We start from the raw sequence: 111,630 nt of genomic DNA, 5'->3' as shown, positions 1-111,630 counted from the left end.
GCGGAACATCCACACCGAAGCCGAGGTCAAGCGGGATGAAAGCGGCCGGGCCGTTCAGCTCATGGGGATAGTGCAGGATATCACCGAGGCGAAGCATGCGACCCGGCAGTTGGTGCTCTCGGACAATGTCTTTGAAAACAGCATCGAAGGGATTGTGATCACCGATGCCGAGGGCGTTATCCAGCGGATAAACCGGGCCTTCTCGGAGATCACCGGCTACGGGGAGCAGGAGGTGATCGGTCAGAACCCCAGGGTTTTGAAGTCGGAGCGCCACGAGGACGAATTTTTTACCGGGATGTGGCGCGCTTTGGTGGAACAGGGACAGTGGCAGGGGGAGATCTGGAACCGGCGCAAGGACGGGGAGATCTATCCCCAGTGGTTGACCATCACCTCCATTCGGGACACCTACGGCACCATCGTTAATTATGTCGGCGTGTTTCATGATATGACCGAAATCAAGATGCACGAAGAACAATTGCGCTATCAGGCCCACCACGATGCCCTGACCGGCCTGCCCAACCGGGTGTTGTTCCATGACCGGCTCGGCGTGGCCATGGCCCACGCCCGGCGGGATGCAAACAAGGTGGCGGTTTTGTTTCTCGATCTGGACAATTTCAAGCGGATCAACGACAGCCTGGGGCACACGGTGGGCGATCTCTTGCTCAAGGAGGTCGCGGTTCGGCTTGGTCATTGCCTGCGGGAGAGTGACAGCGTGGCTCGCTACGGTGGGGATGAGTTCATCGTCCTTTTGGAGGGAGTGGAGCAGGAGGAGGATGTGCTGCTGGCCGCGCAAAGAATTATTGATGGCTTGGCTCCGGTGGTCAGCCTCCAGGGGCAGGATTTCTATCTTACCGTTAGTCTGGGTATTGCCTTTTACCCGGAGGACGGGCAGGATCAAGATACCCTGATCAAGAATGCCGATACCGCCATGTACCGCGCCAAGGAAAGCGGCAAGAATACCTATCGGGTTTTCACCCCGGCCATGAACAAGCGGGTAACCGAATGGCTGGCGGTGGAAAACAGCCTGCGCAAGGCCGTGGATCTTCAGGAGTTTTTTCTTCATTACCAGCCCAAGGTGGATCTGGGCACGGGCAGGATTGTCGGGGTGGAGGCTCTTATCCGCTGGCGCCGCGAGGACGGAGAGATAGTCAGTCCGGTGGATTTTATTCCCATGGCCGAAGATACCGGACTCATCGTGGAGATCGGCGACTGGGTCTTTGCCCAGGCCTGTGCCGATCTGGGGGAAATCCTGGGAATGGGCTACGGGATCAAGATGTCGGTGAATCTTTCTCCCCGTCAGTTTCGGCAGAAGGACTTGGTGGGCAAGATCCGGGAGACTCTGGAGCAGGCCGGGATCGCACCGGAGGGTCTGATCTTTGAGATTACCGAGGGCTCGGTCATGGAAAATGAAGGGAAGGCTCTTGCTCTGCTCGGCGGGTTGCGGGAAATAGGGGCAGGGATATCCATCGATGATTTCGGCACCGGCTACTCCTCCCTCTATTACCTCAAGCAACTGCCCATCGGCGAATTGAAGATCGACCGGAGATTTGTCAAGGATATCATGGGCCGGGGTGATAACGTGGCCATTGTCGTGGCCATTATCGCCATGGCCAAGAGTCTGAAAATGCGGGTGGTGGCCGAGGGCGTGGAGACGGTGGAGCAACTGCAGTTTCTCCGCCGGCACGGCTGTGATGAGATGCAGGGATTTCTCTTCAGCAAGCCGGTGGCCAAGGAGGCATTGCTGGAGATGCTTGCCCTTGGCGTGCAGCTTGATGCGGCGGTGTATCGCAAGAGCCAGCAGCAGCCCCTGCCCTTTGCCGAAACGGCGGGGAAGCAGGAGGGCGCTGTTCAAGCCGTATCGCCTTAGCGGTAGAGCAGTTCAAACCGTTCCCAAAAATCCGGGAATGATTTTACCACGCATCCTTCTTCCCGGATGCGGACCCCGGGCACCATCAAGCCGGCGACCGCAAAGCTCATGGCGATGCGGTGGTCGTTGTAGGTCTCAATCTCCGCACCATGCAGGGGGGAGCCTTCCGTTTTTCCTTCGATGATCATGGTGTCCGCTCGTTCTTCTGTCCTGACCCCCAACTTGGCTAGTTCCGTAACCATGACATGGAGGCGGTCGCATTCCTTGATCCGCAAATGGGCGATATTTTTGATTACCGTCCTTCCCTTGGCGAAACTGGCAACCACCGCCAGGGTCGGGACCACGTCCGGGCAGTCGCCCATGTCCACCTCCACTCCGCGCAGATCCTGGGTGCCGCGTACGGTGATGCCGGCAGCGGTTCGCTCCACCGCGCAGCCCATCCGGGCAAGGATATCAACGAGGACCGCATCCCCCTGCAGGGACGGGGAGGGCACGTTGGCCACCGTCACCCTCCCGCCGGTTACCGCGGCGGCCGCCCAGAAATAGGAAGCGCTGGAGGCATCGCCTTCCACCGCATATTCTCCGGCCCGGTAGCACCCCTGGGGGATAATAAAATGATTGAGCTCGGGGTTGGCGGTTACCGCAATGCCGAAATCCCGCATCACGGCCAGGGTCATGGTGACATAGGGTTTGGACAAGACCTCTCCGGCCACCATGAGTTCGGCGGGTTGTTCGGCGTAGGGCGCGACCAGCAGCAGGGAGGAGAGATACTGGCTGCTTTTTCCCTCCGGCAGCAGGGTCTTGCCGCCCTTGATCCCGTTGGCCGCGATGGCAACCGGCGGGCAGCCCGTATCCTGGACGCTGCGGATAGCGACCCCCCAGCCGGACAGCGCTTCCATCAGGGGCTTGATCGGCCGCTCGTGCATCCGGGTGTCGCCGTTGATGGTGAAGTCGCCGTGGCCCAGTGCCGCCACCGAGGTGAGAAAGCGGGTGGCGGTGCCGTTGTTGCCCAGGAATATCTCCTGGCTTGGCGTGGCGATTGTCCCGCCCAAGCCCAAGACCCGCCATTGTTCCCGGCCGGGTTCGACAACGATGCCCATGGCCGCCAGGGCCTGCGAGGTGTATTCGGTGTCCTCGCTGGCCAGGGGGTAGTGCAGGATGCTTTCCCCGTTGGCCAGGGCCGCGGCAATGAGCGCCCGCTGGGTCAGGCTTTTTGAGCCGGGCACGGTGAGGGTGGTGTCGGTGGTGGCAAGGGGGCGGATTTCTTTCATGGTTTGGGATCGTTATGGGTTGTAGCCTAAGCTGGTGAGCAGGCTCTGGCGCATCACTGCCACCGGGGCCTGCCGGCCGGTCCAGAGTTCAAACTGGGCCGCGCCTTGATAGAGCAGCATGGCAAGGCCGTCGATGGTCTGGCAGCCGGCCTGCTTGGCCGCTTGCAACAAACGGGTTTCCAAGGGGGCATAGACGATGTCCATGACCACCTTGAAGTTGATCAGAGCTTCGCTGACGATGGGCAGTTGTTCTTGCTGCGGGGCCATCCCCAGGGAAGTGGCGTTTACCAGGATATTACCTGTGGCCCCGGCCGCGTCGGCCAGGGGCAGCCAGGGGCAGCCGAGGAGTGCGGCCAGTCCCTGGCCTTTTTCCGGGGTCCGGCTGGCAATGGTGATGGAGGCCCCGGCTTCCAGCAGGCCAAACCCGATGGCCCGGGCCGAGCCGCCGGCACCGAGAAGCAGGACCGAAGCGCCCTTGAGGGGGATCTTTTCGCTCAAAGCCCGGTTGGCCCCGAGCCAGTCGGTGTTTGCCCCGTGGATGGCACCTTGGTCGATGAGCAGGGTGTTCACCGCCCCGATTTTTTCGGCGACCGGATCGATGGAATCGAGATACTGCATCACCGCTTGCTTGTGGGGGATGGTGACGCTGACCCCCTTGATGCCAAGGGCGCGGAAGCCGGTCATGGCCTGGGCCACATCCTGCACAACAAAGGGGAGATATGCCTTGTTGAGGCCCAGAGCGGCAAAGGCGCTATTGTGCATGGCCGGGCTCAGGCTGTGGGAAACCGGGTTGCCCATGATCCCGTAAAGTTCGGTGGCGCCGTTAATCGCCATGGCCAAGTTCCGTGAAGATCCGGCGCAGGGATGAGGCGGGCAATTGGCCGGGCGCGGTGGCCGGACCGTTATCCGGGGCGGCGTAGGTCATATAGCCGCCGAGATCGGTACTGGCCACCCGGCTGATCATGCCGGCGGGGCCCATGCAGAAGGCGATGAGGGGAAAACCCAGTTCGGCGGCCTGTTCCTGCAGGGCGAGGACCCGAAACACGTCCTGGAAGCAACGGGCGGTGGTGACAATCTTGCCGATATCAGCGCCGCTCCGGCATTGCCGCTGGAAGATCTCGGTCAGGGCCTGGCGGGAGGCGGTACACTTGAAATCATGCCAGGAGACAATGGACTTACAGTTGTTTGCCCGGGCAGCAGCGATGAGTTCCGTGGCCAGGGTGGGCTCGGCGTTGAGTTCGATGTCAACATAGGCAGCCCCGGCTTCCGCCGCCTTTTTGAGCAGGTCGATGCGCTCCGGTTCCCCGGCCGCGCAGTTGCCGCCTTCCCAGGTGGGGCGGTTGGTGAACAACAGGGGTTTGTTGATCCCTTGCAGGAAAGCAGGGATCTCCGGGTGTGTCATGCTGTCCAACCGGATTTCGAGGACATCGGCAACCGGTTCCGCTTCTTTGGCCAGGGCCAGCGCTTCAGCCGGGGTGGCTGCGGCGATCGAGACACAGAGGCGGCGCACTGCATTGGTTGTGGTATTCAACATGGGGTTGCTCCGCGGAAAAAGGCTGAAAGAATCGATAAAATAGCGCACAATAATTTATAGAATAATGCAACGCAAAACTATTCCATCGTGGATCGCTTGTCAACATGCTTGAGCAGGGTGCGGTTGCCGGGGGGGGTATGTACCGATTGTTTGCGGCCATTGATCTGCCGCCGGATATCGCGGCCCAAGTCCAGGCTCTCTGCCTTGGCTTGAATGGGGCCAGGTGGGTGCAAGGGGAACAGATGCACCTGACCCTGCGCTTTATCGGCGAGGTGGACGGCGGAATCTTCCGGGATATCAAGGAGGGGCTCGCTACCATCAAGGCCCCTCCTTTTTCTCTGCAGGTCAAGGGACTGGGGTTTTTCCCGCCCCGGAAACCGCCCAGGGTGCTCTGGGCCGGGGTTACCCCGGTGGAGCAGGTAAGCGGGCTGCGCAACAGGATAGAAAACGTTCTTGTCGGCATGGGGCTTGAGCCGGAGGGCCGCAAGTATTCTCCGCACATCACCCTCGCCAGATTGCGCGACACCCCGCTTGCCGGCCTGAATCGTTTCCTGGCCGGAAATGGCCTCTTTGCCACCCCGGAGTTTGCGGTTTCGGAATTTCATCTCTATGCCAGCGAACTGACTGCCAAGGGCGCCTTTCATACCAGAGTGGCGTCTTATCCCCTGCGGTAACTGCCCAGCCGTACCACATCCGCTTCGCAGTCTCGCGGTGCTCGCTGAGTTGTCATCGGCCTGCTCATGTGCAACAGCACACTTCGCAGGCCTTTTCCTTGCATCTGCGGCAGCAGCGAAGCGGCGCTGCTGAACCGTTACAGTCTGTTTTATGAGCGTGGCTGGCCCGTTATCATCAGCACCACGGCGTGGGCGCTGATCCCTTCCTCCCGTCCGGCGTAGCCCATCTGTTCCGTGGTGGAGGCCTTGAGGTTGATGGCCTCGGGCGCCACCCGGCAGGCTTCGGCCAAAATCTTCTGCATGGCCGGAAAATGGGGGGCGAGTTTGGGCCGTTCGGCCACCACGGTGATGTCACCGTTGGCCAGGCGGAAATGTTTTGCCGCGGCCAGTTCGACCACATGCGCAAGCAGTTTGATGCTGGAGATCCCCTTGTACTGCGGGTCGCTGTCCGGGAAATGGCGGCCGATGTCGCCCGCGCCAATGGCGCCCAGAATGGCGTCGCACAGGGCATGGGTGAGGACATCGGCGTCGGAGTGGCCCAATAGTCCCAGTTCGTGGGGGATTTCCATGCCGCCCAGGACCAGAGGCCTGCCCGCGACCAAGCGGTGGGCGTCAAAGCCATGGCCGATCCGTATTTCCGAGGGGGATTGTTTCTGCATGAGGATACCCTCCGCCATGGGCAGATCATCCGGGCGGGTGATCTTGAGGTTGGTTTCCGAGCCTGCCACCATCATCACCGGCCAGCCGCCGTGTTCCAGGAGCGAGGCCTCGTCGGTGCCGACAAACCCGTCTTGCTCCGCCTTGGCAAAGGCTGCTTTCAGGAGGTCGGTTCGGATAATCTGGGGGGTTTGCGCCTGCCAGAGGGATTGCCGCTCCACGGTATGGCGGATGGAGGCGTCCTTGGCCACATCCTTGAGGGTGTCCTTCACCGGGACCCCCATAATGGCGGCGCCGTGCTGGGACGCCGCTTCAAGGCAACGCTGGATGTCTGCGGGGGCGATGAGGGGGCGGGCACCGTCGTGCACCGCCACCAAAGGGGAATCGGCCGCCACCTGGGCCAGGCCGATGCGCACCGAGTCTTGGCGGAGCTTGCCGCCGCTTACCACCGTGCAGTGGTCGCTCAGCTGGTACTGAGCCAGGAGAGCCTGGGTGTGGTCCCGGTGCGCCGCCGGGACCACCACGATGATGGCGGTGATGGCGGGTACCTTACGAAAGGCGCGGATGGTATGGATCAGCACGGGAACGCCAAGCAGTTCGCTGAACTGCTTGGGGGTGGTGGTTCCCATGCGTAACCCGGCCCCGCCGGCGGCAATGATCGCTGTTGCTTTCTGCATGTTGTTAAAGATAAAAAAAGGGAGTGGGCTATAAGCCGGATTCTGTACCCTTTCGCAAGGGCCATGATCATTTCTCTGTGGATGCCGGTTGCCCGGCATCTCTTGCAACCTACCCGGAAGCTTCGGGCGGGCCGCCCTCAAACGCTTCCCTATTTGGTTTTGCTCCAGGAGGGGTTTGCCGTGCCTTCCGTGTCGCCACGCAAGCGGTGGGCTCTTACCCCACCTTTTCACCCTTACCGGTTGCCCGGCGGTCTGTTTTCTGTGGCACTTTCCTCGGGGTCGCCCCCAGTTCGTGTTACGAACCTCCCTGCCCTGCGGAGTCCGGACTTTCCTCTTGCGGTAAAACACCGCCAGCGATCATGCACCCACTCCCTACACTGCTACAACTAAAGGCAGGATCAGAAAAGGTCAAGGATTTTCAGCAACTTGGCCTTTTCTGATCCTGCGGGTGTTCTCTGTGAAATGTTGCCGCTTGTCTTATTCTTCTGTGGTTTCGGTCTCGTGGAACATGATGCGGTGACAGGTGGGGCAGGAGATGAGCTTGTCTTCCTTCATCAGGTCATTGTACAACTGGGGCGGGATGTTCATGAAGCAGCCCCGGCAGACGCCGCCGGTTACCGGAACAATGGCCAGGCCGTTGCGTTTGTCCCGGATGGCGGTGTATTTTTTGAGCAGGCTGGCGGCCACGGCGCTGGCCTTGCTTTCGCGGCTTTTCAGAATCTTGCTTTTTTCCGCGGTGAATTGGCTGGTTTTTTTCTCAACCGCGGCGATGTCATCGGCCAGCATCTTTTCGTCTTCTTCGCAGATCTTTGTTTCTTCTTCGATCTGCGCGGTCAAAGCTTCGATCTGTTCCATGAGCTGGACCACCGCCTCTTCCCGCTGGGTGTTCGCTTTTTTGCTGTCTTCGGTTTCCTTGAGAATGGACTGGTATTCGCGGTTGGTTTGTACATTCATCAGTTTGGCCTGCCGGTCTTTGATCTTGACCTGCTCGTCTTCGAGCTCGGCCTCGAGTTCCCGGCGCCGTTGTTCGTTGGCGGCGATTTTCGCGGTCAATTGGTCAATGGTCTCCCGGTGACCGTCGAGGCTGGCGCGCCGGCCGTCGATTTCTGCCGCGCTGGCAGCAATTTCCTTGTCCAGAGTGCTGATTTTTTGATCAATGGCCTGGAGTTCCCTGAGATGCGAGATGTTTGCTTTCAATTGTGCTTCCTCAATGGTTCTATTGGTTGACAGAATCTTGGTTTGTTATCTTCGAAGACAACCCATTGCATGGGGTTGTGCTGTTGGGTGGTGGGTGTGATGGTCGGAGTAAAACCCCGCTTGGCGCAGGATTGGGTTAATATCTCAGCGAGAACCGGGACGATGCGGTGTTCGGTTGGGTAATGGCCGGCATCAATGACGCAGAACCCGGCCTCTTCGGCCCAGCGGGCGACGCTGTGCTTCACCTCGCCGGTTATATAGACTTGGGCGCCCAGGCTCCGGGCCGTCTCGGCCAGCTCAGAACCGCTGCCGCCGCAGAGGGCCACGGTGTGGATGGTTTCCGGCAAAGAGCCCGCCAGCTGTATGCCCGGGGTATCAAGGGCGCTCAGCAGGTGGCGGAAGAATTGCTCGGGGGAAAGGGGAGCGGGCAGGGTGCCGATTTTGCCAAAGCCGGGGCCTGCGCCGGAAGCGGCAGGATCCTGGCCGGTGAGCGGCCGGGTTTCGCGCAGGCCAAGCCTTTCCGCCAGGGCATTGCTGACCCCGGCCGCGATAAGATCGAGATTGGTATGGCAGGCAATGAGAGACAGGTCGTTGGCCAGGGCTGTTTTCAGAACGCGGCCCATGGGGGTGTTGGTGGGGATTGTTTTCAGAGGGTGGAAAATCAGGGGGTGGTGGGTGAGGATGGTGTTCAGGTTCAGCGAGAGGGCTTCGTGGAGGAGCGCCTCTGTCGGGTCGAGTCCGATCAGGATCCCGCTGACCTGCTGGTCCGGATCCCCCACCATGAGCCCGACGTTGTCCCATGGTTCAGCCATGGCAAACGGGGCAATGGAGTTGAGAATCGAGAGAAATGTTGTGGTGGAGAAAAGTTCTTCCGGCATCCTTTACTGGTGTCCGTGGTAGCCTGAAATAAAAAAAAGGCGCTAACCTTGTCTGGTCGCACCTTCTGACCGGAAACCCGCCTTGGCCTTGCCAAAACATGTCCCCGGATGACTTGATTCCTGTTGCGCGTGCAATGTATTCCTGCTCTGTCGGTTCCGGCTTGGTGTGGTGGGCCTACCTGGATTCGAACCAGGGACCGACCGGTTATGAGCCGGTGGCTCTAGCCAGTTGAGCTATAGGCCCATATCCTCTTACGAAGAATGAATCTCTTAAAATAGCCGATACTTCAGGATTGTCAATATTATTTGTGGATGGCGCTCGGGGTTGAAGAGACGGGCACGGTTCACTCCGCCATAAACGGCAAGCCCATGGCGGAGCTGAGATCAGAAAGCATCAGGCAAGGACGGCAGCTTTGAAGGTCTCGAAACCGACTCGGTCCAGAAATCGACCCATCCGCTCACCTTTTTTGGCGTTTTCCTTGAAATAGGTGATAATCCGTTCGCTGGTGGCCAGCGCTTTCTCGTTGGAAAGGTCTTCGCAGAGGATGACCCCGATTCTCGCTTTGGAGGCGGCATTGCCTCCCACCAGGATGGTCCAGCCCTTGGCCTTGCCAACCAAGCCCAGATCTTTTACCGAGGTTTCGGCGCACTGGTTGGGGCAGCCGGAGACCCCCATTTTCATTTTGCCGGGCAATTCGAGGCCATGGTAGCGCGTGTCAATCTCCGTACCCATGGCCAAAGCGTCCTGCTGGCCCAGGCGGCATAGGGTGTTGCCGGGGCAGGCCTTGATGCTGCGGACACAGAGGCCGACCGCAGCGCCGGGATGCATGCCCAGATCCTGCCAGGCATGGTCGATGTCCGACTCTTTGAGGCCGACAATGGCGATGCGCGCCGCACTGGTGATCTTGAGCGCGGCTGTTTGGTATTTTTCAGCCACATCGGCAATTTTTCGCAGCTGCGCCGGAGTAATAAGGCCGAGCGGGAGATGGGGGACAATGGCATAGGTTTCTTTGTCGCGTTGCAGCACCGCTCCTTTTTCGCCGTCATTGAGCATGGGTCGTCTCCTTGGAAATATTTTAACAATAAAAAAAAGAAAAGGGCTCAGCAGGTGAGCCCTTTTGGTGTCTGTGTTACAGTAGTGGGCAGATCGATGCGGCCCGAGCTCGGCTTGCCTGGGCTAATGGTGGTCGGGCCCCCCTTGAAGCAGGGCAAGAACGCTTGGTGCCAAACCATTGTTTTGGCTTCGGGCAAAGGTGCCGGATTGCACCAGAATATTCATTTTAGTAAAAATAATGGTTTCATCGGAAAAGTCAACCGGCATAATGTCCGCATGGGTTTCATGGCTGTCGATCCGGGCGGTACTGTCGGGGCTATGCCAAGCCATGCGTGTCTTCCTGTTGTTGTCTGAGGTGGGCGGTCCTCCGTGAGCGAAAAGAACGACAATACGTACTGTAAAGTAAAGGTGTGGCTGAAATCCAGATATTTTTCATTGTTTGCAAGAGTAGTCGGAACGTTTTTTTGAGGAATTGGTCGATGAATGGATCGTTTGTTGTGTTTCTGGCAGGGGCGGTCGGGTTGTGTTGCGGCGGGATCTCGGCATGGCTGCTCATGCGGAGCCGTATCGCGGGACACCGGGCCCTGGCCGATGAGCGGGTACAACTGCGGGAGGCGCAGTGTCTCGATTTGGGGCGGCGGTTGGCAGCCGGGGAGGAGGAGCGGGGTGGGCTGCGGCGGGAAAATGCCGTGTTGCAGGTCAGGGCTGCGGATCTTTCGGCCCGACTTGAGGTGGAACAGCGGCAACTGCAGGAAAAACAGGAGCTTTTGCAGGAGGCCAGGTTGGAGTTGGCCAACGCCTTCAAGGCCATTTCCGCCGACATCTTTCAAAGCAACAGCCAACGGTTTCTGGAGCTTGCCCAGCAGACCCTGGCGAAGTTTCAGGAGCGGGGCATGGCCGATATGGAGACCAGGAAGCGCTCCATTCAGGAACTGCTTTTGCCCATGCATGAATCCCTGAAAAAGGTTGATGACCAGATCCGGCAGGTGGAAAAAGAGCGGGTCGAGGCCTATGTTGGGTTGACCGAGCAGGTCAAATCCCTGGCCACCAGTCAGGCCCGGCTCCACGGGGAAACGGCGAATCTGGTCAACGCCTTGCGTAAACCCTCGGTCCGCGGGAGATGGGGCGAGATGCAGCTGCGGCGGGTGGTCGAGATGGCCGGGATGGTGGAGTATTGTGATTTTGTCGAACAGGGGTCGGTGGAGACCGAGAGCGGCAGGCTGCGGCCGGATCTGATCGTCCGGTTGCCCAACGGCAAGAATATCGTGGTCGATTCCAAAACCGCCTTGTCCGCGTATCTTGAGGCCATGGAAGCCGGGGATGACGATGGCCGTCAGGCCAAGCTCAAGGAGCACGCCCGACAGGTGCGTACCCATCTCGGCCAACTGGCCGCCAAGTCATACTGGGAGCAGTTTCAGCCGTCGCCGGAGTTCGTGGTGCTTTTCCTGCCCGGAGAGAATTTTTTCAGCGCCGCTCTGGAGCAGGATCCGGAATTGATCGAATTCGGGGTGGCGCAAAAGGTTATCCTTGCCACGCCCACCACCCTGATCGCCCTGCTGCGGGCGGTTTCTTACGGCTGGCGGCAGGAAAAGATCGCCGAGCACGCCCAGGTTATCGGTGAGCTGGGGCGCACTCTCTACGAGCGTCTGGGGGTACTGGGGGATCATTTCCATGATATGCGCAAAGGGCTTGACCGGGCAGTGGAATCGTACAATAGGGCGGTGGGCTCCTTTGAGGGGCGGGTGCTGGTCACCGCCCGAAAATTGCAGGATATGGACCCGTCTTTGACCAAGGATATTGCGCCCATGGAGCCGCTGCACAAGATCCCGCGCTCTTCCATGGCGCCGGAGGGTGACTAGGTTGTTTTACCTATCCGGCCACCGGTTGCCGGGCGGCAGGGGCAAAGTTTTGCTTGCCGGAAGCATGCCCCTTTCGTATAATCATCCGATTGTCTCGCGTACGCTCTTTTTTAGTGCAACAACGCAGAGACGCGAAGTTAATCAGCAGTGCAACGGCGGCAGTGCAACGGCGGCAGTGCAACGGCGGCAGCGCAACGGCGTTTGATTCTAAAACAATTGTATTTCTGCCGTTTCGCCTCGGCATTATTTTTTGTTTTTACGATTTCGTCAAAAATGTGCCTGTTCAATCAAAGCGCAGAAGGAGAGGTATCCCATGAAATTAGGCATTAACGGCCTGGGCCGAATCGGTAAGCTTTCACTGTGGCATCATGTTTCCCGCAAGCATTTTTCCGAGATTGTGGTCAACGTGGGGCGGCAGGTGGGCACCGGGCTTCAGGACATAGCCGGCTCCATCGACCGGGACAGCTCCTACGGACGGCTCGGCATGTACCTGCATGGCTGCAAGAGCGGCCAGGTCATCGAAAACCTTAATGAGGCGGACGGCACCATGACCATCAACGGCGTGCCGGTCAAGATTCTGCGGGAGGCCCGGAACCCTGCCGGGATTCAGTGGAAGGAAAACGGTGTGCGTCTGGTCGTGGATACCACCGGGGTCTTCACCGATCCCACCGCGGACGGCGACAGTCCCAAGGGTGCGTTGCGGGGCCATGTCCAGGCCGGGGCGGAAAAGGTGCTCCTCTCCGCTCCCTTTAAAATCAAGAACAAAGGCTTGGAGATGCCCGCTGATGCCGTCACCACGGTGATGGGCATCAACGACGGCGATTTTAATCCCTCCCAGCATACCCTGATTTCCGCGGCCTCCTGCACCACCACCTGTCTTTCCTTCATGATCAAGCCTCTGCTCGATCATTTTGGTGCGGACCGATTTTTGAGCGCCTCCATGGTCACGGTCCATGCCGCCACCGGCAGTCAGCAGGTTCTCGACCGGTTGCCCAATGCCGGGGCCACCGATCTCCGGAAAAATCGGAGCATCTTCAATAATATCATCCTCACCACCACCGGCGCGGCAAAGGCCTTGCCCCTGGTCATCCCGGAGATGAAAAGCATCGGCTTCATTGCCGAGTCGGTAAGGATTCCCACCAATACCGGCTCTCTGATTGTTCTGGTACTCAACCTGCAGGATGAGAGTATGGAGTCCCCCATTAAGCGCAAACTGGTGAACTCCATCTATCGGGATTACGCCAAGAACTCACGCTATCTCGAATACAGCGACGAGCAGCACGTATCCACGGATATCATCGGGATGCCTTTTGCCGCCGCGGTTATCGAGGGCTCGGAGACCCATACCCGCACGGGGAGCATCAAGGTGAATCTTGCCAAGCTCGGCTGCAACATCGGCCCGACCACCCTGGAAGTGCCGGTGACCCAAGCGGTGGTGTATGCCTGGTACGACAATGAGCTGGGCAGCTATACCAATGTGCTGGGCGACCGGACTGTTTCCATTGCCGAGCAGATGATCTAGGACGGTTAGGGGTGAAAGGTTTGCGGCCCAAGGAGGCGAATGCGCCTTCGGCTTCACCCCACGTGGTGTGTCCATTTTACGTGCGACCGATGACCGGCGGTGATCTTGAGGCGGTTGCGGGTATCGAGGCGGAAAATCCTTCGCCGTGGAGCCCTGGGCAGTTGGCCGGTGAGCATGCACAGGAGAGCGGCTGGCAGTTTGTTGCCGAATCGTCCGCTTCGGGGCAGGTATGCGGGTTTGTCTGTGGTCGGAGTTTGGTCGGAGAGGCGGAGCTGCTGAAAATCGCGGTTGGCCGGGAATGCCGGCGGCAGGGAATAGCGGCAGAGCTTGTGGCGCATGCCCTGCACTATCTCGCGGCGCAGGGGGTGGGACACTGTTTTTTGGAGCTACGCGCTACCAATCTTCCTGCTCTGGCCCTCTATGAACGGTTCGGCTTTCGGCGGGCGGGGTTGCGGAAAGGGTATTACGCTTCGCCGCCGGAAGATGCGATCCTCATGGAGAAAATAGTTTTTTCCGCGCAGTTATGAGCTGTTGCTATAGAACCATCGTTGTGGCACTGCTCTGTGTGCACGGCGGTTAAAAAAAGTTTGGGGGGATGGCTCCATGAAAAATATCCGGGATATTGATATCAAGGGCAAGAAACTGCTCATTCGCGTTGATTTTAACGTGCCTCTGGATGAACAGCAGAATATCACCGATGATATCCGGATCCGCGGGGTGCTGCCCACCCTTAACTACGCCTTGGACGAAAACGCCAAGATTATCATCTGTTCGCATCTGGGGCGGCCCAAGGGAGAGCGTAAACCGCAGTTCAGTCTGGCCCCTGCAGCCAAGCGTCTTTCCCGGTTGTTGAATAAGGAGGTCAAGCTCGCTCCGGACTGCATCGGCGCGGAAACCAAGGCCATGGTCGAGGCCATGGAGCCGGGTAGCGTGATTCTCCTGGAAAACCTGCGTTTCCATGCGGAAGAGCAGCAGAACGACGAGGGGTTTGCCAGTCAACTGGCCAGTCTGTGCGACGTCTATATTAACGATGCCTTTGCCGTGGCGCACCGGGCCCATGCCTCCGTGGTGGGGGTGACCCACTTTGTCGAGCAGTGTGCGGCCGGGTTCCTGTTGCAGAAGGAGATGGATTATTTCCACCGCTCGGTGAGCAACCCCATGCGTCCTTTGGTTGCCATTGTCGGCGGGGCCAAGGTCTCCAGCAAACTCGGCGCTCTGCACAACCTTATGGACCGGGTGGACAAGATGGTCATCGGCGGAGCCATGGCCAATACTTTTTTGAAGAGTATCGGCTATGACATGGGGCAATCCAAGGTGGAAGACGAACTGCTCGACACGGCCAGGGAGTTGATCAACAAGGCCAAGCGTCTTGGGGTGAAGCTCTATCTGCCGGTGGACTGTATTGTTGCCGACAGGTTCGAGGCCCGGGCTGAAACCAAACGGGTTCCGGTCCAGGAAGTGCCCAAGGACTGGATGGTGCTCGACATCGGCCCTGCCACCACGGTGCTCTTTTCCGAGGCCCTGGAGGACGCGAAAACCATCATCTGGAACGGTCCCATGGGGGCCTTTGAAATGGATGCCTTTTCTCGGGGCACCATGGCCATGGTGCAGCGCCTGGCCCAGTCCCATGCCCTGACCATTGTCGGCGGCGGCGATACCGACGTGGCGGTGCACAGGGCGGGTGAGTCCAACAACATCTCCTACATCTCCACCGGCGGCGGCGCGTTTCTCATGCTGATGGAGGGCAAGAAACTGCCCGGGGTCGAAGCCCTGGAAGCAAAGGAATAAGGAATAACCAATGCAGCGCATCCCCTTGATTGCCGGGAACTGGAAGATGCACACCTCGCTTGGTGAGGCCAGGGCTCTTGCCGGGGCTGTGGTCTCCGCCTGTGAGGGGTTGACGGACCGGGAGGTTATGATCGCCCCGCCTTTTACCGCCCTGGCGACGGTGGCCGAGGTGGTTCGCGGTTCGCAGGTTCGGCTGGCCGCCCAGAATGTCTGCTGGGAAGAACAGGGCGCTTTTACCGGAGAGATCGCCCCCGGGATGTTGCGGGAGCTGGAGTGTCGGATGGCCATCATCGGCCATTCGGAGCGCCGGCAGATCTTCGGCGAGAGCGATGGGCTCATCAATCGGCGGGTGGCAGGGGCCATGCGCTTTGGCATTACCCCGGTCCTCTGTTTTGGCGAAACCCTGGCCGAACGGGAGTCGGGCCAAACCATGGCCGTGCTGGAGCGGCAGGTTCGGGGTGGGCTTGCCGGTATTTCCGTGGTTGAACCTGCTGGGATGGTCTTGGCCTATGAGCCGGTTTGGGCGATCGGTACCGGGAAAACCGCCAGTGAGGAACAGGCACAGGAAGCCCATGAATTCGTGCGAAATCTGCTGTTTGAGATGTACGAGAAAAGTATTGCCCGCCAAATGAGAATATTGTATGGTGGCAGCGTCAATTCCGGGAATGTGGATGCCCTGTTGCGGCAGCCTGATATAGACGGCGCCTTGGTTGGCGGGGCATCGCTCAAGGCCGATTCCTTCGAACGCATCATCCACTTCCGGTAATAATGGTAACTACGAGAGCATGATCACCTTACTGACCGTTGTTCATATCCTTATCTGTCTCTTCCTCATCGTGATTGTTTTGTTGCAGCACGGCAAGGGTGCCGACATGGGCGCGGCATTTGGCGGTTCCAGTCAGACCGTTTTTGGAACGGAAGGCCCGTTGCCTCTGTTGAACAAGATTACGACCTGGGCGGCGGTTTTCTTCATGGTGACCTCCATCTCCCTGGCGTATATGTCAAGCAGAACCGGGGATGGTTCGGTTATGAAAGAGGTTGTTGCTCCGGTGGCGGAACCGCACAATGCACCGATTCCCTTGCCTGCCGCGGACGGGGCTGCGCCGCAAGTACCGGCCCAGGGTAAGTAATAGTTTGTTGCTGTTTGATTTGAAAATAAGAATTGTGCCGAAGTGGTGGAATTGGTAGACACGCAGGCTTGAGGTGTCTGTGGGGCAACCCATGCCGGTTCGAGTCCGGCCTTCGGTACCATATTGAGTAACCGGCTTTGTCCGGGAAGTACAGAAAGCCCGCCCCCTGAAAGGGGAAGCGGGCTTTTTTGCGTCCGTTGTTCCGGCGCTAGGGGGATGTTTACTTGTGGCAGAGGAGGGTAGAAAAATTCGAGCGAATTTTTCTGTGGTGGTTTGGGGGTAAATTCTTTGGCCGGGTACTGTTCTGCCGTGAGTCCGGGGGGAAATTGATACCCTTGCAAGAAATGGCCTTGGGGGAAAGGGGTAGTTTATGTCTTAAATTGCTATTTTTGAGTGGAACAAGGGGCCATAAAAAAAGGCGAAGCGCTTGTCGCGCTTCGCCTTTTTTGTGTTGGTGAATCGAAAAAAAAGATCAGACAGTCAGGTCGTTGCGCACGGTTTTGCGCGGGCCGCCGTGGCCGGAGGTGGACCAGTCCCGGATCGGGGCGATGGCGGCAAGCCCGGCCGCATTGTCGATGCGGACCATTTTGTCGTGAATGGACTGCCAGATGCAGGGCACATCCTTGTTGATTTCGCAGCGCCCGTCCACCGAACCGCCGCAGGGGCCGTTCATCAGGCTTTTGGCGCAGCGGGCCACCGGGCAGAGGCCGCCGGTGAGGTGGAGGATGCAGTTGCCGCAACCGGCGCATTGTTCGCTCCATACCCCCTGTTCGGCGGAGCCGCCGAAGGAAGAGGTGTTCACCCCGGGATATACCTTGGCCATGGGGTGCAGATTGGCGATAAAGTTGACCCCCACCCCGCAGGCCATGGAAACGATGGCGTCGTACTGGCCGTCCCATTGGTCGATGGAGTCGATATATTCCTTGTCGCACTGGCGGACCAGGGTGGCCTCGATGGTTGTAACCTCCTGACCGGCCTTCTGCTTGCCCAGACGGATCAGGGAGGCAAGGATCTCCACCTCGCGTTCCCCGCCGGCGGAACAGATCGTCACGCAGCCGCGGCAGCCCAGAACCAGGATGCGTTTGGCGTCCTTCACCATGTCCATGATTTCATTGAGTGGTTTTCTTTCGGCAATAATCATTTCGTGCCTCCCTGAAACGGGCTCGGGCCCAAGGTCGTAATCCGTTCATCCATCTCCTGGGCAACCTTGACGAAATCAGGGTGAAAGCCGCGCTCCAGGTGATACATTGCAATGCGTTCCGGTTCGACCCCAAGTTCGGCCAGGGCCTTTTTAATGGCCCCGACCCGCTTGGCGGCCCGCTGACTGCCCATGAGGTTGTGGCATTTGTCTGCGGGGCAACCGGCGACATAGACGCCGTCCGCCCCATCTTCAAAGGCCTTGAGCAGGGTGGAGACCTCGAGTTTGCCGGTGCAGGCCAACCGGTGGATGGTGACGCTTTTAGGAAAGCCATCGGCCAGCAGCCCTTCCGGCCCTTCGGCCAGGGTCTGCTGAGAGGTGTAATGGCAACAGAATGCTTGAATATTCGGGGTAAAGGGCATGGGATTCACCATACTACTGATTTACGCCGCAGGCGGCGATCAAACGCTCATCCTCGGACTCGTTTAAGCGGATGGCCTGGGCAGGGCATTCGGAGGGGCAGATGCCGCAGCCGCGACATTCCTGGGGATCGATGGCAGCCTTGCCCTGGTCGTCGATTTTTGGAATCCGCCAGGGGCAGACCCGGACACAGGTCAGACAGGAGACGCAAAGATCGCGTTCAACCCAGGCACTCTTGCCCTTGTCGAGCAGATCCTGCTCGCTGATGTAGCCTCCCTTCAAGGCCAGCTGGCGAAGGGCGACCATGATCTCGGCAAAGCGGACGTCCTGGGGGCAGACAAAGACACAGCTGCGGCACCGGGAACAGAACCAGAGCAAATCGGATTTGAGCAGCGTCTCTTTCAACCCCATCCGGATCATGTGGATGATCTTTCTGGGGTCGAAATCCGGGATTGCCTGACTGACCGGGCAGATACCGCTGCAGGCGCCGCAGGAAAAACAGCGGTTTAGGAATTCGCCTCCCGGAATCGCCGTTACCTCGGCACTGAAGGCCGAATTGATATCCTTGCTGGTGATTGCCATAACAAAGCCTCATCGTAAGATATGAAACCCGGCATTGAGCGCCGGGTAAATTTCTAACCGGGTGTCGCTGGATTATAATCCATTGGACCAATTCAGCGTCGCGTACTCTAGCATAAAAAACAGCCCCGCCCAATAGGTATATCTACAGAATAAGCGGTTTTTCGGGGGCTGTTTGGTGAAAACGTTATCGCGGTTTTATACCAGAAAGCGGAACTCACCCTTGCCCAGCAAATCCTGAAGATGGAGGACGCCGGCCAGCTTGCCGCTGTATTCGGTCACTGCCAGAAAGGTGATTTCGTGGCGCTGCATGATGCTGAGGGCGTCGGCGGCAAGAAGATCCGCGGTAATGGTTTTGGGCTTGGCGGTCATGGCGTTGGATAGAGTGAGGCCGTTCAGGCTTGCGCCTTTCTGGCTGAGCAAACGGCGAAGATCGCCATCGGTGAGGATGCCGGTGATCTCTTCTGCTTGCATGATCAGCACCGCGCCAAGATTTTTGGCGTTCAGTTCGGCGATGGCCTCCGGCAGGGTGGCGGTCTGGGAAACCTTGGGAACCGCTGCGCCGGTAAGCATGACCTCGGCAACATTGACCTTGAGGCGCTCCCCAAGGCTGCCGGCCGGATGGTTGCGCCGGAAATCGCTTTCCTTGAACTGCTTGAGGTTCAAGAGCACTACGGCCAGAGCATCGCCCATGGCCAGGGCGGCGGTGGTACTGGCCGTGGGGGCCAAGCCCAAGGGGCAGGCCTCTTGGGGCACCGCGACCTTGAGCACCGCATCGGCCCCCCGGGCAAGGCTGGAGGCCGGATTGCCGGTCATGGCAATGATTTTGGCCCCGCGCTTTTTGAGGTTGGGGAGCAGGAGGCTGAGTTCCGCGGTTTCGCCGCTGTAGGAGATGGCAAGGATGACGTCTTGAGGATCCACCATGCCGAGGTCGCCGTGCATGGCTTCCACCGGGTGCAAAAACAGGGCCGGGGTGCCGGTGCTGTTCATGGTGGCGGCGATCTTCTGGCCGATGATCCCTGATTTGCCGATGCCGGTGATCACCACCCGGGCAGGGCATTCCATGATCATGGCCACGGCTTTCTCGAAATCGGCGTCGATCTGTTCAAGCAGGGCGGTGATGCCTTCGGCTTCTATGCGGAGTACTTCCTTGGCCTGTTCAATGCTCATTGGTTTGGGAGGGGTTCCTATTTTTTGCCCGTGGACTGGCAGGCGTTCCTGGTTCCAAGGAGAAGCTTGCAGAACTCCTTGTCCGGCGCAACAGGGTAATCCCCGTCAAAGCAGGCCTTGCAATAGTCCTCCGGCGGGCCGCCGCATGCTTCCAGCAACCCCTCAAGGCTGAGGTAATAGAGGGAGTCAAGCCCCAGGTAGTCGCGGATTTCCTCAACGGTTTTCTTGTTGGCGATGAGCTCGCCGCCGGAGGGAAAGTCGATTCCGTAATAGCAGGGATTGCGGCTTGGCGGGCAGCTGATCAGCATGTGGATCTCTTTGACCCCGGCTTCGCGCAGGGATTTGACCCTGGAGCGGCCGGTGGTGCCCCGGATGATGGAGTCGTCCAGGATGATGACCCGTTTATCTTTTAAAAAAGAGCGGATGGGGTTCAGCTTGACCCGGACCGAGAAGTCGCGCATGGATTGGGTGGGCTGGATAAAGGTGCGGCCCACGTAATGGTTGCGGATCACCCCCATCTCAAGGGGGATGCCCGATGCCTGGGAAAAGCCGATCGCCGCGTAGTTGCCGGAGTCGGGAAAGGGCATGACGAAATCCGCCTGAATTTTGCATTCGCGGGCCAGGATCTCGCCCATGCGTTTGCGGCTCTGGTAGACGTTTTTGCCGAAGATATCGCTGTCGGGCCGGGCAAAATAGACCTGCTCGAAGATGCAGAAGCTGCGGCGCTGGCTATGCTCAAGGTGGAGGGAGTGCTGGCCCTCGCGGTCGATGATCAGGATCTCGCCGGGCTCGATGTCGCGGACATACTGGGCCTCGATCAGGTCGAGGGCGCAGGTTTCCGAGGCGACGATGAAGCCGCCGTTGTTGAGCTTACCGAGGCAGAGCGGCCGGAAGCCGCCGGGATCGCGCACGGCGATGAGTTTGTCCTCGGTCATGAGCAGGATGGAGTAGGCGCCCTTGATGCTCTCGAAGGTGTCGATCAGCGCTTTCTCAAGGCCCAGGTGGGAGCAGCGGGCAAGCAGATGGACCACAACCTCGCTGTCCATGGTGGACTGGAAGATGGAGCCCTTTTTTTCCAGCTCGTTGCGCAGGGAGCGGATATTGACCAGGTTGCCGTTGTGGGCCACGGCCACGGTGCAGCCCTGGTGGGTGGCAGTGAAGGGCTGGGCATTGATAATGTTGGAGGCGCCGGTGGTTGAGTAGCGGACATGGCCCACGGTGAGGTGGCCTTTCAGCTCCTGCAGGGTAGCCTCGCTGAAAACCTCGTGCACCAAGCCCATTCCCTTGTGCAGAGAGATCTGGCTGCCGTCGCTGGCAACGATTCCGGCGCTTTCCTGTCCCCGATGCTGGAGGGCATAGAGACCGAAGTAGGTGAGTTTGGCCGCGTCTTCATGGCCGAAAATTCCACAAACGCCGCATTCGTCCTTGGGGCGTGATGCGTCTGAGTGTATCATGGCGTTTTGTCCCTCGTAATAGGCTTCCCGTTCACCCGGAAAAAAGGAGAAAATATACATCCTTTTATATAGATGGGAAATGTTTTTTTCTCCCCGGATTTTTTCAAGGGAAGCGGAACGCCCCCTGAAGGCGGAACCAGTGGGGTGAAAGATGGGTTCACGAACCGGAAGAGGATTCTTTTTTCTCCCCAGTCCCGTGACCAGGACTCCGGTCTCCTGCGGCATGATCCAACCCGCGGAAAAAATTGAGCCAGGAGGAGGTGTTGTTGAGCGCCCAGTTGCGGGGAGGAACGAAGCCTTGTCCCATAGATTCCGGCAGGCCATGGGCGGCAAGGCGTTCGTAGATCCGGACATAGAGGCAGGGCTTTTTGCCGGGATACACCTCGCACCAGCCGTCTCGACTGCCGCCGCAGGGGCCGTTCAGCAGATATTTCGCGCAACCGGATTGCGGGCAGACAAAGGCCAGGTCGCCCAGGGTGCAGTCCCCGCAGTTCTGGCAGCCGAAGAGAAGAAACTTGGTCACGTGTTCCAGATGGGTGAGGCTGTTGTCCAGCCCCCCGCCTTCCAGGGCGAGGCAGATCTTTTTTCCCAGCGGGTACAGCGGTGCCTCCGGGGTAAAGGCGAGGTTGTGGACGAGTTGGGCCATGCGGTAGTTGAGTTGCAGCCCTGGGGATTTTTCTCCGCAGGGGGCGGGCTCGCTGCTGTTGAGGCCGGTTTTGGCCTCGTCTCTGTAAAGATAAAAGCCGTCTTGATGCCAGAAATGCATCTCCGGTACCAGTTCCTGCCAGTTTCCGGCAAAGGAATCGGCGGAGGCGAGGAGAAAGTCGATGTCCGCGTAGCTGAGTCCAGGCCCGCCGAGATGGGCGCCCGCATAGCCGAGTCCCTTGAGGATGGCCAGCAGTTTTGCCCCCCGCAACAGACGGGCTTGTTTTCCCTTGTCCGGACTGGCGGCCTCGCTCCGGATTTGGGCGTACAGCGCGTCGGTGATGATACAGCCGGGGATTTTTCCGGTGTGCATGAGGGTGGCGACGGTGAGGTTGGGAATAAAGACATTGCCCAGTACCGGCAGGTTCAGGCCGTGTTGCCGGACATACTGGATGACCTCGTGGAATTTGCGGGCGTCGTAGCCGACCTGGGTAATGATATAGTCTGCGCCCCGCTCGGCCTTGCGCTGGAGCTTGGCATACTGCATCAGCAGCTCCGACTCGAGCCTCTTGAAGGGAGAGAGGGCCACGCCCATGAGAAACGAGGTGGGTCGAATGGGGCCTCGCCCGCGCTCGGGGCCGTAGTTGCCCCTGTTCATCCGGGAGATGAGATCCAGGACATGCACCGAGCCGAGATCAAAAACCGGTTTCGGGAAGCCCTGGTAGCCTTCCTGGGGGTAATCGCCGGTGATCACCAGCAGATCGCGGATGCCGAGGCGGTCCCAAGCGAAGAGCAGGCTTTCCATCTGGTTGCGGTTTTTGTCCTTGCTGGAAAAATGGACAATGACATCAAGCCCCATTTTCTGGATCTCGAGGCCCAGCACCTCCGGCGACAAGGCGGCTTGGCCGCCGGCGTTTTCGGTGATGCTCACCGCCTGGATCCGCGGATCGCAGGCCAGCTTTTCGGCCAGTTCCAGGGTGCGCTCGTGTGCCCGGCTATGCCCGCCCCGGCTTGGCACCAGCTCAAGGGTGATGGTGAATTGCTCGGGGGCAAAGAGCGATTGGCGGAAGGGGGATTGTTTTTCAGCCAGCATGGGAAAGGATATCCGGGGTGAGGGTTGGATGATTTTTTTCTTGCTCAACAGGCGCGAATGTAAGTAACCATAACCATTATTTGTGGAAAAGGAAACAGCCGGACTGGCACTGTGGGTGTAGATCAAGGGGTGATGGTGGGTGCGATGGGGAAGGAGACGTTTTGGCGGCAGGCGGCCCGCCCCTTTGAGGAGGGGGCCGCGGAATATGACGGTTGGTTCGAGGAAAGCCTCCTCTTTGCCATTGAGCGCGTTGCCTTGCGAGAATTACGCACCCCGCTTCGTGGGCCGAAGCTTGAGGTCGGTGTCGGCCCCGGCCGTTTTGCCGAGGCCCTGGGGGTGGAATTCGGCGTTGATCCCGCCTTGGCCCCCCTGGCTTTGGCCAAAAAACGGGGGGTGCGGGTGAGCCAGGCGGTGGGAGAGGCGCTCCCCTATTTGGGGCACAGCATGCAGACCGTGCTGTTGCTCTTCACCTATTGTTTTTTAGAAGACCCTCGGCCGGTGTTGCGGGAGTGCCGCAGGGTGCTGAAACCCGGCGGGCATCTGGTGCTGGGGCTTATTGTGGCCGACAGCCCATGGGGGAGAATGCTCCAGCAGAAAAAGGAGGGTGGGCATCCGTTTTATCGGCAGGCCCGGTTTTATGATCCCGGCGAGGTGGAGGCGTGTCTGGCGGGGTGCGGTTTTATCGTGGAGGAGAGGCGCTCCAGCCTGATGCAGGCACCGGAAGCGTTGCAGAAGATGGAACACTCTCGGGCCGGGTTGGTCAGTCAGGCGGGTTTTGCGGTGTTGGTCGCCGGGGTGGTTCCGTAAGCCAGTTTTTCCGCTCCCGGAGGAATTCGGCGGCGAGAAAAGCCGCACCGCTCACGATAATTCCTGCGGCGGTGATCGCTGCCAGCCAGGTGTGGGAATTTTTCTTTTGGCGCTGCGCTACGGGGGGCAGGTCGCGGGTGCAATAGCGGCAGACCATGGCTTGGCCATGGATCTCTTCCTTGCAGAATGGGCAGGTTCGTGTACGCATGCAGATTACCATATAGTGCCTGGATGTTGCTTGTCAAGAAAGAGGTCGGTTCTTTGTCCGCTATTGGTTTTTCTCTCTCTGGGGAAGGCGGGAACGCACAAGATTTTCCTTGTCAGCTCCCGGTTCCCTTTGTAAGATGAAACAACTATACTCTGAATACAATTATCCCTATGAAATAAAAGGAGAAAATTATGGCGAGCGATAAGGTTGTCCAGGTTTCCGACAGCGATTTCAGTGCAAGGGTCCTGCAGTCCGAGGTTCCTTTTCTCTTGGATTTTTGGGCCCCCTGGTGTGGACCCTGTAAGGCGATTGGCCCGGTTATCGACGAGTTGGCCGCCGAGTTTGAAGGCAAGGTCAAGGTCGGCAAGATGAATGTCGATGACAACCCCGTCACTCCCGGTAAGTATGGGATTCGCGCCATTCCCACCCTGATCCTTTTTAAGGGCGGTGAGGTTGCCGATCAGGTCACCGGGGCGGTGGGCAAACAGCAGCTCAAGGCCATGATCGAAAAGGCACTGTAGTCACGGGTTTTCCTGGTGATGCTTTCGGGCCCGGTTCTTGTTTGCCGGGCCTTTTCTCTTTTGGCTGAAATGGATGAGCGGGACATGATTTTTTCAAAACAGAATTGGCGGCTTTTTCGGACCTGCATCCTGGCCCTTGCCCTGATGACCACGGCCACAGGACTCGGCGGCTGTACAACCCTTGACACCATGCTGGGCTGGGTAGGTTTCGGCGAAGGCTCCGGCGCGACGGAAAGTCCGGAAGCCTTGGCCATGGAAGGGATGAACGATTTCAACCGCGGCGATTACAGCTCGGCTTTAAAGCGATTCGTTGAGATAAAAGACCGGTTCCCCTTCAGCGAGGTGGCGCTTTTGGCCGAGTTGAAGGCTGCCGATTCCAATTACTACATGGACAAGTTCACGGAGGCCAAGACCCTTTATGAGGAGTTCGAGGCCAATCACCCGACCAACGAGGCTGTCCCTTACGTCCTGTTCCAGATCGGCATGTGTTATTACAACCAGATCGGCACCCATGACCGTGATCCCGGCAGCGCCCAGAACGCGGTGCAGGCCTTTGGCCGCTTGAATCGCTCCTATCCCCAATCGCCCTATTTTGTCGAGGCTTCGGCCCGGACTCAGGCCGCGCGTGATTTCCTCGCTCAGCACGAGTTCTATGTCGCCACCTTCTATGTGCGGACCGATGAAGATAAGCAGGCGCAGGGGCGGCTTGAGTATCTGCTGGCCACCTATCCCGAGGCCAGCGTCGCGCCCCAGGCCACGCAGCTTCTGGCCCAGCTGAAGTCCGGCGCCGGCATCGAGAAAAGCTGGCGGAGGTACGTGCCCACGATTTCCTTGCCGGATTGGCAATCCTTTACCTCTGCCTTCGGCATCTTGCCGCCCAGCAACAACGGGGAGCCGGCCAAACCGTAGCGGCTTCTTTCGGCGTGTAATTTTTGCTGCCCTGATGGGCCTTCCCTGCTTGCGGGTAAGGCCCATTTCGTTTTGTCCCCTCGCCGTTAGTCCTGCTTTTTTTCCTTGCCCTTGCGAAATTTCTTGTCGTAGCGTTCCTGCTCGCTGTAGATGCAGCCGCAGTAGGGCTGTCGGTAGAGCCCCATCTCGAGGCTGGCGTCAATCCCCTTCTGCCAGCCGGTGCGAAAATCCTCATACAGGAAGGCAACCCCGTATTGTTCCGCCAGTTCCTCGCCCAGGGCCCGGATGGCCTCGTGGCGCTGGTAGCGGCTGTAGAGCAAGGTGGTGCTGAAGCCCTCCGCCCCAAGCTCCCGGGCTTTTTTCGCCGTTGCCTCAAGGCGCATTCGGTAGCAGAGCAGGCAGCGTTCCTCCTCGTGGAACACCACCTTCCGCAGGTATTCCCTGAGTCCGTATTCCCGTTCATACTCCACGGGGAGGGAGGTCCGGAGCGCCAGATCCTCAAGGGAGGCGAGCCGCTGCTTGAATTCCCGGAAGGGATGGATGTTTGGATTGTAGAAGTAGCCTTGCACGCTACGCCCCTGCGCACGCAGGGCGGTGAGCGGAAAGATGGTGCAGGGGCCGCAGCAGAGGTGCAGGAGAACGGTCATGGCGCACCCTATGGCTTGGCGAGCTTGAATTGCCGGGGATTGATGTTAAGCTTGGCGATCTTGTAGTTGATGATCCTGAGGCTGGTGTCCAGCAGTTGCGCGGCCTTGGTCTGGTTGCCCTGGCATTTTTTCAGGCTGTCGATGATCAACTCCCGTTCGAAATTTTCCACGGCGGAGGCAAAGGAAACCGGATTGCTCCTTTCGTTCACCGAGTCGGAGGTCTGCAACGAGGGGGGGAGGTGGTAGCTCTTGATGGAATCCTCATCGCAGATCAGCACCGCCCGTTCGATGCAGTTTTGCAGTTCACGGACATTGCCGGGCCAATGGTACTGGATCAGGAGGTCGATGGCCGGGGTGGAGATGCGGCGGATCTGCTTGGAGTTTTCCTCGTTGTATTTCTGGAGGAAGAATTCGGCCAGAAGCATGATATCGGTTCGACGCTCCCGCAGGGGCGGCAGGTAGACGGGGAAGACGTTGAGCCGGTAATAGAGGTCTTCCCGGAAGGAGCCGTCTTCCACGGCTTTTTCCAGATCCTTGTTGGTGGCGGTGATCAGCCGGACGTTGCATTTGATGGGGGCAATCCCTCCCAGCCTCTGGAATTCCCGGTCCTGGACCACGTTGAGCAGCTTGACCTGCACGGACTGGCTCAACTCGCCGATTTCGTCGAGAAACAGAGTGCCGCCCTCGGCCAGCTCGAAGCGGCCTTTCTTGGCGTTCTGCGCTCCGGTAAACGCCCCCTTCTCGTGCCCGAACAATTCGCTTTCCAGCAGGGTCTCCGGCAGGGCCGAGCAGTTCACCGCGATAAAAGGCGCCTTGGCCCGTTTGCTGTTGTGGTGAATGGCCTTGGCCACCATGGTTTTTCCGGTGCCGGATTCGCCGCGCAGCAGGATGGTGGCGTTGGAGTCAGCCACCCGATGGATCATCTCGAACACCTCCTGCATCCGGCTTGAGTTGCTGACGATGCTGGCCACCCGGTATTTTTCCGAAAGCTCTCTGCGCAGCTGGGTGTTTTCCTGCTCCAACCGCTCCCGCTCCTGGTTCACCGCCTGGATGCGGACCACGGTCTGGGCGATGAGGCCGGAGAGCACGGTGAGAAACTGGAGATCGGTTTCAAAGTCGATGCCTTCCTGGTAGTTGCGGTCCACGCTCAGGGCGCCTATGGTGGTGGCGCCGTGTTTGATGGGCACGCAGAGAAAGGAGAGGGCCTCCTGGTTTTTCTCGGCCCGGGCCCGGGTCTTGTTTAAAAAAAGCGGTTCCTGGCTGATCTGGGGCACCACGATGGGGGAGCCGCTGGCCACCACCCTGCCGGTGATGCCTTCGCCGAATTTATAGATGCCGCGCTTTCTCGCTTCGGCGGTCATGCCGGGGGCCACCTCGGTTTCGATCTGGCCGGTGATCGGATTGGCGATGGTTACCGCGCCGTTGCTCAGGTTGGTGCGGGCGGAGAGCACGGTGAGGCTTTCTTCCAAACATTGGCGCAGGTCGTCCGATGAGGCCAGGGCCCTGGTTATCTCATAGAGGGTGGCCAGATCGATGGGTTGGCGGTTCTTCTCAGGCATGGCTGCTCCCGGTTTTTTTCTTACGGTTTGGTGTGCATATTTTTGTAATGGGCAGGCCATTGTAACAAATTTGTCTGATATTGCACCTGGAAATGTGTCCGGGGCAAGGGGGGGCGGGTTTATGCTAGAGGGTGCGGGCCAGGCAGGCAGACCAGATTTCGTAGCCCAGGGGGCTGAAATGGACCCCATCTTCGCTGAAACAGGCGGCAACGGTCTGGGGGGCGGTGTTGAAAGCCGTAAACAGGTCGAGAAATCCGGCCTTTTTCTCGCGGCTGAGCTGGAGCAGGGATTCGTTCAGGCGGGAAATGGCTAAGGGGGCAAGGTGGCGGGCCTGAATGGGCGGCAGACTGGTGATGGTGATCTTTTCCGGCGGAAGGATTTGGCCGAGAGTGGCGAGAATCTTTTCGTAGTCGGGGAGAAACCCATACTCTTCCCGGAGCAGATTGTTGGTGCCGATCATGAGAAACACCCGTTCGGGCTCCGGGCAACGGTGGAGATGCATGGGGAGCTCGGCCAGCAGCCCGGCCACGGTTTCTCCCGCTCTGCCACCGTTCACCGCGGTATGCAGGGGAAAGCGGCCCTGCCAGTTGCAGAATTCAACAAGGGAATCGCCAAGGAAAAGGAGTCGCATGGGGATCGATTCAAGCGGGTTTGGAGACAAAGACCACGGCGGCCAGATTTGCCACGGGAAGTGAAGTGGTCCGCACCGGCTCGCCCTTGCTTTCATTGACGATATCATGCGGGGAGGCGGCAGAGGTGTCGAGCAGCCGGTGCCAGAGCCGCCCGGCAGGGGGGGACGGAATGATGAACTCTGCGCTGGTGTGTCCGCCGTTGAGCATCACGAAAAAATCATCATCGCGCCGGGTCCCGGCCATGGTCCCATGCAGGACAAAGGCCAGGGTCTTGCAGGATGCGGACCAGTCGGGGCGGCCCGGCGTGGTGGACTGCCACTCGATCTCTTGGTTCTCTTCCCCGGGGGGGAAAAAATCGGTGCGGTGGAAGACCGGGTGTCTTTTTCTGAGGGCAATGAGCTGGGTGAAGAAGCGCAGCAGGGAATGGTTCTGCTGTGCCAACTCCCAATTGAGCCAGCTTATTTCGTTGTCCTGGCAGTAGGCGTTGTTGTTGCCCTGTTGGCTTCGCCCGAATTCATCGCCCGCCACCAGCATCGGCACCCCCTGGGAAAGCATGAGGATGGTGGCAAAGGTTTTGATGCGCCGCTTCCGCAGCCGCTCTAAGGCCAAGTTGTCCGTCGGTCCTTCGCTGCCGCTGTTCCAGCTGAGATTGTCGTTGCCGCCGTCGCGGTTCTCCTCGCCGTTGGCCAGGTTGTGCTTTTCGTTGTAGCTGACCTGGTCGTAGAGGGTGAAGCCGTCGTGGCTGGTGATGAAATTGATGGAGTTGCGCGGAGTGCGGCCGTCGTCTTGGTAGAGGTCGGCGCTGCCTGCGAGGCGGGTGGCGAGCGGAGCCACCATGTCGTCGTGCCCGCAGAGAAAGCGGCGGACATCATCGCGGAACTTACCGTTCCATTCGGCCCAGCGTCGGTTGGTGGAAAAGCTCCCCACCTGATAGAGGCCCGCGGCATCCCAAGCCTCGGCAATGATCTTGGTGTCGGCCAAAATCGGGTCTTCGGCGATCTTTTCCACCATGGGCGGGTTGCTCAGCACGTTGCCCTGCTGGTCGCGGCCGAGAACGCTGGCCAGATCGAAGCGGAAGCCGTCCACATGCATCTCCATCACCCAGTAGCGCAGGCAGTCCATGATCAGATGCCGTACCAGGGGATGGTTGCAGTTTACCGTGTTGCCGCAACCCGAGAAGTTGAGATACTCCCTGCTCTTCGGGTCCAGCAGGTAGTAGATGACATTGTCCAGTCCCCGGAAGCTGATCACCGGCCCATCGCTGCCTCCTTCCGCCGTATGGTTGAAGACCACGTCCAGGATCACTTCGATCCCGGCCCGGTGCAACGCCTTGACCATCTCCTTGAACTCCCGCACCTGGTTGCCGTTGCGGCCATTGACCGCATAGGCGGCCTTGGGGGCGAAAAAGGAGATGGGGCTGTAGCCCCAGAAATTCTTCAGCCTCTCGCCGGTGAAGGGGTTGTGGTTGGTGATCTCGTGTTCGTTGAATTCGGTGATGGGCAGGAGTTCCACCGCGGTAATGCCAAGTTTTTTAAGATAGGGGATCTTTTCCACCACCCCGTGGTAGGTGCCGGGATGGGCAACGCCGGAACTCGCATCACGGGTAAATCCCCGGACATGGAGTTCGTAGATGATACTCTTTTCCAGGGGGATATTGAGGGGCCGGTCCCCTTCCCAGTCAAAGTCGTTGCCGATGATGCAGCAGCGGCGCTGGAAGGAGCTGAGCGGGGTGCAGAGGCCGCTGCGGCAATAAGGGATTCCCCATTCGGATCCCCCGGTAAGAGCCTTGGCGTAAGGGTCGAGCAGGAGTTTTTCCTGGGAAAAAAAATGGCCCGCCCCCTTGGGATCGTACGGGCCCGACATGCGGTAGCCATAGCGGAGATTGGTGTCCAGATCGTGGAGCAGGATATGCCAGATATTTCCGGTCCGGTTGATCATGGGGTCAAGGGGGATCTCGGCGTGGGGATCTTCCTGGCCGGACTTGAAGAGGATGAGGGTGACTTCCTTGGCGTGCCGGGAAAACACGGCGAAATTGACGCCGTCTGGTTTGAGAAACGAGCCCATGGGGAGCGGGTAACCGGCGCTGGTAGTGAATTTTTCTTTGCGCATACCATTTTCCTCTTGCCGGGAATGAAAACAGGAACTATTATTGATAATAATTACTAATTTTATAAGGTGGCTTTTTCATTATATCGTTTCCGGGTAAAAGATGACAACAAAACTGAGGAGGTGTGCCATGGGATTAGCGGAAAAGTTGGGTATGGGCGATCAACCTGTGTCGATTGACTGGGATCTTACCCCCTCGGATACCTTTGCCATGTTTGAAAGCTGGGGCGGCAAGGACCAGCAGCGGATCCGCAGTAATTCGGAGCTCCACTATTATTTTTATATCGATAACTGGAGTTCGCCGGCCAAACTCTGTCTGATGGAGCGGGGCGTGAAGCATGCCAAAGTTCTTGCCCACATCGACTGTCCGCAGGAGATGCTGAAAAAATGCGTGGCCAAACAGGGCAAGGATATGCGCGACCAGAGTTACGCCATCGATGCGGGGATCAAGCAATGGCTGCTGGAAAGAATCATCGAGAGCGAGGATTTCTCCCGGATTGCGCTGGTGGACAACTCTGTGCCCCAAGAGGAGATGGAGACCGGGCTGCCGAAGAAGGTCAAGCCACTTTCCGCTGCGGAGAAGGTCAGCCTGCGGGCGACCGGGACGGTGCTCAACGCATCGGAGGTGACCGCTCTTGCCGCCAAGATTGGCGGTTATGATAGCCGCCATAATCCCCAGGGTAATTTCCGCAACGTGCTGGTGGACAACGGCAACGGGTTGACCGTGACCGATCTGGCCACCGGGCTCATGTGGCAACGGGGCGGCTGTGATCTTACCACCATCCGCACCGTACAGAAATATGTGGAGGAGCTGAATGCGCAGCGCTTTGCCGGCTTTTCCGACTGGCGGCTTCCCACCATGGAGGAGGGCTTCTCTTTGCTGGTGCCACAGGTGAATGCAAAGGGGGTCCATCTGCACCCTTGTTTTTCCAAGGAGCAGCCCTTTATCTTTTTGGCCGATCAGCGCAAACCCGGCGGCTACTGGTTTATAGATTTCAAGCAGGGCACGGCTTTCTGGGCTTCCGGCTCCATTCCGGGCGGGTTTGGCAGGGTGTGCCGCACCATGTGATCCGGAAAAAATAAGTGCACAACAAAAGGGCTGCCCGAGGGTGGCCCTTTCTTTTTGTGGGCAGGGGAAAAAGGCGGGCAACAAAATCTTGCAATTTGTCCGAGCCGGTTATAAAGAATCTAGGAGGTCGGTACGGACAGCACGTTTTTCCGTTTGCAGCCGGGCGGGAATTTTTTATTGATAATATAGAGAGAGGACAACCCCCATGCCTGAATTCAAGAATGTCACCATCGTAAAAAAAGCCAATGTCTACTTTGACGGCAAGGTCACCAGCCGGACAGTGGAGTTTGCAGATGGCTCCCAGAAAACCCTGGGCATCATGCTGCCCGGAGAGTACGAGTTCAACACGGCGGACAAGGAGATCATGGAGATCATGGCCGGAGAATTGGAAGTTCTCCTCCCCGGGGCTGCCGGCTGGAAAACAATCCATGGCGGCGAGTCCTTCGAGGTGCCGGCCCACTCCAAGTTCTCTCTGAAGATCAGGAGCCTCACCGATTATTGCTGTTCATTTCTGAAGTAGGGAGTATCAATCAAAAAAGCCATCGGGCAAGTGTGCTGCCGATGGCTTTTTTGGTTTTCGCAGGGGCGTATCCCGCCTGTCTTTTTATCCGCGCTTAAAAATTTTCAAATTCCTCGTCGTCAAAGGGGATCACCTCTTTGCCCGTATTCTGCCTTTGCTGGGAGATGGCACGGGGCGGTTGCTTTTTTTGCGGCAGCAGTGGCCGAGTTCCCCCTGTTTTTCTGCCGGAAGAAGGAGGTCGTTTCAGGGATGGGGCGCTTACACTGTCGCCGCTGATCATGGCCTCAAGCTCACGAACATAGCCGAGCAGGGTGTTGCTTTCGGCAAAGAGTTCTTCCGAGGCGGCGGCCGATTCCTCGGCGGTGGCGGCATTGCTTTGCACCACCTTATCCATTTCCTGCAGGGCGGTGTTGACCTGGCCCACGCCATCGGTCTGCTCTTTTGCGGCGGTGGAAATCTCGGTGATCAGCAGCGAGACCTTGCCGGTGCCGGCGGAAACCTGGTTAAACTCCTCGTTGGTCTTGCCGACCAGCACTGTGCCTTCTTGAACCTTGCTCACCGTTTGTTCGATCAGGTTGGCGGTTTCCCGGGCCGCATCCGCTGCCCGCATCGCCAAGCTGCGGACCTCGTTGGCCACCACGGCAAAGCCTGCACCGGCCTCGCCGGCCCGGGCTGCTTCCACTGCGGCGTTCAGGGCCAGCAGATTGGTCTGGAAAGCGATTTCATCGATGGTTTTAATGATTTTCGAGGTCTTTTCGCTGGCCGTGTTGATTTCGCCCATGGCTACGGTGAGTTGCTGCATGGAGACCGCAGCCTGATTGGCCACTTTGTTGACGTTCGCCATGACCCCATTGGCTTGTTGCGCGTTGTCCGCACTGTGTCGGGTCATGGAGGCAATCTCTTCCATGGAGGCAGAGGTTTCTTCAAGGGCCGCGGCCTGCTCTGTGGCGCCTTCGGCCAGTTGCTGGCCGGCACCGGCAACCTCGCCGGCCGCAGCGGATATTTGGTCTGCGCCGGAGGTCAAGCCGCTGATTGCCTTTTTGAGGGGGACGGTGATGCCACGGGTAATGACAAAGGCCAGGGCGCAGCCGCCGATAAAAATGCCAACTGCGATGAGGATGATCAGGCGTTGCAGGTCCGTGCCTTCCGTGAGAGCATTGTTGGCGACATGTTCCCCTTCCGCGGTATTGATTTTGCCAAATTCGTTGATGGCCGCACGGATCTCGTCGGCCACCGTCTCCTGAGTAACAGCCGCTGTCGTTACCAGGGCAAGGTTGTCCGCTTGCGCAGCAGTTATGAGCTCTCGTCCGGCAGGGGCAAGCTTGTCGTGCAGTTGGATGATCGCCTCGATTTTTTCAAGCCAGCCCGCCTGCACCAGCTCCTCATCGGCCTGGATGGTTGCCCGGGCCCGGGCAAAGGTTTCATCCGCCTGCTTGTCCAGGCTGTCGAACCGTTCCCGGTATACGGAATCCTTGTGGATTACAAAGGTTGCGGCCGCGAGTTGCTGGTGGCTCACCAGGAGGGCCAGTTCTCCGCCGATATAGGCAAGGGGCAGGTGGGTATTTTCCAGATCCTTGACCGAGGTCACCATCTGTGAGGATTTGAAAACGGCAAAGCTGGTGCCGATGGTGGAAAGAACTACGAGGAAGCCGAAGCCTGCCACCAGTTTTTTTGCCAGAGAGGCTTTTGCAAAATTCATAGGATTGCTCCAGGATGTTTTGCCAACACACAGATGGCTTGATTGTCGGGGAAGCGAATTGCAGGGTGGGTGTGAATGCGTTTAATCCGCCCTTTATATAGTAATTGTAACTATTTTCCAAATGAAATTTTAATAAAAAACTGAAGATTTTGCCGGGCATAGTGCAGAAAATTGACACAATGTAGAGATGATGCTCATGTTTTGTGGCGGTGAAGATTATGCCCAGCTTCTGCAACGGGCCAGATATTTTGGTAAACGAGGGGGATAAAGGAATTTTCCTTGTTTTGCCCCAGGGCAATGACCTCTGCTCCAGGACCAACAAGTTGCCTCAATCAATATAAAATTTTAGGGAAACACTTGGGGGATTGCAAGTGCTTTGCTGGCGAAATAAAAAAAAGGCCATGGGGGGGATGTATTTCTCTCAATGGTGCGGGAAGAAAAGGTGGAAAAATGGAGGTCCATCGCATTGTTTCGGCAAATCTCCTGTGCTAGTATGATACTGGTTTGGCCGTTGTTCAACGCAGGAATAATTTTTCAGGAAAATTATCATGGGAATGCGGAAACAGATACTGTTGTTCCTGGTTTTTGCCCTCGCGGCCGTGCCCGCTCTGGCTACCCAGGGGTGGAGAAGCGTCGCCGTGCAAAAGGGGGCTGTGAGGATTTCCCCGATGCCGTTCGGGAAGATCATCGCCACCTTGGGGTATGGGGAACGGGTTGATGTCCTCGAGGAACAGGGGCTTTGGCTCAAGGTGCGGGAGCAGCACCGGGGGCGGGAAGGGTGGATGCACAGCGGCAGCCTCATTGCCAAGGCCATTGTCTTGAAACCCGGGGAACGGGTGGGGGCCGGAGCCTCTGAGGATGAGCTGGCTTTGGGCGGCAAGGGCTTCAATGCCCAGGTGGAAGCCGAGTACAAGGCTCGGCAGAAGGATCTCAACTATGCGGCGGTGGACTGGATGGAGCGGATTCAGGTGACTCCGGCGGCCATGCGGGAATTCCTTGCCAAGGGCGGCTTGCAGGCCCTTGGGGGAGGTGGTGCTCATGGAAAATAAACGCCCCTCTGTGTTTGTCGTTTTTTTTGCGCTCTGCTGCCTTGTCCTGACCAGCGGCTGTGAAACCAGCGGGGTTTTTGATAACCTCGGCGCCATCCAGGTGGGCAATTTCCGGCTCAGCGAGTCCCAGGTGGGGGCGATCAAGAAAAGTGCCCAGGCCATGGGCAAGGCCTTCACCGATATCACCCCGGAGCAGGAATACTATGTGGGCAGAGCGGTGGGCGCCACCCTGCTGGGCAGATACCAGCCCCGCACCGAAGCCAACTCCGTGCAGTACCTCAACCTGGTCGGTGATTCCCTGGCCGCTGTCTCCGACATGCCGGAAACCTACGGCGGCTATCATTTTGTCCTTCTGGAGGATGAGGGGATCAACGCCTTTGCCGCGCCGGGCGGCTTGATTTTTATCAGTCGGGGCATGCTCCGCTGTTGTCAGGACGAGGATACCCTGGCCGCGGTGCTGGCCCATGAGATCGCGCACGTGCAGTTGAAGCATGGCTTGCAGGCCATCAAGACCAGCCGACTGACCACGGCCTTTTCCATCATGGCCACGGAAGGGGCCAAGCAGGCCGGGGGGCCGGAACTGTCCCAGCTCACCGCGCTTTTTGAGGATTCCATCCACGATGTCACCGCCACCCTGGTCAACAGCGGCTATTCCCGCGCCTTTGAGCGGGAGGCGGATGCCGTGGCCCTGGTGATTCTTGGCCGGGCCGGTTATGACCAGCACTCTCTGGTGACCCTGTTGCGTGAGATGAAGCTGCGTTTGAATCCGCAGGGGTTGGATTTCGCCAAAACCCATCCCGACCCGGCAGAACGGATCGCCGAACTTGAGCCCCAGCTTGGCGAGGCCACGGTGCCGCCTGGAAAACCGCAGCGGCAGCAGCGGTTCAAGAGCATTTTCGGTAGCATCTGATCGTGGCCAGAAAGGGATTCGTCGGGCTTGGTCTCGGCTTGATTGCCTGCGTTCTTGCTCTGCTCCTCTGGCAAGAGGGGGTGCTGGTCGGTTTTGAGCGTGCGACCTGGCAGTGGCGGGTCGCCTATTTTGCCCGGCCGACTCCGGCCACCAGCCAGCTGCGGATCATTGCCCTCGATCAGAAAAGTCTTGATTGGGGGCGCAAGGAAAATGGCCTCTCTTGGCCGTGGCCCAGGCAGGCCTACGCAACCCTCCTCGCCTTTTGCAAACGCGCCGGAGTCAGGGCGGTGGCCTTCGATCTGCTCTTCAGCGAACCTTCCCTCTATGGCGTTGGGGATGACCAGATGCTGGGGCAGGCCATGCAGGAGAACGGGCCGGTGGTGCTGAGCTACACCTTCGCCCCTGCCGGGGAGGGGCAGACGGCACATGCTGCTCGCCCGTCGCTTCTGACCATCTCCGGATTCTCCCAGTGGCTCGCCGGGCGCCAGGGGGCAGGGGGGGCGCGGGCGGTGACCATGCCGGTGCCTGAACTGGGTGACAACGCGGCCCTGCTAGCGAATATCAGCAATCGTCCCGACCCCGATGGGGTCTTCCGCCGAGTCCCCCTCTTTATCCCCCTTGCCGGCCATCCCGTGCCTTCCCTGGCCTTGGCCACCTATCTTGCCGGGACTCTGGGGCCGGTGGAGCTGGCGCTTGGAAAGAATCGGCTGCAGGTTGGGGAACTTGCGGTACCCATTGATGCGACCGGACACTCCATTCTCAATTTTCGGGGGCCATCCGGCACCATCAAAACCATCTCCCTGGCCGCCGTGGTGCAGTCGGAGCTGCAGCTCGAGGCCGGGGAAGCCCCGGTTGTCGATCCGGCCGACTTCAAGGACGCCTACGTCTTTTTTGGCATGACCGCCCCGGGACTCTACGACCTCCGGGCCACTCCCACCGATGGGGTCTATCCGGGGGTGGAGATCCACGCCACCATGCTGGACAATCTCCTCTCCCAGGATTTTCTCCGCGACAGTCCGGTGTGGCTGGCTGCATCCCTGACCCTGTTTTTCGGGGTGCTGGCCTCGCTCTCCATCCTCTTCTGCCGCAATGCCTGGCAATCATCCCTGGCTTTTGTCATTTTTCTGCCTCTGCCTTTGCTCTCTGGGTTTATTGCCTATGGCTTAGGGGTTTGGTTGCCCGTTGCTGTTCAGACCACGGCGGTCTTGCTTGCCCTGATCAGCGGGGTGGTTTTTAATCTCGCCACCGAGGGGCGGAAGAAACGCTATATCAAGCGGGCTTTCAGCCAGTATCTTCATCCCACCGTGATCGAGCAACTGGTGAGCAACCCAGCGCTGCTGCGGCTGGGCGGCGAGAAGCGGGAGCTCTCCATCTTCTTTTCGGATCTCGCCGGCTTCACCACCATGTCGGAGCGACTGGATCCGGAGCGGCTCACCCTCTTGCTCAACGAGTATCTCTCCGCCATGACCGATATCATTTTGGCATCGGGCGGGACCATCGACAAGTATGAGGGGGATGCCATCATCGCCTTCTGGAACGCGCCGCTTACGCAAAATGATCATGCCGCGCGTGCGGTGCGGAGTGCTCTGCACTGCCAGGAGCGGCTGGCCGGGTTGCGCCCCGATTTCAAGGCGCGCTTCGGCTGCGACCTCTTCATGCGGATCGGGATCAACACCGGCTCGGTGGTGGTGGGAAACCTCGGTTCGAGCCAGCGCTTCGATTACTCCATCCTGGGGGACAGCGCCAATGTCGCGGCCCGCCTGGAGGGGGTGAACAAGGAGTTCGGTACCGAGATTCTCATCTCCGAGGCGTGCCGGAACCAGTTGCCCGGCGAGCTGCAGGTCCGGGAGATCGGACGGGTCGGGGTGGTGGGCAGGAAGGAGCCCATTACGGTGTTTGAACCCCTTGCTTTGCAGGATGCAGGGAAGGCTGAACGGATCAGCCGGTTTGCTGCAGCCCTGGCCCGGTACTATCGGGGCGAAATCTCCGAAGCCCGGGCAGCGTTTCAGGAGCTTGCGGCAGACGATGGTGTGTCCGCCCGCTATGCCGCCCGCTGCCGAGAACTGCTGGATAATCCGCCCCTTGCCTGGGACGGGGTGTGGAGGATGGGGAGCAAATGAGGCGCACCGTGGTGGAGGGGAATGCGCCGGGGGGTAGAGCTGCGTCGTCCTTGGGGCTTGTCAAACCCTTTGTCCGGCGATATTCCTCCCGCCTCATCGGCGGGCTTCTTGCCCTGCTGACCGTTGATCTTCTCCAACTGGGCATCCCCCGGTTGGTAAAACGGGCGGTGGATCTCCTCGCCCACGGCACGGCCAGTCAACTCGCCTTGGCCCAAAGCGCCGTGGCTATCTTCCTGTTGGCCCTGGGCATTGCCGGTTGCCGTTTTGTTTGGCGCTATCTGATTCTGGGCTTTTCTCGGCTGGTGGAGCGTGATCTGCGCGATGATTTTTTCAAGCATCTGCTCACCCTGGACCGGCCTTTTTTTCAGAAAAAACCGGTGGGTGCGATCATGGCCCTGGCCACCAACGATCTTGCCGCGGTACAGCTTGCCGGGGGCATGGGTCTGGTCGCCAGCGTCGATGCCGCGATCATGGGCACCGCCGCCCTGGGTTGCATGGCCTATATCAGCCCGCGCCTCACCCTGATCGCCGTCCTCCCCATGCCGCTGCTGGCCTTGCTGACCAAAATACTCTCCGCCAGGCTCCATCGCCGTTTTCTCAAGGTGCAGGAGCAGTTTTCCCACCTCACCGAATGTGCCCGCAGCACCATTGCCAGCATTCGCTTGCTCAAGGCCTACACCCAGGAGAAATCGCAGGCCGAGGTCTTCGACCGCCTCGGCCGCCAGTACCAGCAGGACAACATCCGCTTGGCCAGGGTGCATGGCACCCTCTTTCCCATCTCCGGGCTGGTGGGCAATACCAGTCTGCTCCTGGTGATCTTTTTCGGCGGGCGTCTGGTGATTACCGGGGTGATCACGGTGGGTGATTTTGTTGCCTTTATTTCCTATCTCTATCTGCTGACCTGGCCGATGATGGCGGTGGGCTGGGTGACCAATCTTTTCCAGCGCGGCGTGACTTCCTTGACCCGCCTTGACGAGGTGATGCGGGCGACTCCCACTTTGGAGGACGCACCGCAGCCGGTTGCCTTTCCGCCTGGGCCGACGGAGATCAGCCTGCGCAATCTCCATTTTCACTACGAGGGGCAGGAACAACCGGCCCTGGCCGGAGTGAGCTGCGTCATTGGCGCCGGGGAGATTGTCGGGCTGGTCGGGCGCAGCGGCTCGGGGAAATCCACCCTCTGTCATCTTCTCGCCCGGCAGTATCCCGTGGCGGATGGGGAAATTTTTCTCAACGGTATTGATGTGAACCGGTTGTCTCTCGACGCAGTACGGGAGCGGGTTGGGTATGTGCCCCAGGATGTCCTCCTCTTTTCCGATACCGTGGCCGCAAACATCGGTTTCGGCAATCCGGCGGCCAGCCAGGAACAGATCGAGACGGCGGCCCGGATCTGCCGGATTCATCAGGAGATCCTCGGTTTCAGCGAGGGGTATCAGACCCGGATCGGTGAAAAGGGCGTCAAGCTCTCCGGCGGCCAGCGCCAGCGCATCGCCCTGGCCCGGGCCATTCTCCTTGACCGTCCCTTGCTGATCATTGATGACAGCTTATCCGCCGTCGATTTGGAAACCGAGCAGGAGATTATCGCCGGCTTGGCCGACTATCTGCCGGGGCGGACCTGTCTCATCGTTTCCCACCGCATCGCCCCCTTACGGGATGCGGCCCGGATTATGGTGTTGGAGGAAGGGCGGCTCCTGGCCCAGGGCAAGCATGCCGAGTTACTGGGCACAAGCCCTTTTTACCGCACCATGTATCACCAGCAACAGATGCTTTACCGGGAAAAGGACTTGTAACTTTGCGGGATAATTACGGATATTTCGAAGAAGATCAGCTGGGCAAGTTCACCGATCTCAGTCTCTGGCGGCGGATCGTCTTTCTCGGCAGGCCTTACTGGCTTGGGGCCTTGTTGGCCGTGCTGCTTTCCCTGGTCGTGGTGGGCTGCGGCCTTTCCCTGCCCTATCTGATCCGCTTGGCCGTGGATGATTTCATCCTCAATACAGGACCAGCCCCGGCCACGCGTCTTGCGGGGCTCAAGCACCTGGCCCTGGCCTTTTGCGCTCTCATGGTCTTTGAGTTTCTCGGCAATTTTGTCCAGGTCCTGATCCTGGAATGGACCGGGCAGAGGATTATGCACCGGACCCGGCAGATGATGTTTGTCCATCTCCTCCGCCTGGACCTGAAATTTTTTCACCGCAACCCGGCCGGCCGCCTGGTAACCCGGCTGACCAACGATATCCAGAACATGCACGAGATGTTCACCTCGGTCATCGTCACCCTGTTCAACGACGGGATCAAGCTCTTGGGCATCCTGGGGGTTTTGTTTTGGATGAACTGGCACCTGGCCCTGGCCATCTGCCTGCTCCTCCCGCTGATGGTGGGCAATACCCTCTGGTTCAGCCGTTTGGCCCGCGACGCCTTCCGGCAGATCCGCACCCATCTGGCCAAGATTAACTCCTTCTTGCAGGAATCCCTCTCCGGCGTGGCGCTTATTCAATTGTTCCGGCGGGAGGAATCCAGCCAGGGGCAATTTTCCCAGTTGAACCAGGTCTTTTTTGCGAAGGCCCTCTATCAGATCCGGGTGTTTGCCGTGTTCATGCCCCTTACCGAATTGATGAGTGCCCTGAGCATCGGCACCATCCTCTGGTACGGCGGCAGCCAGGTCATGGGAGGAAAGATGACCATCGGCATGCTGGTGGCCTTTCTTTCCTATATGCGCCTCTTTTTTCAGCCCATGCGCGAGCTTTCCCAGAAGTATTCCATCGTCCAGTCGGCCCTGGCCTCGGCGGAACGGATCTTTCAGCTCCTCGACTCCCGTGAGACCCTGCCCTTGGCAGCTAAGCCCTTGCGGCCTGCCTCGGGTAAGGGCGAGATCGAGTTTAAGGAGGTGCGTTTCGGTTACGAGCCCGAGCATCCGGTGCTGGACCGTTTCTCCTTAAAAATTCCACCCGGCCAGACCCTGGCCATCGTCGGCGCCACCGGCAGCGGCAAGACCACGATCATCAGCCTGTTGGAACGGTTCTACGATCCGGATGCGGGCGAGATTCTCCTGGACGGCGTCGATCTGCGCGATCTCGATCCGAACTGGTTGCGAAGCCAGGTGGGGCTGGTGATGCAGGATGTGCTGATCATGCCGGGGACCATCCGGGAGAATATCCTGCTCGATGGAGAAAAAAGCGACGCGGCGTTGTGGCAGATCCTCGAAAAAGCGCAACTGGCCCGCTTTGTCCGCCAGTTGCCCGAGGGGCTTGCCACCAGAGTGGGCGAGGGTGGGGCCGACTTCTCCGCCGGGCAGCGCCAATTGCTGGCCTTTGCCAGGATTCTCGCCAGGGAACCGCGCATTCTGGTGCTGGACGAGGCCACCGCCAGCGTGGACCCGGAAAGCGAGATGCTCACCGAACGCGCCATTGAGGCAACCTTTGCCGGGCGGACCAACATCGTCATCGCCCATAGGCTTTCCACCATCCGCAGGGCCGATCATATTCTGGTTATGGCTGGGGGCAAGATTATCGAGCAGGGGAGTCATGCGGAGCTGGCCGTGGCCAATGGACCGTATCGGAGGCTGCTGACTATTTTCAGTGCCGGCTCAGGGGCGAGAACGGAAAACGGGGTATGAGAAAAAAATCTCCCTGTTCTTTCGTCGCTAATCCTCTGTGGCAGAAAAGCCCGTTGGATATGTGCTCAATTGCTGTTATCATGCGGCTTGAGGGGAATAACCTATACGAGCACGGAGCAGCAATGAAACGGTTTAAATATCAGATGAAAGACGACAAGGAACTTTGGGTTTGCGAGGAGTGCAAAAAATCGCATGGCGAGCTCATCCTGCTGAAAACCTGGAAGCTTGTTGATAGGAAAGATGACGACTCTGCCTGCGAATACTGTCCGCCTCCCATCTTTGTCCCCGAGCCGCCCGCTGATCTTTGCGTGCATCCGTAAGGGTGTTGAAGACTCTCCGGTTACAATAGGCTATTCTTCAGGGTGGCGATATCCCGTTGTTCCGAAATATAGCGGCTGATGCTATTGAAATTCTTGGTATCCCCCACCATGATGCAGCCGATGGCCCGGTTGTTCTCAATGACCAGCTTCTTGTAAACGGTATCGGAGGATATCACCTGCGACTCAAATCTCCCTTCCGCATCGATGTTGCCGGCGGCGGCGACGTCGATGCCGGCCACCTTGAGGATGTTGCTCATGGTGGTGCCGTTGTATTGCGCCTCGCCGCCCGCTATGTTGGCCCCCGCCACCTTACCCTGCTGCATGGCCGCAGGCCAGATGCCGGAGACCACTCCCCGGTGCTCGGCCACATCGCCCGCCGCATAGATTCCGTTCCCGCTGGTTTCCAGGCGGTCATTTACGATGACCCCCTTGTCGCAGATAAGCTCTCCAGCTTTGGCTAATTCCAGATTTGGCCTTACTCCGGCAGAGACGATGACCATCTGGCCGCGCACGGTCTCGCCGCCTTCAAGGACAATGCCGTCTGCCTGGCCATTGCTGCCGGTGATGGTCTTGGTCATAGCCGAGAGGCGGAAGGAAAAGCCCATCTTCTCCATGAGTTTTTGCAGCCGGGCACCCCCCTTGCTGTCCAGTTGCCGGGGCAGGAGGCGCGGGAAAAATTCCACCACCGTTACCTTCTTGCCCAATTTGCGCAGGGCATTGCCCGCCTCAAGGCCGAGCAGCCCGCCGCCGATGAGGATCACCTCTGCGCTTTTTCCCGCCTGGGCCAGGATGGCCCGGGCATCCTTGATGTGGCGGAGGGAAAACACCCCCTGTTGGTCGATGCCGCTGATGGGGGGCAGGAAGGAGTGGCTGCCCGTGGCCAGAAGCAACCGGTCAAAGGGGAGCTTTTCCCCGCTTTCGCTGGTCAGCCGTTTGTTCAGAGCATCGAGGCCAGTGATCCGGGTGTTGATCCGCAGGGTGATCCGTTGCTCCTCGTACCATTTTTTTTTCTTGGCGATGAGCTTTTCTTCGGTCACATCCCCAGCGATGAATTCGTTGAGCCGGATCCGATAATAAAAGGGGAGATCCTCTTCGCTGAGGATGGTGATGCTCCCTTTGGGGTCCTGCTGGCGGATGGATTCGGCGGCGGTGGTTCCGGCGACGCCGTTGCCGACGATGAGGTAGGATTTCGTTTTCATGGCGGGTACCTCAGAAGGAGGTTGAAGGGAGGGGCGAATAGATATATTGTGGCACAGTCCGGAGGGGATGTGCAAGGATTCCCGGATCGGGATTATTAAATATACTTTTAGGAAGGTGTCGGGATGAGCGAAAAGAAGAAGAAAGACCTGTGCCCCTGCGGCTCGGGCTTGAAGTTTGCTGAATGCTGCGAGCCGTATCTGAAAGGCGGGCTCGCCCCCACCGCCGAGGCGCTGATGCGTTCACGCTATACCGGCTTTGCCGTGCAGGATGTTCCCTATCTCCTGCGCTCCTGGCACCGGAAAACCCGGCCGACCGAGCTTGATCTGGACGATCAGGAAGGGTTTGTCTGGCACGGGATCGAGGTGTTGGCAACTGAGGGCGGCACCGCAGGCGAGCAGACCGGAGTGGTGGAGTTTGTCGCCAACTTTTCCGGGAATGGCCAGGACCACCGCTTGCATGAACGGGCCGAGTTTGTCTGCGAAGATGGGCAGTGGTTGTACGTGGACGGCAAGGTGAATCCGGGTCGGGTTCCTGTTACCAGCGAAAAGATCGGGCGCAACGAACCCTGTCCCTGCGGCAGCGGCAAGAAGTACAAGAAGTGTTGTCAGGCCAAGTAACCGGATCTCCGGTTACTTGGCCTGGAGAATTTTATTCCAGATAGTCCTTCAGTTTTTCCAGAAGGGATTCCGGCAGATCCTCATCGTACATGAAGGCCTGGGCCTCTTCCCCGGTGATCCGGCTCTTGATCTCCAGGGGCAGGGAGCGGAGGATGGCGACCCGCTCCGGGTTGGGCTTTTTTTTCTCGGCAGAGCTGTCCATGTCTTTCCTCTTGGGGTGCGGGTGGATTAGGAGCGCCAGATGACCCGGGCCTCTTTTCTGGGCGGGATTTTAAAGTACGGAAATCTCGGGTAGCCGAAGATCATCGCCCCATACGGGCGGTGGCCCTCGGGCAGTCCCAGGGCGTCGAGCAGGGGCTGGTAGCCGGCTGCCGCGGCGCTCATCAGGATGCCGGCCCAGCAGGTGCCGATGCCCCCGCTGGTTGCGGCTATCTCAAAATAGCTCAGGGCGATGGTGCAGTCGATTTCCGGTTTGAGACTGTCCTCATGGGCGTGGGCCATCAGCAGGTGGGGGGCGCTGCGCAGGACCATGTCCTTGCCCTGGTCCCAGGCGGCGACGATGCCGGGATAGGTGGTACCGGTCCTCAGCCAGTCCACGACCAGCCCGGCCAGACGGCGCATCTCCTCGGGATTTTCCACCACCAGCCAGTGTACCGGCTGTTTATTTTTGGCGGACGGAGCCCAGCGACAGATATCGAGCAGCTGTTCGATATGGGGCCGGAGAACCGGCTGCTGCTGGTAAGTCCGGATGGAGCGCCGGCTGGAGAGAAGCTGGCCGATTTTCTTGAGGGTGGGGGGAGAGCCGAAGCCCATGGGCAGGAAGTCATCCTGGTGCATGGAGGTCAGGCTTAAGGCATCATGGGGGCACACCGCCACACAGTGTCCGCACTGGATGCAGAGGCGTGCCGCCGCCGGGCGGATCTCCGGGAAACCCTCTTCTCCTGTCAGGGCAATCAGACTGAAAGGGCATTCCGCCACGCAGATCCCGTCTTTTTTGCATTTTGTTCGGTCGATGCTGATGAGGGCCATTTGCTTCACTCCTGTTAAGAATTTCCTGTACCATAAACATCCTGCCGGTTCTGCGCAAACTCTTTTCCTGTCCGGGAAGGCAAGGAGGGTTTTGAAAAGAAAAAGTAAGGGAAATTAGGTAGATATTGATATTCTGAATGGGTATAGTTGAAAAGATGGTCGTGCGGGTCATCCTGCGGAAGATCGGAAACGGGTTTGGCCCAAGCAAAGGGGAGAAGATGGAGCAGAGACGAACATACGAAAAACTTGACCGTCCCGAGGTATTGGCGGCCTTATTGTATCCCCGCCAGGGGACGACCCCGTTGCCGGCCGGGGCCCAGGATCACGAGATAGAGGTGGAACCGGGCGTAACGCTCGGGGCCAGATTTTTTCTGAGCCCCGACCCGGCCGCGGTCAATCTTCTTTTTTTTCACGGCAATGGCGAGGTGGTTTCCGATTATGACGAGGTCGGCCCCCGCTATACGGAGCAGGGGATCAACTTCCTGGCCGTTGACTATCGGGGCTACGGGCGGAGCACCGGCACCCCTACCGTGAGCGCGATGATCCGGGATGCGCATAGTGTGTTAACCTGGGTGACGGCCTGGTTGGCCGAACAGGGGTGCACCGGTCATCTCGTGGCGATGGGCCGATCCCTGGGCAGCGTCTCGGCCATTGAGCTGGCCTCTTCGGAAGAGGTGATTGCCGGGCTCATTGTCGAGAGTGGCATTGCCCAGACCCTGCCCCTTTTGCGCACCATCGGCCTTGATGTGCAAGCGCTCTCCATTGATGAGGCGGACGGCTTCGGCAATCTGGAAAAAATTTGTCAGGTGCAAAAACCCACCTACATCCTCCATGCCCAGCATGATCAGATCATCCCCCTCATCCAGGCCGAAGAGCTGCAGAGCCTGTGCGGGGCGCGGAGTAAGGAATTTCAGATGATTCCCGGCGCCGATCACAACAATATCCTGGAGCGGACCGGGAAGCTCTATTTTCAGGCAATCAAACAATTTCTTCGCAGAGTCGGCAAGTCCCACGGCCCAAGACGAGCCGGGCTCCGCGGCTGAGAAACCCAGGGGGGAGTATGGCAAGAGGTCGCCGCCAAGTGAACCGCGGAACCGGCATCACCGTCCGGCGGGCTGGGTTCGCGCTCGGGCTGTTGGGGGTCTGGACGGTGGCCTTGGGGCTCTATGAGCCGACCGCAGACTTCGCCGTCTTTGCCTGGAGTCTGGCCGGGTTGGTTCTGCTCTTTTCCCTCCTGGAGATGCGGCAAGGCGGAGGGGATTCTCCCACGGAATTTTCTTTTTTCGGCACTGCCGGGCCTTTGCTCTGGGTTGTCGGCGTCTGGATTGTTTTCCGCAGTTTCGTCTCGGTTGCTCCCCAGCTGATCCTGCTCCCGGTCGGGCTCATCGGCTGGCTGGTGATCAGTTTTCCCCTGCAGGCCCTGCTTGTCCCTTTTGTGGCGGTGCTCGGGATGGAGGTGGGGTTGTGGGCTTTTGATTTTCAGGAACTCGCCGGATTGGCGGGGAATCTGCTTGCCTATGGTGCCGCCGGACTGGGCATCAGCGCCTTTATGAGCAGCAAGGCCTACCGGCAGCGGATGCGAAAGGCCCTGATCCGGGCAAAAAGGGATACCGCCAGCCGGCAGTATGCCCGGGATCTTGGTCTCTTCGACGAGCTGCCCGATATTCTCAATGTGTTGCCGGATTACGATCTCATCGAAGACCCCGAGGCCGGCAGTCAGCCCGCCGTTGAAACCATCACCGCCGCCTTTGATCTGCAACTCGAACTCATCCGCCAGACCCTGGCCTTGTCAACGGTGGCCCTGCTTTGGCCGGACCCCGAGGGCCAGGAATACCGGCTGCGCAGTATCGCCACCACCCGAAAAGATATAGCCCCCGGGCCGTTCCGGATCGGGGCGGGCATTACCGGGGCGTTGATGGGGGCGGAGGAACTGGTGAGTCTCGCCCCGGCCACCCCTTCCTTGGGGGTGCCCTATTACCTGAAGCAGCTTGAGGTGGGTGGGGTTCTCGCCGTCCGTCTCCCCGATGACGCCGAGGAATGGCTCGGATTTGACGATAAGAAGATCGCTCCGGTTCTCTGTGGGGATCGACCCGGTCAGGAACCCTGGACCGAGCAGGAAAAAACGATCATGATCCTGTGTGGCCGGAAGCTTGCCCTTGATGTGAACATGGGCAGGCAGTTTCAGGCCATGGCCCGCGAGCGCAGCGCCATCCAGCGCGTTTGTCTTGCCATGCGCGAGTTGAATGGGGCCCTGGCCCTTGAACAGGTTCTGGCCGCAACCATCAAGGCGGTGCGGACCTTGGTGGGGGCGGATTTCATCTCCATCAGCCTGGTTCAAGGCAACAGCCATTGCGTGGCCCTGGCCGAAGGCGAAGGGAGCGAGCTCCTCCTGGGCCGTGAATTTGCCAGGGAAGAGGGGTTGGTGGGCCAGGTGCTCAAGATCAACCGGCCTTTGCCGGCCAAGGCCCAGTGTCACGGGCCGACCCAGGTTTTCGGGCACGACCATCTCCTCACCGGCTACCATTCGCTGCTGGTCCTGCCCCTGCAAAAAGAGAAGGGGGAGGCGACCGGCGCGCTCACCGTGGCGGTGAAAAAAGCCGACGTTTTCACCAAGCCCCGGCAGGAGATTCTGGAGCTGATTGCCGCCCAGGTCGCGGTCAAGGTCGATCTGGGGCAGGCCCATGAGGAAATCAACCGTCTGGCCACCATCGACGGCCTCACCGGCCTGATCAATCACCGTACCTTTCAGCACGGCTTTGACGTGATGCTGGTTCGGGAAGAGCGGCGGGCCGGGGCCTTGAGCCTGTTGCTCTGCGATATCGACCACTTCAAGAAGATCAATGACAGCTATGGCCATCCCTTTGGCGACAAGGTGCTCAAGGAGGTGGCCGGGATCCTCCGGCGGGCGGCGCGCAGCGTGGATCTGGCCGGCCGTTACGGCGGCGAGGAGTTTGTTCTTGTTTTGGAGGGATCCGGCGAGCAGGGGGGGCACCAGATGGCCGAGCGTATCCGGCAGGAGATCGAAAAAATGGTGCTGCCCCATGAGAGTGGTCCGGTGCGGATCACCTTGTCCCTGGGGCTTGCCGTCTATCCCGACCACGGCACCGATAAGGAGCGTTTGATCCGGCGGGCCGATAAGGCCTTGTACCGGGCAAAGAAAGAGGGGCGTAACCGGGTGGTGGTCTGGCAGGAGGAGTGAACGGCCGAATTTTGTCGCTGCAGATCCGGGGTGTGCAAGGGGCTTAAGGGAGATTCACTCTGCCTTGGGCCCGATCTTTTAGCTGGTTAAGAGAAAAATCGCGGTCACGGCGCAGACCATGCCCATAACCTGTTTGGCGGTGACGGGTTCGCGCAGGAAGATGGCGGCAATGATGATGGTGATGATGGGGTAGAGGGCGGTCATGCTCACCACCACCGAGATCTTGCCCCTGCTGGCGGCGATGAAGAAAAACAGGGTGCCGAGCATTCCGGCCACCCCGGTGAGGACGGCAAAGAGAATGCCCTTGGGGTGGGTTTCCGGTTGAAATCCTACCCAAAGGAGAGCGGAAAGTCCGACCAGCATGGCCCCCGCCACTTCGAAAACCAAGGCGCTGGCGGGGTTGATATAGCTTACGGCCAGCTTGGGGAAAAAGCCCCAGAGGCCGTAAATGATCAGGGCGGTAAAGGCGGGAATCAGCCAGCTTTCCATGGGGCTCCCTGCGGTGGAATTTTGGCGCTCCGTGCATCCCGGCGTTGTCATTGCCGGGGGAAAGAGAGCCGCAATCGCCGGCAAGCCGACGATACAATTAAAGTCTACCGGTGATTGCCGGGCCCGGCAAGTTTTTTTGCCCTTAGGCCCGGCGTGCCGTTTTGGGGGGGGAAGGAGAGATGCCGGAACTGCGGGAATCCTTGGGATATAGATATCTGCAAGCGACAAAGTTCGACCGGGAGGAGAGGGGCGGGCAGCTCCCCCCGGCGATCCAGAGAACGGAGCGATGCAAGACCTACCCAAAGGCGGAGGTGGTGGAGCTGCCCAGGGTCTGGCCGAAAGAAGGGGCGGATCTGCTCTCGATCCTCCAGCACCGCCGCTCGGTGCGCAGCTTTGCCGAGGCGGATATCTCTTTGCAGGAGTTGGCCCTGCTGCTCTGGGGGAGTCAGGGCATTAGCGGCCAGGCCGGTTCCTTCCTTTTTCGCACCGCACCCTCCGCCGGCGCCCTCTATCCCATTGAAACCTATCTGGCGATTCAGCGGGTGGCCGGGCTTGCCCCGGGCATCTACCATTTCGACGTGCAGGGCTTCCGGCTGGAGCGTCTCGCGGAGATGGTGCCGGGGCCCCCTTTGGCCGAGGCCTGTTTGGGGCAGGGATTTATCGCCCAGGCCCCGGTCAATGTCATCTGGACCGCCATCTTCCGGCGCAATATGGCGAAATACGGCCATCGCGGGCTGCGGTATATCATGCTCGATGCCGGGCATATCTGCGGGAACCTGCTTTCGACTGCAGGCTTTCTCGGGTTGTCCGGGTGTCCGGTGGCCGCCTTTTTCGATGACGAGGTGAACGGGCTGCTCGGCGTGGACGGCCAGGAGGAGTCGGTCGTCTATCTCGCCTCCATCGGCCGCAAGGGTTAGGGGGAGAGATGCTCTATAATACCTTTGTCCATATCCCCGGGATCGGCGAGACCACGGAACGGCGGCTCTGGCAGGCCGGGGTCACCACCTGGGACAAATTCGTCGCACCGTATCCGGAGTTTCTCACCGCGCAGAAGGTTCGGCTCATTACCGATCATCTGGTGCTGAGCCGTGCCCAAGCCGGGCAACAGACGCCCCTGGAATGTCTCCGGCAGCTGCCGGCAGCCCAGCGCTGGCGGATTTTTCCGCATTATCGGGATTCCGTGGCCTATCTCGACATCGAGACCACCGGCTTGAGTTTCACGGACCATTGCATCACCACCGTCAGCCTCTACGACGGCAAAGAGGTGTTCACCTATGTGCAGGGGGAGAATCTCGCCGATTTTGCCGAGGACATCCAGCGATACCAGATGCTGGTTACTTACAACGGCAAGGCCTTTGACATCCCCATGCTGGAGCGCCATTTCGGCTTTAAGTTGGCCCAGGCCCACATCGATCTGCGCCCGCTGTTGCAGGGGCTCGGTTTTGTCGGCGGCTTGAAGGGGTGCGAAAAGCAGATGGGGCTTGATCGTGGGGAGCTGGCTGGGGTGGATGGCTACTTTGCGGTGCTGCTCTGGCGGGAATATCGCCGGACCAAATCGCGGCGGGTGCTGGACACCTTGCTTGCCTACAATGTGGAGGATACGGTGAATCTGGAGTCGTTACTGGTGCAGGCCTATAATCTGAAGCTGCAGGGCACCCCTTTTGCCGAAAGTCATCATCTGCCCCAGCCGACTCTGCCGGAGAAAACGTTTCTGCCGGATCTCGAGCTCATCGGTCGTTTGCGGGGGTATTGAAAAAAAAGCGGAGAGGGCCCGGCGGGTGCCGGACCCTCTCCAGAGGGTGCCACGCGTTTTGTAACAAGGCAGAGAATCAGGATACGGTCAATGGGCAGTGCACGCGTGGTTACAAGGTGCTCCGCCCGCCACGGAGCGAAAGCACCCAGGGTCAAGGTCCCCCCCCCAAACTTGGATGTTTTTCTTCGGTTCTTTATTTTAATTCGAGAGGGCATAAAAAAACCCATCTCTGTTGCCGGAGATGGGTTTGCAATAAACAAATTTCCCGTATCGGCAACCCGGCCATCCGCACTGGCGGACCCGTTGGCTTTGCGTCCCCGGATTACTCCGGGTTTGCCTTTTTCAAAACAGTATTCAGTTGTGGGTCCATAGTGGCATAGTGACTCTCCTTCTGTCAATCTGTTTTTCCGCGGGGGGACAAGAGGGGGTGTTGGCTTTTCTCCACCCTGTGGTACACTGAGGGCGAAAATCAGGCGTTTTAATGATCACGGGAAGGTGTCATGGCCAACTCCATAGCTTCGTATAGTCCAGGAATTTTTCCTGCCTGCAGAAAAGTGCTGAGCGATGCCTCATGGCAGGATTTTCTTGCGCTCCTTAAACTTGCCGCCGATCTCTCGGGCCTGGCCGGAATGCTTGCTGATCCTGCCGTATCCGTATCGTCTGCCCCCCCGTATCTCTTCGATTTGGCCCGGCTGGAGCTGGCACTCCATAGGGTGCGGCAGGCAAGAACATCCCTGCCGGCCGTGGTGGAGGAGCTTGCGGTAAACCCCAGCCTGCAAGTGTGCCAAGTCTCCTGGGCCGGCTTGCTTGATCTGCTGGGGGAGGGCGGGCTGCAAGCTTTGCCTGCGCCGGTGGCGCGGCAGGAGGTGATTTTGCTCTGGCTTGATCCGGAGACTGGGAAGAGCCGAGCCCAGGTGGCAGGAGACGAGGAGCTGCTGGCCCTGAAGATGGTCTGTGAAGGGATTGAGCCCCGCCAGGCTACGGAATTCGGGGCGGTGTCGGTTGGGACCATTATGGCTGCCCTTGACCGGGCTGCGGATAAGGGGATTCTTTTGGCTCCCCCCTCGCGCATCCGCAGGGATGCAGAGAGTTTTCCCATAACCGATGCGGTTGCCCCCCGCTTTCTGGCCGCCGAGGTCTTCACCCTGCAATGGCATATCACCCAGGTCTGCGATCTGCATTGCAAGCATTGCTACGACCGAAGCGACCGCGCCCCCTTGTCCCTGGACCGTGGGATTGCGGTGCTGGATCAGCTGCGGGATTTTTGTCAAAGTCGGCATGTGCGGGGGCAGGTGAGTTTTTCCGGCGGCAATCCTCTGCTCTATCCCCATTTTCGCGAGCTGTATCAGGCTGCGGTGGATCGGGGGTTCACCGTGGCCATCCTGGGCAATGCAACCGGAAAAGAGCGCCTTTTGCCGTTGCTGGCCATTGAGAAGCCCGCCTTTTATCAGGTAAGCCTCGAGGGGCTGGAAAAGCATAACGACTATATCCGGGGCACGGGCTATTTTGCCAGGGTCATGGAGTTTCTCGCTCTCTTGCGCGAACAGGAGATCTACTCCATGGTGATGCTCACCCTGACCAGGGGGAATATGGACCAGGTTCTTCCTTTGGCGGAGCTGCTCCGCGACCGGGTGGATCTTTTTGTTTTTAACCGCTTGGCCATGGTCGGAGAGGGTTCTCTGTTGGAATCGGTGCCCACCGCTGAATACCCAAAATTTCTCGAAAGCTACCTGGCTGCTGCCCGGGCGAATCCGGCCATGGGCCTCAAGGATAATTTTTTCAATCTGCTGCGGGAGAAAAAAGGCGAACCCCTGCTGGGGGGGTGCGCCGGATTCGGCTGCGGCGCGGCCTTTAATTTTGTCTCGCTGCTGCCCGATGGCGAGGTGCATGCCTGCCGGAAATTGCCCTCCCAGATCGGGAATATCTTCAGTCAATCCCTGGCGGAGATCTATGACTCTCCGGCCGCCGGACAGTACCGGGCAGGAAGCCAAGCCTGTCGGGAGTGCCGCCTGCGTCCCGCCTGCGGGGGGTGTCTGGCCGTGAGCCATGGCTTCGGCCTCGATATTTTCCGCGAGCGCGACCCTTACTGTTTTTTGGAGCATTAGAGCATGGAGTTTCGGATTCTTTCCTATAATATCCACCGGGCCATCGGGGTGGATCGACGCTTCCGGCCGGAGCGCATTGCCGCGGTTCTGGCCCATTACGATGCGGATATCGTTTTGTTGCAGGAGGTGGACGTGGGGGTGCCCCGTTCGCGGGAGTTGAATCTGGCCCGGGAATTGGCCGAGAGCTGCAATTATCCCTATAGTGCCGTGGGCTTGAATGTCCAGCTGCGCAAGGGGATGTACGGCAATGCCACCTTGAGCCGGTATCCCATCGTCCGGGAACGCAATATCGATCTGACCCTTGACGGCCGTAAGGCAAGGGGCTGCCTGTTCACCGAGCTGGAATTGCCTGTCGATGCATCTTCTCCCGTGCTCTTGCCGGTCTTCAACCTGCATCTGGGACTTTCTTTTAAGGAGCGGCCCCAGCAGGTGGGCCGACTGGTGCGTACCCCGGAGTTCACCGCTCTTGCCCAGGGGGATCGCTGTGTGGTTGCCGGAGATTTTAATGACTGGTGGACGCGGATCGCCCCGTTGTTTACCGAGGCCTTGGGTTTTGCCTGCGCAACCAACCATGGGGTTGGCTATCAGAATGCCATGCTGACCTATCCTTCATTTTCGCCCTCCACCGGCTTGGACAAGGTGTTTTGCCGGGGGCCGATCACCGTGCTGGGCGGGCGGCGCTGCCGTCTCCGGGTTTCCAAGGTCGCCAGCGATCATCTTCCCGTTATTGTCGATCTGCAGCTCTAAGCCGTGGCAGGCAGCGGCTGCTTTTTTATTGACAACGGTATCGGGTTCTTTGATGATATTGTTATAATTGGATCGGATTGATCTATGTTGGTTTTGTCGGGGGGGCCGGCAGTCGCCGGGACCATTCGTTTTCCCAATACGCAAGCAATTGCAAGGAGGGAGTTATGGACTCAAAGGATCTGAAAAAGTTTATGGCAGGTTTTGGCATTGCCAGCCTGCTGACCGGCGTTGGCCTGGCTGTGCCGCCGGCGAATGCTGCCAGCGGCAGTGGCTGAGGCGGCAGTAAAGGCAGTGCCGTGAGCACTGAGGAAAAAGCGAAGGTTGGGGAAGAAAAGGGGATGGTGGATACCAAGGCCACCCCGGAAGATGAAGCGGCAAAAGCCAAAAAGAAGCTGGAAGAAAAAAAGAAAAAGCCCGGCAAAAGTGGTTGAAGCGGCTGAGCGAACGCAGGTTGCGTTCAATTTTTTTTGCAAAGGCAGGGGAACCTGCCTTTTTTTATTCCCGCGCCACAGCACTCTTCCTGAGCGGTACGAAATAACCTGTTGATGGAAACAGGAAAAAATGATTGTATCGTGGTTCGCGTTGATCCGGCCCCAGAATGGAAGCAAAACGGGGCCGAGGTGGAGGATTCAGAACGGTATTTGGAGGAAGAGCATGGATTGGCAGGCCCTGGACTGGCATACCCGCATCGCGGTATTCTTTATCGTCTGTGGCGCGGTGATCATCGGGATCAGCATCGTCCATCTGCGTGGGCTGTTCAAGGCCATCCCGTTCATTGCCGAGCGCAGTCAGGGCTATGTGCTCCGGTCTCTCAAAATAAACCGGTTCTTGATGTTCTTTTTTCTGGCCGGCTATGTCGTGGTCGCCATGAGCGTACTCCTGGGCAAGGCGAGTATCAGCATATTTTGGGTCAGTCTTATCTTTCTTTTCGGCGCGGTCTTCGTGCTCCTCGGAATCGCCCTCCACGCCAGGATGATCAGCGAGATTCAGCAGACCATCCAGGGGCTGGTGCCCATCTGCATGGAATGCAAAAAAATCAGAACCAAGGGTGCGGATTCTTCGGCCCAGGAATCCTGGAAAGAGATCGAATTCTACATCTCCCAGCGGACAGACGCCAAATTCTCCCATGGTATCTGTCCCAGGTGTTTGGACAAGGTCCGTCAGCGGAGAAAGTAGTTGCTCCCTTCTCCGTCCCATCTTTGCAGACTTGATGCAGCCCAATCCCGGAAGATTCAGAAAAAGCGATAGAGAACCGAGGTTGCCACAGCCCAGAGCAGGATCAGGATGGTCCCGGCCGCGCAGGCGGTGCCAAGCAACCGGTGCCCGAGTAATTCCCGGCGGTTTTCCTGATAGCCGAGGAGCAGCCCGCAGAGGATGCCCGCCGCCATGCCGCCGCCGTGGGCCCAGTTGTTGATGCCCGGCACCAGCAGGCCAAAAACGAAGATGCTGATGGCCCAGCCGCCGATCTGCTGGTATACCTGCTGGCCGTAGCTGCCGCCCCGGCTTTTCCCGTAATAGAGGGCCGCGCCGATCAGGGCGCAGACCGCAGCCGAGGCGCCGATGGTAAAAGGAACCCCGGCCAGGAAAGAAAGCAGGAAGCCGGCGATGCCGCCCAGGGTATAGATGGTGAACATCCTGGCCAAGCCGTATTCCTGGATCACCAAGGGGCCGATCTGGCGCAGGGCAATGAGGTTGAAGATGAGGTGGAGCAGGCTGCCGTGCAGATAGCTGGCGGAAACCAGCGACCACCAGCGGTGCAACGCCTCGATGGGCATGGTGCCGGTTGCTCCCAAGAGCAGGAGACTCCGGTTGTCCGGGGAAAGAAAGCCAAAGGGATTCATGCCCATGGCGGTACCGCCCGGATGCAGGATCAGCGAGAGGACAAAGAGACCGATGTTGAGACCGACGAGACCGCTGAGAAAGCGCTCCGGCGAATGAAATAACCCGAGGACCCCATTGTTTTTCCACCAGGAGCCTGGGGAACCGAGGCCGCAATACGGGCAGCTGGCTTCGTCCCGGCTGATGAGGCGGCGGCAGTTTGGGCAGAGCTGAGAGTTTTTGTGAGAGGCGGTCATGGGGTAGGCGTCGTTGGTTGATAAGGTCATTTTCTCTCGGCCCAGCTAACCACACCCGGTCCGAAAAGGCCAGAAAAAGCGTGACTGCATGGTCTGGGTCGTCAGCCGATGAGAGGACCATGATGGCAACGCAACCTTGTTTTTCCTTACACGAATTTTACGGCGGCACCATTCGAGAGCGGCTCGGTATCGCCCAGGGACTTTACCCCGATCTTGCCAGGGAATTGGTGGCCAAGGAAGCGTTTGGGTGCCAGCTGGCCCAGGCGCTGATCTCCCAGAAGGAGCTGACCCGGGTCATGGCTGACCTTGACCTGGGCGGACTCTGCGGTGTCTGCGGCGCCAAACCAGGCGGGGGCTGCTGCAGCAGTTTCATGGCCGGGGAGAATGACGTGGTCCAGTTGCTTTTGAACCTTCTGGCCGGGGTGGCGGTGCGAGTCTTCCGGGAGGATGCGGAATGCTGTTTCCTCGGGGAACTGGGTTGTCCGCTTTTGTTTAAACCCATGTTCTGTCTCAATTATAACTGCCAACAGATCATCCGGGGCGCCGGGCCAGTCCGGATGCGGCACCTTGAGCAGAGTGTCGGCCGTCTGCTCCAGCAGCAGTATGGGTTGGAACAACTGCTGCTGGAGTTTTTACGGCAACGGGGCACGCTGCGCGGCTGATTTCCGGTTCAGCACCCTTCTATGGCTTTTTTCTTGGTCGGGGCCGGAGCGGCTGTCGCGGCTGGAGCTGCCTTCTGGCCCAGAGCGGCCGCAGCCTTGGTATGGCAGGCGGTGCAGGCGGTCGGACCCTTCTTGCCGTTCACTCCCGCAGTATGGCAGGTTTTGCACCGTCCATGGAACACGTCCATGGCTTTCTGCAGCTTCGCATTGCCGAACTTTTCGTTGTGGCAGGTGGCGCATTGCAAGCCGTCCCCGTTCGCCAGCCCGGCGATGGCTTTTTCGTCGAGGGGCTGATGCTTGGCGTCGTGGTGGCAGGTTCCGCAGTTAAGGCCAAGGGCGGTGTGTTTGGCATGGCTGAACTGGGCGGGCTTTTTGCCCTTGATCGTCAGCTCCTGGGCTGGGGCAGTGGCCGCCTGCAGGTCGGTCATGCTCAGGCTCAGGCCACCGGCCAACAGCATGGCAAGGGCAATCATGGTTTTTTTCATCGTGATTCCTCCTAAGTTTGTTTTTTGGTTCTAGAGTCGGCTCTTGCTGACTCCTTTCTCCTCTTGTCTGTATCCTAGCCACCCCCCGCTGCTTTTCCTAGAGGACATGGGGTGATGTCGGGCGACATTCCTTGCTGGCTGGGATGTCCAGGGGCATGTCGAGTCCGGTTTTTGTCCGGCTTTATTTCCATTGCCCCTGCTTTGGCGCGCGTGGTAGTCTGGCACCCGGTGGAAAAAACAGCAGAGCAGGCGGAAACGATTGTGTCCAAAGGGAAGGGAAGATGATGGAGCAGAAAACACGCAGAAAAACGGAACTCCTGGCCCCGGTGGGCAGCCTGGAGTCATTTTTCGCCGCCCTGGAAAATGGGGCCGATGCCGTCTACTGCGGCTTGAAGGAGTTTTCCGCCCGGGCCAAGGCCAAGAATTTCACCATGGCCGAGGTGGAAAAGCTCACCATGCATGCCCACCAGCAACACCGCCAGCTCTATGTCGCCCTCAATACCCTGCTTAAGGAAAAGGAACTCCCCCAGCTGGTGGGGATTTTGGCAGACCTGGCCGGGATCGGCATCGATGGCCTGATCATCCAGGATCTCGGGGTCTGGCGCTTGGCCAGAAACCATTTCCCGCAGCTGCCTCTGCACGCCTCAACCCAGTTGGCGGTGCATAATGCGGCGGGCGTTCTCATGCTGGAACAGATGGGGTTCACCCGGGCGGTCCTGGCCCGGGAACTGTCCCTGGCCGAGATCGGGGCCATCCGGCAACAGAGCACCATCGAGCTGGAGCATTTTGTCCACGGGGCCTTGTGTTTTTCCATTTCCGGACAATGCCTCTTTTCTTCGGCCGCCAGCTCGATGAGCGGCAACCGCGGCCGCTGCGCCCAGCCCTGCCGCCGTAAGTATCTCAACAGGGAACAGCCCGGTTATCATTTCTCCACCAGCGATTTCTGCGCCCTTTCCCAGCTGCCGCAGTTGCTCAAGGCCGGGGTCGTCAGCCTCAAGATCGAAGGGCGGATGAAGAGCGCCGACTACGTGGCCCGGGTGGTGGCGGCCTACCGGCTGGTGCTGGATGCCCCGGAAAGCGGGCGCAAGCAGGCGATGCAGGAGGCGGAGGAGCAGCTGGCCCTTTCCTTTGGCCGACAGGCGACCAAGGGTTTTCTCTCCGGTTCCGTGCCGGCGGCGATTGCGGATTCCTCCAAACAAGGAACCCTTGGCAAGCATCTCGGCCAAGTGACTTCGTTGCGCGGCGGCATGATCGGGTTTGAGACCAGCGACCGGCTGCACGTGGGCGATCGAATCCGCGTCCAGCCCCAGAACGATCAGGCCGGCACCGGCTTTACGGTGCGGGATCTCTGGCTCGAAGAGAAAAAAACCAAGGCGGTCAAGGCAGGAGATTTTGTCCGGGTGCGGATTCCCGATAAGGGCGGTTTTTTTCAGGCGGGCGACAAGGTTTTCAAGGTAGGCGGCAAGGCCGCTTTTACCATGAGTCCGGAGGCTTGCCGCGCCACCCTTGAGCAGGTGGTTGTGCCGGAAAAGAGTCCGGCCCGGAAAGAGCGCCTCGATCAGGCTCGGACTCAGGCCCTGGCCAGCCTGCTGCCGGCGGGAGTTTCCAAGCCACCCTCTGCTCAGATTCTCACGGTGCGGGGCAGAGGCCCCCAGGATCTCCGGCTGCTCGATGAATCAGGGGTTGCCAACCTGGAACTGACCCTGACCCCGGAGAGTATGGGGGGTCTGAAAAAGGTGGAGCGGCCGAGTCCCGACTGGCATGGGCGGGTCATCTGGGAAATTCCGCCCATGCTCTTCGGCGCGGAGTGGGACGAATATCGTCGGGCCGTTGGGATGCTGGCAGGCCAGGGTTTTCGCCGGTTCCGCCTCAATAATCTTGGGCATATCCCCCTGTTTGCCGGCTTGTCGGGGTTGACCCTGCTGGGCGGCTTCCGCTGCTACGTTTTGAACAGTCAGGCCGCGCTTGCTTGGCAGGAGCTGGGTCTTGAGGAACTCACCACCAATTTGGAGGACGACCGCAAGAACATGCAGGAGCTCTTCCGCCGGGGTGGCCATTTGCCTCCCTTGGCGGTTACCGTTTACGGACCCTTGCCGGTGATGCTCTCCCGCATTCCCGTCCGGGGAGTGCGGCCCGGTTCGGTGCTGCGGGCGGAAGGGGGAGAAGGGTATCGCGTGTTCCAAAACTACGGCCTCACCGAGGTGCTGGCAGAGCAGGATTTTTCCCTCCTTGGTTTTCTGGGCGGGCTCAAAGATATGGGCTGCTCCCGGATAATCGTCGATCTGAGCCATTGCGGGGGCATGTCTGCAAAGGGGAAGCAGGTCTTCGCAGCGCTTGCTGCCGACCAGACCCTGCCGGAAACCACCACCTTCAATTACAAGCGCGGCTTGGCCTGATCAATTTTTTGAAAAAAAACATGGATTGGGCTGAATTTTCCCTTGCAAAGTGAAGCCGCTTTTTCTATGTATAAATCCCTATGGCAGGTCGGAAACCCTGTCATCTTCTGCCTGACGTGCATGGCAATTGTTGTCCGTCGGGTACCTATCACCTGGCCCCGCCTTTACCCTGCGCTTGTTCCCCTCGCGTAAAGCTCCCCGACCATCTGATATCTACCCGGCGATATTGGTAACCGTCCAGCAGCACCCCATCTGCTTTGGCATCGGTCTGCTCATGTGCAATAGCACACTTCGCAGACCTCTTGCGTGCATTTGTGGCCCCGCTGAACGGTTACATTCCGTGGTTTTTTTTCGATATCGGCAAAGCGCAGAATGGTTGCCGATATTGAAAAGTATCTTGGAGAGAATTATCCGATGAGCACCCGTTTGGTTCCTGAGTTTTTTTCCTGTATCAAGGATGGCTGCGACCGCAAGAATCTGGGCAGGGAGGTCATGGCCGGGGTCCTGGTCGGCATTGTTGCCCTGCCATTGGCCATTGCCTTTGCTATTGCCTCGGGGGTCAAGCCCGAGCAGGGGATCTTTACCGCCATCATTGCCGGTTTTCTCATCTCGTTTTTGAGCGGCAGCCGGGTACAGATCGGCGGACCCACCGGCGCCTTCATCGTGGTGGTGTTCGGGATTGTCGCTAAGTTCGGCTACGACGGTCTGGCCATGGCCACCCTCATGGCCGGGGTATTCTTGGTTGGCATGGGGCTGGCCCGGATGGGGGCGGTGATTAAGTTCATCCCCTATCCCATGACCGTAGGGTTCACCAGCGGCATTGCCCTGATCATCGCCACCACCCAGATCAAGGATTTTTTTGGCTTGACCATCCCCGCCATCTCCGGCGAGTTCATCCACAGAGTTATGGATTACGGACATTATGCCGACACCCTGAATCCCTCGGCCCTGCTGATCGGTGCCATCTCGCTGCTGATTATTGTTTTCTGGGGCAAGGTGACCCGGAAGATCCCCGGCTCCATCATCGCCATCCTGGTGGGCACCGGCTTGGTTTATTTTCTTGGCCTGCCGGTGGAGACCATCGGTTCCCAGTTCGGCAGCGTGCCCAGTATGCTGCCCATGCCGAGGTTGCCTCACTTGGATTGGGGGATGCTGCCGCAGCTGATTCCCGCCGCCCTGACCATCGCCCTGCTGGGGGCCATCGAGTCGCTGCTCTCCGCGGTGGTGGCCGACGGCATGACCGGGATGCGTCACCGCTCCAACATGGAGCTGGTGGCCCAGGGAGTTGCCAACATTGCCGTGCCTTTTTTTGGTGGAATCCCTGCCACCGGCGCCATCGCCCGGACCGCGACCAACATCAAGAACGGCGGCCGCACCCCGGTGGCCGGCATGGTCCATGCAGTTACCCTGCTTCTGATCCTGCTGCTCTTTGGCCGCTGGGCCGTGCTCATCCCCATGCCCACCCTGGCGGCGGTGTTGCTGGTGGTCGCCTTCCACATGAGCGAATGGCAGCATTTCGTTAAGCTGTTTCGCGCCTCCAAATCGGATATTCTGGTGATGCTCTCCACCTTCTTTCTCACGGTTTTTGTCGATCTTACCGTGGCCATCCAGACCGGCGTTGTCCTCTCCGCCCTGCTCTTTATGAATCGCATGGCCCAAGTGACCGAGGTGCGCAATATTACGGCTGAGCTCAACGAGGAGTACGGTAAGGAGGATGCCCTGGCCATTGCCACCCGCGAGGTGCCCAAGGGGGTCGAGGTGTTCGAGATCTATGGGCCGTTTTTCTTCGGGGCCGTCACCCAGTTCAAGGATACCCTGAATATTCTCAAGAATCCGGCCAAGGTCTTGGTCTTGCGCATGCGCCATATTCTGACCATCGACGCCACGGCCTTGCATGCCCTGGAGGATCTGTTGAGCAAGACCCGTAAGGACGGCACCGCCCTGATCCTTTCCGGCGTCCGTCCCCAGCTTCGGGTTTCCCTTGACCGCAACCGGTTCAGCGGAAAAATCGGCCCGGAGAACATCTATGGCCATATCGATGATGCCCTGGCCGGGGCACGAAGGTATCTCGGTGAGTCGGCGCAGGAAGGAATGGGCGAATAAAAAAGGCCAGGCGGCTCTCCCCGAAGGGAGAAGCCGCCTGTGTGCTGGCTAAGGCTGATTGGTGAAAGATGATCGGGGCGTGTGGCTTAATCCCGGTCCCGGTTGAAACGGCTTGCCTGCCGGCCATGATCCCGGTAGTACCCGCCGCGATGTCTGCCGCGGTGCGGCTCATCCCAACCGCGGTCGATGATCACCGTCTCTCTGACCACCCGTTGCGGGGGGCAATACACCACCGGCCTTTCGTAGACCACCGGCCGGTAATAGACCACCCGGGAGTCATAATCGTCCTCGTACTGGTGCACCACCCTGGGCGGTGGCGAGTACACCCTGACCGTTTGCCCCTGTTCCTTTTCCATCTCATTGCCGACCATGTAGCCGAGGACCCCGCCGATGGCGGTGCCCAGCAAGGTGCCCTTGGTATTGCGGCCGATGGCCTGGCCGAGAATGGCGCCTCCGGCCGCTCCGCCCAAGGCCCCGGTCTGGGCAGTTTCTCCGGCCTGGACGTTCTGGCTGACAAGCAATAATCCGACACACGAGATCATCAGGGTTCTTTTCAGCATATTCCCTCCTTGCGAGAATAAACGCATTTGGCTGTGTTGCAATAAAGTGCACACCATGTTTTCGCTTTCACCGTACGCCGAAAATCATCGGGTTTCCAGCCGATATGGGGCGTAGCCGGGGCAATGTCGACCCGATGTCGGGTTCCTCTCCAGGCATGTCGGGTGGTTTTTATGGGGCAAAGTCCGTAATTGTTGTAATCGCAAAAGACGCGATTACAACGGTTATTACTTGGTGGCTTGTTGATTTTGCGCAGTGGACCTGTGGCCTTCTGGTGTTTTTACGAAACCATCGCAATTGCCTCTTTGCCTCAAGCATGCTAGAAGGGGGAACAGACTCCCTTTACCAGGACCCCCTCCATGCGCCGCCAGATCCTGTTGTCTATCACCATCCGTTTTCTCATCTATTTCACGCACTGGATGGTGCTCGCCTATCTGCCTCTGCTGCTCAAGGGGTATGGCTTAAGCGATGTGCAGATCGGTATGGCTATCGGCCTTTTTTCCTTGTCGTCCATGGCCCTGATGCTGCCGCTCGGCATGTTTTCCGATATTTTTTCGCCCAAGCGGACCATGCTCTGTGGGGCGCTGCTCTATGCGGGGTATTTTGGCGCCCTCCTCACCGCCCGTTCCTTTGGCTGGATCATGGCGGCGGTTTGTGTCGGCGGCTTGGGAAGCGCGGCCCTGGTGGTGGTGAGCGAGTCCCTGTATCTGAAGCATTTTGGCCAGATTCAGCGGAGCCGGAGGGTGGCGACCTACCAGTTGAGCACCTATCTCGGCTTCGGTCTTGGTCCTCTGGTCGGCGGTCTGGTGGTGCAAGCATCCCCGTCCCTCTTGTTCTCCCTGGCCATGGCTGGGGCCGGGGCGATCTTTCTCTGCTCGTTGTTTCTCGTTGATTTTGAGCCCATTGTCTTTTCCTTTCGGGAATACAGCGGGGATGTTCTCCAGTTCAAGCCCCTGCTGCTGATCGCCTGTCTCTTTGTTCTTGGCACCCATTTCGGGGTGGAGCAGACCTCTTTTTCCCTCTTGCTCAGGGAAAAATTCCACTTGCTCCCCAGGCAGATCGGGATGGTTTTTGCCTGCATGGGGTTGTGGATGGCGCTGATGGTGCCCCTGGTCGGCCGCTATCATGACAAGCGCAACTCGGTGTTTCTCTTCTTTTTAGGGGGGATGGCCTTTTCCGCGCTGTTTCAGGTGCTGACCCCGCTGGCTTTCGACATCTGGAGCCTGGTGATCATCCGTTTGCTCCATAATCTGGGCGACACCGTTGCCTTGCTGGAGCTCGGCGTCCTGGTCGCCCTGCTTTTTCCCTCGGGAAGGCTGGGCGGCAACTCCGGGTTGCTCTATGGGGTGCGCACCCTGGCCACTTTTCTTGCCGCAGTGGTCTCTGGGAGTCTGAATCGGGAGTGGGGGTATGGCGCTTCTTTTATGGGAAGCGGTCTTTTTGTCCTCTGTTTTGTCGCCTTGAGCTTCGCCTTTATTGGCTTCAGTGCAAGGCGGAGGCAGGCGGTGGGTTGGCAGGAGGCTGGGCAATGAGCAGCCGACGACTCTCTTTTTTTTAAAAAAATGATTTGTTAAGGGGACCATCACCATGCATGCACATCCAAAACGATTCAAGCTGGCCCTGGAGTTTGACGGCGGCCGGTACAGCGGCTGGCAAATGCAGGCTGATGCCAAAAGCATTCAGGGGAGTCTGCTGAAGGCGGCGGCCGAACTTTTCGGTTCCGAGGTGGACGTGCAGGGCAGCGGCCGCACCGATACCGGGGTGCATGGCATGCGGTTTGTCGCCCATCTGGAGGTGCATACCGAGCAAACCCCCAAGGAGATCGGGGCGGAGTTGAATGCCTTGCTGCCCAAGGATATTGCTATTCTGGAGTGCAAAAGGGCCGGTCCGCGCTTTCATGCCCGGCATAACTGCATCGGCCGCAGCTATCTCTATCAGATTGCCAAGCGCAAGAGCGCGCTCTGCCGGGATTATGTCTGGCAGATCCCGGAGCCGCTGCACGCAGGATTCATGCAGGAGGCGGCGACAACCCTGGTGGGGATGCACGACTTCAGCTCGTTTACCGACCGCCAGGCAATCAAGAAGAAATCGCCATTGGTGCTGGTCCACAAGGCTCAGGTCGCAGAGACGGACGATCTCATCCTCTTCCGCATCGTGGGCTCGCATTTTCTCTGGAAGATGGTGCGCCGCATTGTCGGGGTGCTGGCCGAGGTTGGCAAGGGAGCGCTCACCGTGGCTGAAGTGGCCCATTTTCTCGAGGAACCGGTGGAGCTGAAAGCGTACACCGCGCCGAGCCAGGGACTTTTTTTCGAGCGGGCCTTCTACGATCAGGAGGAGCTGGATACCTTTCTGGCCTCGGAGGAATTGCGCTCACCCTTTTTCTGATAGTTTTTCCCCCGGCGCGTGCTTATTGTCTGATTAATGACTCAAAATTAATCAGCGAGGTGCGTCTATGAAGATACTCGGACAGCTTGTGGAGAATGCGGGGATCCTTCTGCTGGGCTTTGCCCTGGTCGGTCTGTTGAGCGCGCCCAGGGCAGGCGCGGCGGAGAAAAGCCAAAAGGCGATCTTTGCCGGGGGGTGTTTCTGGTGCATGGAAAAACCCTTTGAGCAGATCGAGGGCGTATTCTCGGTTACCTCCGGCTATATCGGGGGGAAAACGGAAAACCCCACCTATGAAAACTATGGCGCGGGCGGGCATATCGAGGCGATTGAGATCGCCTATGACCCGGCCAAGGTCAGCTATGCGAAATTGCTGGATGTCTTCTGGCGCCAGATCGATCCCACCGACAGCACCGGCCAGTTTGTCGACCGGGGCCATGCCTACACCTCGGGGATTTTTTATCTGAACGAGGAACAGAGGCAGTTGGCCGAGAAATCCAGAAACGAGCTGGGTGCCCGCAAGGTTTTTGCCAAGCCCCTGGTGACGCCAATTGTGCCGGCCACCCGCTTTTATCCGGCGGAAGCGTACCATCAAGATTATTACAAGAAGAACCCCATCCGTTATCGCTATTACCGCAACGGTTCCGGCCGGGATCAATTTCTGGGCAAGATCTGGGGCGACGAGGACCGGGCGGCCAAGAAATGGAGCGAGACGGAACTGCGCAAGCGGCTTACCCCGCTGCAGTATAAGGTCACCCAGGAGGAGGATACCGAGCCGGCTTTCCGCAACGAATACTGGGATAACAAGCGTCCCGGGATCTACGTGGATATCGTTTCCGGCGAGCCGCTGTTCAGCTCTTTGGACAAGTATGATTCGGGCACGGGCTGGCCGAGCTTCAGCAAGCCGCTGGCTCCGGAAAGAATCGTGGAGCGGGAAGACCGCAAGCTCTTCACCACCCGGACCGAGGTGCGCAGCCGGGAAGGCAACTCGCATCTGGGGCACGTCTTTAACGATGGCCCGCCGCCCACGGGACTGCGCTACTGCCTGAATTCCGCGGCCCTGCGCTTTATCCCCGTGGCGGAGCTGGAAAAAGAAGGGTACGGGGAGTTCCTTCCGCTTTTTCAGAAGAAATAGCGGAAGCGAGCACAGGGCGCGCATCCGCGTCGCAGTCTCGCTCCGCTTGCTGAGCTGCATCGGTCTGCTCATGTGCAATAGCACACTTCGCAGACCTCTTCCGCGCATCTCCGGCACCCTGTGCTCGCTTAGTTTGGGGGGCGGCTCGCACTCGTGATCAGTTATGAAATAGCGAGGGGGGCTTCTGTATGGTGCAGGATCAGTCGTGGCCGTGATTGCAGCCGCAACCGCAGCTATGGTCATGGTCCGGCTGCTTCTTGTGGAATTTCGCCAGGGCGTCGGCGATCTGGTCCTTGAGCTCGGGCGGGGCGTTCTCCAGGCAGTAGATCAGGGCACCTTCGTGCTCGTCGCTGCCGGGGGTGGCGGTCATACAGATATGCAGGGCCTGTTCAAATGAGTCGAAGTTCATGATATTTTCTCCAGGGAACGCGGGGTAAATAACTGGCGAATCGCAGCCAGAGGTACCCGATTTTACGCAGAATTGCAAGAAAAGAGGGCGGGTGCTGGGGGATGGCCCCTCTAGCGCACCCACTCCATGACCCGTTTGACCAGGGCTCTGTGCGACTCGTTGTCCCAGAGGGCGAGGAAGCGCGGCTCCCGGTCGGCGAGGACGGTAAATAAGAGCAGGTCCTCCCTCTCGGAAAATCGTTTTAGGCCGCGAACCGCGACCTGGAGCAACTGGAGAAACCCCTTGCCCTCTTCGGGTCCGGGGAGGGCAACGTAGATTCCGGCCTCGGGGTTGCCGTATTCCTTGACCACCCCGTGGAGAATCTTGTGGGAGGCAGGCCCGCCGATCAGGGCGAGAAAGATGATCAGCTCCCGCTCCAGGGTTATGAGATAATGCAGCGGGATGCCCGCCTCGCCGGATTCCCGGCGCACGGTTTTTTGCAGTTCTTCATGGATGGTCCTCAGCTTGCGGAAGAGGTGTTCCTGCTCTTCTGCAAAAAAGGCCAGAGCCTGGGCGACCATCTCCTGATTAAGCCCCATCTTGACCTGCAGCACCTCTTCGGGGGTGAGTTCGATATGGTTGCCCAACTCCTGGTTGTAGGTCCGGATGAGGATGTTGGCCAGCAGCAGCCCATTGCGGTCGGAAAAGCCTATCCGGTGCGCCTGATTGAAGATGTCGCTGAGCAGAATCTTCAGTGCCTCCGCAGGGTTGGCGAGTTTGGCAATCAGGTGTTGCATGGCGTTGAGGAAGGAAACCCTGTCGTCCCGGGAGACAAGCTCCTTCAGGTAATGCCAGAGGAATTCAAAGACCTTGGTCTCGTACTGGACAAACTGGGGGATATTTTTTTCAAAGGCACTTCTGCGGAAGCGGCCATGGTCGTCAAAACAGCTGTTGAGCAGCTGGACCAGATGCGCGGCCTGACTGTCGCTGATCCGGAAATTTCTGGCAATGACCGCATAATCCTGGGGCTCGAAGCGGACCTGGCCTCGGACCATGTCCCGCATCTTTTGTTTGATCACGGATCGCCGCTTGAAAAAGCTGAGCAGGGAGAAGATCTCCTGGTGCAGCGCCCAGTCATGCCGGGGGAGAGGGGCGGTTTCGCTGGCGCTCTCATCCCGGGAGCCGAAAATATCCAGGGATTCATACAGTGCATCGGGCACCATCTCCAAGCCCGCCTCGATATTGTGCAGCGCCTCCTCCTGGATCTTTCCGGGCTGGGGGGAGTTTTTGCTCTTGTTGAGAAAATCGCTGGCCAGGGTGAGCCGTTTTTGCAGGGTGCCCATGTAAATGTTTTGGTACCCCCCGCTGCTCACGCTGGCCAGGACCTCCGCCACCTGCTGTGGGCTTTCGCCATAGCTGGCGATGGCCATGCGGGAGAGCATGGCCTGGCCCCGGTTGTCGCGGGCGCCGCTCTGGCCCGGCATCAAGCGTTGGATATTATTGACCTCAAGGGCGGGCTTCTTCAGCTGGGCCTTGAGTTTTGGAAACGCGAAGATGGCGTTGAACACCGTGGGGAAGGAGGCAAGCGCTTCTTTGGCTTCAGGGCCGAAGAGCATGGGGGCGATCTCCGCCACCAGTTTCTGGACCGCCGCTGGTTTGACCCCGTTTATTGTGGCCAGTAATGTGAGGTTGGGATTGGCGAGATTGTACTCGTCCCGGACGATGGCGGCCGAGTTTTCCGGCTGGTCAACCTCGCGGTAATACCGGCTCAAGGCGCGCAGGGAATCCAGGAGGCTGGCTTTGTCTTCCTCGCTGCCAACCTTGCTGTCCAGGTGGAGATGGTTGATGCCCAAGGCGCTGAAGCCCTTGAAGGCCGCAAGCAACTGGCCGGGCAGGGCAGAGCCTGGCCGGCCCGCCATCCGCTTGGCCATGGATCCGGCAACCTGCAGGTCCAGCAGGAGGTTGCCGCTGGAGACCTCGTAATCGCATTGTTCCTGGACCGCATCCTGACCGGGAAAGCCGCTGCCCCGATAGCGAATCGAGATGGTTCCGTCAAACTGCGGACAGCCGGAGAGTTGCTTGATCGCCGTCCACAGCGCCTTTTCCTGGTCGCCGCTTTGCCCGGGATCGGTCTGGCGGCTCTTGTGCAGGATGTCCGCAAGCAGCCAGCAGATCTCGATGAGGAAGAGGCGGTTGCGGTCGAGCCATTGTTCTTCCGCGCCAAGCAGCTCGAGAAGAGAGGATTCCTGGGGAGCCGGGTCGAGGATTCTTCTCGTTGTGTCAATGCCCGAGAGCTGGGCATAGAGTTCGTTGGCCGAGGCGTCCAGGGAAAAATCAGTCTTTTTTGTCTGCACGGGATTGCCTGTTGGAAGGTTGCGGGGGAACACCCCCCGGGTCAGATTCTGGGGCCACAAAACCTGCCTGCGCACGGGCAGGGGATCGTGATTGCTAAGAGTGTTGTGAGTATCGCACACCAAGGCCGTCTTGTAAATATCAGGCTGCACCCTCGCGGGCTATTGGGGCAAACAAAGTGTGCCTAATGCAGGCAGGATGTTCGCCTTGCCTGTGGCGTTTTCGCCCTTTCCGGTGTACCATCGGCAGATTGGCGGTTGAGGTGTTTTGCCTCCTGTCTTGAAATCAAACTTGAGTTGCGTGAGGTCATGGTGTTGGAATCCTTTGTCTATCAGAAGAACAGCAGCTACTTCGCCCAGGTGGCGGAGAATGTCGAGCCCCTTGCCGAGCGCGAGCTCACCGGGCTGGGGGCAACCCAGGTCAATCCGGTCTACCGGGGCGTCTATTTCACCGCCACGCCCGAGACCCTGTACCGGATCGTCTACCAGACCCGGCTCTGCACCCGGGTTTTGGCCCCGCTTCTGCATTTCGACTGCCACAGCACCAAGTACCTCTACAAAACCGCGCTGACCATCCCCTGGGTGGAGCTCTTCGACCGGGAGCAGACCTTTGTCATCACCGCCACGGTGAGCGACAGCAAGATCACCCATTCCCAATACGCCTCCCTCTGCCTCAAGGACGCCATCGTCGATCAGTTCCAGGAGAAATTCGGCGCTCGGCCCAATGTGGACAAGCGCAATCCCGATCTGGTCTTCAACCTCCATATCCATAAAAACACGGCGGTGATCAGCCTCGACGCCTCGGGCGCCTCCCTGCACCGGCGCGGCTACCGGCAGGAAACGGTGGAAGCGCCCATCCAGGAATCCCTGGCCGCGGCGATTCTCGATCTGACGGAATGGAACGGCGAGCGCACTCTGATCGACCCGATGTGCGGCTCCGGCACCTTGCTCTGCGAGGGCTTGATGCGCTATTGCCGGATTCCCGCTTCGTATCTGCGGGAGAGCTTCGGTTTCATGCGCTTTCCCGACTTTGAGCCCGAGGCGTGGCAGCGGGTGAAGGAAGATGCGGATTCGTTGATCCGCCCCCTCCCGGAGGGTTTGATTACCGGCAGCGATGCGGCGAAACTGGCGGTCAAAGCAGCGCGGATCAACCTCGGTCAGCTCCCCTACGGCAAGGAGGTCCCGGTACACTCCAGCCGCTTTCAGGAGCTTGCGCCGATCAGCGATGCGGTCATTGTCTCCAACCCGCCCTACGGGGTTCGCTTGGGCGCCCAGGCCGAGGCCGCCGCCCTGGTTGGGGAGCTGGGCAGCTTTCTCAAGCATAAATGCACCGGCTCCACGGCCTACCTCTATTTCGGCGACCGGGAGCTGGTGAAGAAGATCGGCCTCAAGCCCGCCTGGAAGAAGCCGCTCAGTAACGGCGGGCTGGACGGGGTGTTGGCCAAGTATGAGATGTATTGAGCCGTCCTAAATCGTGTCAGGCGTGATTGAGCTGCTAATAATTAAGTAAGGTGTCCCCGGAATTCCCCACCGTATAATATTAATGTTGAGCCCTTATGCGCGTATATCACTTCGTCAATGAAGAACATGAAATTGGGAATCTTCGGCGGAAGAGACTGAAGATTGCGAATCTCACAGAATTGAACGACCCGTTTGAGCTATTTGGCGTCGAAATGTCAAATAATCAGGTCCGCCGCGCATTCGAAAAAATGAAGAGGGAGCTTTCCGAGAACCGAGGCATTCTTTGTTTTAGTGAAGACTGGAGTAATCCCGTAGTGTGGAGCCACTATGCTAATCACCACAAGGGTCTGTGTCTCGGCTTTGAGGTGCCAGATGAGTGCCTAGGGCAAGTTCACTATTCCCGGAAGAGGCTGGTGGCTGACCTTGAAAAGCTTAGCAACCCCTCTAGTCTAGCCCTAGATGAGGCGAGGAAGTTCTTGTTTACAAAGTATTCGCACTGGCGTTACGAGAAGGAGCACCGGAGCTTTGTAACCCTGGAAGATAAGGATCCCGAAACGGGGCTCTACTTCGTCGACTTCTCTGATCGTTTAAGGTTGGAATCCGTTATTGTCGGTGCGAGATCCACAGCATCACGAGCGGATATACGTTCTGCCCTGGGGGAGTTGGCTACTGGGGTGGAAGTATTTAAAGCTAGGCTTGCCTTCAAAAAATTCAAAGTTGTTAGGCAACGTAAACAGCAGTTATGGGTCTAACAATTCGCCACAGGCTCTACTTCTGGCATCAGCTAGGTCAATTCCGGGGCCATAATACCAATTACGGTTTGTTTTTAAGAGAAAGCGGTATTATGTCCCCGGATATCCTGAAAAACGGAACAGATTTATTTTTTAGGAATCTGCCCCTGCCTCGAACCCGGAGGATTCCACGCCATTCTTCTCCCCCCAGGCAAGATGGGTGGCCAGCAATTTCAGGTACTTGGCCTCGCTGGCCCGCAGCCGCTCGGAGAGGGTGGTGGCCAGGTTGCGGTAGAGCTTGAGGCAGAGCTTGGGGTTGTTGTGGCGGAGCACCGTTTCATTCACGACCAGGGCCACGGTTTTCTTGAACGCCACCACCGAGGCGGAGCGGGGCAGGTGGTCGATCATCGACATCTCCCCTACGCAGCTGCCATCCCGCAGGGTTTCCAGTTCCACCCGCTTGCCCTCGGTTTCGGTGAGCACAATGACCGCCCCGGAAATGATGATGTACATCTTGGTGCCCGAGGTGCCTTCCTGGATCAGGTAGTCCCCCATGCCGAACTCCTCTTTTCTTGAAGCGCGGAACAGCTCGTACAGCTCCTCCTCGCTGAAGTCGGCAAAAAAGAGGTAGCGCTGCCGCAACCGCTCGACGATCTCCTTTTTATCAAAGGAAAATCCTGTTTTTCCCCCGTCTTTTTTCTTTTCCAGGGAGTTGAGATAGAGTTCCAGTGCGTCCCCGAAGGCGTCGGCGCTCTGGTAGCGCTCGTCCCGCGGTTTGGCAAGAGCCTGCATGATGATCCGGTCGATCTCGGGGTCGATGCCGGGGAAATCGCTGAGCGGTTTCGGGTTGTTTGTGAGCACGGATTGTAGGCGGGCATCCAGATCCTTGCCCTCAAAGGGCTTTTTCCCGCTCAACCATTCATAGGCAAGAATCCCGAGGGAGAAGATATCGCTCCGCCTGTCCAGCTCTTCGCCGCGGATCTGCTCCGGCGACATGTACAAAGGGGTGCCGGGGATGAACCCTTCCTCGTCGATGCTGCTTTCGATACTGCCGAAGGAGGCGACATCCAGAACCCGGGCAATGCCGAAGTCGGTGATCTTGGGCAGCCGGCTCTGTTGTAAGATCATGATGTTGGCCGGCTTGATATCCCGGTGGAGGATGCCCCGTTTATGGGCAAAATGCAGGGCGCGGGCCATCATGGCGATGAGGCTGAGTTTTTCCTCGATGGAGAAAGGGGCTTTGTTTTCAATCAGCTCCTTGATGTTGTCTCCCTCGACATACTCCATGACGATGTACGGGGCGTTGCCCCGGACCCCGATATCGTACACTGCGGCGATGTGGCTGTGGTCCAGGTTGCCGACGATGCGGGCTTCGTGGAGAAAGGACTCGATGGCTTTCTGCCGTTTTTGCTCGTTTATGCAGCGGTCGACCCGCATGCACTTGATGGCGACCTTGCGGTGGATGAGTTCATCGTGGGCAAGATAGACCTCGCCCATGGCGCCCAAGCCGATTTGCCGCACAATGCGGTAACGGCCAATGGTTCTCGGAATCTCTGTGTTCACCGTGGCACCCTGCTCCTGGCTGAAGTTATCTTGCTGTCTGTTTAGGATATCGAGCGGCTGTACGCATGGCAAGTTTTTTGCGGGGGTGTCCGCTGCTTGGCCGGCGAGATGGTTGTGGGGCAAGGAATGGGGGTTACAGCCGGAGGAGGAAGGTCTGGGGTGCGTGGAAATCGGGCTTTTCTGCCGGGTGGGTCAGGGCCCAGTAGCTCAGCCGGTTATCCCGGTGCTGGAGTACTGCGCTGACTCCAATCCGAATGGGGGGAGAGCCAAGGAGCGAGGCAATATCCAGTTGGGCGGTCAGGGTGAAGGTGTCCGGCGTGCGGGCGGTGGTGACAGCCGGCTCGCTCACCCGTTCTTCCCGGTGCATGCCGGCGCGGTATTCAGTAAAACCGTAGACATTCCAGGCCCCGTTTGGAGCAAGGTTCATTTCCCCGTAGTTTTTTCTCCCCTCTTCACTCCAGAACATCTCAAGGCAGGTGGCTTGCCAGAGGTTGTCGCGCCGTTCCCGCGTTGGCGCAGTCGGCAGGACGAGATCGTCAAGGTTCCCCTGCAGACAAAAGGAAAGGCTGATGCTCTGCTCCGTCCGCTTGATGGTGCCGTGGATGGTTATCCCGCCGGAATCCTGGCCCGGAAAGGGGTGCAGGCTGAAGCGGGTCATGGTTTCTGCAGCTCTCGGACGAGTCTTTTGATCTCCGTCTCCTGGGCCTCGATGCTTTGGCAGAGGGTGAATTGCACCATGGCGCGCTGCAGGTTCTGCCCGGGGTGGCGGATCTTGAAATAGACATCCCCGGCCAGATGGTCGGTAAAGAAGCGCAAACCCAGCTCAAAGGCGATGAGCCGGACGGCGTCATAGATGTACTGGTAGTCGAAGGGGGTAAAAAACGGGGCGACCTGGGGCAGGTAGCCCTTGAGGATCGCCGCGCAGTAACCGAGGTTGAACGAGACTGCGCGCAGCTCCGCATCTTCTTCGGCCGGATTGCAGCAGGAGCGGAGGCAGTCGCCGATGTCGTAATGGAGCAAGCCGGGCTTGACGGTGTCCAGATCGATGAGGCTGATACCCTCGCCGGTATCGCGGGCAAAGAGGATATTGGCCAGCTTGGGGTCGCCGTGGATCGGGCAGGGGAGGAGTTCACCCCGAGTGCGTGCGGCTTCGAGGACCTCCGCCGTTGCTTTCCGCTCACCAATGAAGCGGTGGCAGAACAGCGCCTCCGGCGATGCATCGGCGCGGGGAGGTAAGGCGGCAAGGGCGTTATAATGCGCGAGATAGCCGGGGGTGACATGGAAGCCGGGCAGGGTGTCGTGCAGCAGATGCGCGGGCAGGTCATGGATCAGTCCATGGAAAAAGCCTAAGGCCCGGCCTGCCTCTTCGGCCTGGGAAACGCTGGTGATAGTGGGGAAACTTTCGCTGTCGGTGATAAAGGTTTGGGCCCGCCAGCAGGCGCCGGTCTCATCCCGATAATAATCAGAGCCGCTTCGGGTCGGGATGATGCTCGGCAGCTCCCAGCGGCGGCTTACGTTCGCCGTCAGTTTGGGGCGGACATGGTCGTCGAGCACCCGCAGGTTGTGCATGATGCGTTCGGGTTCTGGAAACACAGCGGGATTGAGGCGTTGGAGGATAAAGGCCAGCACTCCCTGGTCGCCTGTGATCCGGACCAGATAGGTGTTGTTCACATTGCCGGACCCATACTCGTCTACGGAGAGGAGTTCTCCGGGAAAGGCAAACTGTCGGGCGATGGCGGAAGATTCGATCACGGGTGCATCCTGGAAAGGCCGGCTCAGCGGAACAGGTAATGCTTGCGAACCGCGCTGTGCACCTGCCACTGGCAATCCAGCCCCTTGGGAAAGGTCACATAATCGCCGGGGGAGATCTGCATGGTCTGCTCTCCTGCGGTTACGGTGATCTCGCCTTCCAGGATATAACAGGATTCTTCCTGGTCGTAATGCCAGGGAAAGGTCGAGGGCTCGCACTGCCAGATCGGCCATTCGTCGAGGCGCAGGGTCTCGCGTTTTTTGGGGGAGAGCTTTTCAACGGTGATGGGCATGGGAATTCCTTGGTCGAGGTTCAGGATGCGTGTCGTTAACTGATAGCCGTGGGGTGCCACTTTGTCAATTCCAAAGACCACGGGGGATGAGGTAGGGCTTGCCAAAAAAAGCATCCCCAGATATAAAATTGGAAGCGAAAGGGATGATTCGGCAATTTCGGCCCGAGCTTGGCATTGTTGTCCGCCAGGGGGTATAAGGGGAAAGATGATGACTGGCAGTTTTGATGAGAAAAGAAAAGAAGCGAGGGTCTATTTCTCGCCGGGAGAAAATATTTGCGGCGTCTTCGTTTTTCCTGATTTCGAGCGGTTTTCTTTTTCTGCCCTGGTGCTTGATCTGAGTCTGGGGGGGCTCCATTTTACCGTGAAACGGGAGGAGTGGAGTGCCTTGAAACTTGGCCATCAACTTGTTCTTGCTCGGCTCGTCAAAGGGAATGAGGTTTTGTGCGACAGGATCATCCCCCTTCGGGTGCGCTGGGTCTTGGACATCCCGCTGGTGAGCAATGTCAGTGTCGGCTGCGAGTTTGACGGCTTGCCGGAAGATGACCGGAAGAAGCTGCAATCTTTTCTGGCCCGGGAACTCGCCGTGGGTGCGGGGAGAGCGGGTGATAGCGCCTGCTAGCCTGGCTGTCGTGTCGTTTTACGGCCCAGGCGAAAAGGCTGCGGAAATCATCTTCGTTGGGGAAGATATCATCCGGGACCAGCTCTTGGCCCAGATGTAGCGCCGCTCGATACCGGGCACAATCGTCAAAGTTTTCTGTGCAATAGCGCGCTGTGAAATACTCGTACATCTCCCCCCTCTCTTCGCGGACCGCGAAAAAAACGCATTTTTCCCATAGCTTACAATAGATCATCTGGGTTCCTCTTTTATGCTGCCAGGGCGGCGCGTGTTTCGTTTCTACACTGTACCTGAGCGGGAAGGGGAAATATATGGGGGAAGCTCGGTAAACCGGGCTGGGTAATGTTCGGTATCTCTGGGGAAATCAGGTGATGCCGAGCACTTTGAGGGGATCGATTCGCCAACGTTTGGCGGATTCATAGCCGATGATGCGGTCTGCGCCTCCCTTGCCGTTGGATTTTGAGAGGTCGATGTCTTTCTGATTCACCGCCCAGTCATGCCTGATGTCATAAATGGGGCGAACCACCGGGCATAACAGGTTGTCGGTCGACTCCACCACCACCCCAAGCAGACCGCTTTCCAGTTGGACCAAGGTGCCGGCCGGGTAGATGCCGATGCAGCGGATAAAACGGTGTACCAGTCCTTCGTTGAAATGGCTGCGGCTCCAGCCATAGAGTTTGCGCAACACCTCGACCTGGTCGATGCCGTTGCGGTAACAGCGGTCCGAGGTCAGGGCATCGAAAACATCGGCAATGGCGGCCATCTGGCCGCCCAGGCTGATGGCCTCGCCGCTCAGGCCATGGGGATAGCCGGTGCCGTCGAAGCGTTCATGGTGTTCCATGGCGATCTGGGCCACTGGAAGGGAAATGTTGTGGGTGGTGGCCAGGATTTTCCGGCAATAGATCACATGCTGCTGGATTTTTTTAAATTCATCATCGTTGAGGGCGCTGGGTTTATTGAGGATGGCCAGGGGCACGGCCATCTTGCCCACGTCATGCAGCAACCCGCCCAGGCCAATGGCCCGGGTGGTTTCCCGGTCAAAGCCCATGGCTCGGCAAAAAGCGAGGAGCAGGACGCCCACGCTCACCGAATGGTCGAAAGTGTATTCATCTTTCTTGCGTAACCGCATGAGCAGAAAAAGCGCATCCTTGTTGTGACAGATGGAATTGTCCAGCTCGTTCACCGCCGCTTCGGCCTCTCCGGTCTGGATCTTTTTTCCGGATTGCACGGCGGCAAGGATGTTTTTCGCGGCCAGATTGGCCCGCTGCCGTACTTTCTGGGCCCGAACAATCTCATGGCGGACCGGGATATGCTTCAGGTCACGGTCAATTCGTGCTGTTTGCGGGGTGATAATGTGTTCAAACGCCACGGGCGGCGGGGGGCTTTCCAGTGCATCCATGATTGGCGCTGGTTCCGGGTTCCGATCGATCTCGATATAGACATGGGTGACGCCCCAGGATTTGAGGCGCTCAATCTCGCCATGGGTTTTGATCTTTTTGTGGTTGAAGAGGTAGGGGTGGTCCAGCCAGCCGCAATCAAAACGCTCGATATGAATACCGGGCTGAAGTTCTTGGATGGGAACCTTTTTGATCATGGCAGCCTCGGGCTGACGGTCTTGGGGAATAAGGTTTCAGGGCAGATTGCTCCACCCATTGAAATCACTATACGCCAAGGCCAGGTGGGGAGCAAGAATGTTGCTCTCCGTCCCCGAGCAAAAAAGAAGCGGGTGGCTGGCTTTCGGTTTTCCTACAACCCCAGGGTTTTTCCTTGCCGGATAAAGGTGGGGATGGCGAGATATTGTTCCTGGCCAAGGATTTTTGGGGTTCTGGGGATCAGCTCGGAGGAGGGATGGCTTTGGGTGTTCTTCCCTGTTACAGGTGCGGCATTGAAAAAAGAAGTTGTCACGCACCGATTGAGTGCAGAGAAAAATCCCTCCTTGCATCCATGTTCTTTGTAAAACATTGTGTGCCTCCCGATGAAAAGTTTTATTGTGTTTTCTTCTGGTCTGAGGCTAACATGGCAGGTAGGACAAATGATGTCCTACCTGCAAACTTTTTTTCAGAAAAGAGATGGCAAGAGACAAGACCCAGCTTTTACGACTGCTGTTTATTGATCGCAAGATCCGCGAGGGGATGCGGAGCGGGATCATGGCGAACTGCAGCTCCATGGCCGCCGAATACGAGGTGAGTGCCAAGAGTATTTTGCGGGATATCGATTATCTGCGGAGTCAGCGTGATGCGCCCATCGCCTACGATGCCAAGAAGCGGGGCTATTATTACACCGAGGAAAATTACGCCCTCCCTGCCCTGAGCCTGAATGAGAGCGATCTCTTCGCCATCTGCATTGCGGAAAAAGCCCTGCGGATGCATGAAGATACGCCCATCTACCGCAAGCTGCAAAAGGTGTTCCGCAAAATCGAGGAGTCCCTGCCCGAAAAGGTCTCTATCCATCCAGCCTGGGTGGAAGACAAGCTCTCGGTGGTCCCGGAGCAGCAAACCAGGCTGCAGCCGGAGGTCTGGGAGACTGTCTCGGCAGGCCTCAATACAAATCAAACGCTGAATATCGCCTACCGCAAACCCGGAGGGCAAGCGAGTAGCCAGCGCCGGGTTGATCCCTATCATCTCGTGCGTTATCAGGGGGAGTGGTACCTCATTGGGTATTGCCACCGGCGGCATGCGATTGTAACCTTTGCCATGTCCAGGATCGAAACGGCCCTGTTGCTTGCCAAAAAGTTTTCCGTGCCCGAGGACTTTGACCATGCGCGCTACGGTGGGTCGCAGTTTGGCATTTTCAGCGGGGAGCGCGAGGTTTTGGTCAAGGTCTGGTTTGCCAAGGAGCATGCCCCCTATGTTCTGGAGCGGGAATGGCACCCGCAGCAGAGCCTGGTCCGGAAAAAAGACGGTGGCGTGGAGATCTCTTTTCCGGCGCACCATCTTTATGAGGTCAAGCGCTGGGTGCTCTCCTGGGGGAGCGGGGCAAAGGTGCTAGCGCCACAGGAGCTGGTCGATTCGGTACAACAGGAACTGGCCAGCGCTCTGGCCGATTATGACAGGGCGCAGAGGAGGGTGACTGCGTGAACATGGCAGGAGAAGTTTTTGGGACCCGGGCTTTCCCTCTGGCCCGATGGATTATGATTGTTGTTGTCCTGGCGGGGCTTTCCGGCTGCGGCGGGGTCCGGCAGGGAGATGTCGCCTTGCCGCTTCCGCCGACAGCCTCGAAAAAAGAATTGGCCATGCTGGGGCATACCATTCAGGTCGGCGCCTTTGCCAGACTGGATAATGCGGTCCGCCTCATGCAGAAACTTGATGCCTTGGGGCTGGACGCCTATTATTATCGCCATGCCAGCGGGTTGTACAAGGTTCGCTTCGGGGATTATCCCACCCGGAAAGAAGCGCACGCCCGCGCCGCGCAGTTGCGAAAATCCGGGGTGATTGAGGCCTTTTACCTGGTTGCGCCGACTTCCTCTGCTGCGGCCCGGTTCCGCCACTATCAGGAAGGGGCCTTGCGGAAAATGCTGGTGAACACTGCGCAGGGCTTTATTGGTATCCCCTACGAATGGGGCGGGGAGTCGGTGGAGACGGGATTTGATTGCAGTGGTTTGGTCATGACCGTGTATAAGCTCAACGGTCTCAATCTGCCCCGGAATTCAAGAACCCAGTTCCAGGCGGGAAATCCGGTGCGCCGTGAAGATCTCGCCCCGGGAGATCTGGTTTTTTTCGCCACCAACGGGGACGCGACGGTCTCCCATGTGGGGATCTATATCGGCAACGACAGATTCATTCATGCGCCCAAAAAAGGCGACACCATTCGGCAGAGTTCGTTGTGTAGCGATTATTTTGACGGGTGCTATCTGGGGGCGCGGACCTATCTGGGCGAGGACGGCTGAGACCCGGCCCTTTCTTCATGCGCAGGGCGGCTTGGTGTCCTGCCCCCTTGGCAATCCATCTCGGTTTGTCGGGCAAAGATGATACTGGGCTTTTGCTGCGGGTTTCCCTGAAGGGGGAAAGGTTGTCCGGGGTGTGGAAATATTAAAGAAAAAAAGGAAGATACCGATACCTGTTGTGTTGGTGGGGTTGTGGCGGGAGTGGCTAGTGATTATTATTATAAAAGGAAGTACCCATGCAGAAGTGGCAGATAAACGGAACCGTCCAATGGCTGTGCGAAGAATGCGCGAAAGTGAATTCTCATGTGTTTCTACTGTACCAGCATCAATGGCTCGGGGAGGAAAAGGATCTTGCCGCCTCCTGTGATTGTTGCCGCTGTAAGGACGTGACTGTTGCCCGCCTCGGTAAGATGCGTTGGGTGCTCTATCCATTCTTGTGTCTGGTGCCGCGTCAGTGGCCGGCCATGACCAGGGCTGTGCGCCGCGCCAAGTGAGGCAAGGGCGACGTTGCCCACCATTGCAATATGAAGATCCCGAAGCAGTGCGCTTATGGCGCATGGCGTAAACAGAATCGTCGGGGAGAGGCCCAATCTCTCCGTGGCGATGTTTGTCGTGAAGGTTGACAGAGTTCTGCCTTTCCCTTCGAATCGTCTGTAGACTCTCGGCCAAAAAAGTCAGCCGCTCCTTCGTGTCCTGAACATGGCTCGGGGAAAATTATGGCTGCTCCGGGGGAAAGATGATATCCTTGCGTCAATCCTTGTCCGGCCGTTCCTCCCTGTCCGAACCTTAATGCCCTCCCCTGGAGTTTTGTCGATGCGATTGACCACCAACAAGTTGATTTTGGCCACGGCCATCTTCTTGGTTCTGTTTGATAATGTCACCTTTTTCCAAAACGTCATCGGCGTCTATCCCTTTGCCGAAGGAAAAAATCTGTTCTTCGTCGTCTCTCTCGCCTTTGGTTTGACCGGCGTCCTCGCTTTATTCATGAGCCTGCTCGCCTCCCGGTTCACCACCAAGCCGCTGCTGATTGCCCTGCTTTTTATGGCCGCGGGGAGCAGCTACTTCGCCAACAATTACAGCGTCATCATTGATTACATCATGGTGCAAAATATCCTGCAGACCAATGTGCGGGAGGCCACTGACCTCTTCTCCCTCAAGTTGTTTCTCTACATCTTTTTTCTTGGCATCGTGCCGGCGTTGCTGGTGTGGCTCGCTCCGCTTGAGCCGCAGTCATGGCGCCAGGCGGCAGTCTCTCGGCTCAAACTGATCACCATCGCTCTCCTTCTTATCCTGATTCCGCTCTTTCTTTTCAGCCGCTTCTATGCCTCGTTTTTCAGGGAGCATGAGGAGCTGCGTTTTTACAGTAACCCCACCTATGCGCTTTTTTCGGTCTACAAATACGCAAAGAGGAACTTTGCCACCTCCGCGGTGACGGTTGAACCCATCGGCACCGATGCCAATAATCTGGCCACGGACAGGGAGCGGGAGCTGATTATCCTGGTGGTGGGCGAGGCGGCCAGGGCTGACCGCTTTTCCCTGAACGGGTATGAGCGGCCGACCAATCCTCTGCTCAGTCAGGAGGAAGTGATCTTTTACCCCCAGGTGAGCTCTTGCGATACCTCAACCGCGACTGCGGTCCCGTGCATGTTTTCCGACCTGACTCGGGCCGGATTCAGCAACAAGAAGGCCGCGGCCAGGGAAAATATCCTCGATGTCGTTCAGCGGGCCGGGGTCAATGTCCTCTGGCGGGACAACAACTCGGATTCCAAGGGCGTGGCCCTGCGTGTTCCGTATGAGGATTATCAGGATCCGGCCAGGAACACGATCTGTGATGTGGAGTGTCGGGACGAGGGGATGCTGGTTGGCTTGCAGGAGTATATCGATGCGCAGAAGAGCGGGGATATCCTCATCGTTCTGCACCAGATGGGCAACCATGGCCCGGCCTATTACAAGCGGTACCCCAAGGAGTTTGCGCGCTTTACCCCGACCTGCCAGACGAATCAGCTCGACGAGTGCAGTCCGGAAGAGATAGGCAATGCTTACGATAACGCCATCCTTTACACCGACTACTTTTTAAGCAAGACCATCGCCCTGCTCAAGCAGAACGACAAGCAGTTCGAGACCGCGATGATCTACATGAGCGATCATGGCGAATCCCTTGGCGAATTCGGGGTCTACCTGCATGGCCTGCCCTATCTGCTTGCCCCGGAGACCCAGAAGCATATCGCGGCCATCATGTGGTTTGGCGCGGGATTTGCCGTCGATCGGCAGATTCTCAGGCAACAGGCTGGGCGGGAGCTTTCGCAAGACAACCTGTTCCATACCCTGCTGGGCAGTATGGAGATCCACACCGAACTCTATAATCCTAAGCTGGACATCCTCTGCGATGCCCATCAATGTCCACCTCTCCAAGCCGGCCCCTATGCCAAGGACAAAGGGGAGAAGCAGGGCGTTGTGAGGTCCGGCCGGAAATAAGCAAAGGGAAAAGGGTGGGGGGCAGGAAAAAAAGAGCCAGGACCTTCATGTTTCGTGAAGATCCTGGCGAAGAAAACGGGGCAATGGGCAGAACGGAACGCGCGGCAAGCCAGCAAATGCTCAGGCGTCGGCGTTCCGCGCTCGGGTAAGAAGTCTGCGTTTAGCGGATGGCCTTTTTCAGGTCAAGGCCGATGGCGCCGGTGATGGTTGCGCCCCGGAGATTGGCCTGTTCGAGATTGGCCCCGGTCAGATCGGCCCGCTCAAGGTTGGCCCCGGCCAGGTCAGCCCCGGCCAGATTGGCCCCGGAGAGATCCGCGCTCGTCAGATTGGCGCCCTTCAGGTTGGCCCATTTGAGGTTGGCCTTGACCAGGGTGGCGTTGCTCAGGTTGGCTCCGGCCAGGTTGGCCCGTAGCAGGCTGGCTTCGGCCAGGTTGGCTCCCTGCAGGTTACAGCCCGGGCAGTTCTGGCTCATGCCCCGGTAGATCATGCCCAAATCCCGGCTGGCGGCCTGCGGGCTGGCGGTCTGGTTGCTCTCCTGGATTGTCGGGGTGGATACCGGCTTGGCGGGCTGCTCTTCCACCACCACATCGGGAGAGGTGGTGGCCCGGGTGCTGGAGCGTTTCCGAGTTGCGGAAGATTTTTTGTCTGCCGGTCCGCGTTTGACCCCGGGGTTTACGGTGAAATAACTCGCCCGGATGCCGCTCTCCGTATAGAGGTGATACTCTTCGCCCTTGCGAAACACATCGTAACAGATCTCATCGCCAAAGCCCCAGCGCATGAATTTGAGACAGAGGCGGTCGTTTTCCGTTGACCATCTCCCGTCATTTTTTTCCGTTTTGCTTTTCACCGCGTACATCTTGCCGTTGCTGTACATCTCGATGGTCGCGGTTTCCCCATATTCATGCAGGGAAATGGTGTTGTCGTTGAGGAGGTCGAGCAGTTCGGCACCGGTGACCTTGGTTCCTTCCCGGATGGAAGATTTTTCCGGGGTGCTTGTTGTGTCTTTTATGAGGCCGCAACCGGCGACAAGAAAAAGAAGCAGGGCCAAGGGCAGGAAAAAATAGCGGATTTGGGTGTTCAATGTTCTCTCCTCGTGTTTCACTGTATCATCACCTGAAATAAAGCAGCTGGCTGTCTGGCCGATGAAGATTTCCCCCTGCGAAAAAAACGGATCAATTCCACCCGCACAGGGGGGGCATGGCTCTGAAGACTCCTGCCATCCGTTGTCTTTTCGCTCCTCGTGTAAACTTTTTCAACTTACCTGAAAAAAAAATAAAACGCCATGCCCATTGTGTGAAATAACCTTGTTCGGCGCGAGGGCTGATTGTTTTTCAGCTGGAAATTTAGCTGTTAAAGAAGTATGTTAAGCACTTGTGTCATTGCCTGGATTCGTGAGCAGGAGAGATTATCCCGAAAGCAGCTGGGGTATTGCAGGTGTAACTGGTTTTTGTGAGAGGCTTCTGATGGTTAAAACTCTGGCAGCGACAGATAACAGCCCGGCTCAACTCCTGATTCGTCTGGCTCTGGGGGTGGTGATCTTCCCCCACGGCGCGCAGAAACTTTTGGGCTGGTTCGGGGGGGGAGGTTATGGCGCAACGGTTGCTGCGTTTACCGCCCTGGGGTTTCCCCTTTGGGCCATTATTCTTTTGATGGTTACCGAGGTAGGGGGTTCGTTGTTGCTGATCCTCGGCCTTTTTACCAGGGTTTGGGCCCTGGCCATTGGTACGGCCATCATTATCTGCGTGAAGATGAATCATCTGCAGCATGGTTTTTTCATGAACTGGTTCGGGCAGCAGCAGGGCGAGGGGTATGAGTACCATCTCCTGGTGCTCGGCATTGCCCTGGCCCTTGTTGTCCGGGGTGGCGGCATGCTATCTTTTGATCGGCTTTTGGCAAAAGAGAGGCGGCGGGGCGGGATCGTTTTCTGAGTCGGGCTAGTGGATTTTATGCGGTGCCGGCCCGTCATACAGGCTCTGAACATGATGTTCCGCTTCCAGCTCCGCCATTTTGGCCAAGGCTTCCTCTTCGCTCATCCCTAAGCTTTCCGCTAATTTTTTGATGTCGTACAGGGGCTCGCCCTCTTCGGTGTAGCCGATGGGGGAAAGATCCGGGAAAAATTCGCTGGTTGCCATGCTTGAGGCCTGGCTGATCATCTCCCTGATTTGCGGAGGACCAAAGAGAAAGAGCCATTTCACCGCATCGCTCCATAGCTTGCTGTCCACGGTTTCACTCTGCAGAACCTGCAGGGCCATGCTCAGGTCCCATTCATTTTTGAATGCCGTCATTCTTGTCCTTCCATTTTTTGTCGTCCAGCCAGAATATGTTTCAGCGCTTCGATCACCTTGCTCGCCTCTGTTTTGGAAAGCGTCCCTATGTTGCTGGTTTTGTAGTATTTTTTTAGAAAATTGGCGCAATGGAGACTATCCCAGGCAAGATCTTCCAGCAGATGCTTGATGTACATCCTCTGCCGGAAGGTAATGCCCTCCCGGCTCGCCCGATAATGGGTGCTTCTGGCAAAATAGCGCATGAGCCGTTGGAACCCTGGCTCGTCCAGATCCTTTGCCGAGCGGACTCCCGCCACCTTTTCCATGGTATCGCGGTATTCTTGGTCGCTTACCTGAAGTTCCTTTTTGACGATATGGATGACGGCCAGTTTTTTATGATCCAGCATAGCGGTCGCCCCCCCTTGTCATATCCTCCGGCGGAATGTGGGTAAACCCCAGCCGGGCAAGCTCTGCGAAAAACAGCGGTTCATTGTGAAAGAGATGGGTGTGCAGGCCGAGGGCCGCTGCCCGCTCGATGTGGCCCGGGTTGTCGTCGACAAAAAGGGCGTGTCCCGGCTCGATATTGAGGGCAGCGAGGACGTCAAGAAACAGGCTGGGTTCGCGTTTGGTTTTTCCCAGATGATAACTGTTGAAGACTCGGGAAAATTCCTGAAAAAACGGCTGCCGCGTATTGAGGCGGTCGAGCCAGTCGGTCTGGTCGCTGAGGATGACCGGCTTCAGCCCTTGCCCCTGAAGGGCGCGCACCGCAGCCAGCATCTTGGGGCGCAGGATGAAGCGGCTGAGGATTGCCTCGGTGAGCTCCCGATCTTCGCCCCTGATGCCGGTAAGTGCACGGAGCAGCTGCCAGTATGCCTGCTCCGTGCACTTACCCGTTACGTAGCTGCAATCGTAGATGGTCTCGGTGGCGGTATGGAAAAAGGGGGGTGGGTCAAGCCCGTTCTCCTTGGCTATGGCCGCAAGCCCTTGGATGAACCCCTCTTCGGCCAGGACTCCGCCATAGTCGAAGAGGACGGTGGTTATGACGTTAGCATTGGCCATGGCTCAAGCGGTGGCCAGCAGGCGGCGGATCCGTTCCTGCATGGGCGGGTGGGTGCTGAACAGGTTGGCCACTCCCCCGGCGGAAAGCGGGTTGACGATGTACATCTGGGCGGTGGCCGGGTTGACCTCCATGGGCAGACGGTGGTTGGAGTCTTCCAGCCGCTGGAGGGCGTTGGCCAGGGAGGCGGGTCGGCCGCAGATCTGGGCGCCGGTGGCGTCCGCCAGGTATTCGCGGCTGCGGGAAATGGCCATCTGGATCAGGGCCGCAGCGATGGGGGCGAGAATCATCATCACAATGGCGCCGAACATTCCGCCGCTGCCCTCCTCGTCATCGGAGCTGCGGCCCATGCCGAAGAGCATGGCCCATTGGCTCATGGTGGCAAGGGCGCTGATGGCTCCGGCCATGACTGCGGCCATGGAGCTGATCAGGATGTCCCGGTTCTTGATATGGGCCAGCTCATGGGCGAGAACGCCTTCCAACTCGTCGCGGCTGAGGATGGAAATCAGCCCTCGGGTGACCGCCACCGCCGCATGCTCGGGGTTTCTCCCCGTGGCAAAGGCATTGGGGGTGTCGCTGTCAATGATATAGACCCGGGGCTTGGGCAGTCCGGCCCGCGCGGAAAGCCCGGCCACCAGTGCATGCAGCACCGGCGCCTCGCTCTGCTCCACCTCCCGGGCGCCGCCCATCTTCAGGGCCAGCTTGTCGCTGAACCAATAGGCGAAAAAATTCATCCCTGCCGCCATGAGCAGGGCCAGGGTCATGCCGTTCTGGCCGCCCAAGGCCTGGCCTGCCACCATGAAGAGGGCGGTGAGGGCTGCCATCAGCATGGCTGTTTTTATCGTGTTTCCCATAAATAAACCTCGTTGCGTATCGGGTGCCTGTTTCGCCGGGCGGGAGGCCCGGACGCTGTGAGGGAATATAATTCGGGCTGCATCCAAGTCAAGGGTGGGGAAAATGAAAATTTCAGCGGGGCAGGGGCCATTCCTGCTCGCGGGTCTCGCTGAGATAGCAGAACCGGTCCCACTCCACCTCCCGGCCGGAAACCGGGCAACGGAGCTGGACTTTGCGTTCGCTCAGGCCGATCACCAGCCAGTCGCCGGTGCGCGGACCGGTGGCAATGTGGATTTTCTGGCCGACGACAAAGGGAAAGGGGGTGAAAACAGCGACCTGATGGTTCATGGCACGAATCCTTTTGTTTGTGCTTCAGGGCAGGTAGACGAGCAACGCCCCGCTTTTTTCCCGGTCCTTCTTTTCCCAGAGATAGGTGAGGATCGAACCGTCGTCTTTCATGATCTTGAGCCTGGTCTCGATAACGTCTTTGAGTACGGGGCCTTCCTTCGAATGGATCCCCTTGCCGGTTATGACCATGACGGTTTTGAGATGATTGCGCAGCGCCCGGGTCAGGAAGTTTTCCGTTCTTATTTCCGCCTCGGCAGCGGTGCAGCCATGGAGATCGATGTGCTCCTGGGGGGGAGGAGAGCTTTTTATCGCACCCCGCAGTGTTTGAGCCGGGGTTGGCAGCTCCTCTTTATCCGAAAGGATTTCGGCAAGGGTTGCCGCGGGAATTCCGGTGGCCAAGGCGCTGGCAAAGCTTTGCATTCCCCCCTTTTCCTGATCAGCGGAGAAGAGAGCGCCCAGATCGTCGCTGGCCGTCAGTTTCCGGCGGTGCGGGGAGGCGGCCCCTTTCTTTGATTTTTTGCTGACTGGGGCGGCCTGTCGAGGCGAAGGGTGCTTTTTGCGCATGGATGTTTGTATACAAGAGAGGAAGAAAGAAAACGATGCGTATATGAAATATGCATAGCGTTTTTCTTGCCGAGAGACAAGGGACAAAAAAATAACCCGGCAAAGGCCTCAAGCAGAAAGGGTTGCGGGCACCCACTCGGCAAGAGGTAAAAAAAATCTGGTTTGGCAACCATATTCCTGGTACCCTTTCTCAAAGCTTTCGTCGATTTCCTTCCTTTTTCGAGGAGATAGTTTCATAAGCCTGGGCCGCTTTTAGCGGGCGCGGGTACTGTTTGACAGCCGGATTGTACACGAGAGGGGATCTCTGCCGCATGGAAAAACAGATACATTTTATTGTAACCGGTGAGCGAGGGGCAATCCGTTCCTTTGCCGTATCCAGCAAGACCATCAAAGTCATGCTCGGGGTTTGTTGTTTTTTCGTTCTTGGCAGCGGGTTCGGCTGGTTTTCTTCCGGAGAAAACATCGTCCTGCGCAAGCAGCTTGCCGCCGTGCAAAAGGATCTGGTCGGAACGGCCGCCTTGAACGCAAGCATGCAGGCCCATGCAGTTAAGCAGGAGCGGGAGCAGCAGGCCCAGCTGAACGCCGCCCTGACCGATCTCAAACAAAAAAGCCAGGCTATCGAATCCATCCTCGCCTCGGTCGGGGTGAATCTTGAGGTGCATGAGAGCGCGAAAGGCGCGGGTGGACCTTTTACCCGGCGGCCCCAAGAGTCTTATGAAGGTCTGACCTTGAAGGTGGACCATTATCTGGATACCATCCAATCCGTCCCTCTGGGGGCGCCGGTGCGGGGGACTATTACCTCCCAGTTCGGCTCCCGGCTTGATCCCATCAACGGGGAACCGGCCTTCCATGGCGGGGTTGATATCAGAAAGCAACTCGGTGCCAAAATCATTGCGCCGGCGGACGGTGTTGTCGTTACCAACGGCTTTGATCGGGGGCATGGCAATTTTATCGTCTTGGATCATGGCAATAAATTCCAGACCAGTTATCTCCATCTCCAGAAGGATTTTGTAAAACCCGGCGATACCGTGAGCCGGGGGCAGGTCATCGGCTTGATGGGGAATTCCGGAAGAAGTACCGGCGCTCATTTGCATTATGAAATCAAGTACCGGGATAAATTGCTCGATCCGGTCAGATTTATTCAAGTACGTCCGCGTGTTGTTGCCGTGCCGCAGAAACAGGCAACGGTAAAAGCCCTATGAGGAAGCACCTTGTTTTGTTGGCGTAACAATTTTTAAGCCGTTGGCGCGCAATGATGTCATCACCCGGATGGCAAAACGGTTCCGGGTAAATCCACAGCAGGTGATTGACATGGGGTTTTTTAATAAGCAGGGTATCGGCGAAACAAAGTCAGAGACGATCACCAGTGTTATCGGCGCAGACATGCAGCTGGTTGGCGATATCTCCTTTAAAGGCAAGCTGCGTCTCGATGGCAAGGCCGAAGGAAATATTCGCGGGGAATATCTTATTCTCGGGGAAACCGGGATGATATCCGGGGATATCGTTGTCTCCACCTTTGTCTGTTCGGGCCGGGTTGAAGGTACGGTGAATGTCCAGAAGCTGTATGTGGTGAAAAGCGGCTTTATCGAAGGCAAGGTCGAGACCATGGATCTGGCGGTGGAGTCCGGTGCTGTGCTCAATGGGGAAATTAAATCCCGGAGTCAGGAATTGCGCTTGGTTCCCGGCGCTGCTTCTCAGGAAGAGGATTGGGAGGCGCGGATGAAAGAGGCCGCTTCCGCGAGCCAGGGGAAGAAGAAGGCGGCTGCTCTCAAGTAAGCCGCTGCGCAAAATTATGTCTGTGCCCGCCGCCATGCGAATTTCGGATGGCGGCTTTTTTTATGCTGTATCGTGGGGGTTGATCCAGGTCAAGGAAATTCGGGCCCGGGTCTCGTATAATGGGATGCAAGAGTAAAGATGCCAACTTGCCCCTAGGAGGTGCTGCGATGATGGAGAAAAAGAACCTGGCCGAGACGAGAATTTTTGACAGCAAGAGCATGAAGAGGATGTTGATCCACGATTCACCCTGGTTTAGGATCCTGAATTTCAATCTCAGCGCCGGGCAGGTTTTTCCGGTGCATTCCCATGAAACGGAAGGCCAGCTCTCCATCCAGATACTGGAGGGAACAGGGGAGTTTCTCGGTAAGGATGCGCAGGGTATTCCGGCCCAGGCCGGCGACCTGCTGCTGTGCGACATCAGCGAACCCCACGGCGTTCGGGCCCACACCGATCTGCGGATTCTGGTGACCATCGCCCCGCCGTTTTAACAAAAGGAACATGCAACATGGGAAGACAACAGGTGGCAGTGCGGCCCGGGGTTATCCGGCTTGGTCAGTTTCTCAAACTGGCTGGGGTGGTGGACACCGGCGGAGAGAGCAAGCTCCGGATTCAGGAGGGTGAGGCAACGGTCAACGGCGAGGTGGAAACCCGCCGTGGCCGTCAGCTTGTGCCTGGAGATCTGGTGGAGTTTGCGGGAGAGCTTCTGGAGGTTGTTGCCAAGGCGGGAGATTAGGGCTCTGCCAAACCCTTCTCGTACGCCAGGCGTGTTGCGCTGTTAAAGCAGACAAAGAGAATGCTGGCGAGAGTTTTGTTCTCCGCGAGAGCCCTGCGTGCCTCCCGGATGGCAATCCGTGCCGCCGCTTCTTTGGGATAACCATAGACTCCCGTGCTGATCGCGGGAAAGGCGATGGTTGTGAGGCCATATTCCCGGGCCAGGGAAAAACAGCTGCGGTAGCAGCGGGCTAGCAGTTCCGGCTCTCCTTGGGTGCCGCCGTGCCAAACCGGCCCCACCGTGTGGATGACCCAGGCGGCCGGCAGGTTGTAGCCCTTGGTGATCCGCGCCTCGCCCGTCGGGCAGCCCCCAAGTTCCCAGCATGCCGCGAGCAATTCCGGGCCGGCACCCCGGTGGATGGCGCCGTCCACCCCACCGCCGCCAAGCAGCGAATTGTTCGCGGCATTCACAATACCATCCGCCTTGATCCTGGTAATATCCTCTCCCGTCAGTTGTATCTTGTCGTTGGTCATGGGTGTCTCGCAGCCCTCACTTGTTCAAGGGAAACCGGTGGTGTCGCCGCTGATTTTCTCATAGAGGGTATTGGGCGGGGTGTCGATGGCGACCTCCCCATCTGTTCCCATGCGCACCGTAGACCATTCCTGGGGCGAGTACCAGATGCCGATTTCCTCCCCTTCCGCTGTCCGGATCACCTTGCCGTGGTATCTGGTCTTCAGGCTGCGGTGGGGGTTGTCGATGACCTCCATCCACCCCTCAAGTTTCGTTTCCGTCAGCTCCACCGGGATCCAGAACTCTTTTTTTAACCGGTATTCCGGCCGGATCCCCAGGATGGCCAGGGGGAAATCCTCCGGGCCGCTGTAGTAGTAGGTGTAGCCCGGCAAGGGATGGTTTGATTCCAGGGCCGCGTTGATGCTGAGATCCACGCGGAAAAAATAGGCAGGTCTGCCACAGGCAGCAGCAATAAGGAGCAGGGGCAGCAGAACGAGGCCCTGCCGGAGAAGATGGCATTGTTTCCCGAGACGCATGATGTCCTCCTTGTGGTTCTTTACTCATTATATCTCGAAAGAACAGGAAGAGGGGCAATAAAAAAGGCAGCCCGTTGCGAGGCTGCCTTGTCTGATACGCGTTTTTCGAAAAACTCAGATAGCGGCGGCGCTGGTCATCTGGTCGTAAAATTCGGTGATCAGGTTTTTCTTGTCGGATTCCATGCAGGCCATGGCCGCTTTGGGATGCTGGTTCATAACTCCGCCGACCATATAGGGGATGAAATAGCCCCAGTCGATTTTTTCCCGCCAGGGGAGAATCTCCTCCTCGATGACCTTGATGAGCGGGCGCACATTGAACTTGGGGTTTTTGAGAAAGGAGAGCAGCAGTTCCGTGGGGCAGTTGCCCGCGCCGCGTCCCATGCCGTACAGGGTGGCGTCCAGATAATTGATCCCGCAGATCACCGAGGAGATGGTGTTGGCAAAGGCCAGCTGCTGGTTGTTGTGGGCATGGATGCCGATGGTCTTGCCGGGCAGCCGCTCCATGTACAGTTTGGCCAGCAGCTCGATGTCTTCCTGGTAGAAGGCGCCGAAGCTGTCCACCAGATAGATGATCGGCACCCGACTTTTCGCCAGGTCGTCCAGCCCTTCTTCCAGCTCCCGCGGACCCACGGTGGAGACGGCCATCAGATTGATCGTCGTTTCGTAGCCCTTGTCCTGGCAGTGGTGGGCCAGGGCGATGGCCTTGTCGATCTGGTGGACATAGCAGGCCACCCGCACCATATCGAGCACGCTCTCCTTTTGGGGGCGGATATCGTTGTAGTCGATGCGGCCGATGTCGGCCATGGCCGAGAATTTGATCTTTTTTTCGCTCTCCCCGATGATCCGGAGCAGATCGTCCTCGGCGCAGAATTTCCAGGGTCCGACTTCGGTGCGGCAAAAAGCGGATTCGGAGCTGAGGTAGCCGATCTCCATGTAGTCGACCCCGGCCTCGCTCAGCCCCTGATAGACAGCGCGGACGAACTTGTCGTCGAACTGCCATTTATTCATCAAGCCGCCGTCGCGGACGGTGCAGTCAATCACTTTAATTTCCGGTCTGAACATGGGGGAAAGTCTCCTTGAAAAAGACGTAGGCCGTTGTTTCAGAATATCTCTCACCTTGGGGATATCGTGCGGCATAAGGAGCCGTAACGAAGCAGGCAGAACTGGAGAGGGTATTGCGTAACGGCTCCTAAATTTAGCAAGTAAAGGTAGGAATCATACCCGATCTTTTGCCTCGCGACAATGCTCAATGAAAATTTTTACATTTTGCCCGATCTGGTCAAGGTTCTTCTCCCGCAACGCCTTAGCGCCGAAGAGGCTGGTTGATACGCCCACCGCTGCGGCGCCGGCCTTAAAATATTCCGGCAGATTGGCCAGGCTCACCCCGCCAACGGCGGCGAGGCGGAGATGATCGAAAGGTCCGAGAAGATCCTTGATGTACTGGGGTCCGCCCATGGCGCCGCAGGGAAAAACCTTGACCAGATCGGCCCCGGCGGACCAGGCGGTATACACCTCGGTGGGCGTCAATGCTCCGGCGACAATGGGGACCCCTTCTGCCTTGGCATATTCGATCACTTTGGTGTCGAGGTTGGGAGTCACGAGAAACATGGCCCCGGCAGCCACGGCCCGGATGGCTTCTTCGAGGTTACGGATGGTGCCCATGCCCAGCAGCTTGCCTGCGGGCACGGCGGACCTGTATTCTCTAACGATTTTTTCGGCGTCTGGGGTGTTCATGGTGACTTCCATGGCCGTAAGTCCACCGGCAAAAGAGATCTGCATGGCCTCGCCGAAAAAATCACCCGCCACTCCCCGCAGTATACCGATTACTGAAACATCAAGCTCCATGGCTCGCTCCTGTTCATATTTTCATCAATATTTATTGTACCACGAAGGACATGACGCGCACGCAGGATTTGCCGCACTCAACCCGCCTATTTTCTGGGCTTGATCCGGCGGGTGGGCTGGGCCTGCCAGGGGTCGTCCGGCCAGTGGTGTTTGGGGTAGCGGCCGCGGAGCTCTTTTTTTACCTCATGGTAGGCTCCTTCCCAGAAGCCGCGCAGATCCTGGGTGATCTGCATGGGCCGCTGGGCCGGGGAGAGGAGATGGAGCAGCACCGTCACTGCGTTGTTGCAGATCCTCGGGGTGTCGGCCAACCCGAACATCTCTTGGAGGCGTACCGCCAGGACCGGCGGCTCGCCCGGGGTGTAGTGCAGCCGGACCTTTGAGCCGCTGGGCACCGTGAGGTGGGTGGGCGCCTCGCGGTCCAGCTGGCTTTGGTACTTCCAGTCGAGCAGGGCAGTGAGGATGGCGGCCAGGTCGAGTTTCTTGAGCTGTTCCGCGTTGCGTATCCCGGAGAGATAGGGGGCGAGCCACTGCTCAAGATTTTCGAGCAACCAGGCCTCCGAGAGATCCGGCCAGCCCCCGTCCGGCTGCCAGAGGTGCAGACATTGCAGTCGGGCCCGTAACTCCGTGGCCTTCTCGCTCCAGGGCAGGACACTCAGGCCAAGAGTGCGGATGCCGGAAAGCAGGGCGGTGAGTACCGCCTCGGCTGAGGGTTTTGCCAGGGGGGCGGTCGCAAGGACCAGCTCCTCCAGCCGCACAACCCGCTGACCTTTTACCGAACCGCTCTGCTCTTCCCAGAAAACCTTTTCCTCCCGTTGCAGCCGGGGGGCGAAGAGGATCATCAGTGCTTCCTTGCTCAAAGGGGCGGCGAGAAAGATCCTTCCTTCGATCCGGCCCGCGTCCAGTTCGGCCACCGTAAGATATTCGTGGGCCGCGAGGCGGTCATGGGCAGGGAGCACCGCCCCGCGCCCGGAGGTCAGCTTGTATTGGCCCTGGCCCAGAGCTCTCCGCTGGCCGATCCGGTCCGGGAAGGCCAAGGCCAGGAGTTCGCCCGCTGTCGCTGCCGCCGCTGTCGCTGCTGCCGCTGTTTTTGCGGGGGCATCTCCTTTGGTTCTGGCTGGTTTGGGGAGATGCTCCCAAAGCTGTCTGCTGGTTTGGATCACCCTGCGGCAGCCATCGGTGTCCGCCCCAAGAGCTTTGGCCGCGGCCGGGCCATCGCTGCGGAAGGCGGCCAGGGCATGGAGCCGATCTTCGATATCCGCCGAACGGTCACGCCCCTTGATGATATCCCGCTCCCCGAGCAGGGCCGCGAGATCGCAGGCCAGAGAGCTTGCCCCCTGTTTTGCAGCGCCGAGCAGCATGAGACCAAGGCGCGGATGGGTCGGGAGTTCTGCCATTTTTCTGCCAAGGGGGGTGATGCGGTTCTGTTGGTCCAAGGCTCCGAGGGCATGCAAAACCTCCTGGGCCTGGGCGAAATGTCCGGGTGGCGGAGGATCGAGCCAGCGCAAGCCACTCGGGGCATGTATTCCCCAGCGGGCCAGATCCAGAACCAGCTGGCTCAGGTCGGCGCTCAGGATTTCCGGCGGGTCGAAGGGTTTGAGGCCGTGCTCCTCCCCGAGGCTCCACAATCGGTAGCAGTACCCTGGGCCAAGGCGCCCGGCCCGGCCGGTGCGCTGGGTGGCGGAGGCGCGCGAGATGCGTTGGGTGGTGAGACGGCTCAAGCCGCTGTTGGGGTCGAATTGCGGGGATCGTTTCCAGCCGCTGTCCACCACGGTATGGATGCCCTCAATGGTGATACTGGTTTCGGCGATGGGGGTGGCCAGGATGATGCGCCGCTTTCCCTGGCGGTCAGGCTGCACTGCGGCGGTCTGGGCCGCGAGGCTCAGGTCGCCGAAGAGGGGATGGATGGCAATTTCGGCGGAAGGAAGGGCAGCATTGAGCAAGGCTTGGGTATGGCGGATCTCCGCCCCGCCGGGGAGAAAGGCCAGGATGTCGCCCGGTTGTTCGGCCAGCGCCCTGTGGATGGTGGCGCTCACCTGCTTGGCGATTTCCCGGGGCTGGGGCTGGGGCTGGGGCAGTTGTCCTGCCCGGCAGTATTCCACCCCCACGGGGTAGCTCTGTCCCGCGCCCATCACCACCGGGGCGTTGTTTAGCAATGTGCTGACCGCGCCGGTATCCAGGGTGGCGGACATGATCAGCAGCTTGAGATCCTCCCGGAGTCCGCTCATTACATCCAGGCAGAGGGCCAGGGCCAGATCCGCTTGCAGGCTGCGCTCGTGGAATTCGTCAAAGATCACCAATCCCACTCCGGTCAGCTCGGGATCGTCCTGCATCCTCCGGGTGAGTACCCCCTCGGTCACCACCTCCACCCTGGTTGCTTTCGAGACCTTCGCTTCAAAACGGACCCGGTAGCCCACGGTCTGGCCGACCTCTTCGCCCAGTTGTTTGGCCATGAAAGTGGCGGCCATCCGGGCCGCAAGGCGGCGCGGCTCCAGCATCAGGATGGTGGAGCCCGCCAGCCAGGGTTCTGCAAGGAGGGCTGGCGGCACCACCGTGGTCTTGCCCGAGCCGGGCGGGGCGCTGAGCACCACCGCCGCGTGGTTGGCGAACTGCGCTCGAAGTTCCGGCAGGATCTTGTGGATGGGGAGTTTAATAATGGATGTTCCTTTTGGAAAAATAATGGTGTTGCATCTGGAGATTGATTCTCAGAAAACGAACTGTAACGGGAAGCGCGCATGCTGCAAAGGTTTTTTAGACGGGCCGGACGCGTTCCGGGCATTTTCCATGAACGCGGAGGAGCAGCAGGCCGCCGGCGGTAAAAAAAAGCAGCACCGTGGCCATGCCGACCCGCTGGCTCTGCCAATGGGAGGTGGCCCAGCCCAGGAGCAGGGGGCCGAGGAAGGAGGTGATCTTGCCTGAGAGGGTGAAGAAGCCGAAAAATTCCGCCCGGTGCTGTTCCGGGGTCAGGCGGGCCATCAAAGAGCGGCTGGCCGCCTGATTGGGGCCGGTAAAAAAGCCGATGATGCAACCGGCCAGCCAGAAGGTGGGGCGGCTGTAACTGAGCACGGCAAGGAGGCTGCCCGCGCTGAGCGCAGCCAGACTGAGGAGGACGGTGACCTTGCCGCCCAGCCGGTCATCCACCCTACCCATCACCAGGGAGCCGATTCCGGCGGCAATGTTCAACGCGATGCCAAAAACAAGGACCTCATCGAAGCGCATCCCGAAGGTGCCGGCCGCATAGATGCCGCCAAAGGCGATAATGGTGACGAGCCCGTCGTTGTAAAGGAGATGCGCGAGGAGAAATTTCCCCACCTCGGGATAGTCCCCTAGATCCTTGAGGGTTTGCAGAAATCGGGACTTTAGGGAGAGTGGGGCAGGCTCTGGGGGGCGAGGAGATTGTGTCGGGGCAGAGCGGAAGAGCGGCAGGCTGAAGAGGAGAAACCAGGCCGCCACCAGCAGGTTGCTGGCCCGGTATTGAAAGCCGGCCTCGGTGGAAATGGGCAGGAACGGAGTCTCGCTGACCAGGGTAAGGCCGGCGAGAGCCAGACAGCAGAGGCCGCCGAGATAGCCGAAGCCCCAGCCGTAGCCGGAGATGCACCCCAGTTTTTCCGGCGGAGCAATGGCGGGCAGCATGGCATTGTAGAAGACGATCCCCAGTTCAAAGGCGACGTTGGCGAGAATGAAGAGGGTCAGGGCGAGGGTGGTTGCGTGCTCCATGCCGGGGGCGACAAAGGTGAGCAGGGCGGTGGCCGCGATGCACCAAAGGGAGGAACGGACCAGATAGGCGCGGAGCTTGCCCTGCCGGTCGGCCGCCGCACCGAGAAAGGGAGAGAGCAGGGCAATGACCAGGGCGCTGATCGCGATCCCCCGCGACCAGAGGGCGGTGCCGGTGGTGGGGTCTGCGGCTATTTTCTGAGTGAAGTAGGTGGCATAGACAAAGGTGACCACCAGGGTGGTGAAGGAGGAGTTTGCCCAGTCATAGAGGCACCAGGTAAAGATCCGTCGGTTTTCCGGGGTCGGTTTTTGGGGAAGCGACATGACAATTCTCTCCGGTTTTTACTCCGGCGGCAACCGGCAGCAATGCCAGAAGCTCGGGATGTTTGTCCGCCAACGTTTCAGACGCAGGGTGATGGCCACCTCTTCCACTTCGGCCAGCAGGAAGACGATGATGGCGGCGCGGAACGGGTAGGGTGGACCGCCGAGGAGGAGCAACGGGGCGCTAACCCCCAGAAGGATTGCGGCGGTTTTTGCCGCCCAAGTATGATAACTGGTCAGGCGGCCGAACTTGCAAAAGCCGAGCAGGATCGGAAGAAGAAAGGAACCGAGGCCCAAGAGGATAAAGATCAGCTCCTGGTGGACAATGGTCGGCCAGAGCAGCCAGACTCCGACCGGGGCGGCAAGATAGGTGGCAAGATCGCCCCAGCTGTCGAGCTGGGCGCCCCATTGGGAGACCTGATGGAACCGCCTGGCCAGAAAGCCGTCCAGGCCATCGCTGACCAGGGAAAGGAGAAAGAGGAAAAGAAAGAGCTCGGTTTGGCCCGTTAGCCCGGCCACCAGAAGCAGGGGCGCAATGAGGATGCGCAGGATGCTCAGCAGATCGGGGATGGTCAGGGCTCTTTTCGTCACGGTACCAGCCTATGCTCCGATGATTTTTACCAACACCCTTTTTTTGCGGCCGCCGTCAAACTCGCCGTAAAAAATCTGCTCCCAGGGGCCGAAGTCGAATTTCCCCTCGGTGATGGCCACTACAACTTCACGGCCCATGACCTGCCGCTTCAGATGGGCATCCGCATTGTCTTCATAACCATTATGTCGGTACTGGGAAACCGGCTCGTGCGGAGCAAGATGCTCCAGCCAGACCTCGTAATCGTGGTGCAACCCCGATTCATCGTCGTTGATGAAGACCGAGGCGGTGATGTGCATGGCGTTGATCAGGGCCAAGCCTTCCTGGATTCCGGATTCTTGCAGGCATTCCGCCACCTGTGGGGTGATATTGATAAAAGCGCGACGGCTTGGGACGTTGAAGACAAGTTCTTTGCGAAAGCTTTTCATGGGAGGAGAGTCCTGAGGTATTGAAGCGATGGTCTTTGGAGTTTATAGAGTCATTCTGGCAAAGAATGGGGGGGCAGTAAAGGATAAGTTGTGTTGCGGTGGTCGCCCTGATGTTTTGCGGACCCAAAAAAGCCCCCTGCCCGGAATGAATGGGCAGGGGGCTTTGGCGAGAGAGATTATTTCTCGTTACTTCGTGGTGACGGGTGTCACGGTGTTCAGTTTTTCCTCAACGCCGAAGGGGTCCTTGAATTCCACGTCCTTCTGCTGCATGAGCTTTTTCTTGCCCCGTTCATTGAGGTACTTGTCAAGCTCGAGATTAACGTTCATCGGCACATCCTCGCCAGCCTTGGTAAGTGCTTGGCGCAGGAGCCCTTCTGCCTTGGTGGCAAAGGCGGTGGAATCTCCGAGGATCCGCATCGCTTCGGTGGGGTTGTGGAAGCCAATCGAGTTCTCGGCCCCGATGAACAGACTGCGGAAGAAGGCTTCCATATAAAAATCCTTGGCCTTCTCGTAAAGTTTCTGGTCGATCTCCTTGCCTTCCGCCTGCAGGGTGTGCACCCGCTCAATCAGCTTGGCCACGGTGGCGGTGGCGTAACCGGAACGGACCATCATGGAGGCGGTACGGTCCTGGATCGTGATCACCTGTTGGCGCAGCCACTCCGGGGTTTCGGTATGGCATTGTTGGCAGGCCTTCATGTCGGCCTTAAGCGGGCTGGTCACCCGGTGGTCGGAGAGCTTGTTGCTGCCCACCTTGGTATAGGGCATATGGCAGTCGGCACAGGCAGCGCCCGCCATCCAGTGGACACTGTTCCGGGAATAGAGTTCAAACTCAGGGTGCCGCATGAAGGGCATCTTGTAGCCGGTAACCTTCTGGGTCCATTCCCCTACGGTATTGTCGGAGCGGATCTGCTTGATGATGTTCTCAACCGAGATGTCGCCATAGGTGCTGCCCTGCCATGGGAAGTAGACGCCCACCGACTTCTTGTTTTCATCCTTCTTGATATTGTAAGTTACGTGGCATTGGGCACAGACCAGGGTGCGCATATCCTGATGGGTGAGCTTGCTGCGGTCAACCTTCATTTCCTCGAGCGCCTTGCCCAGGGTGAACTCGCGGGAGAGCTTGAGCCCCATCCCGTTGTTGTCGTGGCAGTCGACGCAGGCAACACCGAGATCGCGGAATTTTTCCGGGATCATATCGCGGACCTCGGCCCAGGGCTTGCTGTAGTAATCGAACCCCTTTTCTTTCTCAAGTTGAGGTGCGTAGGGAGTTTTGCAGGTCAGGCAGACGCCCCCGGCTCCGACGCGGGCTGGGTCGATGGTAACCTGATCTTTAAGCATAAAGGCGTGGCCGCGGGGTTCGTTGTACTCGACGCCGAAGCCCCAGCCGTTAAAAAGCAGGGCCATGTATGGAAACTCCGAGAGCTTGTCGTAGGTGATGCCGTCGGCATTGAAGCCTCTCTTGTATTTGCTCTTGCCGGCGGGAGTCGGTTCGGCGGTTTTTTTCCACAGGTCGTAGTGGACCGGGTAGGCCTTCCCCCATTCCGCCGGATCCATTTCACCATCGGCAATCTTCACTGCCCGGACAGCCTCTACCTTCTCGGGACCTTTGCAGCCGGTCAGCAGCACGCCACCGGTTACCAGCAGGACCAGGGGCAACAGTAATTTCTTTTGCATATTCTCCTCCTTATGTTGTCTTTGTTGCGTGCGTTACAGTGTTTGCATTGAACCAACGCCCCTGTGCGGAACCCGGCGATGGCATTCCCAGCAAAGCCGTTTTTGGTCAATGTGGTCAACGGTGGTCTCGTGACAGCGGATGCAATTGGCTTGGACCACCGCCTTGCCGTGTCCACTGATTTCAATCCGTTCTGGCACCTGATTGGAATAAAAGAACAGGACATCCTTCATGCCGTCGATACTCTTCCAGACATAGTGCAGAGCCAGGTTGTCATTCGGCAGATGGCAGTCCACGCACGCTTTCCGCCGATGGGCGCCGGCATGGGCCCAAGCATCATATTCCTCCTCCATCACATGGCAACTGGCACAAAAGTTGGGGGTTTCCGATTTTGCCAGGAGCTGGGGAGGTCCCAATGCCAAGAAAATCGCAACCAGAATGCCGACGCCAAGGACGGTGAGAGCGATCAGCCAGCCCCTCCTTCCCTTTTTGTTACCCATAGGCGTACCTCCTTGTTTTTTTGCTGCGCGAATCCTGCAGGCGTTTCTTCTTTGTTCTTCTCTCAGGCTATCAAAAAAAAGGAGTATCCAAAAACTTTTTTTTATTAACCTGATGCGACCCAGGGATGATCGGTATCTTCACCAGATGGGCACCTCCTGAATTACGAGGACCCTTCCTTCTCGAGCATTCCTCATTGTTTTCAGTTCAGGCTCCGGAAAAGCTCCAGGCCGTCATTCATTAAGTTTTTTTGCAAAAGGGGTGCCATCGTTTTTTTGTTGTAAAATCAAGAGAAACAATCAGAAATGTTACCAGGCTGAAACAGCAAAAGACAATTGACTGCTACCAAACGGTAACATACAATGGGTTTGTGGGGTAAGCACCTTGTGGGGCACCCTCTGCGTTCCTCTCTCGGGGCAGAGCTGATCGGTGCTGCGAACGTTTGAAAAGCAAGGAACGGATTATGCATTGTTGCAGGCTGTCACGGTCGGAACCCCACGAAAAGGAGAACCAATGAGTCTGCGCAATAAATTCATCCTGCTCATCAGCAGTGTCGTTATGGTTTCCTACGGCATCACCTTCTATCGTACCTCGCAGTTCCAGCACGAACTGGTGCTTTCCCAGGCGGCGGATCAGGCGCGCATGCTTTCCAAGCAGGTTCTGCTCACCCGGAAATGGGTGGCTGACCACAACGGTCTCTTTCTTTTGAAAAGCCCCGGGGTCGAGGCCAACCCTTTCCTTGCGGAACCGGAGATTACCGATACCAGCGGCCGCCACTATGTGAAGCGTAATCCGGCCATGGTCACCCGGGAAATTTCCCAGTATGCAGCCTCGGAGGGCGTTGCCCATTATCGGGTTACGGCGCTGAAGGTGATCAACCCGGTCAACGAACCGGACCCCTGGGAACGAGAAAGCCTGTTGGCCTTTGCCACCAAGGAGGTGTTCGAGCGGCTCTCGCTCGGCAGCCGGAATGGTCGCCGGGTGCTTCGTTACATCAGCCCGCTCTACATGGAGGCCTCCTGCCTCGAATGCCATGTTGAGCAAGAAAACAAGGTGGGAGACATCCGCGGCGGTCTGAGCCTGATCATCCCCCTGGACCGGGCCCTGGCCGATATCCACAAGAACAACCATATGCTCTTTCTGATTTTTGTGGCCACCATTCTGGCGGTGGGGCTCACCCTCTACCTGATGGTCGATCTCCTGGTGGTGCGGCGGCTGAGCCGGCTTTCCCTGGCCATGGACCAATATCCCCAGCAGTCGCCCCTTCCGGCCCTGTTGCCTTCGGGCAACGACGAGGTCGGTCATCTGAGCGGAAAATTTCGGGATCTGTGCGGCAGGCTGGAAAGATCCCAGCAGGAATTGGATCGGACCAGAAAGCAGATATTCCAGAGCGAAAAACTGGCGGCCTTGGGCCAGCTGGCCGCCGGGGTGGCCCATGAGGTAAACAATCCCTTGGGCGGCATGCTCAACTGCATCAAAAGCATGCAGGACGCGCCGGAGGATGCGGTGTTGCGGCAGCGGTATCTTGGGTTGATTGAGAAAGGGTTGAAGCGCATCGGCAACACCGTGCAGCAGCTGCTCAATTTCGGCCGGCGGGAGCCTCTCCATTACAGTCGTATTGGTGTGGACCCCCTGCTCAAAGAGTGTTTTCTCCTGCTGGAGTATGCCCTCAAAAAAATCACCTTGCGCCCCGAGCTTGCCTTGGGAGAAAAAAAATACCCCATTGACTCCGGGGCGCTGCAGCAGGTTGTGGTGAATATTGTGCTCAATGCCGTGCAGGCCATGCCCCAGGGCGGCACTTTGACCGTAAGCAGTAGGGAGGAAGACGGCTGGCTCCGTCTCAGCTTTGCCGATACCGGCACCGGGATAGCCGAAGTGGAACTCGCCAAGATCTTCGATCCCTTCTTCACCACCAAGGATGTGGGGGAGGGAAGCGGGCTTGGCCTTGCGGTCACCTACTCCCTGGTGCAGCGGATGCAGGGAAGGATTTCCGTAACCAGCACACAGGGCGAGGGGGCCTGCTTCATTGTAGAATTGCCCGTTGAGCCCGCGAGCCAGACCCAAGAGGGGGAAAAGAATGCATAACAGTAAGATTCTTCTTGCCGAAGACGACGAGATCATGCGCATCACCCTTTCGGATCGGCTGCGCAAGGAGGGCTGGCTGGTGGATGAGGCCTGTGACGGACGCGAGGCCCAGGCGCTTCTTCGGAAAAAGGCCTACAACCTGCTGATTTCCGATATCCGCATGCCGCATTTGGGCGGAGAGGCATTGTTGCGCGAGGTGCTCCTGCATACGCCTGCCACGGATGTGATATTCATGACCGCCTACGGCAGCGTGGAAGACGCGGTGCAATGCCTGAAGCAAGGCGCGGCCGATTATCTCCTGAAGCCATTTGATATGGACGATCTGGTGATTCGGGTTAAAAGGCTCATCGAAAATCAAGCGATCAAGGTGCGCTGTGCCTCTCTGGAGCAATGTTGTCAGCAGGCGCAAAAGCCTATTATCGGCAGCAGCCCCCCGATGCGCGCCTTGCTGCACCTGATTGCCCAGGTGGCTCCCTCGGATGCCACCGTCCTGATTACCGGCGAATCCGGGACCGGCAAGGAACTGGTTGCCTCGGCCATCCATTACAGCAGCCCCCGGGCGAAAGGCCCCTTTATCAAGGTGAACTGTGCCGCGATCCCCGAAGGGCTCATGGAATCCGAACTCTTCGGCCATGAAAAGGGGGCCTTTACCGGCGCGGACGCCAGAAAGATCGGCCGCTTCGAAATGGCCAACAACGGCACCATCCTTTTGGATGAAATTGGGGAGCTGCCCCTCAATCTTCAGGCGAAACTGCTCCGGGTTCTGCAGGAGCGGGAGATTGAGCGGGTGGGTGGCGGTGCCCCGATCAAGATCGATGTCCGGGTGCTCTGCGCCACGGCGAGAAATCTTCTGAGCGAAGTGCAGGCCAGCCGTTTTCGGGAAGACCTGTATTACCGGCTGCAGGTTATCCCCATCGCGGTGCCGCCGCTGCGGGAGCGCAAGGAGGATATCCCCGAACTCTGCGGTTTCTTTTTTCGGGAATTCGACAAATCCCGCGCCGGAAGCCAGACCCTTTCCCCCGCAGCCCTTGAGATCCTCATGGCATACAATTACCCCGGCAATATCCGGGAACTGCGCAATATCATCGAGCGGGTCACGGTGCTCAACCCCACCAGCGTGGTGGAGCCCTGGCTCCTGCCGGCGGATCTGGTAAGGGAGTCGCCGCCCTGCGAGATTGCCGCATCCTCTTCGATGAAACTGGCCGAGGCCATTGCCATGGCCGAACGGAGCTGCATCCTGCGGGCACTCCGGCAGACCGGGGGGAAAAAGAGCGAGGCGGCGCAGCTGCTTGGCATCAGCCGCAAAAATCTCTGGGAGAAAATGAAGACCCATCGGATAGAGGAGTAGGACCCCGCCGTATTGGCCCCTCACGATAAGGAGATATCGGCTGGGGTGCGGATTGGGAAAGAAAGAGTGTCGGCAGGGGGGCCTTGTGCAGACCTAGATCCTCCCCCCGGAGCAGCCGCGGAATTGGGCGGGCTGTACCTTGTAAAACAAGGACGGCGGGATTTTTGCTCCCGCCGTCTCGTCTCATGGTTGCGCTGCTATTCTTTTATGAAATTCCACGCTTTTTCATGGATTTTTTGCTGGATATCCCACAGTTCTTTTCTTTTTTTGAGGAGATCAGCCCTGCTCGTCTTGGGATTGCGGGCTGCTTCGGCATATTCGAACTGTTTGTCGTTCATTTTCTTGCGCAGATCCCTGGTCGCATCGAGATACTTTTGCTGATCCTCGGGATCGATGGCGCCCATCATGCCGGGTCCCATGCCCATGCCCCCGCCCATCATGCAGGGCCCCATGCCCATGCCCCCGCCCATCATGCCGGGCCCCATGCCCATGCCCCCGCCCATCATGCCGGGTCCCATGCCCATGCCGCCGCCCATCATGCAGGGCCTCATACCCATGCCGCCGCCCATCATGTTGGGGCCCATTTCCATGTCCGTCCCCATCGGCGGCATGGCTCCAGGGCCTGCGCCATGCATCATCTCAGGCCCAGTCTGGGCGGAAACCGTACCTGCCGCCAACATACATGCCAATGCCGTAGCCACAAAGAGTTTCTTTTTCATGTTGCCCTCCCTTGTTGAGAAGTTGTTGGTTGGTCGTTCTCCGTGCAAGCGGACATCGCCTGCCACGGTTATTCTCTGGTAATTGTAATGTTCCGCGGGGTTTTCCCCGGCTTGGGGTCAGGAATCGAGAAACTCCCGGATAGAAGTCGCCAGTTCCCGAAAGAGAAGCGGCTTCATGATGATTTTGCCGATCCCGAAACCCTGCGCCCTTTCCGGGGTCAGTTTTTCGCTGAAGCCGGTGCACATGAGAATCGGGATATCCGCCCGCACCTGCCGAATTTTTTGGGCCAAAATATCACCCTGCATACCCGGCATGGCCATGTCGGTGAGCACCAGATCAAAATCCTGCGGCCGGGCGCTAAACTCCGCCAGTGCTTCCTTGCTGCTTGGCATGGCCGTCACCTTGTACCCCAACCGTTCAAGCATGTTTGTATGCATGGCCAGGACCATATGCTCGTCATCCACCACCAGCACCCGCTCGTTGCCCCCTGGGAGCTGCTGGCTAATGATCCGCTCGGCTTCAGGGGCCTTATTTTCCGCCTGGGGCAGGTAGACCCGGATCGTCGTTCCTTGCCCAAGCGCGCTCTCCACCCGGATATCGCCTTCGTATTGCGTGACAATGCCATGGACCATCGCCAGCCCCATGCCGGTGCCCTCGCCGCGCGGCTTGGTGGTAAAATAGGGGTCGAAAATTCTTTCCATGATTTCCGGACTCATGCCGCAGCCGGTGTCGCTGACTGTGAATTCGAGATAATTCCCGGGGTGGAGCAGGCCATGGGCGTCCTGCTTGTTGATTTCCGCCGCCCGCAGGGAAACCCCCAGGGTTCCGGCATCGTCGCCACGCATGGCGTGATAGGCATTGGTGCAGAGGTTCATGATGAGCTGATGGATCTGGGTGGGGTCGGCGAGCACTGCGCCGCTTTTTTCATCGATGGTGCTCTTGAATTCGATGTTTGTCGGGATGGAGGCGCGCAGTAATTTCAGGGCCTCCTTGACCACGAGATAGACCTCGATGGGGCGCCGTTCCTGCTCCACCTGCCGGGGCTGAAGGTGAGAATCTGTTTGACCAGTTCCTTGGCACGGGTCCCCGCCTGGAGCACACTGTCCAAGTCGTGGTGCAGCTCGCTTCCCTCGGGCAACTTGTACTTCGCCAGATCGGTAAATCCCAGGATGGCGGCAAGAATATTGTTGAAGTCATGGGCAATGCCGCCGGCCAGGGTTCCGATGGCTTCCATCTTTTGTCCCTGTCGCACCTGTTGTTCAAGCCGAGCTTTTTCTTCTGCCCCCTTCTTTGCCAGGGTTCGCTCCCGCAAAACCCGGAGACCGTAGGCCACATCAATCGCCAAATCTTGCAGCAAGGCCACCTCGGAAATGCCGAAGCCTTGTTTTTCCGCGGCGTAGATGTTCAGGGCGCCCATGGTTTCCCCACCATGAATGAGCGGAATGGCCACGGAACTGCCAAGTCGATGTTCGCGTGCTGCTTCCAACCACGGGAGGAAGCTCTTGGAATTTTCCACATCCTCACAGTAGTTGACCATCCCGGTGCGGATTGCTTTGCCGGTCGGGCCTTGACCCCATTCGTTGTCAGCCCAGGAAACCTTGATTCCGGCGAGATATCCCGGCGCATCGCCCGCGCTCGCCGCCACCCGCACCCCACAAGCCGGATCGGTTTCCTTGAGTCCGATCCACGCCATTGCATACTCGCCGTGCTGGACGATGGTTGCGCAGATTTCTGCCAGAAATTTCGCCTCTTCCTCGGCCCGCACCAAAACTTCATTGCAACCGCTCATGGTTTTCAGGGCCCGGTTTTTCTGCACCAGTTCGGCTTCGGTCCATATCCGGTCGATGCCAAGCGCCACCTCGTCGGCCACCGCCCCGAGGGTCTGTAGCACAACCTCCGAGAGCGGGTGTTTGGCAAAAAGCCCCATGACCCCGATGGTTCGGTTGCCGATCAGGAGCGGCTGGCCGGCAAAGGCGATCATGCCTTCCCGGCGCGCCCATTCCTGATCGCGAATCTGCGGATCGCCGATAACAGTGTTGGTGAGATGGGGTTTTTTGTGCAGAGCGATGGCGCCGATTTTATACTCTTCGATCATGGGAATTCGGGCATGGGGGCCGTCCAGGTGGGTATACATGCCGGCGCTGGCCACAAGCTTCAGCATCTCTTCGCCGGATTCCAGGGTCCAGATGCGGGCAAAGGCCGCATCAAGATGCTTGGCCAGCAGTTCCGTACAATCTTGCAGCATCTCCGCGACATTCTTGCTTCTGGTCAACACCACCCCCAAGTCCGCGCTGAGTGCCAGGAGGGTGAGTTGTTCCTGTAACCGGTGCTCGCTGGAGGCTTTATGGCGTGCCATTTCCTGCTGGGAGGAGACATCCCGGATAATCGCCAGCCTATGCTCCTCGCCCTGATAGGAAATGATGGAGCCTCGGATCTCCACCGGGAAAGTGCTGCCGTCGGCCCGGACATCAATCGATTCAATGGTCTTTGCCAGGTCAAGGTGGCTTGCCTGGGCAAATCTTGTAAACAGCTGGAAATAGTCGGGACGGACAAGATCCTGACCGGTAAGGCCCTTCAAGCGATCAAGGGGGTAGCCATAAATTTCGCACGCTTTGCGATTGGCGTCGACGATGGTGCCGTTCTTGTCGAAGACGAGAAAGGCGTCGTTGGCGGAATCGAATATCGCCTTGTAGTTGATGGAGAATTCGCGGGCACTTGTTGTGTGCCGCAGCAATAACAAAGCAACGAGCCCCATGGAACAAAGGAGAAAGGCAATATCTTTGGTCGTATCCCACAACATCACCGTCTGGTCGCTTTCCATGCCGTGAAGAAACCAATCACCCATGAGCAGCCACAGAGTGGCGATCGTGCCGTAGACCGTCAGAATGGTCCAGAGGGGATATTTGATTGTCCGCATTGTGTTCACCTTTTGGCGGGGAGAGGATTTCCCATCATACGCAGGAGACAAGGAAAAAGACAAGTCTTGCTGCGTATTGGGCGGCCATTGCCGCTGGCCATTGCGGTGTAAAAAAGGGGGAGCGGGCGAAGATGGGACGGCCTGGATTTTATGGCGCCTGTTCGGCGGCCAGGATTTTTTTACGGTTATGCTCGTAGCGCATCTGCAGGATTTCGACCAGAAGGGCGAAGCCCATGGGCAGGTAGATATAGCCCTTGGGCACATGCTTGTGCAGCCCCTCCATGAAGATGGTCACCCCGATGGTGATCAAAAAGGAGAGGGCGAGGATCTTGATCGCCGGGTGCTGGAGGATGAATTCGCCGATGGGCCGGGCGAAAAAGAGGATGGCCACGAAGGAGACAATAACCGAGCTGATGATGATCCAGACCTGGCTGGTCAGGCCGATGGCGGTGATCACCGAGTCGATGGAAAAGACGATGTCCAGCAGGACGATCTGGCCGATGATTGCAGCAAAGCCGCCCATGACCATGCCGGGACCGCCTCCCTCCTCCTTGGCCTCCACCGTGTGGTGGATCTCCCGCACCGCCTTGAAGAGCAGAAAGAGGCCGCCGGAGATCAGGATCAGGTCCCGGACGGAAAAATCCAGGAACACGGGGTTGGTAAGGTTGGCCAGGCCGAGGAGGGCGACCAGCATGCCGATCCGCGCGACCAGGGCGAAGGCGAGCCCGGCCAGGCGGGCGCTGTCGCGCTTTTCCGCGGGCAGACGGCCGACAAAGATCGCGATGACCAGGATATTGTCGACTCCCAGAACCAGTTCCAGGCCAATTAGCAGGGCGAGTAGTGCCAGTGCGTCTCCCATCCAGACAACCTCGAAGTAATGTGTTGTGGCTTATGCCAGAGCCTTGGCAGCGGCCAGGGCCTTTTTGAACCCCTCGGCGGAACGGTTGATCACTGCGTCTTCCACGCAGAAGGCGAGACGGAAATAGCCCTCCATCCCAAAGCCCCGCCCCGGTACGCCCAGGATCTTCTCTTCGGCCAGCAGCCCGACAAAGCGGGCGTCATCGGCAATGGGCGATTTCGGGAACAGGTAGAAGGCGCCCTTGGGCGGGATAAACTCGTAGCCCGCCTCGCTGAGCACCTTACAGAACAGCTCGCGCCGCCGGGCGTAGACGGAGCAATCAACCGTGACCCCTTGCAGTTGCGCCACCACCCGCTGCATCAGGGCCGGGGCGTTGACAAAGCCCAGGATCCGGTTGGCCAGGGTCATGGCCCCGAGGAGCTGGGATTTGCCCTCGATCTCCGGGTGCACCGCGATGTAGCCGATGCGTTCGCCCGGCAGGGAAAGATCCTTGGAGTAGGAGGAAACGATGAGGCTGTTGGGGTAGGCGGCGAAGATGCTCGGCACGGTGTGGCCGTCGTAGACGATCTTGCGGTAGGGCTCGTCACTGATCAGGTAGATGGTGTGCCCCGCCTTGGCGAGCACCTCGGCCAACCCGGCCAGCTCCTCAGCCGCATAGATCTGGCCGGTAGGGTTGTTGGGGCTGTTGATGATGATTGCCTTGCTCTTCGGGGTGATGGCGGCGGCAATGGCCGCGAGATCCAGGCTGAAATCGGGCGCGGTGTTGACGATTTTGGTGACCCCGTTGTGGTTGTCCACATAGAAATTGTACTCGACAAAGAAGGGGGCGAGGATGATCACCTCGTCGCCCGGATCGAGCAGGGACTTCATCACCACGTTGAGGCCGCCGGCGGCACCTACGGTCATGAGGATCTCGTCCTGACTCAGCTCCATGCCCTGTTCGGCTGCGATCTGCTGTGCCACCGCCGCCCGGACAAAGGGATAGCCGTTGTTGGCCATGTAGCCGTGGCTGCCCGGGGTTTCCGCGGCGGTAATCGCGCGCACCGCTTCCTGATATTGGGCGGGCGGCGGCAGGTCCGGGTTGCCGAGACTGAAATCGCAGACCTGCTCGGCTCCGTATTGGGCCTTGAGCCGACCGCCTTCCTCGAACATCTTGCGGATCCAGGAGGAGCGTTCTGCAAAGGCGAGCATTTTTTGTGAGACAGCCATGGGGGGTTCCTTTTCTGCGCCGTGATTTTTGGCTTACAGGGAGTGGATCTCGTCGTCGCTCAATAACCGGCAGCCCGCCTTCTGGAACAGCGCCACCGCCGCATCCTGGTCGTCGAAGCGGAAGAGGAGCATGCCGGATTCGCCGCTCTTTTTGGAAAAGGCGTACATGTACTCCACGTTCAGCCCACCCTTGCGCGCCACCTGGAGGATGCAGTCCAGGGTGCCGGGCTTGTCCGGCACTTCCACAGCCAGGACATCGGTGAGCGCAACTGTGAAGCCGTTTTCCTGCAAGACCTGCTGCGCCTTGGTGGTATCGTTTACCACCAGGCGGAGGATGCCGGAATCGGCGGTGTCCGCGACCGAGAGCGCCCGGATGTTGATGGCGTTTTCCGCCAAGGTATGGCTGATATCGGCCAGGCGGCCTGGATTGTTCTTCAGGAAGATCTCCAGCTGTTTTACCTTCATGGGGTGCCCCTCTTGTCGGATGTTACGAATGGCGATGGGACGTTTGCTCGTGCCTGTCCTCGGCTTAAAATGGATATCCGGGGAGGCATCTTCTTTTGAAAAGAGGTTTTCTACCATGGGGAAAAAGAAGTTGTAAAGGCTAAAAAAAGAGAGCCTACCCCTGTTGGAAGGTGAGCCAGCGGCTCTGGGCCGAGGAGGCAAGCACCCCCACCGGGTCGACGTAATCGTAGACCCGTGCCTGTTTGGCGTGGGCCGGGCGCAGGACCCTGCCCACCACCTGGAGGAGGCGGCCGGTGAATTTGATCGGCGTGGTGAGAAAGAGGGTGGCAAGGTCCGGACAGTCGAACCCCTCACCGATGAGCTGGACGGTGGAGATCAGCACCTTGACCTCGCCCTGGCGGATGGAGTCGACCAGGGCGGTGCGTTGGTCCGCCGGGAGCTTGCCGGTGAGCACCGCGCTCGGGCACCCCTGTTTTTTCAGGAGCGCGGCCAGTTCCTCGCAATGCTTGACCCGGTCGCTGACCACCAGGATGGTGCCAGGGGAACAGGTCCGTTCTTTAAGGATATCGGCGACAATGAGCTGGTTTCTCGCGGCGTTGCCGCAGAGCGCTTTCATCAGGGCCTGATAATTGCCCCGGTAGACATAGCGGAATTCCGTGGGCCGTTGGAGGTATTCCGGCTTGAGGATGGCGCCGCTTTCGTGCAGATCGAGGGTTTCCACCTTGAAGGCCCGATCGCCGAGATGCATGTAGATCAGTTTGGTCAGGCCGTCCCGGCGGAAGGCGGTGGCGGAAAGGCCCAACAGGTAGCGGCAGTCGAAAGCGGAGACCACCTCGGTGAAGAGCGAGGCCGGAACCCGGTGGCATTCGTCCACGCAAAGCTGGCCGAAATGGGCGGGCAGTTCCTCCAGCCGGTTGCGGGCCGAGTTGACAATGGCGATGGTGATGGGGGCCAGGGAGAAATGGCCGTCGCCGATCATCCCGGCTTCCACAGCCAAAAAGGTGCGGGTCCGTTCCACCCATTGGTAGAGGAGCTCCTTGGTGTGGACCAGCACCAGGGTGGGTTGGCGTCGTCTGGCGATCACCGCCAGGGCGATCACCGTCTTGCCCGAGCCGGTGCCGGCCTCGAGCACCCCGAAGTCATGGCGCATGATGGCGGTGATCGCCGCTTCCTGGTAGGGCCGCAGCTCGCCCTGGAAGTGGAAATCCACCGGGGCGGCGCTCCGGCGCTGGTCGATGATCCGCGGGTCCTGGCGCATGAATTTGCGGGCCAGGAGGATGGCGTGGTTGGCGTAGCCCCGCGGAAAGATGAGTTCGTCGTTGTGCTCGGTGTAGAAATAGAGGTGGGGCTTGAGTTTTTTCCCCATCCAGCGGCTGTATTTCTTGGCTTCGAGATACTCGGGATTGTCGATGGTCAGCTGCTGTTTGAGCGCCTCGGCCAGGGTGGCTGAGGCACCGCGCAGACAGGCGTGCGTGCCGACGGTGAGGGTGAAGGGCGGGCTCATTCAGACGGTGTCCCGGGGAGAAATAATTTCGGCCAGGAGATTGGCCAGTCGGGCGCATTCTTTTTCCACTCGGTCAAGCTGGGCCTGCTGATCGATCAAGGCACCATTGAGTTCTTCGAGGGCGATTTCCTGGAAGGCCAGGCGGGTTTCCAGTTCGATGATCCGGTCTTCCATGGGGTATCCTTGACAGATTATGCGGAAAAATATCGCGGCGTTAGCGGTTTTCTGCCGGTGAGCCGCTGGTAGGGTTCGGCCGGATAGCCCAGAGCGATGACCGCATGGATTTCCTCCGCGGCGGGAATACCGAGGGCCTGTTGGATTTTCGTGTTTCTGGCCATGGCCGCCACGGCAAAACCGATCAGGCAGGAGCCGAGTCCCATGGTATGGGCGGCCAGAAGGATATTCTGGGTGGCCAGCAGGGCGTCTTCCTTCGGACAGCTTGCGCCGGGGTGTGAGCCGACGATGATGACCCCGGGCGCTCCGTGGAACAGTCGGTCGTGCCCTTGTTCCTCCCATTCCCGCAGCCCCTGGGCAATGGTTTGCTGGTAGCGGTGATAATAATTGGCCAGGGCCGGTTTGCCAAGCAAGCGGAGAAGGTTCCGCAGCAAGGGGTTGGCCGCCAACCGATTGAGCCGGGCAAAGTAGGCCCCAACCAGGGTTCCCAGGGCTTCCACCGCTGGACGGGACGGCAGGATGGTAAAGGTCCAGCCTTGGCTGTTGGTGCCGGAGGGGGCGGTGGTGCCGATGCGGGCCAGGTCTTCCAGCAGTTGCGGGTCCAGGGCGCGGTTTTTGTAGTTGCGGCAGGAGCGCCGGGAGAGCATGAGCCGGACCAGCTGGGCGGTGTCGCCCTGGCCGGGTGGCAGATATTGGTTGTCCGCGCCGAAGGTCTGAAAAAGGAGGTTGTGCTCAAGGCTTGGGACGCTGATCGCTTGGGTGGGGCAGACGGCGAGGCAATGTCCGCAGGCCAGGCAGCGCTCCCCGCTGACTATCACCTTGCCGTGCAGCAGCGAGAGGGTTTGGTCCGGGCAGACCGGAAGGCAGAGACCGCAGCCGCTGCATTTTTCTGGGTCGATAATGGGGCCGGGCCGCCTGGAATGTGGGTGCTGGGTTGTCATGTTTGTCTATCATGCCCTGCTTTGGGAAAAAATGGAAGGGGTTGCATATGTAGTTGACGAAAAGTCCGGGGGAGCATAGTTTCAGCATAAGGCGGCGCTGTTTGCCGCGGGACAATGGGCTTCTGCAGAGCAGCGACAACAAGCGGAGGAAGCATGTATTTCTGGCAAGGGTTTTTCCTGTATCTGGCGCCGGGCGGCCTTCTTTTGGCGGCGGCGCTGACTTCCTTCCAGCACGAGGGTCTGGCCCGGTGGTTGTTTGGGATCAACTGGCTTTTGCCTCCGGCTTTGGGGCTTGTCGCCGTTTTTTTTGGTTGGCGCTTTAATCGCAGCCGTTTGCTCTTCGGGGTGCTGGTGATCATGGTAGCCGATTTGCTGCTCCGCCGTTATGGCGGCTCTGCCCAGATCGATCAGCTTCTGGCCAGGTATGTCTTCCATATGGCCCTGTTGCTGCTGCCCCTCAACCTGCTTCTTTTCTCCTTCTGGCGGGAGCGGGGCATTGTCACCGGCCAGGGTCTGCGCCGTTTTGTCGGTATTCTTGTGCAGCCGCTCCTGTTGCTTGGGCTCTATGGGGTGCGCGGCCCCCTCATTGTGCGACAACTGGAGGGGATGACCGTTTCTCTGCCCCTGGTCGGGGGGGTGTTCTTCCCGGCTCTGGTCGTGAGCGTTTTGGTTGTTGTCGGACTTTCTTTTCGTTTTTGGCGGTATGGTGACCTGCTGGATCATGGCTTTCTCTGGGCCATGGTCTGTTCGTTTTTTGCCTTGTTGATCGGTAATTCCTCGAAACAGACTTTTCTTTTCAGCGTGGCCGTGTTGATCCTTATTGTCGCTGCCATTGAGGCTGCCCACCGGATGGCTTTTCGGGATGAGTTGACCGGCCTGCCCGCCCGGAGGGCCCTGAACGAGGCGATGCTCAAACTGGGCCGCACCTATACCGTGGCCATGGTGGATATCGATTTTTTCAAGAAATTCAATGACCGCTACGGCCACGATGTGGGGGATCAGGTCTTGGCCATGGTGGCCACCATGCTCACCAAGGTTGGGGGGGGAGGGAAACCCTTCCGGTATGGCGGCGAGGAGTTCACCATCCTTTTTCCGGGAAAAAACACGAAAGAAGCCCAGCCCCATCTGGAAGCATTGCGCCAGGCGGTTGCGGAGGCAGGGTTTAAGGTCCGGAGCGCGGGGCGAGCCGGCAAGAGCCAGAGCAATAGGAAGCAGGGTGGGGACTCCGGGAAAAAGGTCTCGCTCACCATCAGTATCGGTCTGGCCCAGGGCGATACAGCCAGAAAAACCATCTCCCAATCCGTGATCAAGGCGGCGGATAAGGCGTTGTATCGGGCCAAGGAAGGCGGGCGCAACCGGGTTTCCTGTTGAAGAATTCTGTGGGGGAACGCATTTCTCTCGCCTTGCTTCTTTGTTTGACTTCATAGACAACCCGTCCCTATAATGGACGTACCTGTTCAGGGAGGAAGTCATGGGGTCAGAATCACACCGTTTTGTTCCACAACCAAGGCACCACTATTGGAAAATAACCGTGTTGGCGCTGGGGGTTGCCTGCGTTGTTGCCGTCGGGCTGTACCAACTTGCCCATCTCTATGTGCTCAACGAGGCGGAAAGAAACATCCAAGCCGTACTCCTCTCCCACAAAGGGGTGCATCGTTATATCCAGGAAATCATGCATCCCGCTTTCTACAAATTGAAAGCGGAAGGCATGGTTGCGGAAAAGTTTTACGCCCCGGAGATCCTCTCCTCTTCGTTCATGGTCAGAAACCAGCACCGGGCATACAATGAGGAGCGTAAGGCCGCTGGTCTCGAGGAAGTTTACTACAAGATGGCCGCCATCAATCCGCGCAATCCGGTGAACAAGGCGGACGCCTTGGAAGAAAAGCTGATCCGGATGTTCAATGCGAACAAGGAGGTTAAGAAGTACCGGGAGGTTGTCCGGATCGATGGCAAGGACTACCTCTATGTCGCCCTGCCTTTTCTGGTGAACCAGCAGAGGTGCATGGTC

At 58.6% G+C, this 111,630-nt stretch carries 111 protein-coding genes, 2 tRNA genes, 1 other RNA gene and 1 riboswitch (2 of these 115 running past the window's edge); of the genes, 51 read left to right on the top strand and 63 right to left on the bottom strand.

The window, feature by feature from the left end; genetic code table 11:
- Nucleotides 1-1,867, top strand: partial view of an EAL domain-containing protein gene (locus OLX77_RS02905; protein WP_307632084.1) — the 3' portion only. 1,427 nt of this gene lie to the left of the window's left edge; 1,867 of the gene's 3,294 nt are visible here — the last part of the coding sequence; its start codon lies beyond the left edge, outside the window; the stop codon is at nt 1,865-1,867.
- Here OLX77_RS02905 and aroA read toward each other — a convergent pair.
- Genes aroA through aroD form a run of 3 tightly spaced genes read right to left on the bottom strand, consistent with a single transcriptional unit; the run spans nt 1,864 to nt 4,672 of the window.
- Nucleotides 1,864-3,138 (bottom strand): 3-phosphoshikimate 1-carboxyvinyltransferase, encoded by a 1,275-nt coding sequence (aroA, locus tag OLX77_RS02900; RefSeq protein ID WP_307632083.1) that lies wholly within the window; start codon nt 3,136-3,138, stop codon nt 1,864-1,866. The genes OLX77_RS02905 and aroA overlap by 4 nt on opposite strands.
- Before the next feature lie 12 nt (nt 3,139-3,150).
- The gene (locus OLX77_RS02895; RefSeq protein WP_307632082.1) at nt 3,151-3,972 is read right to left on the bottom strand and encodes a shikimate dehydrogenase; all 822 of its coding nucleotides are present in this window, start codon (nt 3,970-3,972) and stop codon (nt 3,151-3,153) included.
- Entirely contained in the window at nt 3,962-4,672 is a 711-nt protein-coding gene (aroD, locus tag OLX77_RS02890; protein ID WP_307632081.1) for a type I 3-dehydroquinate dehydratase, read from the bottom strand. The genes OLX77_RS02895 and aroD overlap by 11 nt, the downstream gene beginning before the upstream one ends.
- A 137-nt stretch (nt 4,673-4,809) precedes the next feature.
- Here aroD and thpR point away from each other — a divergent pair, with 137 nt between their 5' ends.
- Nucleotides 4,810-5,346, top strand: coding sequence for an RNA 2',3'-cyclic phosphodiesterase (gene thpR, locus OLX77_RS02885; RefSeq protein ID WP_307632080.1), 537 nt, complete (start codon nt 4,810-4,812; stop codon nt 5,344-5,346).
- Between the two features lie 149 nt (nt 5,347-5,495).
- On the opposite strand, the gene ispD is transcribed toward thpR, so the two are convergent.
- The 7 genes from ispD to OLX77_RS02850 all read right to left on the bottom strand — a co-directional run bounded on the left by ispD (nt 5,496) and on the right by OLX77_RS02850 (nt 10,139).
- On the bottom strand, nt 5,496-6,680 hold the full coding sequence (ispD, locus tag OLX77_RS02880) for a 2-C-methyl-D-erythritol 4-phosphate cytidylyltransferase (RefSeq protein ID WP_307632079.1): 1,185 nt from the start codon (nt 6,678-6,680) through the stop codon (nt 5,496-5,498).
- A gap of 15 nt (nt 6,681-6,695) precedes the next feature.
- An RNA gene (rnpB, locus tag OLX77_RS02875) (RNase P RNA component class A) lies at nt 6,696-7,053 on the bottom strand.
- A 104-nt stretch (nt 7,054-7,157) separates the two neighbouring features.
- Complete coding sequence (locus OLX77_RS02870; RefSeq protein ID WP_307632078.1) at nt 7,158-7,877, bottom strand: zinc ribbon domain-containing protein; 720 nt, start codon at nt 7,875-7,877, stop codon at nt 7,158-7,160.
- Entirely contained in the window at nt 7,874-8,755 is an 882-nt protein-coding gene (locus tag OLX77_RS02865) for a Nif3-like dinuclear metal center hexameric protein (protein WP_307632077.1), read from the bottom strand. Before OLX77_RS02865 ends, OLX77_RS02870 begins: the two co-directional genes overlap by 4 nt.
- A gap of 167 nt (nt 8,756-8,922) precedes the next feature.
- A tRNA-Ile gene (locus OLX77_RS02860) sits at nt 8,923-8,999 on the bottom strand.
- A 150-nt stretch (nt 9,000-9,149) separates the two neighbouring features.
- Nucleotides 9,150-9,809, bottom strand: a complete 660-nt coding sequence (locus tag OLX77_RS02855; protein ID WP_307632076.1) for a ferredoxin-like domain-containing protein — start codon at nt 9,807-9,809, stop codon at nt 9,150-9,152.
- 123 nt (nt 9,810-9,932) lie between these two features.
- Entirely contained in the window at nt 9,933-10,139 is a 207-nt protein-coding gene (locus tag OLX77_RS02850) for a flagellin (protein WP_307632075.1), read from the bottom strand.
- Nucleotides 10,140-10,288: 149 nt separating this feature from the next.
- Between OLX77_RS02850 and OLX77_RS02845 the strand changes: the two genes are divergently transcribed.
- The 7 genes from OLX77_RS02845 (at nt 10,289) to OLX77_RS02815 (ending at nt 16,229) form a co-directional block, all read left to right on the top strand.
- Nucleotides 10,289-11,668: a DNA recombination protein RmuC gene (locus OLX77_RS02845; RefSeq protein WP_307632074.1), complete on the top strand. Its 1,380-nt coding sequence runs from the start codon at nt 10,289-10,291 to the stop codon at nt 11,666-11,668.
- A gap of 313 nt (nt 11,669-11,981) precedes the next feature.
- Complete coding sequence (locus tag OLX77_RS02840; RefSeq protein WP_307632073.1) at nt 11,982-13,190, top strand: type I glyceraldehyde-3-phosphate dehydrogenase; 1,209 nt, start codon at nt 11,982-11,984, stop codon at nt 13,188-13,190.
- A gap of 11 nt (nt 13,191-13,201) precedes the next feature.
- The gene (gene rimI, locus OLX77_RS02835; RefSeq protein ID WP_307632072.1) at nt 13,202-13,717 is read left to right on the top strand and encodes a ribosomal protein S18-alanine N-acetyltransferase; all 516 of its coding nucleotides are present in this window, start codon (nt 13,202-13,204) and stop codon (nt 13,715-13,717) included.
- Between the two features lie 76 nt (nt 13,718-13,793).
- Complete coding sequence (locus tag OLX77_RS02830) at nt 13,794-14,978, top strand: phosphoglycerate kinase (RefSeq protein ID WP_307632071.1); 1,185 nt, start codon at nt 13,794-13,796, stop codon at nt 14,976-14,978.
- 10 nt (nt 14,979-14,988) lie between these two features.
- A complete protein-coding gene (gene tpiA, locus OLX77_RS02825) occupies nt 14,989-15,744 on the top strand; it encodes a triose-phosphate isomerase (protein WP_307632070.1) in 756 nt (251 codons plus the stop codon).
- A 19-nt stretch (nt 15,745-15,763) separates the two neighbouring features.
- The gene (secG, locus tag OLX77_RS02820; protein WP_307632069.1) at nt 15,764-16,108 is read left to right on the top strand and encodes a preprotein translocase subunit SecG; all 345 of its coding nucleotides are present in this window, start codon (nt 15,764-15,766) and stop codon (nt 16,106-16,108) included.
- Nucleotides 16,109-16,144: 36 nt separating this feature from the next.
- Nucleotides 16,145-16,229 (top strand) — tRNA-Leu (locus OLX77_RS02815).
- Nucleotides 16,230-16,580: 351 nt separating this feature from the next.
- Here the strand turns inward: OLX77_RS02815 and OLX77_RS02810 are convergent.
- The 6 genes from OLX77_RS02810 to OLX77_RS02785 form a co-directional block, all read right to left on the bottom strand.
- On the bottom strand, nt 16,581-17,249 hold the full coding sequence (locus OLX77_RS02810) for a methylenetetrahydrofolate reductase C-terminal domain-containing protein (RefSeq protein WP_307632068.1): 669 nt from the start codon (nt 17,247-17,249) through the stop codon (nt 16,581-16,583).
- A complete protein-coding gene (locus OLX77_RS02805; protein ID WP_307632067.1) occupies nt 17,246-17,668 on the bottom strand; it encodes a hydrogenase iron-sulfur subunit in 423 nt (140 codons plus the stop codon). The genes OLX77_RS02810 and OLX77_RS02805 overlap by 4 nt, the downstream gene beginning before the upstream one ends.
- A 13-nt stretch (nt 17,669-17,681) precedes the next feature.
- Nucleotides 17,682-18,248, bottom strand: a complete 567-nt coding sequence (locus OLX77_RS02800) for a 4Fe-4S dicluster domain-containing protein (protein WP_307632066.1) — start codon at nt 18,246-18,248, stop codon at nt 17,682-17,684.
- Between the two features lie 195 nt (nt 18,249-18,443).
- The gene (locus OLX77_RS02795; RefSeq protein ID WP_307632065.1) at nt 18,444-19,415 is read right to left on the bottom strand and encodes a KpsF/GutQ family sugar-phosphate isomerase; all 972 of its coding nucleotides are present in this window, start codon (nt 19,413-19,415) and stop codon (nt 18,444-18,446) included.
- Nucleotides 19,416-19,432: 17 nt separating this feature from the next.
- Nucleotides 19,433-20,869 carry an amidophosphoribosyltransferase gene (gene purF, locus OLX77_RS02790; RefSeq protein WP_307632064.1) on the bottom strand — a complete coding sequence of 479 codons (1,437 nt, stop codon included), beginning with the start codon at nt 20,867-20,869 and terminating at the stop codon, nt 19,433-19,435.
- A gap of 157 nt (nt 20,870-21,026) precedes the next feature.
- Nucleotides 21,027-22,607, bottom strand: a complete 1,581-nt coding sequence (locus tag OLX77_RS02785; RefSeq protein WP_307632063.1) for a methylenetetrahydrofolate reductase C-terminal domain-containing protein — start codon at nt 22,605-22,607, stop codon at nt 21,027-21,029.
- 111 nt (nt 22,608-22,718) lie between these two features.
- On the opposite strand from OLX77_RS02785, the gene OLX77_RS02780 reads away from it, so the two are divergent.
- Nucleotides 22,719-23,414: a class I SAM-dependent methyltransferase gene (locus OLX77_RS02780; protein ID WP_307632062.1), complete on the top strand. Its 696-nt coding sequence runs from the start codon at nt 22,719-22,721 to the stop codon at nt 23,412-23,414.
- On the opposite strand, the gene OLX77_RS02775 is transcribed toward OLX77_RS02780, so the two are convergent.
- Nucleotides 23,368-23,622 carry a hypothetical protein gene (locus OLX77_RS02775; protein WP_307632061.1) on the bottom strand — a complete coding sequence of 85 codons (255 nt, stop codon included), beginning with the start codon at nt 23,620-23,622 and terminating at the stop codon, nt 23,368-23,370. The two genes, OLX77_RS02780 and OLX77_RS02775, sit on opposite strands and share 47 nt — an antisense overlap.
- A gap of 191 nt (nt 23,623-23,813) precedes the next feature.
- Between OLX77_RS02775 and trxA the strand changes: the two genes are divergently transcribed.
- On the top strand, nt 23,814-24,143 hold the full coding sequence (trxA, locus tag OLX77_RS02770) for a thioredoxin (protein ID WP_307632060.1): 330 nt from the start codon (nt 23,814-23,816) through the stop codon (nt 24,141-24,143).
- 84 nt (nt 24,144-24,227) lie between these two features.
- Nucleotides 24,228-25,052 carry an outer membrane protein assembly factor BamD gene (locus OLX77_RS02765; protein ID WP_307632059.1) on the top strand — a complete coding sequence of 275 codons (825 nt, stop codon included), beginning with the start codon at nt 24,228-24,230 and terminating at the stop codon, nt 25,050-25,052.
- A gap of 86 nt (nt 25,053-25,138) precedes the next feature.
- Here the strand turns inward: OLX77_RS02765 and OLX77_RS02760 are convergent, their stop codons facing one another.
- The 4 genes from OLX77_RS02760 to glgX form a co-directional block, all read right to left on the bottom strand.
- Nucleotides 25,139-25,699 carry an epoxyqueuosine reductase QueH gene (locus OLX77_RS02760; protein ID WP_307632058.1) on the bottom strand — a complete coding sequence of 187 codons (561 nt, stop codon included), beginning with the start codon at nt 25,697-25,699 and terminating at the stop codon, nt 25,139-25,141.
- An 8-nt stretch (nt 25,700-25,707) separates the two neighbouring features.
- On the bottom strand, nt 25,708-27,258 hold the full coding sequence (locus OLX77_RS02755; RefSeq protein WP_307632057.1) for a sigma 54-interacting transcriptional regulator: 1,551 nt from the start codon (nt 27,256-27,258) through the stop codon (nt 25,708-25,710).
- Nucleotides 27,259-27,382: 124 nt separating this feature from the next.
- The gene (locus OLX77_RS02750; protein WP_307632056.1) at nt 27,383-27,889 is read right to left on the bottom strand and encodes a GDSL-type esterase/lipase family protein; all 507 of its coding nucleotides are present in this window, start codon (nt 27,887-27,889) and stop codon (nt 27,383-27,385) included.
- Between the two features lie 10 nt (nt 27,890-27,899).
- Complete coding sequence (glgX, locus tag OLX77_RS02745) at nt 27,900-29,999, bottom strand: glycogen debranching protein GlgX (RefSeq protein ID WP_307632055.1); 2,100 nt, start codon at nt 29,997-29,999, stop codon at nt 27,900-27,902.
- A 127-nt stretch (nt 30,000-30,126) separates the two neighbouring features.
- Here glgX and OLX77_RS02740 point away from each other — a divergent pair, with 127 nt between their 5' ends.
- Together OLX77_RS02740 and ppnP are read left to right on the top strand one after the other, a co-directional pair.
- Nucleotides 30,127-31,065: an Lcl C-terminal domain-containing protein gene (locus tag OLX77_RS02740; protein WP_307632054.1), complete on the top strand. Its 939-nt coding sequence runs from the start codon at nt 30,127-30,129 to the stop codon at nt 31,063-31,065.
- Nucleotides 31,066-31,270: 205 nt separating this feature from the next.
- Entirely contained in the window at nt 31,271-31,585 is a 315-nt protein-coding gene (gene ppnP / locus OLX77_RS02735) for a pyrimidine/purine nucleoside phosphorylase (protein WP_307632053.1), read from the top strand.
- 94 nt (nt 31,586-31,679) lie between these two features.
- Here the strand turns inward: ppnP and OLX77_RS02730 are convergent, their stop codons facing one another.
- Entirely contained in the window at nt 31,680-33,284 is a 1,605-nt protein-coding gene (locus OLX77_RS02730; protein WP_307632052.1) for a methyl-accepting chemotaxis protein, read from the bottom strand.
- A 548-nt stretch (nt 33,285-33,832) separates the two neighbouring features.
- Here OLX77_RS02730 and OLX77_RS02725 point away from each other — a divergent pair.
- From OLX77_RS02725 to OLX77_RS02700, 6 genes are all read left to right on the top strand, one after another.
- Nucleotides 33,833-34,333: an SH3 domain-containing protein gene (locus tag OLX77_RS02725; RefSeq protein ID WP_307632051.1), complete on the top strand. Its 501-nt coding sequence runs from the start codon at nt 33,833-33,835 to the stop codon at nt 34,331-34,333.
- Nucleotides 34,323-35,243, top strand: coding sequence for a M48 family metallopeptidase (locus tag OLX77_RS02720; protein ID WP_307632050.1), 921 nt, complete (start codon nt 34,323-34,325; stop codon nt 35,241-35,243). Before OLX77_RS02725 ends, OLX77_RS02720 begins: the two co-directional genes overlap by 11 nt.
- Nucleotides 35,244-35,245: 2 nt before the next feature.
- Nucleotides 35,246-37,363 carry a CHASE2 domain-containing protein gene (locus OLX77_RS02715; RefSeq protein ID WP_307632049.1) on the top strand — a complete coding sequence of 706 codons (2,118 nt, stop codon included), beginning with the start codon at nt 35,246-35,248 and terminating at the stop codon, nt 37,361-37,363.
- Complete coding sequence (locus tag OLX77_RS02710) at nt 37,360-39,150, top strand: ABC transporter ATP-binding protein (protein ID WP_307632048.1); 1,791 nt, start codon at nt 37,360-37,362, stop codon at nt 39,148-39,150. The genes OLX77_RS02715 and OLX77_RS02710 overlap by 4 nt, the downstream gene beginning before the upstream one ends.
- 2 nt (nt 39,151-39,152) lie before the next feature.
- Nucleotides 39,153-40,970, top strand: coding sequence for an ABC transporter ATP-binding protein (locus OLX77_RS02705; RefSeq protein WP_307632047.1), 1,818 nt, complete (start codon nt 39,153-39,155; stop codon nt 40,968-40,970).
- 122 nt (nt 40,971-41,092) lie between these two features.
- Nucleotides 41,093-41,290, top strand: coding sequence for a hypothetical protein (locus tag OLX77_RS02700; protein WP_307632046.1), 198 nt, complete (start codon nt 41,093-41,095; stop codon nt 41,288-41,290).
- A 20-nt stretch (nt 41,291-41,310) separates the two neighbouring features.
- Here the strand turns inward: OLX77_RS02700 and OLX77_RS02695 are convergent, their stop codons facing one another.
- Nucleotides 41,311-42,489 carry an NAD(P)/FAD-dependent oxidoreductase gene (locus OLX77_RS02695; RefSeq protein ID WP_307632045.1) on the bottom strand — a complete coding sequence of 393 codons (1,179 nt, stop codon included), beginning with the start codon at nt 42,487-42,489 and terminating at the stop codon, nt 41,311-41,313.
- Between the two features lie 123 nt (nt 42,490-42,612).
- Between OLX77_RS02695 and OLX77_RS02690 the strand changes: the two genes are divergently transcribed.
- Nucleotides 42,613-43,107 carry a YchJ family protein gene (locus OLX77_RS02690; protein WP_307632044.1) on the top strand — a complete coding sequence of 165 codons (495 nt, stop codon included), beginning with the start codon at nt 42,613-42,615 and terminating at the stop codon, nt 43,105-43,107.
- Between the two features lie 31 nt (nt 43,108-43,138).
- Here OLX77_RS02690 and OLX77_RS02685 read toward each other — a convergent pair whose 3' ends face one another.
- A complete protein-coding gene (locus OLX77_RS02685) occupies nt 43,139-43,309 on the bottom strand; it encodes a hypothetical protein (protein WP_307632043.1) in 171 nt (56 codons plus the stop codon).
- A 26-nt stretch (nt 43,310-43,335) separates the two neighbouring features.
- Entirely contained in the window at nt 43,336-44,136 is an 801-nt protein-coding gene (locus OLX77_RS02680) for a nitroreductase family protein (protein WP_307632042.1), read from the bottom strand.
- A gap of 137 nt (nt 44,137-44,273) precedes the next feature.
- Here OLX77_RS02680 and OLX77_RS02675 point away from each other — a divergent pair, with 137 nt between their 5' ends.
- Entirely contained in the window at nt 44,274-45,179 is a 906-nt protein-coding gene (locus tag OLX77_RS02675) for an alpha/beta hydrolase (RefSeq protein WP_307632041.1), read from the top strand.
- A 17-nt stretch (nt 45,180-45,196) separates the two neighbouring features.
- Complete coding sequence (locus tag OLX77_RS02670) at nt 45,197-47,335, top strand: sensor domain-containing diguanylate cyclase (RefSeq protein ID WP_307632040.1); 2,139 nt, start codon at nt 45,197-45,199, stop codon at nt 47,333-47,335.
- Between the two features lie 78 nt (nt 47,336-47,413).
- Here OLX77_RS02670 and OLX77_RS02665 read toward each other — a convergent pair whose 3' ends face one another.
- Nucleotides 47,414-47,824, bottom strand: a complete 411-nt coding sequence (locus tag OLX77_RS02665) for an EamA family transporter (protein ID WP_307632039.1) — start codon at nt 47,822-47,824, stop codon at nt 47,414-47,416.
- Nucleotides 47,825-48,003: 179 nt separating this feature from the next.
- Between OLX77_RS02665 and OLX77_RS02660 the strand changes: the two genes are divergently transcribed.
- The 6 genes from OLX77_RS02660 to OLX77_RS02635 all read left to right on the top strand — a co-directional run bounded on the left by OLX77_RS02660 (nt 48,004) and on the right by OLX77_RS02635 (nt 53,605).
- Nucleotides 48,004-48,741 carry a SagB/ThcOx family dehydrogenase gene (locus tag OLX77_RS02660; RefSeq protein ID WP_307632038.1) on the top strand — a complete coding sequence of 246 codons (738 nt, stop codon included), beginning with the start codon at nt 48,004-48,006 and terminating at the stop codon, nt 48,739-48,741.
- Nucleotides 48,742-48,749: 8 nt separating this feature from the next.
- Nucleotides 48,750-49,577: a ribonuclease H-like domain-containing protein gene (locus OLX77_RS02655; RefSeq protein WP_307632037.1), complete on the top strand. Its 828-nt coding sequence runs from the start codon at nt 48,750-48,752 to the stop codon at nt 49,575-49,577.
- A gap of 269 nt (nt 49,578-49,846) precedes the next feature.
- Nucleotides 49,847-49,925: riboswitch (cyclic di-GMP riboswitch) on the bottom strand.
- Nucleotides 49,926-50,077: 152 nt separating this feature from the next.
- Nucleotides 50,078-51,682: a thio(seleno)oxazole modification radical SAM maturase SbtM gene (gene sbtM, locus OLX77_RS02650; protein ID WP_307632036.1), complete on the top strand. Its 1,605-nt coding sequence runs from the start codon at nt 50,078-50,080 to the stop codon at nt 51,680-51,682.
- A gap of 3 nt (nt 51,683-51,685) precedes the next feature.
- On the top strand, nt 51,686-52,429 hold the full coding sequence (locus OLX77_RS02645) for an endonuclease/exonuclease/phosphatase family protein (RefSeq protein WP_307632035.1): 744 nt from the start codon (nt 51,686-51,688) through the stop codon (nt 52,427-52,429).
- Nucleotides 52,430-52,593: 164 nt separating this feature from the next.
- Nucleotides 52,594-52,860, top strand: coding sequence for an SbtA family thio(seleno)oxazole RiPP natural product precursor (gene sbtA, locus OLX77_RS02640; RefSeq protein WP_307632034.1), 267 nt, complete (start codon nt 52,594-52,596; stop codon nt 52,858-52,860).
- 223 nt (nt 52,861-53,083) lie between these two features.
- A complete protein-coding gene (locus OLX77_RS02635) occupies nt 53,084-53,605 on the top strand; it encodes a hypothetical protein (RefSeq protein WP_307632033.1) in 522 nt (173 codons plus the stop codon).
- A gap of 56 nt (nt 53,606-53,661) precedes the next feature.
- On the opposite strand, the gene OLX77_RS02630 is transcribed toward OLX77_RS02635, so the two are convergent.
- Complete coding sequence (locus OLX77_RS02630) at nt 53,662-54,534, bottom strand: rhomboid family intramembrane serine protease (RefSeq protein WP_307632032.1); 873 nt, start codon at nt 54,532-54,534, stop codon at nt 53,662-53,664.
- 89 nt (nt 54,535-54,623) lie between these two features.
- Between OLX77_RS02630 and OLX77_RS02625 the strand changes: the two genes are divergently transcribed.
- A complete protein-coding gene (locus OLX77_RS02625) occupies nt 54,624-55,166 on the top strand; it encodes a hypothetical protein (protein ID WP_307632031.1) in 543 nt (180 codons plus the stop codon).
- 8 nt (nt 55,167-55,174) lie between these two features.
- On the opposite strand, the gene OLX77_RS02620 is transcribed toward OLX77_RS02625, so the two are convergent.
- The gene (locus tag OLX77_RS02620) at nt 55,175-55,651 is read right to left on the bottom strand and encodes a cytochrome c3 family protein (RefSeq protein WP_307632030.1); all 477 of its coding nucleotides are present in this window, start codon (nt 55,649-55,651) and stop codon (nt 55,175-55,177) included.
- Between the two features lie 281 nt (nt 55,652-55,932).
- Between OLX77_RS02620 and OLX77_RS02615 the strand changes: the two genes are divergently transcribed.
- Together OLX77_RS02615 and OLX77_RS02610 are read left to right on the top strand one after the other, a co-directional pair.
- Nucleotides 55,933-58,047, top strand: coding sequence for a peptidase U32 family protein (locus tag OLX77_RS02615; RefSeq protein WP_307632029.1), 2,115 nt, complete (start codon nt 55,933-55,935; stop codon nt 58,045-58,047).
- A 414-nt stretch (nt 58,048-58,461) separates the two neighbouring features.
- Entirely contained in the window at nt 58,462-60,150 is a 1,689-nt protein-coding gene (locus OLX77_RS02610) for a SulP family inorganic anion transporter (RefSeq protein WP_307632028.1), read from the top strand.
- A gap of 86 nt (nt 60,151-60,236) precedes the next feature.
- Here OLX77_RS02610 and OLX77_RS02605 read toward each other — a convergent pair whose 3' ends face one another.
- Nucleotides 60,237-60,710, bottom strand: a complete 474-nt coding sequence (locus OLX77_RS02605; RefSeq protein WP_307632027.1) for a YMGG-like glycine zipper-containing protein — start codon at nt 60,708-60,710, stop codon at nt 60,237-60,239.
- A gap of 357 nt (nt 60,711-61,067) precedes the next feature.
- On the opposite strand from OLX77_RS02605, the gene OLX77_RS02600 reads away from it, so the two are divergent.
- From OLX77_RS02600 to msrB, 3 genes are all read left to right on the top strand, one after another.
- Nucleotides 61,068-62,240: an MFS transporter gene (locus OLX77_RS02600; RefSeq protein WP_307632026.1), complete on the top strand. Its 1,173-nt coding sequence runs from the start codon at nt 61,068-61,070 to the stop codon at nt 62,238-62,240.
- A gap of 55 nt (nt 62,241-62,295) precedes the next feature.
- Nucleotides 62,296-63,093: a tRNA pseudouridine(38-40) synthase TruA gene (truA, locus tag OLX77_RS02595; protein ID WP_307632025.1), complete on the top strand. Its 798-nt coding sequence runs from the start codon at nt 62,296-62,298 to the stop codon at nt 63,091-63,093.
- A gap of 67 nt (nt 63,094-63,160) precedes the next feature.
- The gene (msrB, locus tag OLX77_RS02590; RefSeq protein ID WP_307632024.1) at nt 63,161-64,225 is read left to right on the top strand and encodes a peptide-methionine (R)-S-oxide reductase MsrB; all 1,065 of its coding nucleotides are present in this window, start codon (nt 63,161-63,163) and stop codon (nt 64,223-64,225) included.
- A gap of 199 nt (nt 64,226-64,424) precedes the next feature.
- On the opposite strand, the gene OLX77_RS02585 is transcribed toward msrB, so the two are convergent.
- Together OLX77_RS02585 and OLX77_RS02580 are read right to left on the bottom strand one after the other, a co-directional pair.
- Nucleotides 64,425-64,634, bottom strand: a complete 210-nt coding sequence (locus OLX77_RS02585; RefSeq protein WP_307632023.1) for a hypothetical protein — start codon at nt 64,632-64,634, stop codon at nt 64,425-64,427.
- A 110-nt stretch (nt 64,635-64,744) separates the two neighbouring features.
- Nucleotides 64,745-66,967 carry a hypothetical protein gene (locus tag OLX77_RS02580; RefSeq protein WP_307632022.1) on the bottom strand — a complete coding sequence of 741 codons (2,223 nt, stop codon included), beginning with the start codon at nt 66,965-66,967 and terminating at the stop codon, nt 64,745-64,747.
- A gap of 255 nt (nt 66,968-67,222) precedes the next feature.
- Here OLX77_RS02580 and OLX77_RS02575 point away from each other — a divergent pair, with 255 nt between their 5' ends.
- Nucleotides 67,223-68,425 (top strand): THUMP domain-containing class I SAM-dependent RNA methyltransferase, encoded by a 1,203-nt coding sequence (locus tag OLX77_RS02575; RefSeq protein ID WP_307632021.1) that lies wholly within the window; start codon nt 67,223-67,225, stop codon nt 68,423-68,425.
- 95 nt (nt 68,426-68,520) lie between these two features.
- Nucleotides 68,521-69,177 (top strand): DUF2971 domain-containing protein, encoded by a 657-nt coding sequence (locus tag OLX77_RS02570; RefSeq protein WP_307632020.1) that lies wholly within the window; start codon nt 68,521-68,523, stop codon nt 69,175-69,177.
- Nucleotides 69,178-69,309: 132 nt separating this feature from the next.
- Here the strand turns inward: OLX77_RS02570 and OLX77_RS02565 are convergent, their stop codons facing one another.
- The 4 genes from OLX77_RS02565 to OLX77_RS02550 all read right to left on the bottom strand — a co-directional run bounded on the left by OLX77_RS02565 (nt 69,310) and on the right by OLX77_RS02550 (nt 72,761).
- Nucleotides 69,310-70,719, bottom strand: coding sequence for a serine/threonine-protein kinase (locus OLX77_RS02565; RefSeq protein WP_307632019.1), 1,410 nt, complete (start codon nt 70,717-70,719; stop codon nt 69,310-69,312).
- Nucleotides 70,720-70,852: 133 nt separating this feature from the next.
- Complete coding sequence (locus tag OLX77_RS02560) at nt 70,853-71,377, bottom strand: DOMON-like domain-containing protein (RefSeq protein WP_307632018.1); 525 nt, start codon at nt 71,375-71,377, stop codon at nt 70,853-70,855.
- Nucleotides 71,374-72,471 (bottom strand): phosphotransferase enzyme family protein, encoded by a 1,098-nt coding sequence (locus OLX77_RS02555; protein ID WP_307632017.1) that lies wholly within the window; start codon nt 72,469-72,471, stop codon nt 71,374-71,376. The genes OLX77_RS02560 and OLX77_RS02555 overlap by 4 nt, the downstream gene beginning before the upstream one ends.
- 23 nt (nt 72,472-72,494) lie before the next feature.
- Nucleotides 72,495-72,761 (bottom strand): cupin domain-containing protein, encoded by a 267-nt coding sequence (locus OLX77_RS02550; protein ID WP_371877485.1) that lies wholly within the window; start codon nt 72,759-72,761, stop codon nt 72,495-72,497.
- Nucleotides 72,762-72,966: 205 nt separating this feature from the next.
- Here OLX77_RS02550 and OLX77_RS02545 point away from each other — a divergent pair, with 205 nt between their 5' ends.
- The gene (locus OLX77_RS02545) at nt 72,967-73,380 is read left to right on the top strand and encodes a PilZ domain-containing protein (RefSeq protein WP_307632015.1); all 414 of its coding nucleotides are present in this window, start codon (nt 72,967-72,969) and stop codon (nt 73,378-73,380) included.
- 361 nt (nt 73,381-73,741) lie between these two features.
- Here OLX77_RS02545 and OLX77_RS02540 read toward each other — a convergent pair whose 3' ends face one another.
- Together OLX77_RS02540 and OLX77_RS02535 are read right to left on the bottom strand one after the other, a co-directional pair.
- Nucleotides 73,742-74,971 (bottom strand): cyclic di-GMP phosphodiesterase, encoded by a 1,230-nt coding sequence (locus OLX77_RS02540; RefSeq protein ID WP_307632014.1) that lies wholly within the window; start codon nt 74,969-74,971, stop codon nt 73,742-73,744.
- A gap of 152 nt (nt 74,972-75,123) precedes the next feature.
- Entirely contained in the window at nt 75,124-75,339 is a 216-nt protein-coding gene (locus OLX77_RS02535; RefSeq protein WP_307632013.1) for a hypothetical protein, read from the bottom strand.
- A gap of 107 nt (nt 75,340-75,446) precedes the next feature.
- On the opposite strand from OLX77_RS02535, the gene OLX77_RS02530 reads away from it, so the two are divergent.
- The 4 genes from OLX77_RS02530 (at nt 75,447) to OLX77_RS02515 (ending at nt 79,735) form a co-directional block, all read left to right on the top strand.
- Nucleotides 75,447-76,454 (top strand): helix-turn-helix transcriptional regulator, encoded by a 1,008-nt coding sequence (locus OLX77_RS02530; RefSeq protein ID WP_307632012.1) that lies wholly within the window; start codon nt 75,447-75,449, stop codon nt 76,452-76,454.
- A 53-nt stretch (nt 76,455-76,507) separates the two neighbouring features.
- A complete protein-coding gene (locus tag OLX77_RS02525) occupies nt 76,508-77,263 on the top strand; it encodes an NlpC/P60 family protein (RefSeq protein WP_307632011.1) in 756 nt (251 codons plus the stop codon).
- 233 nt (nt 77,264-77,496) lie between these two features.
- Nucleotides 77,497-77,754 carry a hypothetical protein gene (locus OLX77_RS02520; protein WP_307632010.1) on the top strand — a complete coding sequence of 86 codons (258 nt, stop codon included), beginning with the start codon at nt 77,497-77,499 and terminating at the stop codon, nt 77,752-77,754.
- A 319-nt stretch (nt 77,755-78,073) separates the two neighbouring features.
- On the top strand, nt 78,074-79,735 hold the full coding sequence (locus OLX77_RS02515) for a phosphoethanolamine transferase (protein WP_307632009.1): 1,662 nt from the start codon (nt 78,074-78,076) through the stop codon (nt 79,733-79,735).
- 160 nt (nt 79,736-79,895) lie between these two features.
- Here the strand turns inward: OLX77_RS02515 and OLX77_RS02510 are convergent, their stop codons facing one another.
- A complete protein-coding gene (locus OLX77_RS02510) occupies nt 79,896-80,816 on the bottom strand; it encodes a pentapeptide repeat-containing protein (protein WP_307632008.1) in 921 nt (306 codons plus the stop codon).
- Between the two features lie 382 nt (nt 80,817-81,198).
- On the opposite strand from OLX77_RS02510, the gene OLX77_RS02505 reads away from it, so the two are divergent.
- Complete coding sequence (locus OLX77_RS02505) at nt 81,199-81,663, top strand: DoxX family protein (RefSeq protein ID WP_307632007.1); 465 nt, start codon at nt 81,199-81,201, stop codon at nt 81,661-81,663.
- Between the two features lie 6 nt (nt 81,664-81,669).
- Here OLX77_RS02505 and OLX77_RS02500 read toward each other — a convergent pair whose 3' ends face one another.
- The 6 genes from OLX77_RS02500 to OLX77_RS02475 form a co-directional block, all read right to left on the bottom strand.
- Nucleotides 81,670-82,020 (bottom strand): hypothetical protein, encoded by a 351-nt coding sequence (locus OLX77_RS02500; RefSeq protein WP_307632006.1) that lies wholly within the window; start codon nt 82,018-82,020, stop codon nt 81,670-81,672.
- The gene (locus OLX77_RS02495; protein WP_307632005.1) at nt 82,017-82,406 is read right to left on the bottom strand and encodes a phage protein GemA/Gp16 family protein; all 390 of its coding nucleotides are present in this window, start codon (nt 82,404-82,406) and stop codon (nt 82,017-82,019) included. The genes OLX77_RS02500 and OLX77_RS02495 overlap by 4 nt, the downstream gene beginning before the upstream one ends.
- Nucleotides 82,393-83,058 (bottom strand): HAD family hydrolase, encoded by a 666-nt coding sequence (locus OLX77_RS02490; RefSeq protein WP_307632004.1) that lies wholly within the window; start codon nt 83,056-83,058, stop codon nt 82,393-82,395. The genes OLX77_RS02495 and OLX77_RS02490 overlap by 14 nt, the downstream gene beginning before the upstream one ends.
- A 3-nt stretch (nt 83,059-83,061) precedes the next feature.
- Nucleotides 83,062-83,910 (bottom strand): zinc metalloprotease HtpX, encoded by an 849-nt coding sequence (htpX, locus tag OLX77_RS02485; RefSeq protein ID WP_307632003.1) that lies wholly within the window; start codon nt 83,908-83,910, stop codon nt 83,062-83,064.
- Between the two features lie 112 nt (nt 83,911-84,022).
- Nucleotides 84,023-84,238, bottom strand: coding sequence for a hypothetical protein (locus OLX77_RS02480; RefSeq protein ID WP_307632002.1), 216 nt, complete (start codon nt 84,236-84,238; stop codon nt 84,023-84,025).
- Between the two features lie 24 nt (nt 84,239-84,262).
- On the bottom strand, nt 84,263-84,802 hold the full coding sequence (locus tag OLX77_RS02475) for a Smr/MutS family protein (RefSeq protein WP_307632001.1): 540 nt from the start codon (nt 84,800-84,802) through the stop codon (nt 84,263-84,265).
- 311 nt (nt 84,803-85,113) lie between these two features.
- Between OLX77_RS02475 and OLX77_RS02470 the strand changes: the two genes are divergently transcribed.
- The 4 genes from OLX77_RS02470 to OLX77_RS02455 all read left to right on the top strand — a co-directional run bounded on the left by OLX77_RS02470 (nt 85,114) and on the right by OLX77_RS02455 (nt 87,311).
- A complete protein-coding gene (locus tag OLX77_RS02470) occupies nt 85,114-86,004 on the top strand; it encodes a M23 family metallopeptidase (protein ID WP_307632000.1) in 891 nt (296 codons plus the stop codon).
- 109 nt (nt 86,005-86,113) lie between these two features.
- Entirely contained in the window at nt 86,114-86,578 is a 465-nt protein-coding gene (locus OLX77_RS02465) for a bactofilin family protein (protein WP_307631999.1), read from the top strand.
- A gap of 170 nt (nt 86,579-86,748) precedes the next feature.
- Nucleotides 86,749-87,066: a cupin domain-containing protein gene (locus OLX77_RS02460; RefSeq protein WP_371877484.1), complete on the top strand. Its 318-nt coding sequence runs from the start codon at nt 86,749-86,751 to the stop codon at nt 87,064-87,066.
- A gap of 17 nt (nt 87,067-87,083) precedes the next feature.
- Nucleotides 87,084-87,311, top strand: a complete 228-nt coding sequence (locus tag OLX77_RS02455) for an RNA-binding S4 domain-containing protein (RefSeq protein WP_307631997.1) — start codon at nt 87,084-87,086, stop codon at nt 87,309-87,311.
- Here the strand turns inward: OLX77_RS02455 and OLX77_RS02450 are convergent.
- From OLX77_RS02450 to nrfH, 10 genes are all read right to left on the bottom strand, one after another.
- Nucleotides 87,308-87,823, bottom strand: a complete 516-nt coding sequence (locus OLX77_RS02450) for an O-acetyl-ADP-ribose deacetylase (RefSeq protein WP_307631996.1) — start codon at nt 87,821-87,823, stop codon at nt 87,308-87,310. The two genes, OLX77_RS02455 and OLX77_RS02450, sit on opposite strands and share 4 nt — an antisense overlap.
- A 24-nt stretch (nt 87,824-87,847) precedes the next feature.
- Nucleotides 87,848-88,336, bottom strand: coding sequence for a hypothetical protein (locus OLX77_RS02445; RefSeq protein ID WP_307631995.1), 489 nt, complete (start codon nt 88,334-88,336; stop codon nt 87,848-87,850).
- Between the two features lie 114 nt (nt 88,337-88,450).
- A complete protein-coding gene (locus tag OLX77_RS02440) occupies nt 88,451-89,398 on the bottom strand; it encodes an aldolase catalytic domain-containing protein (RefSeq protein ID WP_307631994.1) in 948 nt (315 codons plus the stop codon).
- A 153-nt stretch (nt 89,399-89,551) separates the two neighbouring features.
- Complete coding sequence (locus tag OLX77_RS02435) at nt 89,552-90,181, bottom strand: bifunctional 4-hydroxy-2-oxoglutarate aldolase/2-dehydro-3-deoxy-phosphogluconate aldolase (protein ID WP_307631993.1); 630 nt, start codon at nt 90,179-90,181, stop codon at nt 89,552-89,554.
- Between the two features lie 86 nt (nt 90,182-90,267).
- Nucleotides 90,268-92,820 (bottom strand): ATP-dependent helicase HrpB, encoded by a 2,553-nt coding sequence (hrpB, locus tag OLX77_RS02430; protein ID WP_307634058.1) that lies wholly within the window; start codon nt 92,818-92,820, stop codon nt 90,268-90,270.
- A 109-nt stretch (nt 92,821-92,929) separates the two neighbouring features.
- Entirely contained in the window at nt 92,930-94,216 is a 1,287-nt protein-coding gene (locus tag OLX77_RS02425; protein ID WP_307631992.1) for an MFS transporter, read from the bottom strand.
- Between the two features lie 18 nt (nt 94,217-94,234).
- Nucleotides 94,235-94,804, bottom strand: a complete 570-nt coding sequence (locus OLX77_RS02420; RefSeq protein WP_307631991.1) for a CDP-alcohol phosphatidyltransferase family protein — start codon at nt 94,802-94,804, stop codon at nt 94,235-94,237.
- Between the two features lie 9 nt (nt 94,805-94,813).
- A complete protein-coding gene (locus OLX77_RS02415; RefSeq protein WP_307631990.1) occupies nt 94,814-95,230 on the bottom strand; it encodes a secondary thiamine-phosphate synthase enzyme YjbQ in 417 nt (138 codons plus the stop codon).
- Nucleotides 95,231-95,416: 186 nt separating this feature from the next.
- Nucleotides 95,417-96,904 carry an ammonia-forming cytochrome c nitrite reductase subunit c552 gene (locus OLX77_RS02410; RefSeq protein WP_307631989.1) on the bottom strand — a complete coding sequence of 496 codons (1,488 nt, stop codon included), beginning with the start codon at nt 96,902-96,904 and terminating at the stop codon, nt 95,417-95,419.
- Nucleotides 96,905-96,937: 33 nt separating this feature from the next.
- A complete protein-coding gene (gene nrfH, locus OLX77_RS02405; protein ID WP_307631988.1) occupies nt 96,938-97,402 on the bottom strand; it encodes a cytochrome c nitrite reductase small subunit in 465 nt (154 codons plus the stop codon).
- Between the two features lie 511 nt (nt 97,403-97,913).
- On the opposite strand from nrfH, the gene OLX77_RS02400 reads away from it, so the two are divergent.
- Together OLX77_RS02400 and OLX77_RS02395 are read left to right on the top strand one after the other, a co-directional pair.
- Nucleotides 97,914-99,485 carry an ATP-binding protein gene (locus tag OLX77_RS02400; protein ID WP_307631987.1) on the top strand — a complete coding sequence of 524 codons (1,572 nt, stop codon included), beginning with the start codon at nt 97,914-97,916 and terminating at the stop codon, nt 99,483-99,485.
- Entirely contained in the window at nt 99,478-100,833 is a 1,356-nt protein-coding gene (locus OLX77_RS02395) for a sigma-54-dependent transcriptional regulator (RefSeq protein ID WP_307631986.1), read from the top strand. Before OLX77_RS02400 ends, OLX77_RS02395 begins: the two co-directional genes overlap by 8 nt.
- Nucleotides 100,834-101,030: 197 nt before the next feature.
- Here OLX77_RS02395 and OLX77_RS02390 read toward each other — a convergent pair whose 3' ends face one another.
- The 9 genes from OLX77_RS02390 to OLX77_RS02350 form a co-directional block, all read right to left on the bottom strand.
- Nucleotides 101,031-101,552 (bottom strand): hypothetical protein, encoded by a 522-nt coding sequence (locus tag OLX77_RS02390; protein WP_307631985.1) that lies wholly within the window; start codon nt 101,550-101,552, stop codon nt 101,031-101,033.
- A gap of 117 nt (nt 101,553-101,669) precedes the next feature.
- Nucleotides 101,670-102,587 carry an ATP-binding protein gene (locus OLX77_RS02385; protein WP_307631984.1) on the bottom strand — a complete coding sequence of 306 codons (918 nt, stop codon included), beginning with the start codon at nt 102,585-102,587 and terminating at the stop codon, nt 101,670-101,672.
- Complete coding sequence (locus OLX77_RS02380; protein WP_307631983.1) at nt 102,533-104,470, bottom strand: GAF domain-containing protein; 1,938 nt, start codon at nt 104,468-104,470, stop codon at nt 102,533-102,535. Before OLX77_RS02380 ends, OLX77_RS02385 begins: the two co-directional genes overlap by 55 nt.
- 148 nt (nt 104,471-104,618) lie before the next feature.
- Nucleotides 104,619-105,329, bottom strand: coding sequence for a TerC family protein (locus OLX77_RS02375; RefSeq protein ID WP_307631982.1), 711 nt, complete (start codon nt 105,327-105,329; stop codon nt 104,619-104,621).
- A 30-nt stretch (nt 105,330-105,359) separates the two neighbouring features.
- Nucleotides 105,360-106,538 (bottom strand): pyridoxal phosphate-dependent aminotransferase, encoded by a 1,179-nt coding sequence (locus OLX77_RS02370; protein ID WP_307631981.1) that lies wholly within the window; start codon nt 106,536-106,538, stop codon nt 105,360-105,362.
- Nucleotides 106,539-106,571: 33 nt separating this feature from the next.
- The gene (locus OLX77_RS02365; RefSeq protein WP_307631980.1) at nt 106,572-107,003 is read right to left on the bottom strand and encodes an ACT domain-containing protein; all 432 of its coding nucleotides are present in this window, start codon (nt 107,001-107,003) and stop codon (nt 106,572-106,574) included.
- Nucleotides 107,004-107,157: 154 nt separating this feature from the next.
- Entirely contained in the window at nt 107,158-108,507 is a 1,350-nt protein-coding gene (locus OLX77_RS02360) for a DEAD/DEAH box helicase (protein WP_307631979.1), read from the bottom strand.
- On the bottom strand, nt 108,508-108,681 hold the full coding sequence (locus OLX77_RS02355; RefSeq protein WP_307631978.1) for a SlyX family protein: 174 nt from the start codon (nt 108,679-108,681) through the stop codon (nt 108,508-108,510).
- A gap of 17 nt (nt 108,682-108,698) precedes the next feature.
- On the bottom strand, nt 108,699-109,622 hold the full coding sequence (locus OLX77_RS02350; protein WP_307631977.1) for a nitroreductase family protein: 924 nt from the start codon (nt 109,620-109,622) through the stop codon (nt 108,699-108,701).
- Nucleotides 109,623-109,775: 153 nt separating this feature from the next.
- On the opposite strand from OLX77_RS02350, the gene OLX77_RS02345 reads away from it, so the two are divergent.
- Nucleotides 109,776-110,993, top strand: a complete 1,218-nt coding sequence (locus OLX77_RS02345) for a GGDEF domain-containing protein (protein WP_307631976.1) — start codon at nt 109,776-109,778, stop codon at nt 110,991-110,993.
- Between the two features lie 100 nt (nt 110,994-111,093).
- Nucleotides 111,094-111,630 carry the start of a c-type heme family protein gene (locus OLX77_RS02340; protein WP_307631975.1) on the top strand. It continues 1,011 nt past the right edge of the window, so the window shows 537 of its 1,548 coding nt (coding positions 1-537); it begins with the start codon at nt 111,094-111,096; its stop codon lies beyond the right edge, outside the window.

It is taken from the genome of Thiovibrio frasassiensis, assembly GCF_029607905.1.
Taxonomy (GTDB): Bacteria; Desulfobacterota; Desulfobulbia; order Desulfobulbales; family Desulfurivibrionaceae; genus Thiovibrio; species Thiovibrio frasassiensis.
The sequence above is the reverse complement of the archived record's forward strand: the minus strand, read 5'-3'. Positions and strand labels throughout refer to the sequence as shown.

Coding starts and splice junctions, on each gene's coding strand:
- OLX77_RS02585 (WP_307632023.1), bottom strand. CDS start 64,634: ATGAACTTCGACTCATTTGAACAGGCCCTGCATATCTGTATGACCGCC.
- thpR (WP_307632080.1), top strand. CDS start 4,810: ATGTACCGATTGTTTGCGGCCATTGATCTGCCGCCGGATATCGCGGCC.
- OLX77_RS02550 (WP_371877485.1), bottom strand. CDS start 72,761: ATGCCCATCACCGTTGAAAAGCTCTCCCCCAAAAAACGCGAGACCCTG.
- OLX77_RS02370 (WP_307631981.1), bottom strand. CDS start 106,538: ATGGCTGTCTCACAAAAAATGCTCGCCTTTGCAGAACGCTCCTCCTGG.
- OLX77_RS02685 (WP_307632043.1), bottom strand. CDS start 43,309: ATGGACAGCTCTGCCGAGAAAAAAAAGCCCAACCCGGAGCGGGTCGCC.
- OLX77_RS02560 (WP_307632018.1), bottom strand. CDS start 71,377: ATGACCCGCTTCAGCCTGCACCCCTTTCCGGGCCAGGATTCCGGCGGG.
- OLX77_RS02435 (WP_307631993.1), bottom strand. CDS start 90,181: ATGGAGCTTGATGTTTCAGTAATCGGTATACTGCGGGGAGTGGCGGGT.
- OLX77_RS02635 (WP_307632033.1), top strand. CDS start 53,084: ATGGATTGGCAGGCCCTGGACTGGCATACCCGCATCGCGGTATTCTTT.
- OLX77_RS02455 (WP_307631997.1), top strand. CDS start 87,084: ATGGGAAGACAACAGGTGGCAGTGCGGCCCGGGGTTATCCGGCTTGGT.
- OLX77_RS02390 (WP_307631985.1), bottom strand. CDS start 101,552: ATGAAAAAGAAACTCTTTGTGGCTACGGCATTGGCATGTATGTTGGCG.
- OLX77_RS02845 (WP_307632074.1), top strand. CDS start 10,289: ATGAATGGATCGTTTGTTGTGTTTCTGGCAGGGGCGGTCGGGTTGTGT.
- OLX77_RS02645 (WP_307632035.1), top strand. CDS start 51,686: ATGGAGTTTCGGATTCTTTCCTATAATATCCACCGGGCCATCGGGGTG.
- OLX77_RS02850 (WP_307632075.1), bottom strand. CDS start 10,139: ATGGCTTGGCATAGCCCCGACAGTACCGCCCGGATCGACAGCCATGAA.
- OLX77_RS02750 (WP_307632056.1), bottom strand. CDS start 27,889: ATGCGACTCCTTTTCCTTGGCGATTCCCTTGTTGAATTCTGCAACTGG.
- OLX77_RS02755 (WP_307632057.1), bottom strand. CDS start 27,258: ATGCCTGAGAAGAACCGCCAACCCATCGATCTGGCCACCCTCTATGAG.
- OLX77_RS02760 (WP_307632058.1), bottom strand. CDS start 25,699: ATGACCGTTCTCCTGCACCTCTGCTGCGGCCCCTGCACCATCTTTCCG.
- OLX77_RS02465 (WP_307631999.1), top strand. CDS start 86,114: ATGGGGTTTTTTAATAAGCAGGGTATCGGCGAAACAAAGTCAGAGACG.
- OLX77_RS02700 (WP_307632046.1), top strand. CDS start 41,093: ATGAAACGGTTTAAATATCAGATGAAAGACGACAAGGAACTTTGGGTT.
- OLX77_RS02495 (WP_307632005.1), bottom strand. CDS start 82,406: ATGCTGGATCATAAAAAACTGGCCGTCATCCATATCGTCAAAAAGGAA.
- OLX77_RS02785 (WP_307632063.1), bottom strand. CDS start 22,607: ATGCTGGCTGAAAAACAATCCCCCTTCCGCCAATCGCTCTTTGCCCCC.
- OLX77_RS02545 (WP_307632015.1), top strand. CDS start 72,967: ATGATGACTGGCAGTTTTGATGAGAAAAGAAAAGAAGCGAGGGTCTAT.
- OLX77_RS02415 (WP_307631990.1), bottom strand. CDS start 95,230: ATGAAAAGCTTTCGCAAAGAACTTGTCTTCAACGTCCCAAGCCGTCGC.
- OLX77_RS02410 (WP_307631989.1), bottom strand. CDS start 96,904: ATGCAAAAGAAATTACTGTTGCCCCTGGTCCTGCTGGTAACCGGTGGC.
- OLX77_RS02660 (WP_307632038.1), top strand. CDS start 48,004: ATGCCGGAACTGCGGGAATCCTTGGGATATAGATATCTGCAAGCGACA.
- OLX77_RS02630 (WP_307632032.1), bottom strand. CDS start 54,534: ATGACCTTATCAACCAACGACGCCTACCCCATGACCGCCTCTCACAAA.
- OLX77_RS02515 (WP_307632009.1), top strand. CDS start 78,074: ATGCGATTGACCACCAACAAGTTGATTTTGGCCACGGCCATCTTCTTG.
- glgX (WP_307632055.1), bottom strand. CDS start 29,999: ATGCGCAAAGAAAAATTCACTACCAGCGCCGGTTACCCGCTCCCCATG.
- OLX77_RS02470 (WP_307632000.1), top strand. CDS start 85,114: ATGGAAAAACAGATACATTTTATTGTAACCGGTGAGCGAGGGGCAATC.
- OLX77_RS02730 (WP_307632052.1), bottom strand. CDS start 33,284: ATGAATTTTGCAAAAGCCTCTCTGGCAAAAAAACTGGTGGCAGGCTTC.
- OLX77_RS02795 (WP_307632065.1), bottom strand. CDS start 19,415: ATGAGCATTGAACAGGCCAAGGAAGTACTCCGCATAGAAGCCGAAGGC.
- OLX77_RS02725 (WP_307632051.1), top strand. CDS start 33,833: ATGGGAATGCGGAAACAGATACTGTTGTTCCTGGTTTTTGCCCTCGCG.
- OLX77_RS02655 (WP_307632037.1), top strand. CDS start 48,750: ATGCTCTATAATACCTTTGTCCATATCCCCGGGATCGGCGAGACCACG.
- OLX77_RS02625 (WP_307632031.1), top strand. CDS start 54,624: ATGATGGCAACGCAACCTTGTTTTTCCTTACACGAATTTTACGGCGGC.
- OLX77_RS02680 (WP_307632042.1), bottom strand. CDS start 44,136: ATGGCCCTCATCAGCATCGACCGAACAAAATGCAAAAAAGACGGGATC.
- OLX77_RS02670 (WP_307632040.1), top strand. CDS start 45,197: ATGGCAAGAGGTCGCCGCCAAGTGAACCGCGGAACCGGCATCACCGTC.
- aroD (WP_307632081.1), bottom strand. CDS start 4,672: ATGTTGAATACCACAACCAATGCAGTGCGCCGCCTCTGTGTCTCGATC.
- truA (WP_307632025.1), top strand. CDS start 62,296: ATGCATGCACATCCAAAACGATTCAAGCTGGCCCTGGAGTTTGACGGC.
- OLX77_RS02525 (WP_307632011.1), top strand. CDS start 76,508: ATGATTGTTGTTGTCCTGGCGGGGCTTTCCGGCTGCGGCGGGGTCCGG.
- OLX77_RS02530 (WP_307632012.1), top strand. CDS start 75,447: ATGGCAAGAGACAAGACCCAGCTTTTACGACTGCTGTTTATTGATCGC.
- OLX77_RS02475 (WP_307632001.1), bottom strand. CDS start 84,802: ATGCGCAAAAAGCACCCTTCGCCTCGACAGGCCGCCCCAGTCAGCAAA.
- nrfH (WP_307631988.1), bottom strand. CDS start 97,402: ATGGGTAACAAAAAGGGAAGGAGGGGCTGGCTGATCGCTCTCACCGTC.
- OLX77_RS02610 (WP_307632028.1), top strand. CDS start 58,462: ATGAGCACCCGTTTGGTTCCTGAGTTTTTTTCCTGTATCAAGGATGGC.
- OLX77_RS02540 (WP_307632014.1), bottom strand. CDS start 74,971: ATGATCAAAAAGGTTCCCATCCAAGAACTTCAGCCCGGTATTCATATC.
- sbtM (WP_307632036.1), top strand. CDS start 50,078: ATGGCCAACTCCATAGCTTCGTATAGTCCAGGAATTTTTCCTGCCTGC.
- OLX77_RS02695 (WP_307632045.1), bottom strand. CDS start 42,489: ATGAAAACGAAATCCTACCTCATCGTCGGCAACGGCGTCGCCGGAACC.
- OLX77_RS02360 (WP_307631979.1), bottom strand. CDS start 108,507: ATGAGCCCGCCCTTCACCCTCACCGTCGGCACGCACGCCTGTCTGCGC.
- OLX77_RS02445 (WP_307631995.1), bottom strand. CDS start 88,336: ATGCGTCTCGGGAAACAATGCCATCTTCTCCGGCAGGGCCTCGTTCTG.
- aroA (WP_307632083.1), bottom strand. CDS start 3,138: ATGAAAGAAATCCGCCCCCTTGCCACCACCGACACCACCCTCACCGTG.
- OLX77_RS02720 (WP_307632050.1), top strand. CDS start 34,323: ATGGAAAATAAACGCCCCTCTGTGTTTGTCGTTTTTTTTGCGCTCTGC.
- OLX77_RS02400 (WP_307631987.1), top strand. CDS start 97,914: ATGAGTCTGCGCAATAAATTCATCCTGCTCATCAGCAGTGTCGTTATG.
- OLX77_RS02690 (WP_307632044.1), top strand. CDS start 42,613: ATGAGCGAAAAGAAGAAGAAAGACCTGTGCCCCTGCGGCTCGGGCTTG.
- OLX77_RS02710 (WP_307632048.1), top strand. CDS start 37,360: ATGAGGCGCACCGTGGTGGAGGGGAATGCGCCGGGGGGTAGAGCTGCG.
- OLX77_RS02840 (WP_307632073.1), top strand. CDS start 11,982: ATGAAATTAGGCATTAACGGCCTGGGCCGAATCGGTAAGCTTTCACTG.
- OLX77_RS02865 (WP_307632077.1), bottom strand. CDS start 8,755: ATGCCGGAAGAACTTTTCTCCACCACAACATTTCTCTCGATTCTCAAC.
- OLX77_RS02615 (WP_307632029.1), top strand. CDS start 55,933: ATGATGGAGCAGAAAACACGCAGAAAAACGGAACTCCTGGCCCCGGTG.
- OLX77_RS02500 (WP_307632006.1), bottom strand. CDS start 82,020: ATGACGGCATTCAAAAATGAATGGGACCTGAGCATGGCCCTGCAGGTT.
- OLX77_RS02380 (WP_307631983.1), bottom strand. CDS start 104,470: ATGCGGACAATCAAATATCCCCTCTGGACCATTCTGACGGTCTACGGC.
- OLX77_RS02395 (WP_307631986.1), top strand. CDS start 99,478: ATGCATAACAGTAAGATTCTTCTTGCCGAAGACGACGAGATCATGCGC.
- OLX77_RS02895 (WP_307632082.1), bottom strand. CDS start 3,972: ATGGCGATTAACGGCGCCACCGAACTTTACGGGATCATGGGCAACCCG.
- ppnP (WP_307632053.1), top strand. CDS start 31,271: ATGCCTGAATTCAAGAATGTCACCATCGTAAAAAAAGCCAATGTCTAC.
- OLX77_RS02425 (WP_307631992.1), bottom strand. CDS start 94,216: ATGTCGCTTCCCCAAAAACCGACCCCGGAAAACCGACGGATCTTTACC.
- OLX77_RS02740 (WP_307632054.1), top strand. CDS start 30,127: ATGGGATTAGCGGAAAAGTTGGGTATGGGCGATCAACCTGTGTCGATT.
- trxA (WP_307632060.1), top strand. CDS start 23,814: ATGGCGAGCGATAAGGTTGTCCAGGTTTCCGACAGCGATTTCAGTGCA.
- OLX77_RS02450 (WP_307631996.1), bottom strand. CDS start 87,823: ATGACCAACGACAAGATACAACTGACGGGAGAGGATATTACCAGGATC.
- OLX77_RS02440 (WP_307631994.1), bottom strand. CDS start 89,398: ATGTTCAGACCGGAAATTAAAGTGATTGACTGCACCGTCCGCGACGGC.
- OLX77_RS02800 (WP_307632066.1), bottom strand. CDS start 18,248: ATGGCAATCACCAGCAAGGATATCAATTCGGCCTTCAGTGCCGAGGTA.
- tpiA (WP_307632070.1), top strand. CDS start 14,989: ATGCAGCGCATCCCCTTGATTGCCGGGAACTGGAAGATGCACACCTCG.
- OLX77_RS02505 (WP_307632007.1), top strand. CDS start 81,199: ATGGTTAAAACTCTGGCAGCGACAGATAACAGCCCGGCTCAACTCCTG.
- OLX77_RS02480 (WP_307632002.1), bottom strand. CDS start 84,238: ATGAACCATCAGGTCGCTGTTTTCACCCCCTTTCCCTTTGTCGTCGGC.
- OLX77_RS02490 (WP_307632004.1), bottom strand. CDS start 83,058: ATGGCCAATGCTAACGTCATAACCACCGTCCTCTTCGACTATGGCGGA.
- OLX77_RS02600 (WP_307632026.1), top strand. CDS start 61,068: ATGCGCCGCCAGATCCTGTTGTCTATCACCATCCGTTTTCTCATCTAT.
- OLX77_RS02810 (WP_307632068.1), bottom strand. CDS start 17,249: ATGATTATTGCCGAAAGAAAACCACTCAATGAAATCATGGACATGGTG.
- OLX77_RS02830 (WP_307632071.1), top strand. CDS start 13,794: ATGAAAAATATCCGGGATATTGATATCAAGGGCAAGAAACTGCTCATT.
- purF (WP_307632064.1), bottom strand. CDS start 20,869: ATGATACACTCAGACGCATCACGCCCCAAGGACGAATGCGGCGTTTGT.
- OLX77_RS02365 (WP_307631980.1), bottom strand. CDS start 107,003: ATGAAGGTAAAACAGCTGGAGATCTTCCTGAAGAACAATCCAGGCCGC.
- ispD (WP_307632079.1), bottom strand. CDS start 6,680: ATGCAGAAAGCAACAGCGATCATTGCCGCCGGCGGGGCCGGGTTACGC.
- OLX77_RS02605 (WP_307632027.1), bottom strand. CDS start 60,710: ATGCTGAAAAGAACCCTGATGATCTCGTGTGTCGGATTATTGCTTGTC.
- OLX77_RS02805 (WP_307632067.1), bottom strand. CDS start 17,668: ATGCCCTTTACCCCGAATATTCAAGCATTCTGTTGCCATTACACCTCT.
- OLX77_RS02775 (WP_307632061.1), bottom strand. CDS start 23,622: ATGCGTACACGAACCTGCCCATTCTGCAAGGAAGAGATCCATGGCCAA.
- OLX77_RS02460 (WP_371877484.1), top strand. CDS start 86,749: ATGGAGAAAAAGAACCTGGCCGAGACGAGAATTTTTGACAGCAAGAGC.
- msrB (WP_307632024.1), top strand. CDS start 63,161: ATGAAGATACTCGGACAGCTTGTGGAGAATGCGGGGATCCTTCTGCTG.
- OLX77_RS02355 (WP_307631978.1), bottom strand. CDS start 108,681: ATGGAAGACCGGATCATCGAACTGGAAACCCGCCTGGCCTTCCAGGAA.
- OLX77_RS02520 (WP_307632010.1), top strand. CDS start 77,497: ATGCAGAAGTGGCAGATAAACGGAACCGTCCAATGGCTGTGCGAAGAA.
- secG (WP_307632069.1), top strand. CDS start 15,764: ATGATCACCTTACTGACCGTTGTTCATATCCTTATCTGTCTCTTCCTC.
- OLX77_RS02350 (WP_307631977.1), bottom strand. CDS start 109,622: ATGACAACCCAGCACCCACATTCCAGGCGGCCCGGCCCCATTATCGAC.
- htpX (WP_307632003.1), bottom strand. CDS start 83,910: ATGGGAAACACGATAAAAACAGCCATGCTGATGGCAGCCCTCACCGCC.
- OLX77_RS02765 (WP_307632059.1), top strand. CDS start 24,228: ATGATTTTTTCAAAACAGAATTGGCGGCTTTTTCGGACCTGCATCCTG.
- OLX77_RS02570 (WP_307632020.1), top strand. CDS start 68,521: ATGCGCGTATATCACTTCGTCAATGAAGAACATGAAATTGGGAATCTT.
- OLX77_RS02345 (WP_307631976.1), top strand. CDS start 109,776: ATGTATTTCTGGCAAGGGTTTTTCCTGTATCTGGCGCCGGGCGGCCTT.
- OLX77_RS02675 (WP_307632041.1), top strand. CDS start 44,274: ATGGGTATAGTTGAAAAGATGGTCGTGCGGGTCATCCTGCGGAAGATC.
- OLX77_RS02665 (WP_307632039.1), bottom strand. CDS start 47,824: ATGGAAAGCTGGCTGATTCCCGCCTTTACCGCCCTGATCATTTACGGC.
- OLX77_RS02375 (WP_307631982.1), bottom strand. CDS start 105,329: ATGGGAGACGCACTGGCACTACTCGCCCTGCTAATTGGCCTGGAACTG.
- OLX77_RS02855 (WP_307632076.1), bottom strand. CDS start 9,809: ATGCTCAATGACGGCGAAAAAGGAGCGGTGCTGCAACGCGACAAAGAA.
- OLX77_RS02535 (WP_307632013.1), bottom strand. CDS start 75,339: ATGTTTTACAAAGAACATGGATGCAAGGAGGGATTTTTCTCTGCACTC.
- OLX77_RS02620 (WP_307632030.1), bottom strand. CDS start 55,651: ATGAAAAAAACCATGATTGCCCTTGCCATGCTGTTGGCCGGTGGCCTG.